The following is a 113,185-nucleotide window of genomic DNA, read 5'->3' as shown; positions in this document are numbered from 1 at the left end:
GCAGGGTCTCGTCGGTCTCGAAGTCCCCGGTGATCCCCGCGCCGCCCGAGCCGTGCGCCTCGCCGCGGGCGGCCTCGCGCACCCCGGAGCCGGAGCCGCCCTGCCCGTCCCCGTCCATCTCGGAGGCCCGCTCGCCCGCGACCTGGTACCGGGCACCCGAGGCGGCCTGGACCTGCCCGCCCTCGTACTGCCAGGTGTCGAAGTCGTAGTGCCGTTCCTCCGGGTCGAGGCCGGAGAAGACGCCGTCGAGGTCCTCGGTGTCGACGAAGTCCTCACCGACGAGGGTCGCGGCGTTGGTGTAGGCCACGACGTAGTCGTGGAAGTACCTCCCGTTCTCCAGGACGTGGTTGATGATCCCGCCGAGGAACGCGATGTCCGTGCCGGCGCGCAGCGGGACGTGCAGGTCCGCGAGCGCGCTGGTCCGGGTGAACCGCGGATCGACGTGGACCACCGTGGCCCCGCGCGCCTTCGCCTCCATCACCCACTGGAACCCGACCGGATGGCACTCGGCCATGTTCGAGCCCTCGATGACGATGCAGTCGGAGTTCTGCAGGTCCTGCTGGAACGTCGTGGCCCCGCCACGACCGAACGAGGTCCCCAGACCGGGAACCGTGGCGGAGTGTCAAATGCGGGCCTGGTTCTCGATCTGGATCGCGCCCAGCGCCGTGAACAACTTCTTGATGAGGTAGTTCTCCTCGTTGTCCAGCGTCGCGCCACCGAGGCTGGCGAAGCCCATCGTGCGCCGGACCCGCATGCCCTCGTGCTCCCACTGCCAGCCCTTGCGGCGGCTCTCGAGCACCCGGTCGGCGATCATGTCCATCGCCGTGTCGAGCTCGAGGTCCTCCCACTCGGTACCGCCCGGGCGCCGATAGCGCACGGTGTACTCGCGGGCGTCACCGGTCGTCAGCTGCAGGCTCGACGAGCCGCGCGGGCAGAGCCGGCCGCGGCTGATCGGGGAGTCGGGGTCGCCCTCGATCTGGACGACCTGCTCGTCCTTGACGTAGACGTTCTGCCCGCAGCCCACCGCGCAGAAGGGGCAGACCGACTTGGTCACGTGGTCGGCGTCGGCGATCCGCGGCCGCAGCGTGCTGCTCGTCCGGCTCTTCGCGGCCGCCCCGCGCCCCAGCGGGTCGCCCTCGGCGAACTGGCGGAAGACCGGCCAGGCCCCCAGGAAGGTCTTGACCCCCATGGCTACTCGCCCTCCTTCTGCTCGTCGACCCTGTGCTGCGCCTCGCGCATCGCAGGGTCCTGCGCCACGCGGCGCGTGATCCACTCGTGCACCGTCCCACGGCTCGTCGGGTTCCGCACGGGCACGCCGAGCAGGTGCTGGGCGGCACCGAGCACACCCCGTTCGTCGCGTTCGCGGCTCGTGTAGGCGTCGCTGCCGTCCGCGGGCACACCCGTCCCGAGCAGGTGGACCTGCCCGGCCGGTATGCCCAGCCTGCGGCCGATCTCCTCGTGGTCGAGGCCCTGGGCCAGCAGGGCGGCGACCTGGTCGTGTGTCGGCATCTCAGCTCCTCACCGTGCCGGGCTCGGGTCCCACGCCGTCGGCCGCGGCGGCCCGGCGTTCCTCGTCCGCCATCCAACGCCAGGTCAGGGCCAGTGCGGCCAGCCCGATCGGCAGCATGCCCAGCACCATGGCGATGCCGCCGGGCCCGTCACCGCGCGCGACCAGCCAGACGCCGGGGAGGTCGAGCGCGGGCATGGTCGCGAACAGGTAGACGATCCGGCCGGCGGGCGACAGCGGCCTGCGGCCGAGCACGGGCGTCCAGAAGAGCACCCCGCCGGCCAGCAGCAGCGCCGGCGCGACCCCCGTGAGCGCGGGCAGCAGGGTCGCCGCCGCGTGGAGCAGCACGAAGGCGGGGGCCACGACGAGCGCGGGCAGCGCGGGCGGCTCGACGCGCAGCGCCCGTACCAGCAGGAGCAGCAGCGGGGCGAGCACGGAGACCAGCAGGCCGTCCATGGCCATGTGGGCGACGTGGTTCATCGCGACCTCCGGAACACCCCGCGCGCGATCGCCGGCAGGGCGGTCAGCAGCACGAGCGGCCGACGCCGGCGGGGCGGTGCCGGTGGGGACGGCGGGTCGGCCGCGCGGGCGGTGTGCCCGGCCGGGACACCGACCGCCTCCCCGGTGGTGGTGCCGTCGTACTCCTGCGGACGCGGGTTCGGGGCGGGTTCCAGGCCGTCGAGCGCGGCCGGTTCGGGTCGGTGTCCGGCCGGGACGCGCTCGCCGCGCACGAGGACCGCCGCGGCGGCCAGCGGATAGAGCGCGACGAGCAGCCAGAGCCAGCCGTAGGCCAGCGCGAGGCCGGCGACGGTGAGCCCGATCGCGGTGAGCACGGCGGCGGTGCTGCGCACCGGCATCCGCACGGTGGTGCCGACGCCCCGCCGGGCACGGAGGGCGAGCAGGACGGCGAGCCCGAAGCCGGAGACCAGCAGCAGGTCGAACAGCCAGAGCAGCATCGAGATGGTGTGGGGCCTGAACCCCAGCATGATCCCGGCGAGGACGCCGTTCCCCGCGACCCAGGCGCCGACGACGAGGTGGCCGGTACGGAGCTCGCGGATCCGGGAGGGCGGCAGCACGGCCCGCCGCACCGGATCGGGCGGGGCGGGCGCCGACGTGGCCGACGGGGCGGACGGGGGCGGCGTCGGGGAGCTCACGGGCGTCCCTCCCCGCCGCGCAGGTCCTGGTGCAAGTCGAGCAGGGGCGCGTAGCTGCGGATCGGCGGCACCGGGTGGGCCGGGTCGAAGTTCTGCGGCGGCGGCGGCGAGGAGGTGGCCCACTCCAGCGTGAAGGCGCCCCACGGGTCGTCGGGCGCCCGGCGGGGCCGGACGATCGACACCACGACGTCGACGACGAACAGCACCGTGCCGATCGCGAGCAGCCCGGAGCCGAGGGTGGCGATCAGGTTGAGCGTGCCGAACCCGTCCTCCGGCAGGTAGCTCGCGATGCGCCGCGGCATGCCCTGCAGCCCGAGCCAGAACATCGGCAGGAAGGTGGCGTTGGTGCCGACCAGCCAGAACCAGAAGTGCGCCTTGCCCATCCGCTCGCGCAGCTGCAGCCCGGTGGCCTTGGGGAACCAGTAGTAGAAGCCGGCGAAGAAGCCGAACAGGCTGCCGGCGGCGAGGGTGTAGTGCCAGTGTCCGACGATGAAGTACGAGTCGGTGACCTGGTAGTCCACCGGCGGGGTGGCGATCATGATCCCGGTGAGCCCGCCGATGAGGAACTGCGGCACGAAGGCGACCGCGAACAGCATCGGGGTGGGGAAGCGCAGCCGCCCGCCGAGCAGCGTGGCGAGGAAGCCGAAGTACTCCAGCCCGGCGGGGACCAGCAGCATGATCGAGGTCAGGGAGTAGTAGTCGTTCTCGGCCTGGCCGGTGGTGAACATGTGGTGGCCCCACACGCTCATCGACAGCGCGGCGAAGGCGAGCAGCGACACGACGGTGATCCGGTAACCGAAGTACCGGCGGGCCCCGAACACCGCGAGCACCTCGGCCACGGCCCCGACGAACGGGAAGAACATGACGTACACGACGGGGTGCCCGAAGAACCAGAAGACGTGCTGGTAGCCGATGTTCCACACGTTCTGCGTGAAGATGTCCGGGTCGATCCGGCCGGCCGTCAGGATGCCCATCGCGACCAGCAGGGAGGGGAACGCGCCGATGCACATCAGGTTGGTCGCGACGACCGACCAGGTGAACACGGGCATGCGCAGCAGCGTCATCCCGCGGGTGCGCTTGACCAGGGCGGTCCACAGCACCGTGGCGGCCATGAGCAGCATCCCGAGCCCGGCGAGCGCGACGCCCGCGATCCACAGGTCCACCCCGGGTCCGGGGGTGAAGCGGGTGCCCGCCAGCGGCGGGTAGGCGTACCAGCCGTGGTCCGCGGCACCGCTGGACGTGGCGAAGCCGGAGAGCATGGTGACCGCGCCGCCGAGGTAGAGCCAGTAGCCGAGCATCGTCGTGCGCGGTGCGGCGACGTTGGGGGCGCCGATCTGCAGGGGCACCAGATAGAGCCCCAGCCCGATCGCGAACGGGGTCATGACCAGGTAGATCATCCCCGAGCCGTGCATCGTGAAGAACTGGTTGTAGCGCTCGGTGGACAGCACGTCCATCTGCGGCTGCGCGAGCTGGGCACGCATGGTGAGCGCGAGAGCGCCGATGGAGATCATCAGCACCACGGCGGTGCCCAGGGTCAGCAACCCGATCCGCTTGTGGTCGGTGCTGGTCACCCACTCCAGCACGGTCGTGCGGACCCGGCGGGGCCGTGGCTCCTCGAGCGGGGGGCGGGGTTCGGTGGCGGTCACGCGGCTGCCCCGGCCGGCAGCGCCCCGGTCTGGAGGAAGGCCTGGTACTGGTCGGCGGGCACCGCGCGCACGTAGAAGTCCATGTCCTTGTGGTAGGTGCCGCAGTACTCCGAGCACCGGCCCAGCCATTGTCCCGTCTCGGGGAAGGTCATGACCAGGCTGTTGACGTGGTCGGGGTAGGCGTCGCGCTTGACGGCGAAGTCGGGGAGCCAGAAGGCGTGCACGACGTCCCGCGAGACGAGCGAGAACTCGACCGGGCGGCCCTGCGGCACCACGATCACGGGCCGGTCCGCGGGGGTGTCGCAGGAGCCGGTGACCGTGACGGCGGAGCCGGGGTAGCTCGCGCTCCAGCACCACTGGAAGGCGGTGACGTCGACCCGCACCGGCTGTTGCCCGCCCGGCAGGCCGGTCTGTTCGGCCACGACCCGGGTGTCGGTGTAGTCGAGCCGGTGGTTGTTCGACAGGCTCAGCCACACCAGGAACGCCGCCGCGCCGCCGAGGAACACCGCGAACGTGATCTCGATCGAGTTGTGCTCGGCGGCGGCGAACGGGAGCTTGTCGCGCCGGCGGGCCCGGTTGAACACGAGGGCGCCGAGCAGCAGCCCCGCGACCACGACGAACACGCCGAGCGCGATCCACAGCTGCAGGCCGAACACGTGATCGAAGATCCGGCGGTACTCCATCGAACGCGTCTCCCGTCGGTCGTCGATCACGCAGCGTCCGTCGCCGTCGTACCCGGCTCCTCCGCGCCCAAACGGGCCCGCCGAGCCGATCGGCGGGCCGTCGTCCGGACGTGCCGGGCGCAGGTCTACCGGGGGTGCGGAGGGTCTGCCGGGCGCCGGCGACCTTCGTCAGGAGACCGCAAGGTCCGGGTGGCGTTTGGCCTGCGGGCGCCCGGGTAGGGGAGCGGAGCGGGCCGCGAACGGCGGCGCGCGAGCGGGCGTGCGGGGGGTGGCGAGTGGGGCTGGTGGCGCGGAGCCTGACGCGGGGAACCGCCAACGCCCTGGACCGGCGGTTCAAGGCGGCCGGGGCCGCCCGTCGGCAGGCGTCGCACGTGTTCCCGAAGCACCACTCGTTCTTCTGGGGCGAGATCGCCCTGTACTCCTTCGTGGTGCTCGTGCTCTCGGGCGTGTTCCTCACGTTCTTCTTCGTGCCGGACACCGAGGACGTCGTGTACCACGGGCCCTACGTCCCGGCGCAGGGCCTGTACATGTCCCGGGCCTACGCCTCGGCGCTGGACCTGTCGTTCGAGGTCCGGGCGGGACTGTTCGTCCGCCAACTGCACCACTGGGCGGCCCTGCTGTTCGTCGCCGCGATGGTCCTGCACATGTGCCGGAACTTCTTCACCGGAGCGTTCCGCCGGCCCCGGGAGCTGACCTGGCTGGGCGGGGTCGCGCTGCTGCTGCTGGGCATCTTCGAGGGCTACCTCGGCTACTCGATGATCGACGACCTGCTGTCCGGGCTCGGCGTGCGCATCATCTCGGGGCTGCTGCTGTCGATCCCGCTGATCGGGACGTGGGTGCACTGGATGGTGTTCGGCGGGGCGTTCGACGGCGAGATCTGGATCTCCCGCTTCTACATCGCGCACGTGCTGCTGATCCCGGGGCTGCTGATCGCGCTGATCGGGATGCACCTCGCGCTGGTCTGGTACCAGAAGCACACGCACTTCCCCGGCCCGGGGGCCCGCGAGAAGAACGTCGTCGGCGAACGTGCGGTGCCGGGGTTCGGCACGAACACCGTCGCGAACGGGCTCTGGGTGGTCGCGGTGCTGGGCCTGCTCGCGGGCGCCTTCCAGATCAACCCCGTCTTCCTCTGGGGCCCGTACGACCCGGCCGCGGCGTCGACCTACATCCAGCCCGACTGGTACGCGGGCTTCCTCATCGGTGCGCTGCGGCTCCTCCCGCCCTGGGAGATCCACCTCGGCGCCTACGTCGTGCCGGCCCCGTTCTGGGCGGGCGTGTTCCTGCCGCTGGTGATGTTCGCCCTGCTGGCGGCCTATCCCTTCCTCGAGCAGTGGGCCACCCGGGACCGGCGCCACCACCAGCTCCTGCAGCGCCCGCGGGACAACCCGGTCCGCACGGCGATCGGGGCCATGGCGCTGACCTTCTGGGGCATCCTCTTCCTCTCCGGGGCGACCGGGGTGCTGGCGTCGACGTTCGACGTGGCCTTCGAGCTGCTGGTGTGGGCGGGCCGGGTCGGGCTGATCGTGGTGCCGCCGATCGCGTACATGGTGACCAAGCGCATCTGCGTCGGCCTGCAGCGCGCCGACCGCGACGTGCTCGAACGCGGCGTGCGCACCGGGGTCCTGCAGGAGGGGCCGGACGGCGTGTACGTCGAGGTGCGCCGGCCGCCGGGCGGCGCGGACCGCGACGGCCGGCCCATCCCGCTGGAGTACGGCGGCGCCCGGGTCGACCACCGTCCGGCCACCGCCTCGGAGCCCGTCGCGGAGCACCCCACGGAGCCCGTCGCGGAGGAGCAGCGATGACCCGACGTCTCCGGCACGGCCTGCTGGTGGTCGTGGCCCTGATGGTCCTGGGGACGGGTTACGCCCTGCTGGCGCCGCGGCCCCAGACGGCGACGGCGCAGCCGGTACAGGCGCAGCTCGACCAGGGCCGGGAGCTCTACAACCACGCCTGCATCACCTGCCACGGTGCCAACCTGCAGGGCGTGCCGGACCGCGGCCCGACCCTGATCGGCGTCGGTGACGCCGCCGTCTACTTCCAGGTGTCCACCGGGCGGATGCCGCTGGCCCGATCCGAGGAGCGCGGCTACCGCAGGGACCCCCAGCCCCAGTTCGACCCGGACACGGCGCGGGGCCGGGAGAACCTGGCCGCGCTCGGCGCCTACGTCCAGGCCCACGGCGGCGGCCCGGAGGTGCCCGCGGAGACGGGCCCGGAGCTGATCGGGTCGGACGTCGCGACGGGTGGCGACCTGTATCGGCTCAACTGCGCCTACTGCCACCACTTCACCGGCCGGGGCGGGTTCCTCGCCGAAGGGCGCTTCCCGCCGCGGCTCGAGCAGGCGACCCCGGAACAGATGTACACGGCGATGCTCAGCGGCCCCTTCGCCATGCCGGTCTTCAGCGACCGTCAGCTCACGCCCGAGGAGAAGAAGAACATCATCGCCTACGTGCTGGCCGTGCGCGGCCAGAACAACGCCCCCGGCGGCTACAACCTCGGCGAGATGGGCCCGGCGACCGAGGGCGTCATCGCCTTCCTCGTCGGCCTCGCGGCGCTGGTGGGTGTCGCGGCGTGGATCGGGGCGCGTTCATGAGCAGCGGGGACGACCCCACCGGGCCCGAGCTGGAGCGCATGAGCCGCGAGGAGCTGGTCGAGCTCGGCAGCTCCGAGGACGGGGTCCGGGTCGTCGCCCAGGAGCCGGCGTGGCGGTCGGCCGACGCCCGTGGCGAGCGGCGCAGCCGGCGGCGGGTCACCCTGTGGCTGGTGCTGTCGCTGATGTTCGCGGGTGCCTTCGTCTGGGGCTATCTCTTCTGGCCCAGCACCTACGTCCCACCGGACGCGCCCGGCCACACCGCGTACCTCTTCTACACCCCGATCCTCGGGATGACGTTCTTCGGCATGGTCGCCTCGCTCGGCACGGCGATGGTGCTCTACGTCAAGAGCTTCTACCCGAACGAGGTCGCGGTCCAGGAGCTCGAGCCCGGCCCCTCGCCGGAGAAGGAGCGCTTCACCGCGGCCGCCACCTTCGCGGAGGCGGGTGAGGAGACCGGGTTCGGCCGGCGTTCGATGATCCGACGGCTCGGCCTGACCGCCTTCGGCGTCGTCGCGGGCGTCGGCGCGATGATCGGGATCGGCGGTCTGGTCCGCGACCCGTGGAAGGAGGGCGACGACGCCCCGCTCTGGGTGACCGGCTGGCGTTCGATCGGTGGCGAAACCGTCTACATGCGCGAGGCGGGCGGGGCGCCGACGGACATCCGCCTCGTCCGGCCCGAGGACATCGACCCGAACGGCTTCGTCACGGTGGTGCCGTTCCGGGAGAGCCAGCGGGGCAACGTGAAGGAGCTGCTCGAGGCCGAGAGCTCCCCCGACAACCCGGTGATGCTGATCCGGTTGCCGCCCGGGACGCAGGTGCAGAACCTCCCCGGCCGGGAGGACCTGCACTACGGCAGCTTCTACGCCTTCTCGAAGGTCTGCACCCACCTCGGGTGCCCTGCCTCGCTGTACGACACCCGGCTGCAGATGGCCCTCTGCCCCTGCCACCAGTCGCAGTTCAAGATCACCGAAGGGGCCCGGCCGATCTTCGGGCCGGCCGCCCGCCCGCTCCCGCAGCTGCCCATCACCGTGAACGACGAGGGCTATTTCATCGCCACCGGGGACTTCCCCGACCCCGTCGGCCCCAGCTTCTGGGAGATCGGGCGGGGCACGGAGTGAGGAATCCCCGTCGCGCCCGGTGCGGGGAGGTGAGTCGCGTGCCGACACGTCGTTGAGCGCTGCACCCACCTCCGCCCGGTCGGGCGGATCCCTGCACGGCCGTCGCCGACCCGGGCTGACCGGGCACCGCGGCGGCCGCCCGTACGACGAGGAGCCCTTCCGTGAGCCCTGCCGTGAATCCGGCCCCCGCCCCCGGATCCGCCCCCGGATCCCCACCGCCGGCGGCCGACCGCCGCGAGCGGCTCGACGCCGTCGTCCGCGACGTCGTCGGCCCCGCGGCCGCCGAGATCGACCGCACCGGATCCTTCCCCCGGGCCGGGATCGACGCGCTGGCCGAGGCCGGCGTCCTCGGTGCCCTCAGCTCCACCGAGGTCGGGGGAGGTGGGGGAGGCCTGTCCGAGGCGGCCGAGACCGTGGAACGGCTGGCCGGGGCCTGCTCGTCCACCGCCATGGTGGTGCTGATGCACTTCTCGGCCGTGTCCGTGCTGGAGGCGCACGGTCCGCGACCGGTCCGGGAGGCGATCGCCCGCGGCGAGCACCTCAGCACGCTCGCCTTCTCCGAGGCCGGGTCGCGCAGCCACTTCTGGACCCCGACGAGCACTGCGACCGCCGCCGGCGGCGACGATCGCGTCCGGCTCGACGCCCACAAGAGCTGGATCACCTCCGCCGGGGAGGCGGACAGCTACGTCTGGTCCAGCCGCCCGCTGGCGGTCGGTGGGCCGATGACCCTGTGGTTGGTGCCGTCGGACACCTCCGGGTTGAGCGGTCCCGGCGCCTTCGACGGCGTGGGCCTGCGGGGCAACGGCTCCCGCCCGGTGACGGCCGACGGCGCCGTCGTGCCGCGCTCGGCGATGCTCGGCGGCGACGGCGCGGGCCTGGACCTCGCGCTGTCGGTGGTGCTGCCGACCTTCCTCGTCGGCAGCGCGGCCTTCTCCGTGGGGCTGATGCAGGCGTTGCTCGACGAGGCCGCCGCGCACCTCACCGGGACCCGGCTGGAGCACCTGGGCCGTTCGCAGGCCGAGCAGCCCACCACCCGCGCCCGCTACGCGGAGCTCCTGACCCGCGCGGCCGAGGCGCGGGCGTTCCTCGCCGACACCCTCGCCGCGCTCGAGCTCGGCCGGGCGGACGCGACGCTGCGGCTGTTGCAGGTCAAGGCCGTCGCCGGAGAGGCAGCCGCCGAGGTGGCGGACGGGGTGATGCGACTGTGCGGCGGGGCCGCGTTCCGCAGGGAGCTGGGCGTGGAGCGGCGGTTCCGGGACGCGCTGGCGGCGCGGGTGATGGCCCCGACGACCGAGGCCCTGCGGGACTTCGTCGGGCGCGCCGCGCTCGGCCAGCCGCTGTTCGACGAGGTGGGGGCCCGATGAGCGGCGCGCTGCTGATGGGGGCGGTCGCCTACGACCCCAAGGTCGTCACGATCTGGGCGGGCTTCCGGGACTGGTTGCGCGAGGCGGGCCTGCCCTTCGACTTCGTGCTCTACTCGCACTACGAACGTCAGGTCGAGGACCTGGTCGCGGGCCGCCTCGACGCGGCCTGGAACTCCCCCCTCGCCGCGCTGCGCGCCGAGCGGCTCGCCGCGAGCCGGGGCCGGTCGGTGCGGGCGGTGGTCATGCGGGACACCGACCAGGACCTGACCTCGGTGGTCGTGACCCGGGCCGACTCCGACCTGCGGTCGGTGCAGGACCTGCGGGGCCGCACCGTCGCCGTGGGGGCGGTCGACTCGCCCCAGGCGACGCTGCTGCCCCTGGAACACCTGCGCGCCGCGGGCCTGCAGCCCCACGGTCCGGACCCCGACGTGACCGTCCGGCGCTTCGAGGTCGGGGTCGGCCTGCACGGCGACCACGTCGGCGGGGAGCGCGACGCCGCCCGGGCACTCGCCGCGGGCGAGGTCGCCGCCGCCTGCATGGTCGACGCCAACCACCTGCTGTTCACCCGGGAGGGCACGCTGCCCGCCGGCACCCGGATCCTCGCCCAGACCGAGCCCTACGACCACTGCACCATGACCGTGGCGGACGGGGCGCCCGCCGAGGCGGTCGAGCGGTTCGTCGCGCTGCTGCGGGGCATGTCCTACGAGGACCCGCGCGTCCGACCGCTGCTGGACCTGGAGGGTCTGCGGGTGTGGCGGGAAGGCCGCACCACCGGCTACGGCCTGCTCGCCGAGGCGGTGGACCGGAGCGGGTTCTACGACGCCGAGGGCCGGGTGACGGCGGTCGGGTACGCCCCGTGAACCCTTCCCCGGAACCGGCCCGGCTCGACCTGGAGACGCTCCCGTTCACCTCCGGCGCCCACCTCCTCGTCGACCGCGCGCTGCGGGACCTGGTCCCCGGGGCGCAGCTGCGGGTCGCCGGGTCGGATCCCGCGCTGGGCGTGCACCTGCGCGCCTGGTGCCGGTCCCGGGGGCACGAGTACGCGCCGGACCCGGCGGGCGACCACGTCGTGCGGCGGGGGCGCGCCGACCTGCAGCGCTGGGCCGGGGCGGAGCGGGCGGGGGCACCCGGGCCGGAGGGGCTGGTGCGCCGGCCGCCCGCGCACTGGGGGCTGGCCGCCCGCGGGGCGCTGGTGGAGGCCGGCGGGCCCGACGCGCCGTCGTTCGACCTCGACGACCGCGACGTGGTCTGGGCCGATCTCGCCCCGCGGCTCTACGCCCACGCCGCCGCCGCGCAGTGGGATCCGCAGACCGCGGTCGACTGGTCCGCCGGCACCGCGCTGCCGGCGGAGATCGAGGCCGCCGTGGTGCAGGTGATGACCTACCTGGTGGAGAACGAGCAGGCCGCGCTGGTGATCCCGGCGCGGCTGCTCGCCCGCGTGCACCCGCACTTCCGCGAGGTGCAGCAGCTGCTCGCGGTCCAGGCGGCCGACGAGGCCCGGCACGTCGAGGTCTTCACCCGGCGGGCGCTGCTGCACGGCGGGGAGATGGGGACCTCCTCGGCCGGCGGGCGGGCGTCGCTGACCACGCTGCTGGCCGAGCCGGACTTCTCGCTGGCCTCGTTCCTGCTCTCGGTCCTCGGCGAGGGCAGCTTCCTGGGGCTGCTCGGCTTCCTCGACGAGCACGCCCCGGACCCGGTCACCCGCCGGGTCACCCGGCTGGCCCGGACGGACGAGGCCCGGCACGTCGCCTTCGGGGTCGCCCACCTCGAGCACCAGGCGGAGCGGGACCCGGCGCTGCGGGGCCGGCTGCGGGCGGCGGTCGAGCGGCGCCACGACGCGCTGATCGACACGGCCGGGCTGAACGCCGACGTGTTCGACTCCCTCGTGCTGCTGGCGGCGGGGGAGTGGAGTCCGGCCGCGGTGGCCCGCGGTCACGCCGCCGTGGCGACGCTGCAGGACGCGATGGACGAGGGACGGCGACACCGCCTGGTCCGGCTGGGGTTCCCGGCCGACGAGGCCGCCGAGCTCTCCGCGCTGCACACCCGCAACTTCATGTGAGCCCGGCCGCGGCGGCCCGGACCGACGCGGCCGGGCGGCACGACCGGCGGTGTCGCACCGTGGGGTCGCCGTGCGGTCGGCCGTGGGATCACTGCGGGCGCAGTCCGACGAGGGGCAGCTCGCGGGCGAGGCGCCACCGCTGGGCCGTCGTCCCCCGGTAGGTCCAGCCGACCAGGGCGGAGAGCACCCGGTGGAGCACGGGGGTGAGGATCCGGTTGCGGCGCTCGTAGGCACCGAGCACGACCACCGCCTCGGCCAGGTCGAGGTCGCGGGCCCGGGCCGGGAAGCGGTGGCGCCCGACCGTCACGGCCACGGGGGTCCGCGCGCGCACGTTGCGATACCAGTCCGCGCCGCGCCCGAAACCGGACACCACCACGTACTCGCCGGTCGTGCGGTCGTGGTGCACGACCTCGAGGACGGTGTCGTAGGTCCGGCCGCTGCGGCGCCCGGTGTGGGTCAGCTGCAGGAACCGCTCGCCGAGCAGGCCCCCGAGGCCGTGGGCGTAGAGCCGCCGCGGCAGTCGGAGGAGGATGCGGAGCCAGCGGGGTGATCGGGCGGGCGTCACGCGGCACCTCCGGTCGGGGGGACGAGGCGGTCGTGCGGGCACGGGCGGTCGTGCGGGTGCGGGCCCAGCTACGGGGGGTGCGCCGGTGCGCAGGGTAGGGGGCGGGCCGGGCGGTCGACCTGACGATCGTCTTCCGATCGGCCGGCGGTCCCGGCTCCGGGGGACCTGTCGATCTCCTGACGGATGCCCGGGGGTGACCGTCCGAGGGCCGTCACCCCGTTCTACGACCAGTACCGCAGGCCGGTGCGGTCGGGGGAGATCGCACCGGTGATGACGGCGGCGATCCTGGCGTCGAGGACCGCCGGTTCTCCGAGCACGGCCGCGCCCGCCGGGACCTGGTTCGACGCCATGCGGGAGCTGCACCGGGATCTGCCCGTGGTCGACCTCCCGGACCCGGCCCCGGCGCTGCTGCGCGGCCGCATCGACCGCTGACCGTCCCGCCCCGCCGAACCGTCCCGCCCGCTGATCCGTCCCGCCCGAGGTGGCTCACACCCGGCCGTGCGGCACGACCACCGTCGGGCCGCGGCGGGTCGGGGGGCCGGCCGGTCCCCGCAGCCGGTCGAGCAGATCGCGGCGGCGGAGCAGCGCGCAGATCCGCTCCCGCACCTCGGAGAGGTGGAAGGGGGTGCGGACGATGTCGTCCGCGCCCGCCGCGAGCACCCCGGCCGCGTCCCGGATGTCGTCGCTCGAGCTGAGGACCAGGACCGGGACGGCACTGGCCCGGCGGATCTCCCGGCAGACCGCGACGCCGTCCGCGCCGGGGGTCATCTGGTCGAGGCAGACGAGGTCGACGTCGCCGGCCTCGACGACCGCGAGCCCGGCCGCACCGCTCGGCGCACCGGCGACGGCGAAGCCGAACCGCTCCAGGCCCAGCGCCATGAGTTCGAGGCTGGGCGCGTGGTGGTCGATCACCAGGATCCGCTCGCGCACGGCACTGACTGCCACGGACCGCGGGAGCCGAACCTGACGAACACCTGACGGCCCCAGGACGGGAGACGCGCGCGGTGCCCGCCGGTCGATCGTCAGGTGACCGTCAGGTCGTGCGCATGTACCTCCCCCGGCGCGCGGAGGACTCTCGGGAGCAGGAGACGACCGGCCCCCCGAGGACGACCGGCCCCCGAAGGCAGAGGAGACACCATGGCCCCCGCGACGAGGCTCCCCGTCCACCCCGGCGGCCCGGGCGGGACCCGCACCGACCTCCGGCACGACATCCGGCTGCGGAGCGCGCTCGTCCTGCTCGTGGGCGCCTGGCTGGCGGTGAGTCCCCTCGTGCTGCCGTTCGGCGGGCCCGCCGGGACGTGGAGCCAGGTCGGCGTGGGGACGGCGCTCGTGGTGCTGGCCGCGGTGCGCGTGGCCCGGCCCGTCCGGACCGCGCCGCTGGGGCTGCTCAACGGCGCCCTCGGGGTGTGGGTCGTGGTGTCGGTGTTCGCGCTGCACCTGCAGACGGTGTCCGCCCCCGCGTGGACCAGCAACTTCTTCCTCGGCACGCTGGTGGTCCTGCTGGCCGTCAGCGGGGCGGTGGCGTGTTCCTTCGCCGCCGCCGCGGCGCCGTTGCGGGTCCGGCTCGCCCGCCACGTCCACCGCTGACCACCACTGATCGTCCGCTGATCCGGGCGGGCGGTCACTCTCCGGTGGAGCCGATGGTGACCGTCGGGGACACGGTGTCCGTGCCCCGGGCCACGGTCATCGGGACCTGCTGCCCCGGGTCGGTGCGGCGCAGCCCGCCCAGCAGGTCCTCGACGGTGTCCACCGGCTGCCCGGCGAACCCCGTGATCACGTCGCCCGCGCGCACGCCGGCCGCGGCGGCCGGTCCCTGCGGGTCGACGGCCAGTACCAGCGCCCCCTGCGGCGCCGGGACGCCGAGCGCCTGCCGGATGTCGTCGGTCAGCCGTCCCAGCGACACCCCGAGGTACGGGTGCGTCGCGAAGCCCTTCTCCAGGAGCTGGTCGGCCACGGAGGTCGCCGTCGCGGCGGGGATCGCGAAGCCGAGGGACACCGCCCCGGTCTGCGGCGGCAGGTAGGCCTCGTTGATCCCGATCACCTGCCCCGAGGCGTCGATCAGGGCGCCGCCGGAGTTGCCCGGCGAGATCGCGGCGTCGACCTGGATGAGGTCGACGAGCGCGCGACCCTGGGTCGCCGAGCCGGGCACCTGGCGCCCCACCGCCGAGACGATGCCGAAGGTGACCGTGTTCTCGAGACCGAGCGGGCTGCCGATGGCGAGCACCGCGTCCCCGGGCCGGGGCAGCTCGGGCCGGTAGGTCGGCACGGGCAGGTCACCGCGGTCGGAGCGGATCACGGCGAGGTCGGTGCTGCGGTCCGTGGCGATCAACGTGCCGGTCGTGGAGGTGCCGTCGGCGAAGTCGATCCCCACCTCGGCGCCGTTGGTGAGGTCGGCGACCACGTGCTGGTTGGTGAGGACGACGTCGGGCCGGTACACGACACCGCTGCCCAGTCCGGAGCCCACCCGCACCGTGACCACCGACGGCTCGAGCCGGGCGACGACGTCCGCCAGACCGGTCGCGAGCGGCCGGCTCGGCGCGGAGGGCGCGGCCGTCGTCGCCGGTGGCGCGGTGGCGGTGCAGGCGCCGAGGGCGAGGACGGCCGCGAGCACGGCCGGCAGGGCGACACGGACACGGCTCGCGCGGGACGGCATACCCGCCCTGTTCCCGGCCGGTGCGCCGGACAGCCGTCCGGTTCCTGACGGTTTCCTGACGATCCCGGGCCCGCCCGCGGCTCACCGGCCGGGCGCGTGCACCCGGCCGTAGGCCCGGAGCACGTCGCGGTGGTCGAGCCAGCCCACGAGCCGGTCGTCGGCGAGGACGGGCAGACCGGTGGTCTCGTGGTCGGCGAGTGCCCGCAGCGCGTGCTGCAACGAGTCGCCGCCGCGCAGCGCCGGGAGCGCCGTGGCCCGGGCGCCCGCGGTGTCGCCGTCCCGGTCCCCGGGATCGAGCTCGGCGGTGACGACGGCGCCGCGGTACCGGCCGTCCGGGTCGTTGACCGGCAGCGCTCCGTACCGTGCGGTGCCGAGCAGGGGCACCAGGTCGTCGACCGCCGTCCCGGCCGCCACCGTCTCGGGAGCCCGGCGCATCGCCTCGCTCACCGTGAGGGTACGCAGCGCGGCGTCCGCGGTGCGGTCCGCGTCGATGTCGACCCCCCGGCGCAACAGCTTGAGGGTGTAGATCGTGTCGCGGGAGATGAGGTGGCTCAGCCCGGTGGCGAGGGCGACGGCGGCCAGCAACGGCAGGATGATCGCGTACTGGCCGGTGAGCTCGAAGACGATCAGTGCGGCCGCGATGGGCGCGTGGGACGCGGCGGCGAAGACCGCGGCCATGCCGACGAGGCCGAACGCGCCGGGGGACAGGTCCAGCCCCGGGAAGGCGGCCTGGGCGGCGATGCCGAAGGCGGTCCCGAGCATTCCCCCGACGAACAGCGCCGGCGCGAACACCCCGCCCGAACCGCCGATGCCGATCGTGAGGCTGGTCGCCACCATCTTCCCGACGAGCAGCAGGAGCAGGAACCCGACGGCGTAGCGGCCGGAGATGCCGGCCTCGAGGACCGGGTAGCCGACGCCGTACATCTGCGGCAGCGCGAGCAGCACCCCGCCCAGCAGTACCCCGCCGACCGCCGGGCGCAGCCATTCGGGGCCGCGCCAGACGTGGTCGCACAGGTCCTCGATCAGGTAGAGCACGCGGGCGAAGCCCCAGCCGACCACCCCGGCGACCAGGCCCAGCACCCCGTAGAACGGGAACTCCGCGGCGGAGCCGAGCGAGTACGCGGGCAGCTGCAGGATGTGGTCGTTGCCGACGAGCACCCGCGCCACCACGTTCGCGGTGACCGAGGAGATCACCACGATGCCGAAGGCCTCCGCGGTGAACGCACGCAGGATGATCTCGAGGGCGAAGAACACCCCGGCGATGGGAGCGTTGAAGGTCGCGGAGATCCCGCCGGCCGCACCGCAGGCCACCATGAGCCGCAGCCGGTGGTCCGGCACCCGCAGCCACTGCCCGATCGACGAACCGAGGGCGGAGCCGATCTGCACGATCGGCCCCTCGCGGCCGACCGACCCACCGGTGCCGATGCACAGCGCCGAGGCGAGCGACTTGACCGCGGCGACCCGGGCCGGGATCCGGCCGCCGTTGCGGGCGACCGCGACCATCACCTCGGGGACGCCGTGGCCCCGGGCCTCCGGCGCGAAGCGGTACACCAGCGGTCCGTAGAGCAGGCCGCCGACGACCGGGGCGAGGAGCAGGAACCAGGGCCCGAGGGCGGGCAGGTGCAGGCTCGCGACGCGACCGGCGTCGCTGTAGTCGTCGCGGCCGGTGACGAGGTTCGTGATCCCGAGGATCAGGTACCGGAACACCACGGCACCGAGCCCGGCCCCGGCCCCGATGATCAGGGCCAGACCGACGAGCCCGGACTGGCTGCCGACCAGCCAGCCGTGGAGCCGGCGCGCGCCGGTCGCGGGCAGGGTGACGACGGCGCTCACGGCAGCACCGCCCACTCCGGCTCCGGCACCTCGCCGGCGGCCTGCGCGAAGGCGTGCAAGGCCCCCGCCGTCGCGGTCCGGTCGGCCTCCGGCATCGACCCGAGCAGCCCGCCCAGCTCCGCACGGCGGCGCCGCGTCACCTCGTCCACCAGCGCGCGGCCGCGGCCGCTGAGCGCCACCCGCACCGCGCGCCGGTCCTCCGCGGCGCGGTCGCGCTCGACGAGGCCCTTGGCGACCAGGCGATCGCACATCCGCGTCGCCGTCGACGGGGTGACGGCGAGCGTGTGGGCCAGGTCCGCCGGCCGCTGGGCGCCGCGCTGGCCGAGCACGATGAGCGCCCGGTACTGGGGGAGGGTCACGTCCTCGTCGACCGCGGCCAGCGACCGGGCCACGACGGCCAGCAGGGCGCGGCTCGCGGTCATCACCGCGTCGACCAGGTCTTCGATGGGGGCGTGCGCCTCAGATCGTTGCACTCAGACATTATTGCACTAGGCAATTCACCCGCCGCAGCGTGCCGGGGTGAGGGTTTGCGGCCGACCGGCAGTGGTCCGCGGGCCGTCCGCGGCCCACGATGGTCTCCCGCACCCGAAGGAGCCGGCCGTGATCCTCGTGACGGACGTCCACACCCACTACGTCCCCCGCGGCTGGCCCGCGCTGCCGGGGACCGGCGCCCGTCCCGCGCTGCGGGTCGACGGCCCGGCGACGGCCACGATCATGCTCGGCGAGCGGCCGTTCCGGACCGTGACCGACGCGGCGTGGAACGCGGAGGTCCGGCTGGCGCACATGGACGCGCACGGCGTCGACCGGCAGGTGCTCGCACCGACCCCGGTCCTCTTCGCCTACGACCAGCCGGGCGACGCGGCCGCCCGCACCGCCGCCCTCTTCAACGACCTCGCGCTGGAGATCGCGGCGGGTGCGCCCGGCCGGCTGCTGCCGTTCTGCCAGGTCCCGCTGCAGGACACCGACGCCGCCTGCCGGGAGCTGGACCGGGCCGTCGCGGCCGGCCACCTCGGCGTCGAGATCGGCAACCACGTCGGCGACCGCGACCTCGACGACGCCGGGATCGTGACCTTCCTGCAGCACGCGGCCGCCCTCGGGGTCCCCGTGTTCGTGCACCCGTGGGACGTGCCACGGACGCCGCGGACCGGCCGGTGGATGGCGCAGTGGCTGGCCGGGATGCCGGCCGAGACCCACCTGTCGCTGCTGGCGATGGTGCTGGGCGGGGTGTTCGACCGGATCGGGCCCGAGCTGCGGATCTGCTTCGCCCACGGCGGCGGGTCGTTCCCGTTCTGGGTGGGCCGCATGGACAACGCCTGGCGCGAGCGGCACGACCTCGTCGGCACCTCGGCGAAGCCGCCCTCCGGCTATCTGGACCGGTTCCGCGTCGACTCGGTGGTGTTCGACGAGCGCGCGCTGCGCCTGCTCGTCGACACCGTCGGCGTCGAGCGGGTGCTGCTGGGCACGGACTACCCGTACCCGCTGGGGGAGCGGGCGCCGGGGTCGCTGATCCGCGGGGCGTCGTTCCTCCGTGACGACGAGCGTGCGCTCCTGCTGGGCGGGAACGCCGCCGCGTTCCTCGGGCTGCCGGCCGCCGTCCCCGACCCGGTCGTCGGCGAGGTGACGACGTGAGCGCCGTCGTGGCACCGGTCGGGGAGGACCACGCCCGTCACCTCGACGCGGCCGACCCGCTCCCCGCGCGGCGCGCCGAGTTCCACGTCCCGCCCGCCGCGGCCGGGCCCCACCCGGAGGCGGCCTACCTGGCCGGCAACTCGCTGGGCCTGCAGCCCCGGGCCGTGCGCGCGGTTCTGGAGGAGGAGCTGGCCGACTGGGCGCGGCTCGGGGTGGAGGGGCATCTCGAGGCCCGGCGGCCCTGGATGCCCTACCACGAGTTCCTGCGCGACCCGGCGGCGCGGCTCGTCGGGGGCCTGCCGGCCGAGACGGTCGTGATGAACTCGCTGACGGTGAACCTGCACCTGATGATGATCAGCTTCTACCGGCCGACGCCGGCGCGGTACGCGATCCTCATCGAGGACGGTGCGTTCCCCTCGGACTCCTACGCGGTGGCGAGCCAGGCCCGGCTGCACGGTCTCGACCCGGCCGAGGCGGTCGTCCGGCTGCGCCCGCGCCCGGGGGAGGACGACCTGCGCACCGAGGACGTGCAGGGGTTCCTGCGCGCCGAGGGGGACCGGGTCGCGCTGGTGCTGTTCGGCGGGGTCGACTACCTGACGGGCGGGCTGGCGGACATTCCCGCGATCACCGCGGCCGGCCGGGCCGCCGGGGCGGTGGTCGGCTGGGACCTGGCGCACGCGGCCGGCAACGTCCCGCTGCGGCTGCACGACTGGGGGGTCGACTGGGCGGCCTGGTGCCACTACAAGTACGTCAACGCGGGGCCGGGGGCGGTCGCCGGGTGCTTCGTGCACGAACGCCACCTCGCCGATCGTGGCCTGCCCAGACTGCAGGGGTGGTGGAGCACCGATCCCGCGACGCGGTTCGCGATGGGCCCGGAGGTCGACCCGGTCGACACCGCGGACTCGTGGCAGCTGTCCAACCCGCCGATCCTGGCCCTGGCGCCCGTGCTGGCCTCGCTGCGGATCTTCGACGACGTCGGCATGGAGGCGTTGCGGGCGAAGAGCCTCCGGCTCACCGGCTACCTCGCCGGGCTGCTCGACGCCCTGCTCGAGGGGCTGCCGGCCCGCGTCGTCACCCCGGCCGACCCCGCCCGCCGCGGGGCCCAGCTGTCGGTGCGGATCGCCGGTCCGCCCGCCGGCGAGGTGTGCCGCCGGCTGCGCCACGAGCACGGGGTGATCGCCGACGCGCGGCAGCCCGACGTCGTCCGGCTCGCGCCCGCGCCGCTGTACTGCACCCACCATGACGCCTGGCGCGCCGCGACCGCGCTCGCGGCCGTCCTCGGGGGGCCCCGGCGTGGGTGAGGTGACGTGGGACGGCGAGCCGGTCGGCCGGGTCGCGGTCGTCGGCGCGGGGCCGGCGGGCTGCCTGCTCGCCGCCTTCCTCGGCCGCCGCGGCGTGGCCGTCGACCTCTACGAGCGGCGGCCCGATCCCCGCGCGGGCGGTGCCGAGCGGGGCCGCTCGATCAACCTGGCGATCTCCGCCCGCGGCCTCGACGCGCTGGGCCGGGTCGGGCTCGCCGAGCAGGTGCTGGCCGAGGCACTGCCGATGCGCGGCCGGGCCCTGCACCCGGTGTCCGGCGGGCCGGGCTACCAGCCGTACTCCGCGGACGGCACGCGGGCGATCCACTCGATCAGCCGCGCCCGACTCAACCACGCCCTGCTCGACCGCGCCGAGGCGACCCCGGGCGTCGCCCTGCACTTCGCGCACCGGCTCGAGACGGTGGACCCGGCCACCGGCCTGCTGACCTTCGCCGGCCGGGGCGAGCGCCGGGCCGGGGTGGTCGTCGGGGCCGACGGCGCGTACTCCGCGGTGCGCCGGGCGGTCCAGTTCGCCGAGGGGTTCGACTTCGCCCAGGAGTTCCTGCCGCACGGCTACAAGGAGCTGACGATCCCGGCGACCGCGGCCGGGGACTTCGCGCTGGACCCCGGCGCCCTGCACATCTGGCCGCGCGGCTCGTCGATGATGATCGCGCTGCCGAACACCGACCGGTCGTTCACCTGCACGCTGTTCTGGCCCAGGGAGGGGCCCGGCGGGTTCGCCGGGCTGGACACCCCGGAGAGGGTCACGGCCTACTTCGCCGCCCACTATCCCGACGCCGTGCCGCTGCTGCCCGACCTGGTCGACGACTTCCTGCACAACCCCGTCGGGTCGCTGCTCACCGTGCGCTGCTCGCCGTGGGTGCGCGGGCGGGTCGCCCTGCTCGGCGACGCCGCACACGCGATCGTCCCCTTCTTCGGGCAGGGCGCGAACTGCGCGTTCGAGGACTGCGTCGAGCTCGACCGCTGCCTCGACGACGCCGGCGGCGACCTGGCCCGCGCGCTCGACCTGTACCAGCGACGGCGCAAGGCGAACACCGACGCCATCGCCGCCATGGCACTGGAGAACTTCGTGGAGATGAGCGAGAAGGTCGCCTCACCGGCCTTCCGGTGGGCGACCCGCGCCCGGCACGCGCTGGAGCGCCTCGTGCCCGGCTACGTCTCCCGCTACGAGCTCGTCTCCTTCACCACCATCCCGTACGCCGAGATCGACGGCCGGGTCCGCCGGCAGGACCGGATGGTCGGCGCCGCCGCACTCGCCCTCGCCGGCGGCACCGCCCTCCTCGGCCGGTGGGTCAGGTCGCGATCCACCCCGTCCCGTCCCCCGCGCACCCGGGGCGGGTAGAGCTCACCCTCGCCGCTTCCGCGGCGTCGTGCCTCCGGCCCCGCGCCCGCCCCGATCACGCTCGACGCCGGTGCACCGACAGGCTGCGGCCCGCTCCCGGCCGGCCGCCGCGCGAGCGGCGGTACGGTCGGGCCATGCTCGCGCGGGCGTGGGGAATGGGCCGGTCACTGGCGATGTACCACGGCATCCCCGGCCGGCACCGGCAGCTGGTCCGGTTCTACTCGCAGTTCCTCACGCCGGGCGACCTCGCGCTCGACGTCGGCGCGCACGTCGGCAGCCGGGTCCGCGCGTGGCGGCGGATCGGCGCCCGGGTGGTCGCCGTCGAGCCGCAGCCGGACTGCGTGCGGGTGCTGCGGCTGTTCTTCGGCCGCGATCCGGAGGTGACGATCCTGCCCGGCGCGGTCGGGGCCGAGGCCGGGCGGGCGCGGATCGGCGTGTCCTCCCGCACGCCGACGGTGTCGTCGATGTCGCCGGAGTGGATCCGCACCGTCTCCGCCGATTCGGGGTTCTCCTGGGTGCGGTGGGACCACGAGGTCGAGGTCGACGTCGTGACGCTCGACGACCTCGTGGACACCTACGGCGTCCCGGCCTTCTGCAAGATCGACGTCGAGGGCTTCGAGGTCGAGGTGCTGCGCGGCCTGGGTACACCGCTGCGCGCGCTGTCCTTCGAGTACCTGCCGCCGGCGCACGACGCCGCGCTCGCCGCGCTCGACCTCGTGGAGGGCCTCGGCGCGTACACCTACAACTACTCGCCCGTCGAGACCCTGCGCTTCGCGAGCGCGCGCTGGCTCGACGCCGACGGGCTGGTGCAGCTGTTGGAGCGGGTCCGCCCGCTGGGCCGCTCCGGCGACGTCTACGCCCGGCTCGCCGCGTCCGGGTAGCCGGCGCCTCCTCGCCGGGTGTGGTGCCTCGCCGGAGGTGAGCGGGCCCGGGGCCCCCGCTCCGCGGGGCGCGGTCAGCGCACGACCGTGACCCGGTCGAGCACCTCCAGCAGGTGTTCGTAGGGCTGGCCGACGGCGCGGGTCATGCCGAGCTCGCAGGTCCGGTTGCAGGAGGCGTAGGCGTCGAACGACCGGCCGGCGAGCTCGGCGGCCTGGGGTGCCGTGGCGGCGGCGGTCAGCTCCGGGTGGAGCAGGCCGCGGTCCCCTGCGAAGCCGCAGCAGCCCCAGGTGGCCGGGACGGTGACCGAGCGGGCGACGGCCGTGGCGACCGTGCGCAGCGGGCCGTCGAGTCCCATCCGGACCGCCGAACAGGTGGGGTGCAGGGCGAGCGAGCCGAGCGGGGTGATCGTCAGCCGGTGGAGCAGCTGCTCCGCGGTGAAGGCGACGGCGTCGACCACCCGGATCGCGGAGTACCGCTCGTCCCCGGCATCGGCGACCAGACCGCGGAGGCCCTCGGTGCACGAGGAGGCGTCGCCGACGACCGGGATCTCGCCGGCTCGGGTGGCCTCCCACAGGGCCGGCAGCACCCGGCGGGCCATCTCGGCGTACCCGTCGGTGAGGCCCTTCGACTTCCACGGCGTGCCGCAACACAGGGAGGCCACCCCGGCGGGCCGGGTGAGGACGACCCCGGCCCGGGCGCAGAGCCGCTCGAACGCGGCGCCGGCGCCGTGCTCCCCGGAACGTCCCCCGCCCGCCGGGCCGAACATGGAGCCGGTGCAGGAGGCGAACAGCACCGCGTCGGCGTGCGGGCGGGCCGTGTCGGAACGCGGCCGGCCGCCGCGGGGCAGCTCGGGGGACCAGGCGGGCAGGACCTCCGGGTCGATCACCCGCCGCCCGAGCGCGGTGGCGCCCGCGGTGAGCCGGTCCGGGAGGGCGTCGGCGGCGGTCAGGGCGGTGGCCGCGGCGCGGGTCGTGCCCGCCCAGTGCTTCGCCGCGACGGCCCAGCCGCGTTGCGCGAGCGGGCCCGCCTGCTCGGCGCGCAGCCGTTTCACGAGGTCCCCCGTGTTGATCAGGACCGGACAGGCGGTCTGGCACATCCCGTCCGCGGCACAGGTGTCGAGGCCGTCGTAGGAGTAGTCGCGCTCGAGCTCGGCCAGCACCGCGGTGTCGCCGGCCTCCCGGGCCCGTTGCATCTCCCGGCGCAGCACGATGCGCTGCCGCGGGGTGGTCGTCAGGTCCCGGCTCGGGCACACGGGCTCGCAGAACCCGCACTCCACGCAGCGGTCGACCTCCTCCTCGACGGGCGGGGCGCTCTTGAGGTGGCGCAGGTGGCCCTCCGGGTCCTCGTCGATCAGCACCCCGGGGTTTAGCACGCCGCGCGGATCGCACAGCCGCTTGATCTCGCGCATGATCTCGTAGAGCTCGTCGCCGTACTGGCGGCGGACGAACGGGGCCATCATCCGGCCGGTGCCGTGCTCGGCCTTGAGCGAGCCGCCGTGGCCGAGGACCAGGTCCACCATGTCGTCGGTGAACCGGGCGAACCGGTCGAGCGGGACGTCGCCACCGAGCCGCTCGGTGAGCATGAAGTGGATGTTGCCGTCCTTCGCGTGCCCGAAGGTCACGGCGTGGTCGTAGCCGTGCTTGTCGAACAGCCGGCTCAGCGACTCGCAGGTCGGCAGCAGCGCCGGTACGGGCACGACCACGTCCTCGAGCAGGGCGGTCGTGCCGGTCGGGCGGGCACCGGCGACCGTGGCGTAGAGGCCCTTGCGGATGTGCCACAGGGCGGCCCGCGGGGCCGGGTCGGCGGCCAGTGTCCGGGGGCCGATGACGGGCAGGGTGCCCAGCACGCCGGTGGCGGCCCCGGCCAGCTCGTCGGCCTCCCGCGGGGTAGCGGCCTGGTACTCCACGAGCAGGGCGGCGTGCCGGTCGACGTCCAGCGACCGCAGCGTCACGTCCGCCCGCGGGTCGGTCTGCCCGACCCGCAGCGAGGTCGCGTCGAGCAGCTCGACGGTGGTCGCCCCGGTGCCGACGATCTCCGGGAGCGCGCCGGTCGCGCCGGCGAGATCGGCGAAGACCAGCAGCCCGGTCCGGGCGTGCGGGAGCAGCGGCACGGTGCGCAGCACGATCGACGCGATGAACGCCAGCGTGCCCTCGCTGCCCACCACGAGGTGGGCCAGGACGTCGGCCGGGCGGGTGTGGTCGAGCAGCGAGTTCAGCCCGTAGCCCATGGTGTTCTTCATCGCGAACTGCTGCTCGACGCGGGCGCGCAGGGCCGGGTCCGCCCGGACCCGGTCGCGCAGCCGGGCCAGCCCGGCGTGCAGCTCGGGTTCGAGGGCACGCAGCCGGTCGTCGGCGTCGGGGGCGGCGGTGTCGAGCACGGTGCCCGAGGGCAGGACCAGCACGAGCGAGTCGAGGGTGGCGTAGCTGTTGGCCGTGGTGCCGCACGCCATCCCGCTGGAGTTGTTCGCCACCACCCCGCCGAGGGTGCAGGCGGACTCGCTGGCCGGGTCGGGACCGATCTTGCGGCCGTGGGGGGCGAGCCGGGCGTTGACCTGGCGGACCGTCGCCCCCGGACCGCTGCGCACCCGGGCGCCGTCGTCGAGCACCTCGATGCCGCGGAAGTGCCGGCGGGTGTCGACGAGGACCCCCTCGGTACCGGCCTGCCCGGACAGGCTCGTGCCGCCCGAGCGGAAGGTCAGCGGGACGCCGGACAGCGCGGCGTCGGCGAACAGCGAGCCGACGGCGGCGGCGTCGGCGGGCACCGCGACGGCCTGCGGGACCAGTGCGAAGTGCGAGGCGTCACGGGACCAGGCGAGCCGGTCGACGAGCCGGGTCCGTAGGTCGGTGGTGGTGGGCACCGGCACCTGCCCCTCGGGTTCGATGATGGGATCGGGTCGAACGGTAGCGCGGCGGGAGGGCGCCGAGCCCGTCGCGGCACGGTCCGTGTGGCGCGGGTAGAACTCCCGGCGTGACGACCCGCGCCGCGCCGAGCTCGATCCTGCTGTGGAACGCGGAGGAGCTGCACGACCCACCCGCGGCGCCCTGTTGTCTCCGCTCGACCCGGGCCGGGTCCCGCGCGGCGGTCTACCGGACGGGGCCGGGCGGGGGCGTCGTCGCGGTCGTCGAGTTCACGTCCGACGCCGAGCCGCGTCCGGAGGGCGGCTGGTACGCCACCGGGACCGTGCGCCCCCTCGCCCGGCCGCTGCCCCGCGCGGAGCTGCTCGCCGACGACGTGCTCGCCCCCGTGTTCCGCCATCTCCGGGGCCGGCGGGGGCTCCCGGAGGCCGCGGCGCAGCGCCTCCTCGCATGTGCCGGGGCCACGCCGTAGCGGAGCACACGGGCGTGCGGACCCGGCGGGCCCCGAGCCGGGGGAGGACCTCCTCGGCGCCAGGACCGCGATCGCCCCGGGCGCCGTGCCGCGCCGCGTCAGCGGCGGGACAGGCGCCGGCGGTTGGCGGTGACCGTGCGGTGGACCGGCGTGAGCCCCTCGGCATGGGCTCACTCCCCGACGGCCGCTGCCTGCTCCCGGGCACGCAGGTCCTTGCGGAGGATCTTCCCCGAGGCGGACTTCGGGATCGCGTCGACGAACTCGACCACGCGGACCTTCTTGTACGGGGCGAGCCGCTCGGCCACGTGCGCCATGACGTCGTCGGCGGTCAGCGTGACCCCCTGCTGCCGCACGACGAAGGCCTTCGGCACCTCCTCGCCCTCGGCGTCGAGCACCCCGATCACGGCGGCGTCGGCGATCCCGGTGTGGGTGAGGAGCACGGCCTCGAGCTCGGCGGGCGGCACCTGGTAGCCCTTGTACTTGATCAACTCCTTGACCCGGTCGACGATCCGGAAGAAGCCGTTCTCGTCGACGGTCGCGACGTCCCCGGTGTGCAGGAAGCCGTCCGCGTCGAGGGTGGCGGAGGTCGCCTCCGGGTTGTTGAGGTAGCCGGACATGACGTTCGGCCCGCGCACCCACAGCTCCCCGCGCTCGCCGGCGCCGACCTCGCGGCCGGTCTGCGGGTCGACGAGCTTGCTCTCGACGTTCGGGATCGCGTACCCCACGCCGTTCAGGTCGTCGTCGGGGTGCCGCTCGTCCATCGAGTGGCTGACGGGGGACAGCTCGGTCATGCCGTAGCCCTGGAGGACGACGCACCCGAGCCGCCGGGCCACCGCGTGCCCGAGCTCGGCGTCGAGCGGTGCGGCGCCGGAGAAGACGACGTCCACACAGGACAGGTCGTGCTCGTCGACCAGCGGGTGCTTGGCCAGGCCGACCGCGATCGGCGGGGCGATGTAGAGCCGGGTGAGCCGGTACTCCGCGACGACGCGCAGGAACTCCGCCATGTCGAAGCGCGGCATCGTGACGACGGTGGCCCGGCGGTGCAGCCCGTGGTTCATCATCACCGTCATGCCGTAGATGTGGAAGAACGGCAGGACGGCGAGGATCCGGGTCGTCTCGTCCGTGTTCCCCAGCGGCGTGAACTGCAGCAGGTTCGCCACCAGGTTGCGGTGGGTGAGGATCACGCCCTTCGCGAGCCCGGTGGTGCCGGACGAGTAGGGCAGCACGGCCGTGTCCGTGGGCCCGACCTCCAGGGCCGGTGGCTCCGCGGTGCACGCCAGCAGGTCCCCGAGCGAGGTGTGCCCGTCCGTCGGGTCCAGGGTGACGACGGCGTCGGCGGCCAGCCCGGCCTGCGCGGCCGCCGCGGTCGCCCGGTCCAGGAACGGGGAGACGGTGATCAGCATCCGGGCGCCGGAGTCCGTGAGCTGATGGGCGAGCTCGGCCGGGGCATAGAGGGAGTTGGCGCTGGTCACGATGCCGCCTGCCCGCAGGACGCCCTGGAACACCGCCACCCAGGCCGGCGAGTTCGTCGCGAACAGGGCCACGACGTCGCCCTGGCGGAGGCCGCGCTGGTGCAGCGCCGCGACGATGCGGGTGACCATGCCCGCGAGCTCGTCGAAGGTGACCGACGAGCCGGTCGCGCCGTCGATGAACGCGGGGGCGTCGGCCCGGTCGCCGAAGCCGGCGCCGAAGAGGAACTCGGGAAGCGAGACCTCGGGGATCTCCACGTCGGGGTACGGGCTGCGGATGATCACGCCGCCCCCCGGTCGCGGCGGATGCTCTGGAGCTCGTCCATGATCGCTGCTCTCCTCGTCGAGTGCGGATCGTGCGGGGGTCGGGGGGTCGGGATGCGGGGCGCACCGTGCAGCAGGACGAGCAACCGGTCGCGACCGGCCGTCGTCGGTCCCGCCGCGCTCCGCGTCGCCCACCCGGATGCCGGGCCGTTCGTCCCCCATCCCTCGATCCTGCCCGAGGACCGGCCCCCGGCGCGCGCTCGGTCGCCGGCCTGGCCCGCCCGGGATCACGGCGGACCCGGCGGTGGCGGCCCGGGTGGGGCCGCGCACGGGTGGACGGGGATGCTGGAGCTGCGCAGCGGTCGCCGAACCGTGGTGCCGAGCACGGGCAGCCCGGGCCCGGGAGCCGTGCGACCGGGCCGCGGAACCACCGATGTGCCGGGATCGATGGGCCCCCGACCGGGCGCCCGATCACCGATGATGGTGTGATCTGCTGGTTCCGCGGACCGCGACGGACCGCGACACTGCACAGGACGGTGCAGACGAAACAGCACCCGAACTGTGCACGGAACTACACACGGATCTGCACGCGAACACAGAAGAGGAGTGACAGGTGGCCGACGGCACGACCGAGCTGCCGAAGTCGATCCAAGGGGAGCAGCAGGAGGAGTCGGGGTTCGTCCGGGCCTCGGACGAGGACGTCGACCTGTACGTCGACCGGGTCTCGGACGAGGTACTGGCGTGCCGTGAGCGGGGTAGGCACCTGTTCCCGACGATCCGGCAGGCGGGGATCCACTTCACCGAGGTGGACGACGAGGGGTTGTTCGTCCGCCGCCTGACCTGCACGTGCTGCCTGCTCGCCGTGAAGGTGGAGAGGTGGGAGGGCGTGCGGCAGCGAGGTCGGACGCGGTTCCACCGCGTCGCCTCGAACCTCGAGTACCGGACCGGTCCCGACGGGCAGAGCTACCTCGCCGAGACCGGTCGCGGCCGGATGACGCCGCGGCAGATCGGCGACTCGGTGGCCTCGAAGGCGCTCTCGGGGCAGTCCCTCGCCGCACTGCGCAAGGCCGCGAACCAGGCCGCGCGGGAGGCCGCGAAGGAGTCCGGCGGCTCCTCGCGGCGCACGCGCGCGAGCCGGACCACGCACGAGGCGGGCTGATCGATGGGTATCAGGGAGATCCGGTACTGCGATCTCACGGGCTCGGAGCACGACGTGGAGTCGCACGAGCTCAACATCGACCAGATGCGGGTGCAGATCGACCTCGCGGGGCCGGAGTACCGCAAGCTGCTGCAGCTGCTGCAGCCCTACATCGACGCGGGCCGGGTGGACGCCTCGATCCCGGACCTGCGGTCGAGCGCGAGGCGGGCCGGGCACGCCCCGGTCAGCACGAGCACCGGGCTCACCGCCGAGGAGCGCGAGCAGCTTCGGGAGTGGGCGGAGGAGAAGGGGATCGAGGTCCCCTCGAACAACCGGTTCAAGCGGTCCCTGGTCGAGCAGTGGCGCGAGGAGACCAAGGCGGGGTGACCTGCCGGGGGGCTCCGGAGAACGGGCGCGGAGGTGTCCGGGGACCCCTGGTCCCCGGACACCGCCGCGACGACGTCGGGTGATCAGGCGCGGGCGGCGGGGACCGGGGTTCCCGCCGACGCACCCAGGTCGATCCTGGCGGTCTCGCGGAGGGCCAGGATGCAGGCGATCGTCAGCACGCAGCCGGCCGCGATGATGACGGAGACCGTGGTCGTGCCGGCGCCCCCGGCCAGGACCGAGGCGAAGACGACCGGCCCGATGCCCGCGCCGATCCCGGCGATCTGGTAACCGAGCGAGGCCCCGGTGTAGCGGGCGCGGGTGGAGAACAGCTCGGTGTAGAGCGCGGCGAGCGGGCCGTACATGCACGCGTGCACCACGCCCTGCCCGACGACGACGGCGACCGCGAGCAGGAAGGTCGAGCCGCTGTCGATCAGGGGGAACAGCAGGAACGCCCAGACCGTCATGGCGGCGGCTCCGGCGAGGACCAGCGGGCGGCGCCCGAAGCGGTCCGACAGCGCGGAGAAGCCGATGATGCCGACGATCGCCGCGACCGAGGACACGGTGAGCGCGTTGAGCACGGTCTGCCGCGGGAATCCGGCCTGGACGGCGTAGGAGATCACGAACGTGGTCAGCGCGCCCTGGGCGACGAAGGCGCCGAAGCCGACGCCGATCGACAGGAGCAGGTTGCGCGGGTGGTTGCGCAGCACCTCGAACAACGGCGGCGACGCGGGCTTCTCCCGGGCGGCCTCGGCGAACACCGGCGTCTCCGCGACCCGGGCCCGCACGAACAGGCCGACGGCGAGCAGCACGAGGCTGAGCAGGAACGGGATCCGCCAGCCCCAGGCGAGGAAGGCCTGCTCCCCGGTGGCCCCGGCCGACACCGCCAGCACCAGGGTGGACAGCACCATTCCGCTCGGTGCGCCGGCGTTGGTGAAGCTCGCCCACAGCCCGCGCCGCGACGTGGCGTGCTCGGCGGACATCAGCACCGCGCCGCCCCACTCGCCGCCGACCGCCACGCCCTGCACGACGCGCAGCAGCACCAGCAGCACGGGTGCCCAGGCCCCGACCTGGGCGGAGGTGGGCAGCAGACCGATGAGCGTGCTGCCCACACCCATCAGCGTCATGCTCAGCACGAGCATCCGCTTGCGGCCGATCCGGTCGCCGAAGTGCCCGAACAGGACGCCGCCCAGCGGCCGGGCGAAGTAGCCGGTGGCGAGCGTGCCGAAGCTGGCGACCGTGCCGACGAGCGGGTCGAGGTTCGCGAAGAAGACCTTGTTGAGCACGACGGCCGAGGCCGTGGCGTAGAGCAGGAAGTCGTAGTACTCGATCACGCTGCCGAGGTAGCTCGACAGCACGGCTCGGCGCAGGTTGCTGCGCCGGTCCGGGTGCGGGTGCGTCATTGCGGTGCCCTGTCTGCTGGTGAGAGCGGTGGCCGGCCCGGCGACGTCCGGACCTCGATGGCAGCGATAGTAAGGAGCTTGATACGCGAGGTCAACGGCTGACCCGTCTCAGGTTTCCGAATATCCTCCAGGCATGACACGGTTCGCGGCCCGTCCGGCCGGCCGGCGCGGACAGCGCCTGACCTACCTGGTGAAACGCCTCGAGATGGCCGAGCGCGCGCGGATGGAGGAGGTGCTGCGGCCGCTCGGGGTGACGCTGCACCAGTACACGGCGCTGAGCATCCTCGAGGTCCGCGAGGGGCTGTCGTCGGCGCAGCTGGCGCGCCGGCACGTCGTCACGCCCCAGGCGATGCACCAGCTGATCGCGACGATGGAGCGGGACCGGCTCATCGAGCGCCGCCCCGACGAGGCGAACCGCCGGATCCTGCGTGCGTGGCTGACCGAGCACGGCGTGCAGGTGCTGAAGCAGTGTCACCGGGCCGTCGACGACGTCGAGGAGCGGATGCTCTCCACGCTCACTCCCGAGGAGGCCGTGGCGTTCGGGAGCGCGCTGGAGCGGTGCCTGGAGTCGCTGACACTGCCGTCGGACGGTGATGTGGTCCCGACCGCTTGACGCGGTATCAAGGCCCTTGCTATCAATGGCATATCAAGGAGCCTGACACTCAACGGGGCGGGTCGGTCCCGCCGGTCCGGCCGCAGCACGCTCACGGTGGTGGACTCATGAACCCGACACTCGTCGCCGGCCCGAACGCGGGCCTCGGGACCTGGCCTGCGCGCCGGGCCCGGATCTCCCCGGACCGCACGGCGCTGAGCGACCCGCGCCGCTCGCTGACCTACGCCCAGCTCGCCGACCGGGTGGCGCGCTACGCCGGGGCGCTGCGCCGGCTCGGCGTCGGCCCGGGGGACCGGGTGGCCTACGCCGGGGTGAACGCCCTCGAGGTGTTCGAGACCTTCTTCGCGACGTGGCTGCTCGGCGCGATCGCGGTGCCGCTGAACCACCGCCTCTCCGGGCCGGAGATCCGGTTCGTGCTGGAGGACTGCGGGGCCTCGGTCCTCGTGCACAGCGCCGACACGGACGCGCTGGTCGCGGCCGCGCTCGGCGGGGTGCGCCCGTCGGCGCTGCGGCACGTCGTGGCCGTGCCCCCGGCACGCTGCCCGGCGGGCGGGCGGGACTACGACGGCGAGATCGCGGCCGGCCCGGTACTCGTGGCCGAGCCGGCGGTCTCCCTCGACGACCCCGCGCTGATCCTCTACACGTCCGGGACGACGGGCCGTCCCAAGGGCGCGGTGCTGACCCACGCCACCATGACCTGGAACACCGTCAACTTCCTGGCGCACGTCGACGTGCTGGGCACCGACCGGGCGCTCTGCATCGCCCCGCTGTTCCACTGCGTCGGGCTGGGCCAGGTCACGCTGCCCACGCTGTTCAAGGGCGGCAGCGTGGAGGTGCTGCCCAAGGCCGATCCCGGGCTCGTGCTCGAGCGGATCTCGGCCGGGCGGATCACCGGCTTCTCGGCGGTGCCGACGATGCTGCAGATGATGTGCGAGCACCCGGGCTGGGCGGCCGCCGACCTGAGCTCGCTGACCCTGGTGCAGTACGGCGGCTCGCCGGTCCAGGAGCGCGTCGCGCGGGCCTGGCTGGACCGCGGGGTGCGGCTGATCCAGGGCTACGGCATGACCGAGGCCTCGCCCGGGGTCTCGATGAGCACGTCCGACGGCACCGCCGCCCACCCGACGTCGGTGGGTGTGCCGCACTTCTTCACCGACGTCGCGCAGCTGCGCGACGGGCGCCCGGAGGTCCCCGGCGGCGAGCCGGCGGAGCTCGTGGTGCGCGGGCCGCACGTGTTCGCCGGGTACTGGAACCTCCCCGACGAGACGGCCGCGAGCCTGGTCGACGGGCAGTGGTTCCGCACCGGGGACGTCCTGCGGGTCGACCCGGACGGCTGGGCACACGTCGTCGACCGGGTCAAGGACATGTACATCTCCGGCGGCGAGAACGTGTACCCCGCCGAGGTGGAGGCCGTCGCCGTGCAGCTCGACGCGGTGGCCGAGTGCGCCGTGGTCGGGGTCGCCGACCCGCGGTGGGGGGAGGTCGGCGTGGCCTACGTGCGGGTGCGCGAGGGCGCGGCGCTGACCGAGGCCGAGCTGCGCGCGCACCTGGGGTCCGGGCTGGCCCGGTACAAGCTGCCGAAGTACGTCGAGTTCGTGGCGGAGCTGCCGCGCAACGCCACCGGCAAGATCCGCCGGGTGGACCTGCGCAGGCGTGCGGCGGACGAGCATCCGATCGAACGGGCCGCGGCGGGGTCGCGGCCGGAGGGAGCGTCATGACCAGCGCCGCACCGCAGCCGGGGCAGCCCGCCGCCGAGGGCGTCGAGGCCCTGTTGCCCAGGTCGTTGCAGGTGGAACGACACGGCGAGGTCGCCGTGCTCCGGCTGAACCGGGCCGCCAAGCGCAACGCGCTCGACGACGCGACCGTGCTCGGGATCGAGACCTTCTTCAGCGCGCCCCCGGCCGGGGTGAAGGCGGTGGTGCTCGACGCCGACGGCGACCACTTCTGCGCCGGCCTGGACCTGTCCGAGCTGACCGAGCGGGACGCGTTCGAGGGCCTGGAGCACTCGATGATGTGGCACCGCGCGTTCGAGCGGATGGAGCACGGCCGGCTGCCGGTCGTCGCCGTCCTCAAGGGCGCGGTGATCGGCGGCGGGCTGGAGCTGGCGTCGGCCACGCACCTGCGGGTCGCCGAGTCGAGCGCGTTCTACGCCCTGCCGGAGGGGCAGCACGGGCTGTTCGTCGGCGGCGGCGGGTCCGTGCGGGTGCCGCGGCTCGTCGGGGCGCACCGGATGGCCGACATGATGCTCACCGGCCGGGTCCTCGACGCCGAGGAGGGCCAGGCGCAGGGGCTGTCGCACTACCTCGTCGCCCCCGGCGAGGGGCTCGCCACGGCGGTCGAGCTGGCGCAGAAGATCGCGAAGAACTCCCCGGTCACGAACTTCGCGGTGCTGCAGGCGCTGCCGCGGATCGCCGAGGCGAACCCGGCCGAGGGTTACCTGATGGAGTCGATGATGGCCGCGCTGGCGGGCAGCAGCGAGCAGGCGCAGGAGCGGATGCGCGCGTTCCTGGCCGGCCGGGGCGGGCGGGTCCGCCGATGACCGCGGCGCGGGCGGTGGGGACGGAGAGCGCGGACCTGCTGCGCCCCGTCGCCGACGACGTCCGGGAGACCACCGAGATCGGCCGCTTCCTGGGGTGGCTGGAGCGGGAAGGCGGGCCGGCGTTCGAGGACTACCCGTCGTTGCACCGGTGGTCGGTCGACGACCCGGAGGCCTTCTGGTCCGCCGTCGCCGGGTTCTTCGGCGTCCGGTTCGCGACCCCGCCCGACCGCGTGCTCGGCCGCCGGGAGATGCCGGGCGCGGAGTGGTTCCCGGGCGCCGCGCTGAACTACGCCGAGCACGCCGTCGGCCTGCTCGACACCGGTGCCGACGACGGCGAGGTCGCCGTGCTGGCGTACTCGCAGACCCGCGACCGGCAGGAGCTGACCTGGGGCCGGCTGCGCGAGCAGGTGGCCCGCGCCCGCGCCGGGCTGGAGCGGCTCGGCGTCGGCCGCGGTGACCGGGTGGTCGCCTACCTGCCCAACGTCCCGGAGGCCCTGGTGGCGTTCCTGGCCACCGCGAGCCTCGGCGCGGTGTGGGCGAGCTGTGCTCCCGAGTTCGGTGCCCGCAGCGTCGTGGACCGGTTCGGGCAGATCGAGCCGACCGTGCTGCTCACCGTGTCCGGGTACGGCTACGGCGCCAAGGAGGTCGACCGCCGGGAGCAGGTGGCCGAGATCCGCGCCGGGCTGCCGACCGTCGAGCACGTCGTGCACGTCCCGTACGGCCCGCACGAGCTGCCGGGCACGCTCGGCTGGGCGGACCTGCTCGCGGAGCCCGGCGATCTCGCGTTCGACCCGGTGCCCTTCGCGCACCCGCTCTACGTCCTGTTCTCCTCGGGGACCACCGGCAGGCCGAAGGCGATCGTGCACTCGCACGGCGGGATCCTGCTGGAGCACCTGAAGAACCACGGGCTGAGCTGGGACCTGCGGGCCGGCGACCGGATCCTGTGGTTCTCGACCACCGCGTGGATGATGTGGAACGCGCTGGTCTCGTCGCTGCTCGTGCGTGCCTCGATCGTGATGATCGACGGCAACCCGCTGTACCCGGACATCCGCTGGCAGTGGCGGCTCGCGGCCGAGACCGGGGCCACGCTGATGGGCGCGAGCCCCGGCTACCTGATGGCCTGCCGCGCCGAGGGCGTGCGGCCGGCGCAGGAGTTCGATCTTTCCCGGGTGCGTCAGATCGGGGCGGCGGGCAGCCCGCTGCCGCCCGAGGGCTACCGCTGGGTGGCCGAGGAGTTCGGGCCGGGCGTGCTGCTCAACGTCGGCAGCGGCGGCACGGACGTCTGCTCCGGGATCGTGCAGGGCAGCCCCCTGCAGCCCGTGCGGGTCGGCGAGATCTCCGGGCCCTGCCTCGGCGTCGACGCGCAGGCGTTCGACGAGCGGGGCGAGCCGGTGGTGGGCGAGCTCGGCGAGCTGGTGATCACCACCCCGATGCCGTCGATGCCCGTCGGCTTCTGGGGCGACCCGGGCGGCGAGCGCTACCGCGCCACCTACTTCGGCCAGTACCCCGGGGTCTGGCGGCACGGCGACTGGGTGCGGTTCTCGCCGTCGGGGAGCGCGGTGATCGCGGGCCGCTCCGACGCGACGCTGAACCGCGGTGGCGTGCGGCTCGGCACCGCGGAGTTCTACCGGGCGGTCGAGGAGCTGCCCGAGGTCGCCGACAGCCTCGTCGTGCACCTCGAGGACCCGGCCGGGGGCAACGGGGAGCTGCAGCTCTACGTCCAGCTGCGCGAGGGGGTCACGCTCGACGACGCGCTCCGCCGGCGGATCTCCACCGCGCTGCGCACCGAGCTGTCGCCGCGGCACGTCCCGGACCGGATCGAGGAGGTGCCGGTGGTGCCGAAGAACCGGACGGGCAAGAAGCTGGAGCTGCCGGCGAAGAAGATCCTGCTCGGCGCGGCGCTCGACGACGTCGCCAGCCGGGACGTGCTCGCCGACCCGTCCTCGCTGGACCCGTTCGTCGCGCTCGCCCGGGGCCGGGCGTGAGCGCGGCCGGGGTCGCCCGGGTCGCCGTCGTCGGCACCGGGGTGATCGGGATCAGCTGGGCGGCGCACTTCCTCGCCCGCGGGCTCGACGTCGTCGCGACCGACCCGTCGCCCGGCGCCGAGGAGCGGTTGCGCGCCGAGGTGGCGGCGATCTGGCCGGGCCTGACGCCGGTCGAGGGAGCCTCGCCGGAACGCCTGGCGTTCACCCCGGACCCCGCCCTCGCCGTCGCCGACGCCGACTTCGTCCAGGAGAACGGCCCGGAGCGCGAGGACGTCAAGCACGAGCTGTTCGCGGTGCTCGACGAGGCCGCGCGGCCGGACGTGGTGCTGGCGTCGAGCTCCTCGGGCCTGCTGCCCTCGGTGATCGCCCGCGGCTGCCCGGCGCACCCGGAGCGGGTGGTGATCGGGCACCCGTTCAACCCGCCGCACGTGATCCCGCTGGTCGAGGTCGTGCCGGGGGAGAAGACCGTCGAGGAGGTGGTCGACCGGGCGCTGGCCTTCTACGCCGCCGTCGGGAAGAAGCCGATCCGGCTGCGGCAGGAGCTGCCCGGGCACGTGGCGAACCGACTGCAGGCGGCGCTGTGGCAGGAGGCGTACTCCCTGGTCGAACGGGGGGTGGCGACCGTGGCCGACATCGACACGGCGATCTCGCAGGGGCCAGGGCTGCGCTGGGCGGTACTGGGCCCCTTCGCGAACCAGCACCTGTCCGGCGGGCCCGGCGGGATCGCGCACGTCCTCGAGCACCTCGGCCCGCCGACCGAGAGGTGGTGGCGCGACCTGGGGCAGGTCACGCTCACCCCGGAGCTGGTCGCGGCGCTCGTCGAGGGGGTCGACGCCGAGCTCGACGGGGTGGACCCGACCGAGCTGGCGGCCCGGCGCGACGCCGTCCTCCGCACGCTGCTCGACACCAAGGCGCGGACCGAGCTGCCGTAGGGGGGCCGTCCGGCCCGTGGTCGGGCGGCGGACGGCCCGGCACACTCGCGGTGTGACCACGGTCCGCGGGGCGCAGCCGGTGCTGACCGGGGTCCGGGTCCGCCTCCGTCCGTGGACCGCGGCCGACGCCGACGCCGTGTTCGCCGTCTGCCAGGACGCGGAGATCCAGCGCTGGACGACGGTGCCGTCGCCGTACTCGCGCGACGACGCGGTCCGCTACGTCACCGAGTTCGCCCCGAAGGCCTGGGCGGACGGCGACGCGGTGTTCGCCGTGGTCGACGGCGCCCTCGACCGGCCCGTGGGGAGCATCGGCGCCCACGGGATCCGCGAGGGGGTGGCGCACGTCGGCTACTGGACCGCCGCCGCCGCACGGGGGCGGGGCCTGACCGCCGACGCCCTGCGCACCCTCTCCCGCTGGTGCCTGCGGGAGGCCGGGGTCGCCCGGGTCGAGCTCGTGGTGGACCCCGCCAACACCGGGTCGCGGCGGGTCGCCGAGGCCGCGGGCTTCACCGAGGAGGGCACGCTGCGCCAGCGGCTCGTCGTGCGGGGGCGCCGGATCGACGTCGTCATGTACTCGCTGCTCCCCGGGGACCCCGCCGCGACGGCCCCCTGACCATGACGCCCTGACCACGACGCCCTGACCACGACGCCCTGACCACGACGCCCGGACCACGACGCCCGGCCCACGACGCCCGGACCAGCACGTCCGGCCCACGACGCCCCGGCCGCGACGTCCCGGCCGCGCTCCGCCGGACAACCCCGGGGGTCCGGACCCCGGGTCCTCCGTCCGGGACCCGGGTGACGCCGGGGCCACGACCGTAACGCCGACGCCCCCTGCCCGGAGTGTCCTCCTGCGGGGAGCGGAAGGGCGGGCGGCGTGATCACGAGCGGACGGCCGGGCGAGCCGGCGACGGAGTCACCGGCCCGCCGGGACTCGCGTCGACGGACGGCCCTGGCGCGGCGCACCCGCACCCGCGTGGCCCTGCTCGCCGCGGCCCGCGCCGTGTTCGCCGAGCAGGGCTGGGCCGACACCCGCATGGAGGACGTGGCCCGCGCCGCCGGGGTCAGCCCCGCGACCGCCTACAACCACTTCACCGGCAAGCACGCGTTGATCGGCGCCGCCTACGCGCTGGCCTGGCAGGAGGGGCTCGACGAGACGCCCGCCGACGTCGGGGCCGGCCCGGCACTGCCCGGTGCCCGGACGAGGGCGCTCGCCGTGCACCTGCACCGGATCAGCCGGGTCGCGCGGCGCCACCGCGCGCTCACCGCGGCCTTCGCCTGCGCGGTGCAGGAGTACACCGCCCGGGTCCGGCGCCCACCGTCGCCGGGGGACCCGGACGACCCGAGGCTCTCCACGCCCGTGTCCGAGCGGATCGCGAGCCTGCTCGACGCCGGGCAGCGCAGCGGCGAGCTCGGGCGCCAGCGGGACCCGGCGGACCTGGCCGAACAGCTGACGTTCCTGCTGTTCCTGCGCTGCTTCACCCATCCCGAGGAGGACCCGGACGACACCGCCGCGATGCTCCTCGGCATCGCGCTGGGGGCGCTCCCCGCCGAGCCGGACGCCTGAGTGGACCTGGTGCGGCACACGCCCCCGGTCCGGGTGCGCGCGGATCAGGCCGGCCGGAGGCGGAGCGGCAGCGGCGCCCAGGCGCGCAGGGTGTTGTTGTGGTGGCGGCGGGGCCGGCCGGCGAGCTCGATCGTCTCCACAGCTCCCAGTCCGCGCCGAGCAGCGCGGCCTGGCGGATCATCGGCAGCAGCGGCGTGATCCCGATGCCGCCGCCGACGAACAGGTACCGGTCGGCCGGGCCCAGTCCGGCAGGCGCCGGCCCTCCGGGGCCACGAGCTCCAGCGACACCCACCCCCTCGGCCTCCACACGCTTGGCGGCGACCAGGGCGGTCGCGGTCCCGGCGGGGGCCGGTCGCGGTGCGACGGTCGGAATCGGCGGTGATCACGTGCGGTCCTCCCGGCGGAGGAGAGACGCCGCGGGTTCGGCCGCTCAGGCCACGAGCACCTCGTCGCCGTCGAGGACCCCCACCTGCACGTGGTGCCCGACCACGGTGTGCAGGTCCTCGAGGAACGGCATGGCGGCCTCGCGCAGCGACAGGGTGGGGGAGGCCCGCTGCCGACCGGGATCAGCCCTGGAAGCCCTGCGGGTCCATCCACACGACCTCCCAGTGGTGGCCGTCCGGGTCGAGGAACGAGCGGCCGTACATGAAGCCGTGGTCCTGCGGGTCCTGGGCCTTGGCGCCCCCGTGCGCGAGGGCGGCGTCGGTGATCCGGTCGACCTCGGCCCGGTCGTCCACCCCGAGGGCGAGGATCGCCTCGGTCGCGCCGCCGTCCGCGGTGGGCTTGACGGTGAAGTCGCCGAACCGGGCGCGCGAGAGGAGCATGGCCGAGATCCCGGGCCCGATCTCCAGGGCGAGGGCGTTGTCGTCGGAGAAGTCGGCGTTGAAGGTGTAGCCCAGGGCGGACCAGAACGCGCGGGTGGTCGCCTGGTCCGTGATCGGCAGGTTGACGAAGATCTGTGTGGTGGCCATCGGGGTGCCTCCTCGGTGCGTCGTGATGTCGCAGGGCAGACCGCCGGCGGGGCGGGAACTCATCGGCGCCCGATTCGTCCGGCGCGGTGACGCCGATCACTTTCCGCGGCTCACCGGGGGCGCGGCGTAACCCAGAACCCCCGGTGAGCGGCCGGGACACGACGGTCGCCCGGGTCCGTCCATCGTCCGGTGATCCGGGTGCGGGCTCGCCTGACCGCGGACCTCGACGCCGAGGACGTCGCCGAACGGCCCTATCCGGACGGGTCCGGACCGCAGTACCGTGCTCGCCCGACCACCGGCACGGCCGCCGAGGGAGAGCGATGACCGCCGTCGCACCGCGTCCGATCGAGACCCGGCCCTATCCCGCCCGCCACACGGGCAAGGGCTCGACGTTCGTCAAGATGCTGAAGACGACGGACCCGAAGGACATCGCGATCCTGTACCTGGTCACGTCGTTCGCCTTCTTCATGGCCGGCGGGGCGATGGCGCTGCTGATCCGGGCCGAACTGGCCCGCCCGGGACAGCAGTTCCTGTCCAGCGAGCAGTACAACCAGCTGTTCACCATGCACGGCACGATCATGCTGCTGCTCTACGCCACGCCGATCCTCTTCGGCTTCGCGAACTACATCATCCCGCTGCAGATCGGCGCCCCCGACGTCGCGTTCCCGCGGCTGAACGCCTTCTCCTACTGGCTGTTCCTGTTCGGCGGGCTGACCGTGCTGTCGTCGTTCCTGACCCCGGGCGGCGCGGCGGACTTCGGCTGGTTCGCCTACACCCCGTTGTCCGACGCGATCCACTCGCCGGGGGTCGGGGGCGACCTGTGGATCGCCGGCCTGATCGTCGCCGGGCTCGGGACGATCCTGGGCGGCGTCAACTTCATCACCACGATCATCTGCCTGCGCGCGCCCGGCATGACGATGTTCCGGATGCCGATCTTCACCTGGAACATCTTCGTGACGGCGCTGCTGGTCCTGATCGCCTTCCCGGTCCTCACCTCGGCGCTGTTCGGGCTGCTGATGGACCGGCACCTGGGCTCGCACGTGTTCGACCCGGCCAACGGCGGCGCGATCCTCTGGCAGCACCTGTTCTGGTTCTTCGGCCACCCCGAGGTCTACATCGTGGCGCTGCCGTTCTTCGGCATCGTCACCGAGATCTTCCCGGTGTTCAGCCGCAAGCCGATCTTCGGCTACAAGACGCTGGTCTTCGCCACGATCGCCATCGGCTTCCTCTCGGCGGCGGTGTGGGCCCACCACATGTACGCGACCGGGGCCGTGCTGCTGGCCTTCTTCTCCTTCACGACCTTCCTGATCGCGATCCCCACGGGCATCAAGTTCGTGAACTGGATCGGCACGATGTGGAAGGGCAAGCTGACCTTCGAGACGCCGATGCTGTTCGCGCTCGGCTTCCTCTTCACGTTCCTCTTCGGTGGGCTCACGGGTGTGCTCCTGGCGTCGCCGCCGATCGACTTCATGGTCTCGGACACCTATTTCGTGGTGGCGCACTTCCACTACGTGCTCTTCGGGACGATCGTGTTCGCGACCTACGGCGGGATCTACTTCTGGTTCCCGAAGATGACCGGCCGGATGCTCGACGAGACGATGGGCAAGTTCCATTTCTGGCTGACCTTCATCGGCTTCCACACGACGTTCCTGGTGCAGCACTGGCTCGGCAACGAGGGCATGCCCCGCCGGTACGTGGACTACCTGCCGACGGACGGCTTCACCGTGCTGAACATGATCTCGTCGGTCGGCGCGTTCGTGCTGGGGTTCTCGGTGCTGCCCTTCGTGTGGAACGTCTTCCACAGCTACCGCTACGGCAGGGTGGTCACCGTCGACGACCCGTGGGGCTTCGGCAACTCACTGGAGTGGGCCACCTCCTGCCCGCCGCCGCGGCACAACTTCACCGAACTGCCCCGGATCCGGTCGGAGCGCCCGGCGTTCGAGCTGCACTACCCGCACCTCGTGGCGCGGGCGCGCGCCGAGGCGCACATCGGGGGGCACGCGGCCCCGTCGGAGCGCGCGGCGCAGGGCGTGGGCCGCGAGGAACAGCCCGACGCGGATCCGCGCTCCCGCTGACGACACGGCCCGGGCCGTCCGGTCCGGGGCCGAGGGACTCGAGTGTCGAGGAGGCGACGATGAGCCTCGACGACCGGGGCGTCCGCCCGCTGACCGGCCGTGAGCGGAGGATCCTCGACCATCTCGAGCGGAGCCTGACGAGCGGGCCGGTACCGGACGAACCCGCGCACCACGGCGACGCGGTGCACCGGGCGGACCGGCTGGCCGCCGTCGCCGGTCTGCTGATCCTGTGCGGGATGACCGCCGAGGCGGCGGTCGTCGGCGGTCCGGTCCTGGCCCTGGGCGTCGGTGCGGCGTTCGTGGTCATGGTGGTGGCGTTCGTCCTGGCGGTCCACCGTCGCAGCCGGCACTGACCCGTGCCAGGCGTCGAGGACGAGCCCGGGCGCAACCCCCCTTGCCTTGAATCACCTGGAGATGTGGGGTAGACCACACTCCGGGGGACTCGGAGGGGGTCGCCGGGATGGTGCCGGCGGGTGCCGGCGCCATCCCGCGCGCCTCCTGGGCGGACCGCCACGGACCCCCGCGACCCCGGGGCACGCTCCCGCGCCCCTCGACAGCGGCAGGTGTTGCGATGACCCACCCGTGGTTCACGGATCTGCGTGAGACGGACCCGGGACGCGCCGGGTCGGATCTTGCCCCCGCCGGCGTCGCGTCCCTCGTGCGGAGCGATCACGCGTCGCCGTTCACCCTGTGCGTCCGGCGGACCGTGCGCGGCCCGCTCGACGCCGAGGTGGTCCGGTGCACGGAGGACGTGGTGCTGGAGTTGGACCACGACCCGGGACACGTCGTCGCGGTGCCGCTGCGGGGACTGCTGCACCTGCGCCACCGCGGCGCGGAGGTCGACGTGGCGGCGGGCGGGGCGGCCGTCCTCGTCCCGGCGGACGACGCCACGGTCCTGATCCCGGCCGGCGCGGAGGTGGCGCTGCTCCGCGTCGTGGGCGACCTGCTGTGCGAGGACCTGGAGGCGCTGCTCGGCCGCACGGTCGTGCGTCCGCTGCGCACCACGGCCGAGATACCGGCCGCAGCGGCCGGGACGCTCGGTGCGCTGCAGCCCTTCCTCGAGGACCGGCCCGGCCGCGACTCGGTGCTCGACAACCTGCTCCGCGCAGAGCCGCTCGAGGAGGCGATACTCGACGGCGTCCTCTACGCCGCCGACCACCCGACCCGCGAGGCGCTCGATGCCGCGGCGCCCTCCTGGGGACCGCGGACCGTGCACACGCTCCTCGACCTGATCGAGACCCACCCGGACCGCGCGCACACCGACCGCTCGCTGGCCGACGCCGCGGGGCTCAGCGTGCGGGCGCTGCAGGCCTGCTGGCAGCGCCACCGCGGCCGTACCCCGCGGGCCGACGTGGGCCGCGTCCGGCTGGAGCGCGCGCACCGGGACCTCTCGTCGCTGCGCCGCGGGGAGGCCACGGTGACGTCGGTCGCGTGCACCTGGGGGTTCCGGCCGGACGGGTTCGCCGCCCGGTACGAGGCCCGGTACGGCGTCGACCCCGAGGTGACGCTGGCGTCGCCGGCGTTCGCCTGACGGGATGCCGCGCCCTCGGTGAGGGTCGGGGTCCGGTGAGGGTCAGGATCGCGGCGATGTTGGTGAGCAGCACCTCGCGGCGGCCCAGGGTGCGCAGGTCGACCAGGGGATGCGCCCGGCGCAGCTCGTCGCGCCCCCACACGCCGAGGACGACGACCGCAGCGGCGAACACCCCGAGCGTCGCGCCGCCCGTCCAGCCCCGGTCGGCGCCCTTGGAGATGCCGAGCAGCAGGCAGACCAGCGCCACCGACAGGCCGAGCGCGCCGAGCCCGTCGAACCGGCCGCCGCCGCGCACGGGTCGGCCGTGCTGATCGGCCTGCGAGGGGGGCCCGCGGGAGATCAGACCGCGATGCCGTCCGGCTGCTCCTCCGGCTCCGCGGCGAGCAGCTCACGGACCCGCGGCGCGACGACCGTGCCGTACAGCTCGATCGACCTGAGGAGCTCGGCGTGCGGCACGGGGCCGGTCGTGTACTTCAGGTCGAAGCGCTGCAGGCCCAGGGCCCGCACCGTGCGGGCGATCTTGCGCGCCACCGTCTCGGGCGACCCGACGTGCTGGGCGCCCTCGCGGACGTCGGCCTCGAACCGCGCCCGGGTCAGCGGCGGCCAGCCGCGTTCGCGGCCGATCCGGTCGAGCGCGATCTTGGCGGGCGGGAACAGGGTCTCGACGGCCTCCTCGTCGGTCTCCGCGACGAAGCCGGGCGCGTGCACCGCGATCGGCAGCTGCTCGCGTCCGAGCTGCTCCAGGCTGCGGCGGTACAGCTCGGCGTACGGCGCGAACCGCACGGGGTCCCCGCCGATCACGGCCAGGACCAGCGGGAAGCCGTGGCCCGCGGCCCGGACGACGGACTGCGGGCTGCCGCCGACGCCGACCCACGTGGTGATCCGGCCGGACTCGGTCTTCGGGTAGACCTGCTGGCCGCGCAGGGCGGCGCGGACCGTGCCCTCCCAGGTGACCGGCCCCTCCTCGAGCAGGTGGGCCATCAGGTCGAGCTTCTCGGAGAAGAGAGTCTCGTAGTCGGCGAGGTCGTAGCCGAACAGCGGGAACGACTCGGTGAACGACCCCCGGCCGACGGTGATCTCCGCGCGCCCGTTCGACACGGCGTCGAGCGTGGCGAACCGCTCGAAGACGCGCACGGGGTCGTCCGAGCTCAGCACGGTCACGGCGGTCGCCAGCCTGATCCGCTCGGTGCGCCCGGCGATCGCGGCGAGCACGACCTCGGGCGCGGAGACCGCGTAGTCGTCCCGGTGGTGCTCGCCCACGCCGAACACGTCGATCCCGACCCGGTCGGCGAGCACGGCCTGCTCCACGACGTCCCGGATGACCTGGGCGTACGGCGTCCGGTCGCCCCGCCCGTCGACGGTCACGTCGCCGAAGGTGTCCAGGCCCAGTTCCAGCGTGTCCATGCGGTCCCTCCCGATCTCGTCCGCCACCCTACCGCGAACGATTGAGCGCTCAACGTTATGCCCGAGGCTCTCGGGTTGCCGCACGGGCGCACGGGGTACCCGGGCGCCACCACCCACGAGGAGGACGCCATGACCATCACGGGCATCATCTCGGCGATCGTGATCGGGCTCGTCATCGGAGCGCTCGGACGGCTGGTGGTGCCGGGCAAGCAGCGGATCCCGATCTGGCTCACCATCCTCATCGGCATCGTGGCGGCCTTCGTCGGCTCCTTCATCGCGGGCGCCTTCGGGTACTCCAACGCGGGCGGCGGATTCCCGTGGGTCCTGTTCCTGATCCAGATCGCCGTGGCCGCCGTCGGTGTGGCGATCGCGGCCGGGGCGTACGACGGCCGGCGACGCCGCGGGCTCCTGCGCCGCTGACCGCACGACCTCCCTGGCCGGACCTCCCTGGCCGGACCTCCCTGCCCGGACCTCCGTGCCGGGGAGCGGGGTCAGGGCACCCAGGTGGTGAGGTCGCGCCAGGTCAGGCGCGGACGTCCGCGCACCGGCGCCGGCCCGACGGGCGCCGGGTGGCCGAGGCACACGATCATCTCGGGCACCCAGCCCTCGGGCAGCCGCAACACCACGGCCACCGCCGCACGGCTGAACGAGGTGACGGGGCCGGCACCGAGGCCGATCGCGTGCGCCGCGAGCAGCAGCGTGGCCGCGGCGGTACCGACGTCGACGTGCAGGCCCGCGGCGTCCGGCGGGAAGCCGAACGCGGCCGCCTGCCGGCGGTCGGTGCAGACCGTGATCGCCGCCGCGGGGTGCTGCAGCATCCCGGGCGACACCATCCGCAGCACGCGCAGGGTGACCGGGTCGTCCGTCGCGACGAAGCGCTGCAGATGCCGGTTGCCGGCCGTCGGGGCCCAGCGACCGGCGTCCAGCACGGCCTCCAGGTCACCCCGCGCGACCGGTTCGTCCGTCATCGCCCGCACCACCCGGCGGCTGCGGATGGCGGCGAGCACGGCCCGCCCGTCGGGCGTGCCGGTCATGGTGCCTCCCGGCCGAAGTGCGCGGTGAGGTGCCCGGCGAGCGCCCGGCACAGCTCGTCGAGCCCGGCGACGTACTCCGCCCGGTCGTCGCGGGGCACGGCCAGCTCCGGGACCGCCGCGAGCGGGCCGCCGACGAAAGCCGCCGTCGCCGCCGAGGCCCGCGGCGCGATCGCCGCACCCAGCCGCTTCGCGGCGGTCAGCAGCCGCAGCGGTCCGTACTCCGCGGCCTCGTCCACCTGCGTGCGCGCAGCGGTGACGAGATACGCGAGCAGCTCGAGCGCGACGTCCTCGTCGAGTACCGGCCCGCTGCCCGTCGGGCTGCGCCCGTCGTCGTCCATTCCGACCTCCTCGGCTCGGGGGTTCGCTCCCGGCGGGCTGCAGGTGCTGCGGGGTCGGGCCCCGCGGGCGGGCACGAGGGGGCCGGTCAGTCCCGGTCGGACGAGTCGTCGTGCCAGCGATGATGGCGCCCGCCGCACTCGTCGGACCCGCCCGAGCCACCCGACCCGCCGGATCCGGGGGACACGGACGAGGCCGAGGCGACGCCACCGAGCGCCATCCCGGTGAGCCCACCGGCGGCGCCGAGCCCGAGCACCGCGGCGGTCAGCACGATCACGGGCCGGCGCAGCAGGCGGCGCGGCCGGTCGCCGGTCACGACGCCACCGCCGCGGCACCGAGGACCGCGCAGAACAGGAACCACAGGAGCGCACCGGCCGCCACCCCGACCGCGACGTGGCAGTGCTCCACGGTGGGCCGGGACGTGCCCGGACCCCACACCGCCGTGCGGGTCCGCCAGACCACGGACTCCCAGATGGCGGACCACGGCGCGGCGTCGTCCGTCGCCTCGACGGCGGGCAGGTCGGCCAGGAGGGGATCGAGCTCGTCGCGGTGGCGGGCGGCGTAGACGGCGGTGAGCCGCTCGTCGGCCTCGGCGAGGTCCAGCCGGCCCTCGCCGACGGCGCGGTGCAGCCGGACGACGACGCGCTCGCGCTCGAGGTCGGACGCCCGGATGCGGACGGTCGGATCCGGACGGGCGTGTCGACCGGTCGGGACCTCGACGGTCGGGGTGTCGTCGGCGAGGACGGCGGCGGAGGGGTCCGGCTCGGGCGACGCCGGACGAGCGGGGGAGTTCATGCGGCTCCCGGGTTTCGTCGTCGAAGGGCCGCCCATTCTCCGCCACATCGCGCCGCATGGCGAGGCCCGGAACCGAACCGTCGGCAGGACCCGTCCTAGGGTCGACCGCGACCCGCCGGACGACGCCCGGTACTCCTCCCACGACACTGGACGACGATGCAACGGACCCTGTCCTCCTCCCGCCGGAACCGGCCCGCGGGTGTGCCCCGGCGCCGGCGCCCCACACCGGGCCGCGGCCGGTTCCTCGCCGTGCTCGGCGCCGTGGTCGCCGGCGCCGTCCTCGTCACGGCCGCCGTCGTCCTGCTCCTCGGCGGCGCGGGCACCCCCGACGGCGCGACCGGCTCGTCGGGCGGGCCGGCCACGGGGGAGCGGGACGTCGACCAGGTGATCGCCCAGCTCGTCAGCGTCTTCGAGAACGGCACCCCCGAAATCCAGTACGCCTACGTGGAGGACCTCGACGACGGCCGCGGCTACACCGCGGGCCGAGCGGGCTTCTGCACCGCGTGCGGTGACCTGCTCACCGTGGTGAACCGCTACACCGCGCAGGTCCCGGACAACGCCCTCGCCGGCTACCTCCCGGTGCTGAGCGGGCTCGCCGCGGGCTTCAGCGACTCCACCGCCGAGCTCGACGGGTTCGAGGAGGCCTGGCGCGCCGCGGCCGACGATCCGGTGTTCCGGGAGGTGCAGGACGAGGTCACGGACGAGCTGTACGTCGCCCCGGCGCGCGCGCTGGCCGAGGAGAACGGCGTGACCACCCCGCTCGGCCTCGCCGCCCTCGTCGACACCGCCGTGCAGCACGGCACGCAGGACGGTCCCGACGGCCTCCCCGACCTCGTGCGGCGCACGAACGCGGACATGGGCGGCACCCCCGCCGGGGACGTCGACGAGACCGCGTGGCTGCAGGACTTCCTGCACCTCCGCCGCCTCGTCCTGGAGAACCCGGCCTCGGCGGCGACCGGCGAGGTGTGGGGCGAGTCGGTCGGCCGCGTCGATGTGCTCGACGCACTGCTCGACGAGGGCAACCTCGACCTCGAGACCCCGTTCACGGTCGATCCGTGGGGCGAGCCCCAGACGATCAGCTGAGCCGATCAGCTGAGCCGATCAGCTGAGCCGATCAGCTGAGCCGATCAGCTGAGCCGATCAGCTGAGCCGATCGGCCGAGCCGATCAGCTGAGCCGATCGGCTGACAGGATCGGCGGGGACGAGGGGCCGCGGGCGGTCGCGGCCGGACCCGCTCAGGGGCGGGTCACCAGCGACATCCCGTCCGCGCTCCTACCCGGCCCCGAGCACGGTGAGGCAGTCCACCAGGTCGTTCGTGACCCGGACGACGGGATCGAGGGGAAGGGCGGCCCACGCCGGACCGGCCGCGACCACCGCGGCAGGGTCCGGTAGCGAGCGCAGCGCCTCCTCCGGGTCGTCGAGCCGCATCTGCGCGTAGAGCACGATCCGGGAGGTGGCGGGCAGGCCGGCGGCGGCGAGCAGCGTCGCGGCCGGGGTGCGCGCGCCCAGCAGCGTGGCGCGCATCGCGCGCTCGGCGAGCGCGGCCGCGAGCACCGTCAGCGGCAGGTCGTGCTGCTCGGCGGGCGCGCACGCCAGCACCACCGCGCCGCGCTCCGGCGGCTCCCGGCCGGCCCGGGCACCCAGGACCCCGACCACGACGTGCGAGAGCAGGTGCTCGGCCCCCACCATCCGGGCCGCGGGCAGCGGCGCGCGCTCCAGCCTCGCGAAGGCCGGCCGGACCAGGGCCTCCCACATCCGGACCGCCCCCTCGCCGGCGAGGGCGGCGCCGACGAGCCGACGGGCGGCGTGCCCGTCGAGCTCCACGCACGCGCCGGCCAGCTTCCGCGAGGCGGACTCGTCCGGGGAGGGTGCGACCTGGGGCTGCCGGGGACCCAGCACCGCTCGGACGGCCGTCGCGGTGGACTCACCCGCGGTGACCTGGTCCTGCACCATCCGCAGCCGCACCAGGTCGTCGAAGGTGTACCGGCGGTGGCCGCCCGGAGTCACCGCGCTGGCGCCGACCCCGTAGCGACGCTGCCACGCACGCAGGGTCTCCACCGACACGCCGACGTAGTCCGCCGCGGTCCCGATCGGCACGCCGACGGACCCGGGCCCTGTCCGTTCCTCGTCCTTGCGCACCCGTCACCCCCTCGCGGTACCCGGTGTACCCAGGGCCTTCCGGCCCGAACCTGGACGATCCGACAGCCGAATCTCGGTGTTCGTGGACAGCTCCGCCCCTCGATGGGTACCACTGTGTACAGCCGGTCCGGCACCCCGGAGCCGGCGGAGACCACGGCATCGTCGCTGGGGAGCCGGCGATGCCCACCCCGCGTGCTGGGCCCGGCGGAGGGGCACCCGGGCCCAGCACGCAATAAGCCTCACCGTCCCACCCCCACGATCGACTCCTTCTCAGCGCGGCCACAGCCGGGCGTGCCGCTCTCAGCCCGGCTACAGCGTCGGCCGCGCACACTGCGGGCGTCGGGGTCGCGTCGCACGGCGGGACCGTCGCGGGACGAGGGGGGACAGCGTGCGATTCGCCGATCTCCAGCAGGGCGCCGGGGTGCTGGTGTGGGTGTGCTGGCTGGCGACCGCGGTCGCCCTCTGTGCCTACCGGGTCGGGCTGCGCGCCACCACCGGCTCCGGGAACCCGCCGCTGCCGGCGCTGCCCGCCCCCGGCGTGGTGCTCGACCCGGTCCGCCGGGTGCTGCGCCGGCCCGCGGTCTGGGGCACCGGTGTGGCGTCGACGCTGTTCACCGCCCAGGCGACGGTCGTCGACTCGGTGGAGGACCACGGCCGCCTGGCCGCCACGGACCGGCCCGTGCTGGCCTGGCTCGTCGCGCACCGCGCACCGGACGGGACCCTGGTCATGGAGACCGCGAGCCGACTCGGCGGCACGCTCGGCACCCTCGTGCTGGCCGCGGTCGCGGTGGCGCTGCTCGTGTGGCGGCGGCACTGGTGGGAGGCGGCGACCGTCACCGTCGCGAGTGCCGGGGTCGCGGTGCTGGTGCCCGCCGCCAAGGCCTTCTACGGGCGGCCCCGGCCGCCGCTCGCCGGCCAGCTCGTGCGGGAGACGGACCTGTCGCTGCCGTCGGGCCACGCGGTGGGGTCCCTCGTCATCGTGGGCGTCGTCGCGGTGGTCACCGTGCGGTTCCTGCGCTCGAGGTTGGTGCGCGCGGCCGCGCTGGGCGCCGCCGCCTCCGCGGTCGCCCTCGTCGGTGTGTCCCGGCTCTACCTCGGAGTGCACTGGTTCACCGACGTGCTCGCCGGGTGGTTCCTGGGCGGCGCGTGGCTGGCCGTCTGCCTCGCCGCGCTGCAGGCGCTCACGGCGGGCCGGGCCCCGGTCGGCCGGGACGGGACACCGGCGCTGTTCTGATCGACGAGGGCCTTGTGCTCCAGGTCACAGACGGCCAGTATCGAGTGCCGAAGGCGTCCACCACCGCCGTCGTTCCGGGGGCTCGCATGGCCGTGCTCGAACCGCGCAACTTCCTGCAGCCCTGCCTGCTCCTGCTCCTGCGCGAGCAGGCCGACCACGGCTACGAACTGGTGTCCCGGCTCGGCCCCCTGCACGACGGGGAAGGCGACTCCGGTGGCGTCTACCGTGCGCTGCGCGGTCTGGAGCGGCGCGGCCTGGTGCGCTCGCAGTGGTCCATCCCGAAGGCCGGGCCGGCCCGCCGCACCTATCACCTGACCGTGGAGGGTGAGGCCTTCCTGGACCTGCAGGCCGCCGAGCTGCGGCAGGTCGACGACGCCCTCCACCTCTTCCTGGACCGCTACGAGCGCTCGACGGTCGGGCCGTCCGGCGCCGAGGAGGTGCCGGATGACGGGTTCGGACACGAGCGGGCCCACGCCCGCCCCGGAGCCCGGCGCGCCGCCCGCTGAGCCGGTCGCCGCGGCGTCCTGCATCGGGCCGGTCTGCCTCACCTGCTCGGACACCGCCGTGCCCGTCACGGTGGTGCGGCTGCTGGGTGCGGACCTGGCCGAGGTGCGCACCGAGGCCGGCACCCGGGAGGAGGTGAGCGTCGCGCTCGTCGAGGCCGCCGTCGGCGACGTCGTGCTCGTGCACGCCGGCGAGGCGATCGGGCGCGCCACCCCGCCGTGACGGGCACGACGGAGCCCGCCGCCGGGACCCCCGGCGGCACGACCGGCAGGGTGGTCCGGTCCGCGATCCGGGTGACCGGGATCGTGCAGGGCGTCGGCTTCCGCCCCTACGTGCACGCGCTCGCCGGGCGGCTGGGCCTGGCCGGGTTCGTGGGCAACGACGAGCGCGGCGTGGTCATCGAGGCCGAGGGCCCGCCCGCGGCGCTGGAGGCGTTGATCGCCGAGATCCGGGCGCGCCCGCCCGCGACCGCCCTGGTCGGCTCGGTGTCGGCCGCGCCCCTGCCCGTGCGGGGCGAGCGGTCCTTCACGATCGTGCCCAGCTCGTCGGGCGGCGCGGCCGCCACCCTGATCTCGCCCGACCTCGCGACCTGCGCCGACTGCCTCCGCGAGCTGCGCGATCCCGCCGACCGCCGCTACCGGCACCCGTTCCTCTCCTGCACGCACTGCGGGCCGCGGTTCACGATCGTGACCGGCGTGCCCTACGACCGGGCCACGACGACGATGGCGGGTTTCCCGATGTGCCCCGCCTGCGCCCGCGAGTACCACGACCCGACCGACCGCCGGTTCCACGCCCAGCCGATCTGCTGCCACGACTGCGGCCCGGTGCTGCGCTTCCTGTCCGCCGACGCGTGGGCGGCGGGGGAGCGGGGCGACGACGGGGATCCGATCGCCGACGCGGCGGCGGCGCTCCGGCAGGGCGCCGTGGTCGCGGTGAAGGGCCTCGGCGGGTACCACCTGGCCGCCCTCGCCGCCGACGAGCGTGCCGTCGCCACCCTGCGGGCCCGCAAGCAGCGCGAGGACAAGTCGTTCGCCGTGCTGGTCCCGCACCTCGACGCGGCCGCCGACCTCTGTGCGGTCTCGCCGGCCGAGGCGGCGGAGCTGGCGTCCCGGCGGGCCCCGATCGTGCTGCTGCGGCGCCGTCCCGGTGCGACCGTGGCCGCGGCCGTCGCACCCGGCGACCGGTACCTCGGGCTGTTCCTGCCCTACACGCCCGTCCACCACCTGCTGCTCGACGCGGTCGCCGCACCCCTGGTCCTGACCAGCGGCAACGTCTCCGACGAGCCCATCGCCCACCGGGACGACGACGCCGCCGCCCGCCTCGCGGCGATCGCCGACGCCGCCCTGGTCCACGACCGCCCGATCCGCACCCGGGCGGACGACTCCGTCCTGCGGGTGGTCCGCGACCGCCCCTACCCGGTGCGGCGCTCGCGGGGGTACGCGCCGGAGCCGATGCCCCTCGCGGTGGCCGCCGGCCCGCCGGTCCTGGGCTGCGGGGCCGAGCTGAAGAACACCGTCTGCCTGCTGCGCGGGAGCGAGGCCTTCGTCTCGCACCACATCGGCGACCTGGCGAACGCGGAGACCCTGCGCGCCTTCACCGACGGCATCGCCCACCTGGGCCGGCTCCTGGGCGTCGAGCCCGAGGTCGTGGCCCATGACCTGCACCCGGAGTACCTGTCGACGAAGTGGGCGCTCGCGCACGGCGAGGACACCGGGGCCGAGCTCGTCGGCGTCCAGCACCACCACGCCCACCTGGCCGGGTGCCTGGCCGAACACGGCGAGCCCGGGCCGGTGATCGGGCTGGCCTGCGACGGCCTCGGTTACGGCACGGACGGCACCCTCTGGGGCGGCGAGGTCCTCGACGTCTCGCTCACCGGCTTCACCCGGGTCGCCCACCTGGAACCGGTGCCGCTGCCGGGCGGCAGCACGGCCATCCGGCAGCCCTGGCGCACCGCCGCCTCCTGGTTGCGGGCAACGGGGCAGGTGCTGCCCGGGCTCGCCGAGCGCGTCGGCCCGGAGTGGACGACCGTGCAGCGGCTGCTCGGGTCGCGGCTCGACCTGCCGGCCACGACCAGCGCCGGCCGGTTGTTCGACGCCGTGGCCGCGCTCTGCGGGGTCCGCGACCGGGTGACCTACGAGGGGCAGGCCGCGATCGAGCTGGAGCGCTGCGCCGACCCGGCCGTGCGGGAGGGCTACCCGGCCGGGCGCGACGCGGGCCTGCTACGCGGATCGGACCTGGTCCGGGCCGTGGTCGACGACCTGCGCGCGGGCGTGGGCCCGGCCGTCGTCGCCGCCCGGTTCCACCGCGGCCTCGCCGGGCTGCTGGTCGGCGCCGCGGTCGACGCCGCGGGGATGCTCGGGCGGGACACCGTCGCGCTGTCCGGCGGGGTGTTCCAGAACCTCCTGCTGCTCGAGGCCGTGCGGTCCGGCTGCGCGGCGGCCGGGCTCCGCGTGCTCGTGCACTCCCGGCTGCCCTGCAACGACGGCGGGATCAGCCTGGGACAGGTCGCGGTCGCGGCGGCCCGGCGCTCGTCCCCGCCGCCGGACCCGTGACCAGGCCCCGCACCCACGCGTACCACTCGGCCAGCCCGTCCCCGCGGGTCGCGCTGACCTCCAGCACCGCCACACCGGGGCGCGCCCGGCGCGCGTACCCGACGCAGCGCCGTACGTCGAAGTCCACGTGCGGCAGCAGGTCGATCTTGTTGAGCAGCACGAGGTCCGCGGTACGGAACATGTGGGGGTACTTCAGCGGCTTGTCGGCACCCTCGGTCACCGACATCACCACGACCCGGGCGTGCTCGCCGAGCGCGAAGAGCGCGGGGCACACCAGGTTCCCGACGTTCTCCACGAACACCAGGCTCCCGGGCGGCGGGGCGAGCGCGTCGAGCCCGCGGGCGACCATGTCGGCGTCGAGGTGACACCCCGCACCGGTGTTGATCTGCACCGCCCGCACGCCCGTCGCGGTGATCCGGTCGGCGTCGAGCAGGGTCTCCTGGTCGCCCTCCAGCACGGCGCACGGGACCTCGCCGCGGAGGTCGCGGACGGTGCGTTCCAGCAGGGTGGTCTTGCCGGAGCCGGGCGAGCTCATCAGGTTGACGGCGCGGATCCCGGCCGCGTCGAGCCGCCGCCGGGTGCGCTCGGCCAGGGCGTCGTTCCCGGCGAGCAGGTCCACCTCGAGCTCCACCCGCTGTGAGTGGCGATAGTCGCCATGGCGACTATCGCCACTCACGACCGGGTCGGGGTGGCCGTGTCCGTGCCCCGGCCCGCTCACCCGGACGTCGGCCCCGTCGCATCCGCAGGTCGCGCACATCCGTCCACCTCCGTTCCCGGCACCAGCTCGACCTCCCGGATCCGCAGCGACGCCCCGCCCAGCACCTCGACGTCGGCGCTCCCGCAGGTGCACAACGGCAGCACCTCGGACGTGGTGAACGCGGCGCCGCAGGTCCGGCAGCGCGCCTCGCCCTCCGGCTCGTCGATCTCCAGGCCCGCGCCCTCCAGCGAGGTCCCGGCCGTGACCAGCTCGAAGCAGAACCGGACGGCGTCGGGCACCACGCCCGACAGCCGTCCGATCTCCAACCGGACCCGCCGCACGGGCGCGTCCCCGAGGCGCTCGGCGATCGCGTCGACGACCGACTGCGTGATCGACAGCTCGTGCATGCCCGTCAGCAGATCCGGGGCAATGGGTCGCCCACGAGCAGGTCGACGATCCGCGTGCCGCCGAACCCCGTGCGCAGCAACACCAGCCCGGGCGGGTCGTCGCCGACCGTGCCGATCCGGGCCGCGCCCTCGCCGAGCGGGTGCGCGTGCAGCGCGGCCAGCGCCGCCTCGGCCACGTCCGGCGCGACGACCGCGACGAAGCGGCCCTCGCACGCCACGTAGAGCGGGTCGATGCCGAGCAGTTCGGCGGCCCCGGTGACGACCGGGCGGACCGGGACGGCCCGTTCCTCCAGCACCACCGCGACCGACGAGCTGGTCGCCACCTCGTTGCAGATGGTGGCCACGCCACCCCGGGTCGCGTCGCGGAGCAGCCGGACGCCGTCGCCGGCCGCGTCGAGCAGGGCGGCGGCGATCCCGTGCAACGGGGCGGTGTCCGACTCCAGGTCCGCGGAGATGTCGAGCTCCCCGCGGGCCAGCATCACGGTGATCCCGTGGTCGCCGACCGGGCCGGAGACCAGCACGACGTCGCCGGGCCGGGCGTTCGCCGCGCTCAGCGGAACCGGCCGGTCGAGCAACCCGACGCCCGCCGTCGTCACGTAGCAGCCGTCGGCCTTGCCCCGCTGAACGACCTTGGTGTCGCCGGTGACGATCGTGACGCCGGCGGCCTCGGCGGCTGCGGCCATCGACGCGGCGATCCGGCGCAGGTCGGCGACCGGGAAGCCCTCCTCGAGGATGAACCCGGCCGAGAGGTGCATCGGCCGCGCCCCGCACATCGCGAGGTCGTTGACCGTGCCGTTCACGGCGAGGTCCCCGATGTCGCCGCCCGGGAAGAACAGCGGCGACACCACGAACGAGTCCGTGGTGAAGGCCAGCCGCCCGGCCGGCGTGGACAGGGCGGCGCCGTCGTCGAGCGCTTCGAGCAGCGGGTTGCGGAAGGCCTCCAGGAACACCGCCTCGATCAGCGTGTGGGTGGCCTTGCCGCCGGCCCCGTGGGCCAGCGTGATCCGCTCGTCGCGCAACCGCGGCGCGCGGGCCCGCGCCCGTGCGATCCGCTCCAGCACCTGCTCCTCGGTCACGCCGTGCCCGTGCGGGCGGGCGGAGCGCACCGCCTCCTCGGCCCAGCCCGCCCTGGTCTCGACGTCACTCACCGCAGCACCTCGTTCACGGCAGCACCTCACTCACGGCAGGGTCGCCTCCTTGACGCGCGCCCGGCTGAACCGGCCGAAGTTGTAGTACGCGGCGCAGGCGCCCTCGCTGGAGACCATGCAGGTCCCGATCGGCGTCTCCGGCGTGCACGCGGTGCCGAAGACCTTGCACTCCCACGGCTTGATCAGCCCGCGCAGCACCTCGCCGCACTGGCACGCCGACGGGTCCGCGACCCGCACGCCCGGCACCGCGAAGATCCGCTCGGCGTCGAAGGCGGCGTACTCCGCGCGCAGCCGCATCGCCGACTCGGGGATCCAGCCCAACCCGCGCCACTCGAAGGTCTCGCGGACCTCCATGACCCTGTCGATGACGGCGAGGGCGCGGGGGTTGCCGTGCCACGGGACCACCCGCCCGTACTCGTTCTCGACCACGCAGCGCCCCTCGGCGAACTGCCGCAGCAGCCGGCGGATCGAGTCCAGGATGTCCAACGGCTCGAACCCCGACACGACCAGCGGCTTGCCGTGGTCCCGCGGCACGTACTCGTAGGGCGCGCAGCCGATCACGGTCGAGACGTGCCCGGGGCCGATGAAGCCGTCGAGGTTCAGGTCGGGCGACTCCAGGATGGCGGTGATCGCCGGGCACACCCGCACGTGGTTGCAGAACACGGAGAAGTTCGCGAGCCCCTCGGCCTCGGCGCGCAGGATCGTCATCGCCGTCGACGGGGTCGTGGTCTCGAACCCGATCGCGAAGAAGACCACCCGCTTGTCCGGGTTCTGCCGCGCGATCTTCAGCGAGTCGAGCGGCGAGTAGACCATCCGGATGTCCGCACCGGCGGCCTTGGCGTCGAGGAAGGACCCGCGCCCGCCGGGGACGCGCACCATGTCCCCGAACGAGGTGAGGATGACGTCGTCGTGCTCGGCCAGCGCGATCGCGTCGTCGACCCGGCCCATGGGGATCACGCAGACCGGGCAGCCCGGCCCGTGGACCAGCGAGATCGCCTCCGGCAGATGATCCTCGAGCCCGTGCTTGTAGATGGTGTGGGTGTGCCCGCCGCAGATCTCCATGAAGGAGTAGCGGCGGCCCGGCTCGCAGAGCGCGGTGATCGCGGTGGACAGGGCGCGGGCGGTGTCCGCGTCGCGGTACTCGTCGACGTACTTCACGGCCGGTCCCTCAGGTGATGTCCGACGCGGCCAGCGCGTCGAGCTCGTCGGTATAGGCGTCGCCGACGCCCGTCAGCCACTCCAGCGAGGCCTTCGCCTCCTGCTCGTCGATCTTCGACAGCGCGAAGCCGACGTGGATGAGCACCCAGTCGCCGGGTTCGAGCTCCAGCGGCCCCTCGCTCTCCTCGCGCAGCAGCCCGATGTTCACGGCCCGCTGCACCCCCTCGACGCTGACCATGGCGAGGTCCGGGTGCTCCGCGAGGAGCGCGACCACCTCACCGGGGATCCCCAGGCACATCTGCGAACTCCGTTCCCCGTGCCCGTCGGTGGTGCCCCGCACACCGACGCGCCCGGCTACATCCGACTGAGCTTGCGATAACGGGCGATCTCGTCGCGGGACGCGACCGCGAGGACCGCGGCCGTCCCGGCGACGGCGCCGAGCAGGGCCAACAGGACGATCTTCATCGAGCGGCTCCCTCCGGGACCAGCAGGGCGAGCAGGTCGTCGACGACGGCCAGCGCGGGATCGACGGCGGCGGCGACCGGGGGCGAGAGCCCGATCCCGTCCGCGAGGTCGGCCGGTTCGCAGCCCAGCACCAGCACCCGGCCCACCGGGTCCGCGACGCCCGTCGCCGCGGCCAGGTCGCGGAGCAGCCCCAGCACGCGATCGGGGCTCATGTCGTGCCCGTCGAGCGCGATCCCCTCGGGCCGGGCCTGCGGATCGGCCTCGGCGAGCGTGTGCTCCAGCCGGTAGAGGGTGCCCGGCGGCCCGTCGCGGTGCACCACGTCGACGAGCAGCAGGCCGGCGCACCCGTCGAGGAGCCGGTAGACGAGGTGCACGCCGCGGATGCCGACGTCGAGCACCTCGACCCCGGCCGGCAGCCCGCCGCGCTCCACCAGCCGCCGCGCGACCTCGACGCCGAAGCCGTCGTCGCGGCGCAGGACGTTGCCGACGCCGGCGACCACCACGGTCATGGCACGACCTCCAGCTCCTCGGGCCGGAAGTACCGGAAGCGGCCGTGCGCGAGCTGCAGCTGGGCCGCCGGGTCGCCGTCGACCGAGACGGCGACGTGCACCGCCCCGTCGACGTCGTGGACCACCGCCCGGACGGTCGCGCGCAACCCGGCGAGGAAGGCGTCCTGCGCGTCGGCGCCCGGCCGCGGGCGCAGCACGACCGCGCTGCCCTTCGCCACCGGCACCCCGTCGACCAGGGCGGTGTCGTGGTCGGGGTCCACCGCCGCGTCGGCGGCGGGGTCCCACCACGGGAGCCGGTCCGGCGGGGTGACGTCGGGGCCGTCCCCGCCGGCCGGGGTGTGCAGCGTCGGGATCGGGTCCGCGGCGACCGGGGTGAGGGACCGGACGGCGCCGTGCAGCCGTTCCAGGTACTCCGGCGGCAGGCCCTCGACCGCGTCGAGCAGGGCGGCGGCGCGGGGGTCGGTGGCGCGGGCCTCGGCCTTCTCGGCGTCGGTCAGGGTCATCGTGCGCAGGGTGAGGAGCTCGTCGTTCTCGGTGCCGTCGAACAGGTCGATCGTGCTCTCCGGCGCGGTCGTCGCGTGGTCGGCGAGGATGATCGGTGCGGAGAGCAGCAGGTCGGAGCGGCCCTCCGGTCCGGCCAGCGCCGGCCAGGCGTGCCTGCAGCGGCACTGCGCGACGTAGGGCGCGGCCCACTCCGGCGGGTCGGTGGGGGAGAGGAACGCGGCCCGTTCCGCGGCGAGCAGCAGGTGGGTGCCGATGAGAGCGCGGTCCAGCGCCTCCTCGCGGGTGGACCCCGGCGGGGCGGTCGCGTCGTTGCGGACCTCGACGGACAGCCGCAGCACCGGGTACGGCCCGGTCGGCTCGTCGACGCGGACCCGGACGGCGGCGTCGAGCGGATCCCGGGACCGGGCCAGCCCTCCGACGACGGTGCCGTCGGGAGCGCGCAGGGTCTCGACGGACCCGCCGCCCGGCACGTGCACCGGCACCTCGACCGCCTCGTCGCCGGGGACGAGGGGGAGCACCGCGTCGACGTGGCGCGGGAGACCCTCCTCGAACGGGACGTGTCGCACGCCTGCCACCTCGACGGCGTCGACCGGCACGCCGTCGGGTCCCTGCACGGTGCGGCGCTCGCGCTGCAGGAACCGCAGCCGCAGGTGCAGCACGGGGCCGCGGCCGCGGGTCTCGAGGACGCACTCGGTCCGGTTGGCGGAGGTCTCCCCGGAGTCGGCGCCGAACCCCTGCGGCACGAGCACACCCCATTGCCACCGGATCCGGTTCTTCTGCGCGGACGCCCGGTAGGGGTAGAGCAGGTAGCCCTCGAAGAGCACCGCATCGGCGACGGCGGCCGCATCGGCGAAGAGGAGGTCGTGCTCCGTGGTTCGCTCAGGCACCGTCGGCCTCCTTCAGCAGCCGCTCGACGGCGTCGTCCCAGGTGGGGAGGGTGTGTGCGGAGCGGAAGGCGGCGAGCCGGTCCAGGGTGTCGCGGCGCAGCCGTACCCACCCGGCGCCGGGGAAGTGCTCGTCCATCGCCGCGCGCCACACCGCGACGGGTAGCCGGTGGTGGGCCTCCTCCTGCCAGGGCACCGGGCCGACCTGCACCCCGGTGTCGCCGGCGTAGAACAGCGTGCCGGAGAACAGGAGCAGCAGCGGGACCTCGCCGGCGTCGAGCCCGTGCAGGTACCGGGCGGCGGCGACGTCGAGGTCGTAGGACAGCGGCACCGTGACGGGGACGGTGACGCTCCCGGTGAACGCGGGGGTGAGGACCGGGACCGTGGCGAGCTGCAGCGGGGTGAGCGTGTCGCCCCAGCGATCGGGCTCGCCGAACAGGTCGGTGAGCCGGGCGGTCTCCGCCGGCGCGTACCGGCGGGGCCGCGGGTCGATGCGGATCTGCACGCGCAGGGCGACGGTGTGCACCCGCCGGCCGGTGCCGTCGTCGATCCGCAGGTCCAGGCGGAGCGCGGGCCCGGCGGCGTGGGGCTCGGGGCGGGATCCGGTGCAGGCGAAGCGGAGCACGTCAGACCCCGCTCCCGATCCGGTGCGCCCGCTCGTGGAGCCCGGCGAAGAAGGCGTCGATCGCGTCGCGTGCCTCGGGACCGCCGTCGAAGCCCCGCCAGTGCAGCCGGACCAGGCCGACGAGCCGGTAGCAGGCGTCGATCGGGACCAGCAGGCAGGCGGGTGGCTCGCGACGCACCAGCAGCGCCTCGACGTCCGGGCGCAGCTCACCGGCCAGCGGGCTCGCGCCCGGCCCGGTGGCCCACGCGTCGAGCGTCAGCTCGCTCTCGGTCGCTCCCGCCGGGCTCGGGTAGCAGGCGACGACGGCCTCCCGCGCCGAGTTGCGCAGGAAGAAGGCGATCCCGACCGGGATCTGCAGGGCGTCCCACTGCGGGCCGGAGGGCGCGGAGCCGGGGTCGGTGAGGTACCGGTCCGGAACCCGGGCGAACCCACCGGCACCGGGGGCGTCGAACAGGAAGGCGCAGGGCCCGCACGCGCACAGCAGGCGGCGGTCCGTCACGTGCACCAGGTGGGGATGGTCCTCCGGGACCGGCGTGGCGCACAGCTCGCACCGCTTCACGGCCGCCTCGGCGGGCGGTGCGGAGAGGAAACGCCGCAACCCGGTCATCGCGGCGCACCCCCACGACCCTCATCGACCACGGCGGACCCCGATCTGCAGCAGGGCCGGGCCGGGGTCGCGCTCGACGAACGCCACCCCGGCCGTGTCCGGCGCCGCGGCCGCGACCTCGTCGGTGACGATCTCGCGCATCGTCCCGGTGCTGCAGCCGTGCGCCGGCAGCGCGACCCGGACGGTGCCGTCCGGGTCGATGCCGAGCAGCTCGACGTCGCCACCGTGGCCGCCGAGCTTGCGCGCCGCGACGGCCATGGCCTGCTCCACCCGCGCCCGAAGCGGCACGGGGTGCAGGTCGTGCAGCGCGAGCAGACCGCCGACCAGCGGGTCCGCCGCCAGCCGGTGCACCAACCCGTCGCCGCCTGCCGCCCGGGCCACCGCGACGACCTGCTCGAACCCGGACCCGTAGAACTGCATCAGCAGCCGCACGAGCTCCTCGCCGGCCGGGCGGGTGCGCGGGTCGAGCCGGTCGAGGACCTCCTCCAGTCGTCCGGCCACGCGCGCCGGGTCCCAGTCGCCCATGCCGGCCGGCCCTACACCACGTTCAAGGAGCCGGGGGAGTGCGTCTTGTGCAGCTCCCTGCCGTCGCCGAGGTACATGTGGACACCGCACGGCAGGCACGGGTCGAAGCTGCGCACCGCGCGCATGATGTCGATGCCCTTGAAGTCCTCGCGGGTGTTCTCCTCGAAGATCGGCGTGTTCTGCACGGCGTCCTCGTACGGGCCGGGGGTGCCGTAGGTGTCGCGGACGCTGCCGTTCCACGGGGTCGGCGGGTACGGGTGGTAGTTCGCGATCTTCCCGCCGCGGATGACCATGTGGTGGCTGAGCACGCCGCGCACCGCCTCGGTGAACCCGCAGCTGTTCGCGTCCTCGGGGACGGTGAACTTCTCCCAGGTCCTGGTGTGGCCCGCGCGGACCTCCGCCAGCCCCTGCTCCACGAAGTGCAGCGCGACGGCGGCGGAGTAGGCCTGGAAGTAGGTGCGGGCGCGGTTGCGCTCGATCGCGTTCGACAGCGGCCGGCCCTGCTTGTCCGTCGGTGGCTTCCACTCGAAGCTCACCTCGGGCCTGAGCGCGGTGCGCGGCAGGTTGATCTGCACGCTGTGCCCGGTCGCCTTCACGAAGCCGCAGTCGACCAGCCCGGACAGTGCGGTCGTCCAGAGCCGGGCGAGGGGGCCGCCGCCGGTGTCGAGCGGCAGGTGGTCGGTGCCGTCGAACCAGCGCGGGGACATCGTCCAGGAGTACTTGTCGTCGAAGTCCCGTTTCTGCGGCGCGGGGATGGTGTGCTGGTTCCAGGGGTGCCGCCGGTCCACCGGGTTGCCCAGCGGGTCGTGCGTCACGAAGGTCTCCTGGTCCTCCCAGTCCCGGTAGAAGCTGTGCCCCAGCAGGATCCGGATGCCCAGGTTGATCCGCACGAGATCGTTGGTGACCAGCTGCCCGTCGACGACGATGCCGGGCGTCACGAACATCTTCCGGCCCCAGTCGGTCATGTGCCGGTAGTCGAAGTCGCAGTGCTCCGGGTCGTTGAGCGAGCCCCAGCAGCCCAGCAGCACGCGTCGCCGGCCGACCTCCTCGTAGCCGGGCAGGGCCTCGTACATGAAGTCGAAGAGGTCGTCGTGCATCGGGACGACCTTCTTCATGAACTCCACGTACCGCATCAGGCGCGTGTAGTAGTCGGTGAAGAGCTGGACGGTGGCGTGCGTGCCGACGCCGCCGGGGTAGAGCGTCGACGGGTGGACGTGCCTGCCCTCCATCAGGCAGAACATCTCGCGGGTGTACCGGCTGACCTGCAGCGCCTCCCGGTAGAACTCACCGGTGAACGGGTTGAGCGCCCGCATGATGTCGCCGACGGTCCGGTAGCCGTGGTCGGCGGCCTGCGGCGCCTCGGTGCGGTTGGCCTGCTCGAGCACCCCGGGGTTGGTCTCCGCGATCATCTTCTCGCAGTAGTCCACCCCGACCAGGTTCTCCTGGAAGATGTTGTGGTCGAACATGTACTCGGCGGCCTCGCCGAGGTTGATGATCCACTCGCCGAGGTGCGGCGGGCGCACGCCGTAGGCCATGTTCTGGTTGTAGACCGAGCAGGTGGCGTGGTTGTCGCCGCAGATGCCGCAGATCCGGCTGGTGATGAAGTGGGCGTCGCGTGGGTCCTTGCCCTTCATGAAGATCGAGTAGCCGCGGAAGATCGACGACGTCGAGTGGCACTCGGCCACCCGCTTCTGCGAGAAATCGATCTTCGTGTAGATCCCGAGGCTGCCGACGATGCGGGTGATCGGGTCCCAGGCCATCTCGGTCAGGCCGGTGGTCTCCTCGGACGCGATGCGGGGTTCGGTCGCGGTCACGGTCGTCACCAGGCCTTCCGGTAGCCGGTGGTGAGCTCCTCGCCGCGGTGCCGCCACATCGGCTCGGCGTCGAGCTTGGACTCGGTGATGGCACGCAGCTTGCGGATCACGCCGCCGTAGGCCTTGCTGGCCGTGCCGGAGACGAGGCTGCCGGGGGGCGCGTCCATGAACGGCATGAACTTGTCGGGGAAGCCGGGCATCGTGCAGCCGATGCAGATCCCGCCGACGTTCGGGCAGCCGCCGACGCCGTTGATCCAGCCCCGCTTCGGGACGTTGCACTTCACGACCGGGCCCCAGCAACCGAGCTTGACCAGGCAGGTCGGCTCGCCGTACTCCGTCGCGAACTGGCCCTGCTCGTAGTAGCCGCCGCGGTCGCAGCCCTCGTGCACCGTCTGGCCGAACAGCCAGGTGGGGCGCAGCGCGTCGTCGAGGGGGATCATCGGGGCGGCGCCGGTCGCCTGGTAGAGCAGGTAGAGGATCGTCTCGGAGAGGTTGTCCGGGTGGGTGGGGCAGCCGGGGACGCAGACGATCGGGATGCCGGCCTTGGACTTCCAGTCCCAGCCGAGGTAGTCCGGCACGCCCATGGCGCCGGTGGGGTTGCCGGCCATCGCGTGGATCCCGCCGTACGTGGCGCACGTGCCCGCCGCGAGGACCGCGAGGGCCTTCGGCGCCAGACGGTCCAGCCACTCGCTGGTCGTCATGGGCTGGCCGGTGAGGGGATTGTTGCCGAAGCCGCACCAGTAACCCTCGGGCTTGACGGCCTCGTTGGGGATCGACCCCTCCACGACCAGCACGAACGGCTCGAGCTCGCCCCGCTCCGCCTTGAAGAACCACTCGATGAAGTCGTTGGCGCCGCCGACCGGCCCGTTGTCGAAGTCGATCAGCGGCCAGTGCACGGCGACCTTCGGCAGGCCGGGGAGCGCGCCCAGGGCGATCTCCTCGATCGTGGGCTGGGTGGCGGCGGTCAGGGCGACCGAGTCGCCGTCGCAGCTCAGCCCGGCGTTGATCCAGAGGATGTGGACGGGCGAGTCCTCGGCCGCGTCCGCGGGTCCGGCTTCCGTGGTCGGTGCTGACATCGGTGTCACCCCCTGGGCGGTCGGCGCTGCACCGCCGAGCCGACGTGCGGACGAGATCACCGTTGTAGCCGCGACGCCCGTGCGGAGTAAGTGCACGGAACAGATAGCCGCACGGTGCACCGTCGGCGGCGGCCTCCTTCCACGGCGGCGCGGCGGCTGGTTCACTCGCCCCATGACGGCCGGCCCTCGGTTGCGCCTCGCGGAGGAGCGCCACGGGTCCCTCCCGGTGCTGCTGCTCGTCCTCACCCTGGTCACCGGCGTGATCGACGCGATCAGCCTCCTGACCCTCGGCCGGGTCTTCGTCGCCAACATGACCGGCAACGTCGTGGTCAGCGGGTTCGCGATCGCCGGCGTCCCGGAGTTCTCCCTCCGGACCTCGCTGGCCGTGCTGGCCGCGTTCCTGGTCGGGGCGGCCGCCGGGGGTGTGCTCATCGACCGGATCGACCGTCGGGGCGCGCTGCTCCGGGCCGCCGTGCTGGTCGAGTGGGTGCTCCTGGCCGTCTGCCTCGTCCTCGTGCTGATCTGGCCGCCGGCGACCGACTCCGCGCCGACCCTGGCGGCCGCCGTCATCGCGGCAGTGGCCATGGGCGTGCAGAACGCCGTGGCCCGGCGGATCGGGGTGCCCGACCTCAACACCAGCGTGATCTCGATGTCCATGACCGGACTCGCCGCGGACCACACCCACTCCACCCGGCCGGCCGTGCTGCGCCGGGCGGCGGCGGTGCTCAGCCTGCTGGTCGGTGCCGTCGCCGGTGCCGTGCTCGTCCGGACGGCCGGTGCCCCCGCCGCCTTCGCGCTGATCCTCCTGCTCCTGGCCGGCGTGGGGGTGGCGGCCCACTCGCTGCTGCGGCGCGGGCCGGACTGGGAGGGATGAGGGCGGCGTCCGCCCGCTCGTCGAGCTGGACGACCCCGAAGGCGGGGAGCCCGCGCGGGCTGGACGCCCCCGAAGGCGGCGAGGCCGAGCGGACTAGACGACCCCGAAGGCGGCGAGGCCGAGCACGACGAGCCCGCCCACCTTGAGGGCCTCCAGGCCGATGTAGGCGAGGTGGGCCTTCGAGCCGGTGTGCGGGTCACCGGCGAGCACCCGCCGCGTGCGAGCCGCCAGTGCCGGGCGGACCGCCACGAGCTGCACCAGGAGCAGGAGCGCGACCGCTGACGCCGCCCAGCCGATCGACGTCGACCGGGGTCCGGCCACCAGCGCGACGCCGACGCCGAGGAGCAGCACGACCTCGGCCGCGTTCAGCGCCCGGAACACGAGCCGCCCGATGCCGAGGCCCAGCTGCAGGGTGATGCCCGGCGCGCGGAACTTCAGCGGCGCCTCCAGGAACGACAGCGCCGACACCATGCCCAGCCACACGAAGGCGATCGCGCCGACCGCGAGGTTCACCGCCCCCTCCTTCCCGCAAGTCCACCGCCCATCCTGCCTCGAGGGAAGGGCGGCGGGCGGGTGATCGACACCCTGGGGCTGGACGGCGCTTGCGGAGGGAGGGGGTGCCGGAGGTCGAGTGGTGCGACGAGGAGGGCCACACCTCGGTCAAGGTCGCCGACCCCGACGGGTGCGTCGTCGAGTTCTCCTACGAGCCCGGCTGACCTTCGTCCGGGGCGGACGCCGCGACACCGGCCGTGGCCGGCGGACCGGGGTCGCCGGCGAGGGCGCGGCGGATCCGGGCGAGGTTGTCGCACAGGGCGTGCAACCACCCCCACCCGTCGAGCAACCGGGGATCGCTCTCGGCGGGGACGGGCGGGAACCGGTCCCGGCACCGTTCGGCGAGGTCCTCCGGCATCCGGCCCGACCCGACCGCGTCGGCCGTGCGCCGGTAGGCGGCGGCGACGTCCGTGGTGGCCGCGCGCAGCCGGTCCGCGCCGGGCTCGGCCGGGGCGTCCGGCACGGCCGGCAGCACGGGATGGCGGTCGCGGAGCGCCTCGTCGTAGGCGGCGAGCCGGTGCACGACGAGCACCACGGTCAGCCAGTCGGGACCCACGGGACCGCGCGGCATCGGCTCGGTGCGGTACTGGACGTAGGCGTGCTCGAGCAGGACGGCGCCGGTGTGCAGCCGGGCGGGCTCGTCGGGGTGCGGCGCGGGCGCCCGGGCGAGCACCGCGGCGACGACCTCGGCGTCGTCGGCCACCGTTCGGAGGGCGTCGGCGGCGACCCTGCGCACCTCCCCGCCCCCGCCCCGGGGCCACACGGCCGCGCCGATCACGGCGCCGATCAGCCCACCCACCAGGACGTCGACGAGCCGGACCTCGGCCAGGCGCCAGGTCGACGGTGCGAGCTGGGCGAACAGGGCCGCGACCAGCACCGTGAAGCCGGCCTGGGCCGCGGCGACACCCAGCAGCGGGCCCGCCGCGAACGTCCCGAGCATGACGGCGGGCAGCAGCCAGACGTAGACGGCCCGGTCGGTGCCGACCGCGATCAGCATCCCGGCCGCGAGCACCGCGCCGACCAGCGTGCCGGCGAAGGCCCGGACCAGCACCGGGCGGTCGGCCGCCGCCGAGGTGCGCATCAGGCTCAGCGTCGCGAGCAGCACCCAGAAGCCGTGCGCGAGGTCGAGGACCCCGGCCACGACGCGGGCGACGGCGAGCCCGAGCGCGAGGCGGACGGCGTTCTGCAGGGAGACCGAGCGGGGGGTGAGGTGCCCGCGCAGCCGTCGCCACCACAGCTGCGTGCGGGTGGCGTGCAGGAACCACAGCTGGGCGGGGGTCTCGGCGGGTGCGGGCAGCGGTGCGCCCGACCAGCCCGAGACGGCGAGCGCCGCGACCCGGACCTCCTCGGCGAGGGCGACGGCGGCGAGTCCGGCCCGCAGGGTCGGTGCCGGCCCCGGGATCCGGGCGGCACCGTGGGCGGCGAGTGCCCCCTCGATCCCGCTCCCGTCGACCGGGACGGCCTCCCGGCCGGCCCGCAGGGTGCGCGCCAGCCCGCCGAGGACGCGACCTGACGCGGCCACCAGGTCGGCGGTCCGCGGGTGGGGCGGATCGCCCGGCCCGCCGAGCAGATCGGCCAGCGTCACGCAGCGGTCCGCGGCCGCCCGCACCGCCGCCGCGGTGGTGAGCAGGCTGCGGTCGCGCCGTCCGGGACCGAGCGGGCGCTCGGCAAGCGGGAGGTTGGTGATCCGCAGGTCCTCGGCGGACTCGAGCACCTCGCGCCGGCGGGCGAACTCGGGGGCCGGGGCGCCGGGGGTGCGGAGGACCCCGGCGAGTGCGGTCGCGAACGCCGCGACGGTGTCGGCGAGCACCGCCAGCCGGTCCGGGACCGGCCGCGGGTCGGCCGGGGGGAGCAGGTAGCGGTCCGCGACGATCAGCAGCGCGGCGCCGAGGACGAGCCCGAGCAGCCGCTGGTCGAGGGTGTCCGGCTGGAAGGGCGGGAAGCAGGGCAGCACGTAGAGCAACAGCAGCCCGTTCGCCACCCCGACCACCCGCGGCCCGCCCACCCCGGCGTAGGCCACCACGAACCCGACGACGAGCATGCCCGCCGCGGCGGCCCACGTCGACACCGCGAGCAGGGTGCCCAGCGACACCAGCACGACGCCCGCGGCGACGGCGGCCAGGAACGTGCGCAGCCGCCGGTCGGGCGGGCCGGTGACCTCGGAGAGCGCGCCGAGGGCGATCACCGTGAACAGCGCGTAGATCGCCACGACCGGGTCGCCGACGCCGTACAGGCACACGTAGAAGCCGGACAGGGCGGCCGTCGACACCCGCACCGCCCGGCGCAGGACCGGCCCGGCGGGTGCCTTCACCGGGTGAGGGCTCCCTCCGTCGCGGGTCGCGCCGCTCCCGTTCCCGCCGGCCCCGTCGCCGAGGTTCCTCCCGCCGTGTCCCGCGGCGCCGGGGCCTCGGTCCACGCCGGGGGAAGCGTCACCCAGCCCGCGGGGCCGGGCAGCCGCTCGGCGGCCTCGGGTCCCCACGAACCCCGCGCGTAGGGCTGCGGAGCGATCCCCGGGTCGAGGATCGGCTCGACGATCCGCCAGGCCTGCTCGATGGTGTCCATGCGGGCGAAGTGCGCCGGGTCCCCGGCCAACGCGTCGCCGAAGATCCGCTCGTAGGGGGCGTGCACCGGGCCCAGTACCTCGCGGAAGTCCACGGACAGCGGGATCTCGGTGGGGATGTCGCCCTGCCCCGGCTGCTTGGCGAGCAGCGTGATCGTGATCCCGGCCCGGGGCTGCAGGCGCAGCCGGACCCGGTCCGGTTGCACGGCCGCGTGCCCACCGGAGAACAAGGCCCGGGGCGGCGGCCGCAGCACGGCGACGACGTCGAGCACCGTGTCCGGCAGCGCCTTGCCGGCCCGCAGGTGCACCGGCACCCCGGCCCACCGCCAGTCGTCGACGTGGAAGGTGGCCGCGACGAAGGTCTCGGTGGTCGAGCCCGACGCGACGCCCGGGGTGTCGAGGTAGCCGTCGTACCGGCCGCGGACCACCTCCGCGGGGTCGAGCCGGCGCACCGCCCGCAGCAACCGCGCCTTGGCGTCGCGCTGGTCGTCCGCGGCGTCGGAGAGCGGCGCGTCCATCAGCAGGTAGGCCAGGACCTGCAGCAGGTGGTTCTGCACCACGTCGCGGACCGTGCCGACGGCGTCGTAGAACGAGCCGCGGTCGGCGACGTCGAAGTCCTCGGCCATGGTGACCTCGAACCGGTCGATCCACTGCCGGTCCCACAGCGGTTCCAGGAGCGTGTTGGCGAACCGGAGCACCAGCAGGTCCTCCACCGGCTCCTTGCCGAGGAAGTGGTCCACCCGGAAGATCCGGTCCTCCGGGTAGTGCTTCGCCAGCAGGGCCTGCAGCGCCCGGGCCGAGGCCAGGTCCCGCCCGAACGGCTTCTCGACGACGAGCCGGGAGCGGGTGTGCAGGCCGACCCCGGCCAGCCCGTCGGCCACGGTGCCGAACAGCGCGGGCGGCACGGCCAGGTAGTGCACCGCGAACGCCGTGGGACCGGCGTGCTCGGTGATGGCGTCGGCGAGCCGGGTGAACACGGCCGGGTCGGTGTAGTCGCCCGCCACCAGGGAGGTCGAGCGCTGCAGCCGCTCCAGGGCCTCCTCGTCGACCTCCCCGCCGCTCCGACCGGACGCAGCGCGCACGCAGTCGGCCAGGTGCGCGCGCAGCCGGTCGTCGTCCCAGTCGGTCAGCGCGACGCCGATCACCGGCACGGTCAGCTCGCCCCGCCGGACCAGCCGGTACAAGGCAGGAATGATCATCTTCTTCGCGAGGTCGCCGGTGATGCCGAACAGCACCAGGACCTCGCCGGCGCGGGGAGGCTCCACCGACGGCCCATCCGCGAGCCCGCTCGCCGCCGTCGGCGCGCTCGCCGAGCCGCTCACGCGGAACCCCCGACCTTCTTCTCGAGGTGCCCGCCGAACTCCAGCCGCTGCGCGGACTCGACCTTGTCGGAGAACATCTCACTGCCCCGGGAGGCGAACCGGCTGTACAGCGCGGCGGTGAGCAGCGGCGCGGACACCCCCTCCTCGATCGCGGCGATCGAGGTCCAGCGGCCCTCGCCCGAGTCCGACACCCGGCCGGTGAACTGCTCCAGGCCCGGGTCCTGCCGCAGTGCCTCGGCGGTGAGGTCGAGCAACCAGGACCCGATCACGCTGCCGCGCCGCCACACCTCCGCGACCTCGGCCAGGTCGATGCCGTCGTAGGGGTAGTACTTCGGCTCGCGCAGCGGGGCGGTCTCCGCGTCGGCCTCCGACGGCCGGACGCCGGCGCCCGCGTTGCGGATGACGTTGAGGCCCTCCGCGTAGGCGGCCATCAGGGCGTACTCGATGCCGTTGTGCACCATCTTCACGAAGTGCCCGGCGCCGGACGGTCCGCAGTGCAGCCAGCCCTGCTCGGCCGGGCCCGGGTCGCCGCTGCGGCCCGGGGTGCGCGGCGCCGCGGCGACGCCGGGCGCCAGCGAGGCGAACACCGGCCGCAGCCGCGACACCGCCCGGTCCGGGCCACCGATCATGAGGCAGTAGCCGCGCTCGAGGCCCCACACCCCGCCGCTGGTGCCGCAGTCGACGTAGTCGATCCCGCTCGCCGCGGCCCGCTCCGCGCGGTCGATGTCGTCCCGGTACGAGGAGTTGCCGCCGTCGACGACCGCGTCGCCGGGGTCCAGGGCGTCGAGCAGCGTGGACACGGTGTCGCCGGTGATCGCGGCGGGCAGCATCAGCCACACCGAGCGCGGTACGGCCAGGCCCGCGACGAGGTCCTCGAGCGAGCGGGCGCCCCGCGCGCCCTCGGCCTCCAGCGCCGCGACGGCGTCGGGGGAGACGTCGTAGACGTGGCACTCGTGCCCGGCGCGCAGCAGCCTGCGCACCATGTTGGCGCCCATCCGGCCGAGCCCGATCATCGCGATCTGCATCCCGTCGTCCTCCCGTGTGCCAGGTTCCCGTGTGTCCGGTGCCCCGTGTCCGTGGTGCCGTACGTCAGGTGAGGGCGCGTGGCCGGACGCCGACGCGGCCGCCCGGCGCCGTGGTCGCGCTGGTGGTCGAGGTCCCGTTGATCAGCGCGAGGTGCCTGAAGGCCTTCCGTGCTCGGCGAGCGGCGGGCGGTCCTCGGGCCGTCCCACCCCGACCCCCTCCCCTCGCCCGGCCGGCTGGCCCCGGGATCGCGCTCGTTCCGATCACCCGGGCCGTTAACCGGTTCGTGACGGGGGCAGGATTTGCGGGTACCGCGTCCCCATGACCGAGTACGAGGCCGAACGCCGGCTGCACCAGTCCGCGGAGACGGTGTTCGCCGCCGTCGCCGACCTGCACCGCGCCGACGAGTGGGTGCCCGAGGACCTCCGGGTCCGTGGCCAGGACGGGGACCTGACCACCGTCGAGGCGGCGGGCGGCGACCATGCCGCGCTGGCCCGCGTCCGCCCCGAGCAGCTGCGCGTGGAGTGGGGCGCCGAGGGGTCGCCGGACTACACGGGCTACATCCAGGTGATGCACGCCGACGAGGGACACAGCCGGGTCGTGGTGCACCTGTCCTTCCTCGGCGACCGGCCCGAGGCGCGGCCGGGCGCCGCGGCCGACGAGGTACGTCGCCGGCTCGACGAGAGCCTCACGCGGCTGGCGCAGCGGCTGGACGCGTGAGGAGCGCCGGCCGGCGGGCCCGCGGCGGATGCAGCAGGATGTCGCCGCGCGGCTCGTTCGGCTGGGCTGGAGCGCGAACCGGATGTCGTAGCCGCGCGGGGTGGGGCGAGGGACCAGACGTCCGCGAGTCGCGCTGTGGGCCCTCGCGAGTCGCGGTGCGGGGCTCGGCGGCGCACACACGCTGTACGGAAGATCGCGACGAGCGTGACACCTCGGTCGCCGGCACGACCGCACCAGCCCGGTCGCCACCGCCGGGCCGGCCCGGCTGATCGTCCCGCGCCGCGCGACCTCGCCCAGCACCACGCCCAGGTTGTGGTCCCGCATGCTGCGGTGCCGCATCCCCGAGGCGGGTGCCGGGCGGTCGGTCGTGCGCGCATCCTGCCCTGCCGGGCGGGTGCGGTCAGCCGCGCAGGGCCGTGAGTGCCGTCGGGCGATCCCGCCGCCGGTCACCACGTGCGTGCCGCGCCGCAGCAGGCGGTGCCCGAGGAGGTCGACGTGCCGGACGAGCGCGACGTCGAGCCCGGGCACCGCCAGGGCGACGTGATCGAGAACCAGCGTCACCCGGCCCTGTTCAGCTCGTACGTCTCCCGCTGGCGCTCCCGCGTGTGCCGTGCCGGGGTCGTCGGCGGGTAGCGGTCCGGCTCGCCGGGGCGGCGGCAGGTCGGGATGGTGGTGACCTCGGCGTCCGGCCGCCCGGAGAAGAAGAAGGGCATCGAGTACCGCTCGGCGCCCGAGGTGTTCACGACCCGGTGCAGCGTCGAGCGATAGAGATCGTTCGTCCAGCGCGCCATCAGGTCGCCCAGGTTCACCACGAAGGTGCCCGGGATGGGAGCGGCGTGGATCCACCCGTCGTGCTCGTCGAGGACCTGCAGGCCGCCGTTCTCGTCCTGGGCGAGCAGCGTGATACCGCCCCAGTCGGTGTGCGCGCCCGCGCCCTTCTCGCCCGGCCGCGGGTTCGGCGGCTGCGGCGGATAGTGCAGGATCCGCAGCGACGGCGCCGCGTCGCTGCAGAAGTCCCGGAACCAGTCCGCCGGCAGGTCCAGCGAGAGCGCGAGGCCCTCCATCAGCAGCGTCGCGACCTCGGTCATCCGGCGGTGGTACTCGGTGAGCACCGCGCGGAACTCCGGTCGCGCGGGCCAGAGGTTCGGGCCGAAGCCCGTGCCGGCGTCGCCTTCCGGCACGTGTCGTCGTCGCGGGACTCGCGGCCGAGGTAGTAGCCCTCCTTGAGGTCCGGCGGTGCGCCGGCCTCGAGGGTCTGCCCGCCGACGTCCTCGTAGCCGCGGCCGTAGTTGTCCGTGGTCATCGCGACCCGCTGCTTCTCCGCCGCGGGCAGCGCGAAGAAGGTGCGGGCCTCGGCGAACGCGGCCTCGAGCAACTCGGGCCCGACGCCGTGCCCCGAGACGTAGAAGAAGCCCTTGTCGACGCCCCGCACCGCGACGACGCCCTGGTGCACGCGGGCATGCAGCGCCTGCGTGCCGAGGGCCTCGCCGTCGACAGCCCGCACAGCTGGGTGGTGCACGAGGACATGCCACCGCGCCGGGCCGTCGCGGACCGCTTCGACCCCGCGGGACTGCTCAACCCCGGCAAGCTCCTCCGGGGCTGACGCGCCGAGAAGGAGTCGGGGGTCGAAGGATCATGACCCGGGCGCGGGCAGACCATCGCGGACCTGCCCCAGCGGCTGGGGCCCGTCGACCGACCGACCCGGGGTGCGCACGCGGGTCGTGCTCGACACCGGCCGCCCGCTCGGCCCGCTCCTCGTCGAGCGGCTGGTCGGCTCGCCGGTGGCGGCGTCCCCGGCGACCTGACGACGCTGCTCGGCGCGCCGAGATCCACGTTCGGGACGCGGAAGCGATCTCCACGCGGTACGGTCCAGGCACGGGTGAAGAAGGCCGCCCGACCCTCGACGAGAGGAGGCGGCCGATGACGCTCGCCCATCCCGCTCCCATGTCCATCGACGTCCCCGAGCCGGGCGCGTACACGATCCGCCTCCGCGGTCACCTCGACCGCCTCACCGGTGCGCGGCTGCTCCGGCTGGTCGACGCGCGGCTCCAACTCGCCCGGCTCGGGCACGCCGCCACGCGGCACGTCCTGATCGACGTCGCGGACGTCGACTCGATCGGCCCCGGCGCGCTCGCGGCGCTCACCCACGCCCTGCACGCGGCGGACCGCAGCGGCGTCACCCTCGACCTCGTCGGAGCAGGGGCGCTCGCCGGGCGGCTGGGCACGGCGGACCGCCAGGCGCTGGCGCGGTTCCGTTCGTTCCCGACGGTCGCCGCAGCGCTCGCGGGCCTGGCGGCCGAGGGCTCCTGACCGCGCCGGACCGCTAGACCGCACGGTGCGCGCGGAGGAGCTCCTTCATCTCGGGGAGCCCGAAGAACTCCGCGGTGGCGAGCGCCGGCTGGGCGCCGAGGGCGGGGTCGCCGCCGGCCGCGAGCAGGGCCCGCACGGACTCGGCCGACTGGCGGAAGGTCGCGGCGGACAGTGCGGTCTGTCCGCGGTCGTTCGCGCGGTCCGGGTCGGCGCCGCGGTCGAGCAGCGCCCGCACCGTGTCCGGGTGGTCGTAATACGCAGCGAGGATCAGCAGGGTGTCGCCCTTGTCGTTGGTCAGGTCCGCCGGCAGGCCCGCGTCGACGTAGGCGGCCAGCCGGGCGGCGTCCCCGTCCCGGGCCAGGTCGAACATGCGGTGGGCGAAGGCGATGGTCTCCTCGTCCGGCTCCGGCATGCCGGTCAGCCTAGGTGCGGCGCGGACCCGCCGCCGGTCGCGGCGCGGTGCGCCGCCGTGACCAGGGCGGCCACCACCTCCACCTCCGCGTCGTCGCGCGGCGCCGGGACGAGGACCAGCCCGGCCGCGAGCCGGACGCCGGCGAGCGGGTGGGCGAGGGCCCAGCCCTTCCCGAGGGCGTCGTAGAGCAGCGCGTCGGGGAGGGCGAGGTGCAGGCTGCCGTCCGGGTGCAGGTGCACGAGCTCGTTCTGCGCCGGATGGACCACGGCCGCGGGATCAGCGGGGCCGTCCAGGAACAACGCCCGCGTGCCCGCCGGGCCGATCACGGCCGGTCCCTCCCGGCCGAGGCCGCGGATCCGGTCCCACAGCGCCGCCTGCCGCGTGCCGGGCGGGCCGAGGGGGAGCTGGGGCAGGCCGAGCGTGGTGTCGGGCGGTTCCCCGGCCCGCTCCGGCAGCCGGCCCGGCCCGGGCCAGGTGGGCTCGTCGCCGTCGGGCAGGGGGTTCTCGCCGTGGGCGCGCAGGAAGTCGAGCCGGTCGCCCAGCCAGCTCCCGGCCGCCGCGACGACCGACCCCGCCAGCGTCCCGCCGTCGGGCGTGCGCGCGACCCGGACCGGCGCGCCCGACCCTCGCCGCAGCCAGTCCCACGTGCGGCCGAGCAGCGGTGCGGGGGTGCGCGGGTCGGCGTCGGCGTGGGCCAGGAACACGGGCATCCCCCGCAGCGCCCCGCGGGGTGGTGCCGGATCGAGCGGGACGGCGCCGTGCAGCAGGACCGCCCCCGAGAAGCGCTCCGGCGCGCGCAGCATCAGGTGCCCGGCCAGCGCGACACCGCTGCGGAAGGCCAGCAGCAGCACGCAGCGGTCGGGGTGGCCCTCGGTGTCCAGCCAGCGCAGCAGCCAGTCCCCGGCGTCGACCAGCCCTGTGGGGTCCGGCCGTCCGTCGGTCTCGGCGAACCACGCGAACCCGCGCTCGACGGCCAGCGGCGCCCGGACGGCCACGTACGCGACCGGGCCGTGCGGCAGCCACGGCGAGATCTCGATCATCGAGTGCTCGCTGGTCCCGTTGCCGTGCAGCACCAGCACCAGCGGTGCCGCGGGGTGCGGCGACCCCCAGCGCGCGACCATCGGCTCGTCGCCGGGACCGGTGGAGCGCGCGCCGACCGTCATCCGGCGACCGTAGGCCGCGGGACGGGCCGGGCCCGTCTCAGTTCGACGCACGGCCGGCGGGTCCCTCCTGGCGGGGACGAGGGCCGCGTCACCCCTCGCGCAGGTCGCCGTACGCCACCACGGACAGGAACCGGATCGGCAGGGCGACCAGCTCGCGCGGACCGTGCACGCCCTCGCCGTCGAGCTGCAGCGCGTCGCCCGGACGCAGGGTGTAGCTGGACTCGCCGTGCCCATAGACCATCTCGCCCTCGAGCATGTAGAGCAGCTCGGTGCCGGGGTGCTGGAAGAGCGGGAACTCCTCGCTGCGCTCGTTGAGCGTGACGAGGTGGGCCTCCATCCGCTTGTGCGGACCGCGCAGCGCGCCCAGCAGCGTGTAGTCGTGGCCCACCCGGGTGCCGCGCGCGACGATCCGGGCGCCGGAGCCGGCGGGGGTGAACACTGCTTCCCGGGGGGTGTCGGCGCCGCGGAAGAGCGCGGTCACCGGGACGTCGAGGGCATCGGCCAGCCGGGCGAGTGTGGTGAGGCTGCAGGAGGTCTGGGCGTTCTCGATCTTCGACAGCATCGGCTTCGAGACTCCGGTGCGCACCGCCATGTCCGCCAGGGTCAGGCCCGCGGCCTGGCGCAGCTGCCGGACCTGGGCCGCGATCGCCCGCTCGAGCCGGCCCTCCTGCGGCGCGGGCTGGACCACCTCGCGCGCCGCCGGCCCGTGCCGCGGGGCCGCCGGGACCTGCTCGCCCGCACCCTCCACGGCCGCGAGGCTAGACCAGGCGGCGCCGTGCTCCGCCGCCGGTGCGGTCGAGGGGTGAGGAACCGGCGCCGCGCCGTTCCGACGTGACCGTCGGGATGGCACGATCGGCCCGTCCTGAACAATCGATCAGGACGGGGTGCCACGACGGGCGGGAGCGGTCCGGGTCGACGGCGGATACACGATCTCCTGGCGGAGCGAGCGTCGGTACCGACGCTCTGGAACCCTGGGCCGGGTGAGCACGACGAGACGGACCGGGGTCGCCGGGGTCGTGGTCGGCGCGGCGGCCGCCGGGATCGGCTGGGCCGCGCGCGACTACCGGCGGTGGAGGGCGCTGGACCCGGGCGGGGTGCCGGCGAACCCGGTGGGCTGGCTGGCGGTGAGCGGGATGCGGTTGCGCGCCCGCGAGCCCTACACCTGGCGCGACGCGGGCAGCGGGGACGTGGACCGCGCGCTGCTGACCCTGCCGCCCCGGGCGGGGGAGCGGCCGGAGGTCGGGCCGCATCCCGTCCCGCACCGGGTCCTGACCCAGCACGCGGACCAGGCCCAGGTCGCGGCCCTGCAGGACGTGGTCGAGGAGTTCGCCGCCCGCGAGGGCCTGGAGATGCGCACCAGCCGGTGGGAGAAGCACCATCCGGCGCTGGTGCGCGCGGGCGGCGCCGAGGTCGGGCACGTGCATCCCGCCGACGGCTCGATGCACGTCGTCCTGTCCCCGCTCGACGCCCGCGTGGTCGTCGCCCGCCGGTGGGGCGAGTTCCACCCGCTGGCGGGCGTGATGCTCGACCTGCCCGAGGGGTACGTGCTGCTCTACCCGCCGCGGGACGTGGCCGAGATCGGACACCTGCGGTCGATCCTCGAGGCCGCCGCACGCTGAGCCCCCGCCGGGGCGGGTGCGGTCCCCCCGGACTGCGGCTGCATGCCGGCGCGACGCCGCCCCTCCGCCGCCCGCGCCCCCGCGGCCGGCCCCCGTCAGCGCGCCCCGGCGGTCAGCGGCGGTCGCCGCAGGGGCGGCGCCCGGTCAGCGTGCCGAGGAGCAGCATCGCGCCCCACGGCCCGGCGACCCAGACCGGCCAGAAGGGTAGCGGGTGCCCGGCGCCGAGCGAGGTCGCCACCCAGACGACGAGGCAGATCGCGTTGACCGCCGCCCACGGCACCCATGCGCCCGCCGGGAACCCGCCCGTGGATGCCGGGCGCGCCGGGACCGGCGTCCGTGTCCCCGCCGCCGGCCTCGGCGCGGGGAGATCGGCGAAGACCGCGGTGAGCTCCCTGCGGGTACGGGCCGCGTAGACCCGGTCCACCCGCTCCTCGTACTCGGCGAGGTCGAGCCGGCCCGCCCCCACCTCCGCGGCGAGCCGGGCGGCTCCGCGCTCCCGCTCGTCGTCGCCGATGCGGGTCCCTGCCCCGTCCCGTCCGGTCGCTCGGTCCTGCTCGGTCATCACCCACCACCCCCGTCGGACGGCACGAGTCTGCTCCGCCCGCGGCAGACATGTCAAGTTCGACATGTCGGGTCAGGAATGCGGGACCGCGCACCTCAGCACGAGCAGCGAACGGGCGGACACCCGCAGCCGTGCCCCGGCCTTGTTGGTGCGCCGGCGGGGGTTCGCCAGCAGGGGATCGGCCGTGTCGACGACCGTCTCCCACACCCGGCCGTACTCCTCGCTGGGCAGCGCGAACTGGACCTGCTGGTGGTGGGCGTTGACCAGCAGCAGGAAGGAGTCGTCGACGATCCGCACGCCGAGGTGGTCCCGGTCCGGGATGCCCTGGCCGTTGAGGTAGATCGCCAGCGACCGGGTCTGCGCGCGCTGCCAGTCCTCGTCGCTCATGTACCCGCCGTCGGGCCGCAGCCAGGCGATGTCCTCCATGTTCGAGCCCTGGATCGGCCGGCCCTGGAAGAAGCGCTGCCGACGGAAGATCGGGTGCTTCGCGCGCAGCTGCGTGAGCCGGCCGACGAACTCGGTGAGCACCTCGTGTTCACGGGCGCGGTCCCAGTCGACCCAGGCCAGCTCGTTGTCCTGGCAGTAGACGTTGTTGTTGCCCTGCTGCGTGCGGCCCAGCTCGTCGCCGTGCGCGATCATCGGCACGCCCTGCGAGAGCAGCAGGGTGGTGAGGATGTTGCGCTTCTGCCGCTCGCGCAGCGCGTGGATCTGCACATCCTCGGTGGGGCCCTCGGCGCCGTGGTTCCACGAGCGGTTGTGGCTCTCCCCGTCCCGGTTGTCCTCGCCGTTGGCCTCGTTGTGCTTCTCGTTGTAGGACACCAGGTCCTCGAGGGTGAAGCCGTCGTGGGCGGTCACGAAGTTGATCGACGCGATCGGCCGCCGGTTGTCCGTCTCGTACAGGTCCGAGGAACCGGTGAAGCGGGCCGCGAACTCGCCGAGGCTGGCGGGCTCGCCGCGCCAGAAGTCCCGGACGGTGTCCCGGTAGCGGCCGTTCCACTCCGTCCACAGCGGCGGGAACCCGCCGACCTGGTAGCCGCCGTCGCCGACGTCCCACGGCTCGGCGATCAGCTTGACCTGGCTGACCACCGGGTCCTGGTTGACCAGGTCGAAGAAGGCGGACAGGCGGTCGACGGCGTGGAACTCGCGGGCCAGCGAGGAGGCGAGGTCGAACCGGAAGCCGTCGACGTGCATCTCGGTGACCCAGTACCGCAGCGAGTCCATGAGCAGCCGCAGCGACTCGTGGTGGCGGACGTTGAGGCTGTTCCCGGTGCCCGTGGTGTCGAAGTAGTACATCGGGTCGCCGTCGACGAGCCGGTAGTAGGCCTGGTTGTCGATACCGCGGAAGGAGAGCGTCGGGCCCAGGTGGTTGCCCTCGGCGGTGTGGTTGTAGACGACGTCGAGGATCACCTCCATGCCCGCCCGGTGGAGCGCCCGCACCATCGCCTTGAACTCCGCGACCTGCTCGCCGCGGGTGCCGAAGCAGGCGTAGCCGTTGTGCGGCGCGAAGAAGCCGATCGTGTTGTAGCCCCAGTAGTTGCGCAGGCCCTTGTCGTGCAGCGTCGAGTCGTGCACGAACTGGTGCACCGGCATCAGCTCGACGGCGGTGACCCCGAGCTGGCGGAAGTGGTCGATCATGACCGGGTGGGCCAGCCCGGCGTAGGTGCCGCGGACATCCTTGGGGATGTCCGGGTGGCGCATGGTCATGCCGCGGACGTGTGCCTCGTAGACGACCGTCTCGTTGTAGGGGATCCGCAGCGGCCGGTCGTCCTGCCAGTCGAAGAAGGGGCTGACCACGACCGACGTCATCGCGTACGGGGCCGAGTCGGTGTCGTTGTAGGAGTCCGGGTCGCCGAAGCGGTAGGAGAACAGGGCCTCGTTCCAGCGGTACTCGCCGTCGATCGCCTTGGCGTACGGGTCGAGCAGCAGTTTCGACGGGTTGCACCGCAGCCCGGCGTGCGGGTCGTACGGGCCGTGCACCCGGTAGCCGTAGCGCTGTCCCGGTCCGACCCGCGGCAGGTAGCCGTGCCAGATCAGGCCGTTGCGCTCGGGCAGGACCACCCGTTCCTCGGAGCCGTCGTCGTGCAGCAGGCACAGCTCGATGCGCTCCGCCACCTCGGAGAAGATCGCGAAGTTGGTGCCGCCGCCGTCGAAGGTCGAGCCCAGCGGGTAGGGCGAGCCGGGCCAGATGTGCACGTGTCCTCCGGAGCGTCGAGCGGAGCACAGTTCTAACCCGGGCGGGCGACGTCGGCCAGTCCGGGCGAGCCGGGCGTGTCGGCGTTGGGCCGGACGGGTGGGCCACGCGGGGCGCCGCGGGACCGGGCCCCCGGACGTCGGACAGCGGCGGATGATGGGACCGAGCTGCCCGTCGCCGACCCGGAAGGACCGCCGTGGACTTCACCCTCCCCGAGACCGCCCTCGCCGTGCAGGAGGGCGTGCGCGCGATCGGCGCCCGCTACGACCACGCGTACTGGTCGCGGCTGGAGGAGGAGCACCGCTTCCCGTGGGAGGTGTGGACGGACCTGGCCGACGGCGGCTGGGTCGGGCTGACCGTGCCGGAGGAGTACGGCGGCGGCGGGCAGGGGATGCTCGAGCTGGCCGTGGCCTGCGAGACCCTGGCCGCGTCGGGCGGCACCGCCGGGATCTTCCTCTACGTCCTCACCCCCGGCTTCGGCGCGACCACGCTCGCCCGGCACGGCACCGAGGAACAGAAGAAGCGCCTGCTGCCCGGCCTCGCCTCGGGCGCCACCCAGTTCTGCATGGCCCTCACCGAGCCCGACGCCGGCAGCGACGCGCTGCGCATCCGCACCCGCGCCGTCCGGGACGGCGGGGACTTCGTGATCGACGGTCAGAAGATCTGGATCTCCGGGCTCGAGAACGCGGACTGGATGATCGCGATCACCCGTACCGTCCCCGCCGAGGAGGCGAAGCCCCGCACCGGCGGGTTCACGCTGTTCCTGGTCGACGTCAAGGAGGCGGTCGCCGCGGGGACGCTGCAGTACACCCCGATCCCCAAGCTGGGCAGCAACGTCGTCACCTCCAGCCAGGTCTTCTTCGACGACCTGCGGGTGCCCGCGGAGAACGTCCTGGGCGAGGTCGACGGCGGCTTCTCGGTGCTGTGGGACGTCCTCAACCCCGAGCGCATCCTCGCCGCGGCCGGGGGAGTGGGCACCGCCGACGCCGCGCTCGACGTCGCCGTGCGGTACGCGAAGGAGCGCGAGGTGTTCGGCCGCCCGATCGGCGCGAACCAGGGCATCCAGTTCCCGCTCGCGCAGATCAAGGCGAAGACCGAGCTCGGCAGGCTGATGACCTACAAGGCCGCGTGGCTCTTCGACCGGGGCCTGCCCTGCCACGCCGAGACCAACATCGCCAAGCTCACCGGGGCGCAGGTCGGGTGGGAGGCCGCCAACCAGGCCTTCCAGACCTTCGGCGGCATGGCGTACTCGAAGGAGTACCCGGTGGAACGGCTGTTCCGCGACTCCCGCATCGCCCGCACCATCCCCGTCGCCGAGGAGCTGGTCCTCGCCCACATCGGCACGCAGGTCCTCGGCCTGCCCCGGAGCTACTAGGGATCAGGTCAGGACGAGCGGCGGGCCCGAGTCGAGCAGCAGGCGCAGCGACGCCGGACCGTCGGGGGTGAGCGAGACGCCGGGCAGGCGCGGCCCCGGGGCGACGGCCCCGGTCATCCGGGTCGCGACGATCCCGTTCGCGCCGCCCGGGTGCGGGGGGACCGGCCGGTGGACCAGGCCGGTCAGCTGGGCGTCCGACAGCTCGGCGACGGCGAGGAACGGCATCTCCGGGTCGCCCTCGTGCACCGCCAGGGTCGGCCCGTCCGGCACGGTGTAGCGGCGGAACCGCCCCTCCGGCAGGGTGCCGCGCAGCACGATCCCGAACGGGTAGGCGGTGCGGGCGCAGCGCGCCGCGAACCCCAGCCGCGAGGCCCGCTCCACCTCCGGGTCGTCGATCCACAGCAGTTCGACGTAGTGCCGGGAGAACAGGATCCGCCGGTTGCGGGTGCCCTGTCCGACGTGCCGGGCGCCCTCGTCGAGCAGCAGCCCCTCGGGCGCGTCCGGGGGACCGGGCAGGAAGGCGATCAGATGGTCCAGCTCCAACACCGGTCCAGCATCCCGCGCCCGGTCGCGGGTATGCAGACCGGGTGATCGATCGTTTCGACGGCTGGATCGCCGGCCTGGGCACGGACTCCGGGCTACGGGTCGTGGTGGGGCACTGGCCGCGCTCCCCGCTGGGGTCCTTCACCGACGTCATGGTGGAGCGCCGGGACGGGCACCGGCTCCTGCTCGCGCCGGACGACCGGGTCGCCGGGTTCGTCTCGGCGACCTACACGTTCGACGAGGTGCGGATCGGCCCCGTCGAGCACGAGATCCGCGGCGACCGCCGGCAGGTCCGGGCGGGGCCGCTGGAGTGCGCGTTCCGCGTGGGCGGCCGGACCCCGCTCGGCCTGCTGCTCCGTGCGGTGCCCCGCCGGCTCGCCACCGCGCCCCGCTGGATCGGCACGATCGACGCCGTGGCCCGCCGCGTGCTTCCCGGGGTCCGGACCGTGGGCAGCGCCGGCGCCGGCCGCAGGGAGTACTACGGCGCGCTCGACCTGCACCGCCTCACTGCCGCCGTCGTCCGCTGGGAGGGAGAGGACCAGGGCCCGCTGCGGCCGGTCCACCCGCCCGTGCGTTTCGGCTTCGGCTCCGCCCCCACCGCGCCCTCGCTGGTCCGAATCACCACCCTCGTCACCCGCTGACCTCCGGTGCGGGCGGCGTCGAGCGGGTACCTCCCGGTCCGTGGTGCAGACCTTCCTCCCGTACCCCGACTTCGCCGCCAGCGCCCGGGCGCTCGACGACCGGCGGCTGGGCAAGCAACGCGCGGAGGCGCTGCAGATCCTGCGTGCGCAGGTGCGCGAGGGGTACGGCTGGCAGCACCACCCGGCGGTGCGGATGTGGCGCGGCCATCCCGAGGGCGTGGCCGCCTACGCGCTCGCGATCTGCGCGGAGTGGGCGGGCCGCGGCAAGGTCGACACGGTGGCGGAGCACTACGCCCCGCGCTTCCCCGACGACCAGCCGGGGGCCACGTACGTCTGGCCGGTCTAGCCACTCCTCCGCCGTGCTTCGGCCTCGTCGGCGCTGCGGGAGCAGGTGATCGCGATCCGGGCGCCGCGGCCGGCCAGGCGGGCCGACCGCCGCGCCCGGACCGGTCGCGCCACCGGCGACCGCGACCCTGCCGCCCATGACGGCAGCCTGACGATTGGTCAGTACAGAATCAGCTGAGCCGCTCGTAGATCACGGCCATGCCCTGCCCGCCGCCGACGCACATGGTCTCCAGGCCGATGCTCTTGTCCGCGGCCCGCAGGCCGTTGAGCAGGGTGGAGGTGATCCGGGCGCCGGTCATGCCGAACGGGTGGCCGACGGCGATGGCGCCGCCGTGGACGTTGAGCTTGTCGCCGAAGGGATCGATGCCGAGGTCGCGGGCCGACGGGATGACCTGGGCGGCGAACGCCTCGTTGATCTCGACGAGGTCGACGTCGGCGATGGTCATGCCGGCCCGGGCGAGCGCCTGCCTCGACGCCTCGACCGGGCCCAGCCCCATGATCTCCGGCGACAGGCCGGTCACACCGGTGGAGACGATCCGGGCCAGCGGGGTGATTCCGAGGTCGCGGGCCTTGGTGTCGGACATGACGATCAGGGCCGCGGCGCCGTCGTTGAGCGGGCAGCAGTTGCCGGCGGTGACGAACCCGTCCGGCCGGAAGACCGGCTTGAGCTGCGAGACCGCGTCGTAGGTGACGCCGGCGCGCGGGCCGTCGTCGGTGTCGACGACCGTGCCGTCGGGCAGGGTGACGGGCGCGATCTCGTCGGCGAAGAAGCCGTTCGCGATCGACTCCTCGGCCAGGTTCTGCGAGCGGACGCCGAAGCGGTCCATGTCCTCACGGGTCACGCCCTTGGCCCGGGCGAGGTTCTCCGCGGTCTGGCCCATCGCGATGTAGACGTCCGGCAGCTTCCCGTCCGTGCGCGGGTCGGTCCAGGTGTCGGTGCCGGACTCGGCGGTGGCGACCGTGCGGGCCGCGGCGTCGGCGAACAGCGGGTTGTGCGTGTCCGGCCAGGAGTCCGAGGAGCCCCTCTCGAGCCGGGAGACGGTCTCGACGCCGGCCGAGACGAACACGTCGCCCTCGCCCGCCCTGATCGCGTGCAACGCCATGCGGGTGGTCTGCACGGACGAGGAACAGTACCGGGTGATCGTGGTGCCGGGCACGGTGTCGAGGCCGAGCAGCACGGACACGATGCGGCCCATGTTGTAGCCCTGCTCGCCGCCGGGCAGACCGCAGCCCAGCAACAGGTCGTCGATCTCGGTCGGGTCGAGTGCGGGCACCTGGTCCAGTGCGGCGCGGACCATCTGGACGGTCAGGTCGTCCGCACGCATGTCCTTGAGGGAGCCCTTGCGCGCGCGGCCGATGGGGGAGCGGGCCGCCGCGACGATCACTGCCTCGGGCACGGGTGTCTCCTTCGCTGGAGGGCTGGTGCTGGTGTCGAGTGTGCACCCCTTCGGGGCGCGGGGTTACCGTGCGGTAGGGAGTCACACGGGTCGTCCTGGCGCGCGGGCGGTGCGGGTACGGCGCCATGGACCGCCCACCCGAGGCCCGCGTGCTGCTCGCCCCGTCAGGGCCGGCCGCGGAGCGGCCTACTTCCCGCGGAGGTCACGCAGCCGCTGCAGCTTGCCGACGGAGCGCTCCAGTGTGTCCGGGTCGACGACCTCGCAGGTCACCGAGACGCCGATGGTGTCCTTGACCGCACTGACCAGCTCGGTGGCGGCCTCGGCCCGCCGGGCGGCCGTGGCGTCCGGCCGCGCCTCGACGCGGACCGCGAGCGCGTCCAGGCGGCCCTGGGTGGTGAGCTCGAGCTGGAAGTGCGGCGCGAACCCGGGGGTGCGCAGCACGATCTCCTCGATCTGGGTGGGGAAGAGGTTCACCCCCCGCAGGATGATCATGTCGTCGCTGCGGCCGGTGATCTTCTGCATGCGGCGCAGGGCGGGCCGCGCGGTCCCGGGGAGCAGGGTGGTGAGGTCCCGGGTGCGGTACCGGATGATCGGCAGCGCCTGCTTGGTCAGCGAGGTGAAGACGAGCTCGCCCTCCTCGCCGTCGGCCAGCACGGTGCCGTCGAGGGGGTCGAGGACCTCGGGGAGGAAGTGGTCCTCCCAGATGTGCAGGCCGTCCTTGGTCTCGACGCACTCCTGCGCGACGCCGGGGCCCATGACCTCGGACAGGCCGTAGATGTCGACCGCGTGCATGTCCGTACGGTCCTCGATCTCGGCGCGCATCTGCTCGGTCCACGGCTCGGCGCCGAAGATGCCGACCCTCAGCGAGGTCGAGCGGGGGTCGACGCCCTGGCGCTCGAACTCGTCGAGCAGGGTGAGCATGTAGCTCGGGGTGAGCATGATGACGTCGGGTTCGAAGTCGCGGATCAGCTGCACCTGGCGCGGGGTCATCCCGCCGGACACCGGGATCGCGGTCGCGCCGAGCTTCTCGATGCCGTAGTGCGCGCCGAGCCCGCCGGTGAACAGGCCGTAGCCGTAGGCGTTGTGCACCTTGTGCCCGGGCCGCCCGCCGGCGGCGCGGATCGACCGGGCGACCAGGCCGGCCCAGGTGTCGATGTCGCGCTCGGTGTAGCCGACGACCGTCGGCCGTCCGGTGGTGCCGGAGGAGGCGTGGACGCGGCGGACCTCGGACTGCGGGACCGCGAACATCCCGAAGGGGTAGTTGTCCCGCAGGTCGGCCTTGCTGGTGGTGGGGAACGTGGCGATGTCGGAGAGCTCGCGGCAGTCCTCCGGGTGCACGCCAACGGCGTCGAAGGCCGCGCGGTAGTGCGCCACGTTGTCGTAGGCGTGCCGCAGGGTCCACCTCAGCCGCTCCAGCTGCAGGGCCCGCAACTCGTCGGTGGACATCCGCTCGGCCGGGTCGAGGGTCTCCGGGTCCGGCGCCTCGCCCGGCCGACGGGCGGTGGTCGGGGTGGTCACTGACCGGCCTCCTGCTTCGCGACGAGGGTGAGGACGTCGTAGCGGGCGACGGACCGGCCGTCCTGGCGGGTGACGTCGGCGTCCCAGCGGACCTCGCCGTAGCCGGCGGACTCGCGCGGGGTGAGCTGCTTGCAGGTCAGGGTCACGGTGAGCTCGTCGCCGAACGCGACGGGGGTGAGGAACCGCAGGTCGTCCACCCCGAAGTTGGCCAGCACCGGGCCGGGGTCGGGGTCGACGAACAGCCCCGCCGCCAGGGACACGACCAGGTAGCCGTGCGCGACGCGCTCGCCGAACAGCGGGTTCGCGGCCGCGGCCTCGGCGTCCGTGTGGGCGTAGAAGGTGTCGCCGGTGAACTCGGCGAAGTGCTCCACGTCCTCCTGGCTCACCCGCCGCGGGCCGGCGACGACGGTGTCGCCCGGCCTGAGCTCCTCGAGGTGCTTGCGGAAGGGATGCACGCCCTCGTTCTGCAGGGTCTCGTGGCGCTGCGCGCCGGCGACCCAGCGACCCGTGATCGCGACCAGCGAGTCGGGATCGGCCTGGACGGCGGTGCGCTGCATGTGGTGCAGCACGCCGCGGATGCCGCCCATCTCCTCGCCGCCGCCGGCTCGGCCGGGGCCGCCGTGCACGAGCTGGGGCAGCGGGGACCCGTGACCGGTGGACTCCGCGGCGTCGGACTCGTTGAGCACCAGGATCCGGCCGTGGAAGGCCGCGGTGCCCAGGACGACCTCGCGCACGAAGTCCGGGTCCGAGCTGACGACCGACCCGGCCAGGCTGCCCTGCCCGCGCGCGGCGTGGTCGATCAGTTGGGCGGTGGTCTCGTAGGGGAGGATCGTGGAGACCGGGCCGAAGGCCTCGACCTCGTGCGGCTCGGCCCGCTCCGGGTCGCCGACCAGCAGGATCGGGGACACGAACGCGCCGCGGTCGGCGTCCGCGCCGGTCACCTCGACCTTCTCGGGGTCGCCGAAGACGATGCGGCCGGCGTCGGCGAGGGCCTTGACGCTGCGGCGGACCTCCTCGCGCTGGCCCAGGGAGGCGAGCGCGCCCATGCGCACGCCCTCCTCGGCCGGGTTGCCGATCACGGTCTGCGCCAGCCTGGCGGAGACGGCCTCGACGACGGCGTCCACTCGCGCGGCCGGGACGAACGCGCGGCGGATCGCCGTGCACTTCTGCCCGGCCTTCACCGTCATCTCCGCGACCAGGCTCGCGACGAACAGGTCGCACTCGGCGTCGGAGGCGTCGGGGCCGAGGGCGGAGAAGTTGAGCGAGTCGGCCTCGGCGGTGAAACGCACGGAGTTGCGCACGATCGCGGGGTGGGCGCGCAACGTCTGCGCGGTGGAGGCAGAGCCGGTGAAGGACACCAGGTCCTGGCCGGTGAGGTGGTCGAAGGTGTCGCCGAGGGAACCGGCCACGAACTGGAGGGTGCCGGGCGGCAGTATCCCGGAGCCGACGATCAGCTCGACCAGTGTCGCGGTGAGGAACGCCGTCGGGCTGGCGGGCTTGATCAGGCTCGGCACGCCGGCGAGGAAGGCCGGGGCGAACTTCTCCAGCGGTCCCCAGACGGGGAAGTTGAACGCGTTGACCTGCACCGCCACTCCCCGCAGCGGGACGCAGAGGTGCTGGCCGACGAAGGTGCCACCGCGCCCGAGGGGTTCGACCGGGCCGTCGACGTACACGGTGTCGTTGGGCAGCTCGCGCTTGGCCTTGGAGGCGTAGGCGAGCAGCACCCCGATCCCGCCGTCGACGTCGAACTTCGAGTCGCCGAGGGTGGCACCGGTCCGTGCGGAGACGGCGTAGAGCTCGTCGCGGTGCTCGCGCAGGTGCTGGGCCAGCGCCTTGAGCAGGGCGGCGCGCTGGTGGAAGGTCAGCTCCCGCAGCGCCGGCCCACCGACCTCGCGGCCGTGGCGCAGGGCCGCGCCGAAGTCGACGCCGGCGGACGAGAGCCGGGCGATCTCCTCGCCGGTCACCGCGTCGAACAGGGGACGGCCCTCGTCCGTCGGTGTGTGCCAGTCGCCGCCGACGTAGCTGCGCAGGACCCGGATGCTCACGGCGGTCTCCTCGTCGTCGGGAAGCCGGGCGTCCGCCCCGGATCACTCGATCTCGCGGCGAACGATCGTTCGGTTGCCTCGAGACGCTAGCATGGCCGCGTGCAGACGAACAGTGGCGCGGCCGAACCCGCGGGCCCGGCGGTCCTCCTCACCGCCGACGAGATGGACCCGGCCGTCGCGATCGTCACGCTGAACCGGCCGCAGAAGCGCAACTCGTTGACCGTGGAGGTCAAGGAAGCGCTGCTCGACGCGCTGGAGAGGGTGGCGGGCGACACCGCGGTCCGGGCCGTGGTGCTGACCGGGACCGGAAAGTCCTTCTGCGTGGGACAGGACCTCGGCGAGCACGTCGAGTCGCTGCGCGGCGACGCCTCGACCTCCTTCGACACCGTGGAGAAGCACTACAACCCGATCGTTCGGGCGATCGCCACGATGCCGAAGCCGGTGGTCTGCGCGATCAACGGCGGCGCCGTCGGCGCCGGTCTGGGCTTCGCGCTGGCGTGCGACCTGCGGGTGGCCGCCGAGGGGGCGAGCTTCGCCACGGCCTTCTCCGCCATCGGGCTCACCGCGGACTCCGGGCTCTCCGCCAGCCTCGTGCACTCGCTCGGCGCGGCCCGGGCCACCGAGCTGCTGCTGCTCGGCGAGTCCTTCGACGCGTCCCAGGCCCAGGCGTCCGGGCTGGTCAGGGCGGTCGTGCCGACCGAGGAGGTGCTCGGCGCGGCACTCGAGCTGGCGCGGCGGCTCGCGGCCGGCCCCACCCTCGCCTACGCGGAGATCAAGAAGGCGGTCGCGATCGGGGCGGTGTCCCCGCTCGACACCGTGCTCGCCCACGAGGGCGAGGGGCAGGCCCGGCTCGGCGTGACCCGCGACCACCGGGAGGCCGTCGAGGCGTTCCTGGAGAAGCGCAAGCCCGTGTTCGAGGGCCGATGACCGCCGCGCCGTCCGAGCCGCCCACCCCCGCCGTGCGTACCCGCCGCGCGCGGGGGGCCGCCGGTGCGCGCCGGCCGGTCTACGACGTCTCCTCCCTGCTCGCCGTGGCCGTGCAGGAGTTCAACACCCGCGGCTACGACGCCACCTCGATGGAGGACCTCTCGCGAGCGGCGGGGATCACCAAGTCCTCCTTCTACCACCACGTCAGCGGCAAGGAGGAGCTGTTGCGGGCCGCGCTGAGCCGCGCGCTCGACGGCCTGTTCGGCATCCTCGAGGAGCCGGCCGCGCAGGAGGGCTCGGCCCTGGAGCGGCTGCGGCACATCATCTTCCGGCAGGTCGAGGTGCTCACCACCGAGCTGCCCTACGTCACGCTGCTGCTCCGGGTGCGGGGGAACACCGAGACGGAGCGGTGGGCGCTGGCCCGGCGCCGGGCGTTCGACGCGACGATCGCCTCGCTGGTGGCCGAGGCCGTCGCCGACGGCGAGGTCCGGGCGGGTGTGGAGCCCGCGCTGGCCGCCCGCCTGCTCTCCGGCACGGTGAACTCGATCATCGAGTGGTACCGGCCGGGCCGGCCCGGGTCCGAAGCGCTGCCGGGCGAGGTCGTCCGGATCGTCTCCGACGGCATCATCCCGCCGGCCTGACCTCGCGACTCGCGCTGCTGCGCCTCGCGACTCGCGCCGCGGGTTCTCACGACTCGCGGGACGGGAGGCGGCGCGGCGGCGTCAGGTGAACGAACATTCGGTGAGGCTCACGGCAGGTCCGCGACCCAGTCGGCGAGCAGCGCGACGTTCTCGGCGTTGCGGCCCTGGTCGACGAGGGTGCCCGGGACCAGCGGGCGGCTGCGCAGCACGACGCGCGCGCCCGGTTCCTGGGGCAGCACCTCCATGTCCACCCGCTCGCCCCAGCTGCGCCAGGTGACGCCGGTCCGCAGCAGGGCGCGGTCGCCGTCGACGGCGGTCACCCGCCCGCCGGGCAGCCGGGCAGCGGCCTCCGCGGCGCGGGCGAGCACCTCCCGGGGCGGGACCGCGGCCCGCACGACCCGCTGGGCCACCACGCCGCCCACCCCGGTCCGGCGGGCGGCCCGGTCCTGCAGGCGGCCGAGGAACGCCGCCATGACGAGGCCGAAGAGCGTCCCGGCCACGACCGACGCCACTCCCACGATCACGTAGGCGGCGGGTCCGGCGGCAGCGTCCTGCCGTTCCCGGAGGGCCATCAGCACGCCCCAGAGCAGGCCGAACGGCACCCCGGTGAGCAGGCCGAGCTGCAGGCGGCTCGGCCCCGTCTCCTCTACTGCGGACATCGGTCCCTCCCCGACAGGGCCCGCGGTGCGGGCGGTGATGGCGGCCCGCGGTGCGGGCGGTGATGGCGGCCCGCGGTGCGGACGCCGGTGACGGCCCGCGGCTGCGGGTGCCGAGAAGGGTCGGGGTGCGCGGCCCGCGCGGCGAGGGAGCATGCCCCCGGAGCACCGGGGGACAACCCCCGTCCGAGTCAGGGGGATCCCTCTCCGACCTCGGGTATCTGCCCCAATGTCCGGCGGCTCTCCCCAGAGCATTCTCGTTGGCGTCGAACCGCACCGATGGCGGACGACGAACCGGGGGAACGCAGCACAGACGCTGCACGACGGGGGGAGGCCGCAATGCCGATCGTGAGTGCTCCGCAGGAATTCACCGAAGAGCGACTGTTCGTCGACCTGCGCTCCCTCGTCGGGCACGAGCTCTACCTCAAGTGCGAGGGCTTCAACTTCGCCGGTTCGGTGAAGCTCAAGGCCGCCTCCGAGATGATCGAGGCCGCCGAGCGCAACGGCGAGATCGGGCCCGGCTCGACGCTGGTCGAGTCGTCGTCCGGCAACCTGGGCGTGGCGCTGAGCATCATCGCGGCCAACAAGGGCTACCGCTTCGTCTGCGTCACCGACGCCCGGTGCAACGTCGCCACCATCCGGCTGATGGAGGCCATGGGCACCGAGGTCCACGTGATCCGCGAGGCCGGCCCCGAGGGCTTCCTCGGTGCCCGGCAGGCCTACGTCCGGTCCCTGGTGGCCTCGGACCCGTCCGCCCACTGCCTGAACCAGTACGCCAACCCGAACAGCTGGAAGGCGCACTTCCGCACCACCGCGCCGGCCATCGCCGAGGAGTTCCCGCAGCTCGACGTCCTGTTCGTCGGCGCGGGCACCACCGGCACGCTGATGGGCTGCGCCCGCTGGTTCCGCCAGTACCGGCCGGACGTGCACATCGTGGCCGTCGACGCCGTCGGCTCGGTGACCTTCGGTCAGCAGTCCGGGCGCCGGATGATCCCCGGCCTGGGCACGAGCGTCGTGCCGGACATCTTCGACCGGTCCTACGTCGACGACGTCGTGTTCGTCGAGGAGCCCGACGCGATCGCCATGTGCCACCGGATCGCCAGAAAGGGCTTCCTCTTCGGCGGCTCGACGGGCACGGTGGTGAGCGGCGCGAAGGCCTGGCTGGACCAGAACTCGGCCGGGCACCTCACGTCGGTAACGCTCGCCCCCGACCTGGGCGAGCGGTACCTCGACACGCTGTACCGGGCCGACTGGGTCCGGGACAACTTCGGCGACGAGGTGCTCGCCGCCGAGCCGGCCGACGAGAGCCTGGTGGCCTGAGCCATGACGATGTCGGAAGCCGGTGACCGCATCGCTGCGGCGCCGGTCCCGCTCTCGGAGCTGGTCCTGGTGGACCGGCACGAGGCACAGGGCTGGCGCGTGCGCCGGCACGAGCGCCTCGACTCGGTGTTCGAGGAGCGGTGCGACTGGATCCGGGAGTACGGCCGGGCGGGCCAGCTCGCCGTCGACGGCGCGGGGATCGCGCTGACCTACGACGAGCTGGACGCCCGGGCCAACCGGCTCGCGCGCTTCCTGCGCCTGCACGGCGCCCGTCCCGGCGACCGGGTCGCCCTGCTCTTCGACGTCCGCGTCGAGACCTACGTCGCGGTGCTCGCGGTGCTCAAGATCGGCGCCACCTGCGTGCCGCTCGATCCCGACGCGCCGGCCGAGCGACTCGGGTTCGTCGTCGCCGACGCCGAGGCCCGGCTCGTGCTCACCCGCTCGCACCTGCGCGGACGGGTCGGCGTCGTCGGGTCGCTCCCGTCGGGCGCCGAGGTCCTGGCCGTCGACGAGGCCACCGCACTGATCGCCGAGATGAGTCCTGCGCGGCTGCAGCCCGCCGAGCGCGGCGAACCCGCCGACCGGCCCGCGTACGTCCTGCACGTACCCGGCCCCGCCGGCTGGTCCGAGCGCGTGGCGATCGACCACCGCAGCATGTGCAACGCGGTGCGGGTCTCGTCCGAGACCTTCGGTGTCCGGGGGCACCGCCTCTACCAGGGCCGCGCCCTGTTCTCCGGCGGCGGCATCGAGGAGGTGTGGATGGGCTGGGCGGCCGGCGCAACCCTGGTGCCCGCGCCCGACGGTCCGCGTCTCACCGGCGACGTCCTGCACGCCGTCCTGAGCGAGCGCCGGGTCACCGCGCTGTGCACCACCCCGGCCGTCCTGGCGACGCTGGAGGCGGACCTGCCCCAGCTGCGGTTCCTGCTGGTCTCGGGGGAGGCCTGCCCGCAGGGCCTGGTCGCGCGTTGGTACCGGCCCGGCCGGCGGTTCCTCGTGGCCTATGTGCCGCCGGGGGCGACCGTCGCGGCGACCTGGACCGAGGCGCACCCGGACAAGCCGATGACCATCGGGACCCCGCTGCCCACCTTCGCGACCGTCGTGCTCGATCCCGACACCCCGCGGCACGCACTGCCGCACGGCGAGACCGGTGAGATCGGTGTGGCCGGCCTCGGCCTGGCCTGCGGCTACCCGGACCCCTCGGGCGACGCCTTCGTCGAGGACTTCCTCGGCATCCCCGGCAATCCGTCCGGACGGATCTACCGCACCGGTGACCTCGGCCGCGTCGACGACGCCGGCGAGATCGAGTACCGCGGCCGCACGGCCCTGCAGGTGCTCGTGCGCGGCGAGCACGTGGACCTCGCCGCGATCGAGTCGGTGATGCTGGCGGTTCCCGGGGTGGCCTCGGCGGCCGTCGCCGCGCACGAGGGCGCACCCGGCGTCCCGGACCTGGTCGGCTTCTACACGCTGCGGGCGGACAGCCCGGGGGTGACCGAGCGGGAGATCGGGTCGTGGCTCCGCGAGCGCCTGCCGTCGGACCACGTGCCTGCCCGGCTCGAGCGCCTCGACACGTTGCCGCTGACGGCCGACGGCCGCATCGACCGCGCCGCCCTGCCCAGGAGCGGCGGGGAGATGACCCGGCTGCGCGCCGAGAACGCGCGGCTGCAGGAACAGCTCGAGCGGCTGCGCCCGCCGGCGCCACCGGCCGCCGGCGCCTCCGCGTCCGCTCCGGTGGCCGAGCGAGCGCCGTCCGGGCCGGCCGACGCTCCCGCAACGGTCGAGCCCGCCGCGGGGGCCGAGCCAGCCGCGCCGGTCGAGCCCGCCGCGCCGGTCGAGCCGGGGATCCTCACCTTCGACCAGATCGTGGGCGCGACGACGGCCCCGGCAGCGACACCGGCCCCACCGGCCGAGCCCCGGCCGGACGTCCTCACGTTCGAGCAGATCATGGGCTCGGCGCCCGCCCCGCCGGCCACTCCCACTCCGGCCCCGTCTCCGGCCGCCACTCCCACCCCGGCCCCGGCTGCGTCTCCGTCTCCCGCCCCGGCCGCACCTCCCTCTCCGGACCTGGCGGCATCTCTGGCCCCGGCTGCGTCTCCGGTCGCCCCGGCTCCGTCTCCGGTCCCGTCTCCGGTCCCGTCTCCGGATGCGGTGCCGGAGCGTCCCGCCCCGGCGGATGAGCCCGGGCCCGCCGTCCCCTCGCGGCGTCCGACGCCCTACCCGCGGTCGGCCGCCCCGGCGCCGGCGCGGCCCACGCCCTATCCACGCCCGGCGGGCCCGGCGCCCTCGCCCACCGCGCGCCCGGCCCCGGCGCCCTCGCCCACCGCGCGCCCGGCCCCGGCGCCCTCGCCCACCCCGCGCCGGACACCCACGCCCTTCCCGCGCTCGTTCGAGCGGCCCCCCGGCGTGCGGCCCGCGGCTCCGGCACCCAGCCCCTTCCCGCGGGCTGCGGCACCGGCTCCCGCGCCGGCCCCTCCCGCGGGTCCGGCCCCGGCGGTCCCGGCTCCCGCGCCGGCCCCTCCCGCGGGTCCGGCCCCGGCGGTCCCGGCTCCCGCAGTCCCGGCTCCGGCGAGCCCGGCTCCGGCGAGCCCGGCTCCGGCGAGCCCGGCCCCCGCGATCCCGGCCCCCGCGATCCCGGCTCCCGTCCCCACGGCCCCGGCTCCGGCCGCTCCCGTGCCGACGCCGGCGGTCCCGGTCCCGGCTCCCGCACCGCCGGCTCCGACGCCGCCGGCCGCCCCGGCCGGGGCACCGTCGACGGCGGGCCTGGCCGCCGCGCTCGCGAGCGTGCTGGCCGAGGTGCTGGCCGTGGAGCACGTCCCGACCGACCGCAACGTCTTCGACGACCTCGGCGCCGACTCGATGGTGATGACCCGGTTCTGCGCGCGGCTGCGCAAGCGGGCCGACCTGCCGTCGATCTCGATCAAGGACGTCTACGCGCACCCGACGATCGCCGGGATGGCGACGGCCTTCGCCCCGTCGATGGCCGCGGCCGCACCGGTGGTCCCGGCCGGCGCGGCGGGCGACGACGTCGTCCGCGGGCTCGCGCAGGTCCTGGCCGAGGTGCTGGACGTCGAGCACGTCCCGACCGACCGCAACGTCTTCGACGACCTCGGCGCCGACTCGATGGTGATGACCCGGTTCTGCGCGCGGCTGCGCAAGCGGGAGGACCTGCCGTCGATCTCCATCCGCGACGTCTACGCCAACCCCACCATCGCCGGCATGGCCGCCGCGGCGGCGCCGAGCGCGGCGGCTCCCGCAGCGGTCCAGGCCGCACCCGCGCCCGTCCGCCCGGTGCGGCACAGCACGCTGGGCTACTACCTCACCGGGCTCCTGCAGTTCCTGGTGTTCGTGCTCTACGTGACGACCGCCGGCGTCGTCATGGAGCGCGCCTACACGTGGATCGAGACGAGCACCGCGCCGCTCGAGATCTACGTCCGTTCGGCCGAGGCGGGGGGCGGCGCGTTCCTCGCGTTGTGCCTGCTGCCGATCGTGGCGAAGTGGCTGCTGGTCGGGCGCTGGAAGGAGAAGGAGATCCCGGTCTGGAGCCTGCGGTACTTCCGGTTCTGGCTCGTGAAGACGCTGGTCCGCAGCAACCCGATCGCGCTGCTCATGGTCGGCTCGCCGATCTACACCCTCTACCTGCGGGCCCTCGGGGCGAAGGTGGGCAAGGACGTCGTGATCCTCACCCGGAACCTGCCGGTCTGCACCGACCTCGTGACGATCGGCTCGGGCACCGTAATCCGCAAGGACGCGCTCCTGCTCGGCTATCGGGCGCACGCCGGGACGATCCAGACCGGGCGGGTCACGCTGGGTCGTGACGTCGTCGTCGGCGAGAAGGGTGTGCTCGACATCGGTACCGCGATGGGCGACGGTGCGCAGCTCGGCCACGCGTCCTCGCTGCACCGCGGGCAGAGCGTTCCCGCGGGGGAGAGCTGGCACGGCTCGCCGGCCGTTCCGACGGACACCGACTTCCACGGCGTCCCCCCGGTGCGGATCCGCGCGCTGCGCAAGGTCACCTACGTCACCAGCCAGCTGGTGAAGCTGTTCGCGATCTACCTGCCCCTCGGTTTCGGCGGCCTGTTCCTCGTGGTCAACACCGTGCCGCGGTTCAAGGAGCTGCTCCGGCCGGGCTTCGGGGGCTACACCTCCGCGCCGTTCTACCTGGAGGCCGTGGCCGAGTCCGCGCTGCTCGTCTTCGGCAGCCTTGTCGTCGGGTTGCTGATCGTGCTCACCGTGCCCCGGCTCGCGGCCCTGTTCGTCCGGCCGGACCGCGTCTACCCGGTCCACGGATGGCGCTACTCGATGCACCGCACCGTCACCCGGCTGACGAACGTCAAGACCTTCGTCTACCTGTTCGGGGACAGCTCGTACATCGTGAGCTACCTGTACCTGCTGGGCTACGACCTCGGCAAGGTCGAGCAGACCGGCTCGAACTTCGGTTCGGCCGTCGCGCACGAGACGCCGTACCTCACCTCCGTGGGGCGGGGCACGGTCGTCGCCGACGGGCTGTCGGTGAACAACGCCGACTTCTCCAACAGCTCGTTCCGGACCTCGCGGGTCGCCATCGGTGGCCACAACTTCCTCGGCAACCAGATCGCCTACCCGATCGGGGGGCGCACCGGCGACGACTGCCTGCTCGCGAGCAAGGTCGCGATCCCGATCGACGGGCCGGTGCGCGAGGGTGTGGGGCTGCTCGGGTCGCCCGCGTTCGAGATCCCCCGCACCGTCCAGCGGGACCGGGTCCTGGAGATCGACGTCCGCGAGCGCCGCCGCCGCCTGCGCCGCAAGAACCTGCACAACCTGGTCACGATCGGCCTCGCCCTGCTGGTGCGCTGGGGTCACGTCCTCGGTCTGCTGCTGCTGGGCCTGCTGGCCCTCGACCACTTCCGGGACTTCGGCGCGGTCGCCTTCGCGCTGGAGCTGGTGGCGAGCCTGCTGTTCACGATCTTCTGGTTCGTGCTGTGGGAGCGGGCGATCCTCGGCTTCCGCCGGCTCCGCCCGAAGTCCTGCTCGATCTACGACCGGCAGTTCTGGCGGCACGAGCGCTTCTGGAAGCTGGTGGTCCCGCCGATGGAGCGACTGCTCGGCGGCACGCCCTTCAAGAACCTGATCTCGCGCATGCTCGGGGTCCGGATGGGCCGCCGGGTGTTCGACGACGGCCTCGGGCTCACCGAGCGCACCCTGACCGCCGTCGGCGACGACTGCACGCTCAACTTCGGTACGACGATCCAGTGCCACTCCCAGGAGGACGGCGCCTTCAAGTCCGACCGCACCACGCTCGGTGCGGGTGTGACCCTCGGCGTCGCCGCCTTCGTCCACTACGGGGTGTCGATCGGCGACGCCGTGGAGATCGCCCCCGACTCGTTCGTCATGAAGGGCGAGGAGATCCCGGCGGGCTCGCGGTGGGGCGGCAACCCGGCCCACGAGCTGCCGGAGACCCCCGCGCCGGCCCCGGCGTCCGCCCTGCCCGCCCCGACCGCCGAGGGCGCGTCCGACTGGACCGCCGCCCTCCTCACGGCCCGCGAGGAGCCCGTGCGATGACCACCCCGATCACCCCGACGACCACCCCGATGATCACCCGGGAGAACCTGATGACCTCGCCGACCGCCGCCCCGACCTGCGCCCCCGGCAGCGCGGCCCGCGTCTGGTGGACCGCCGCGCTCGCCGCGGGCGGGCGCACCACGCTCCCGCGCTGGGCACCGGATCCGCGCCCGGGCGTCGCGACCGTGGCGGTGCCGCTGCCGGGGCCGGTCACCGAGGCCGCCCTGATCGCCGCGCACACGAAGGTGCTGGCCGCGCTGTCCGGCGAGCCCGAGACCGTCACCGGGCTGGTCACCCCCGCCGGGCAACTCCCGCTGCGGCTCGCCGTGGAGCCCGGGCCCTGGCGCAGCCTGCTCACGGCCGCGGAGAAGACCGTCGCCGAGCTGCGCGCCCACCAGGACTTCCCGGTCGACGCGCTGCGCGCCGAGCTCGGCCTGGCCGGTCCGGTGTTCGAGACGGCCCTGGACCCGGCCGGGCCGGCGCCGGAGCCGGCAGGGGAGGTCGTCCTGACCGTCGGCGTCCGCGACGGGCACCTGGAGCTCACGCACCGCACGGACGTCCTCGACCCCGCCGCCGGTTCGCGGATCGCGGGCTACCACCTCGCCGCGCTCGCCCAGCTCACCGCGGACCCCGAGGCCGACCACGCGGCGTCGACCCTGCTGTCGCACGAGGAGCGGACCTACCAGCTCGAGGGCCTCGCCGGGCCCCGCCGCCCGCTGCCGGACCGGCGGTTCCACGAGCTGGTCGAGGAGCGCGTCCGCCGCCACCCCGACGCGGTCGCCGTGGTCCAGGGCGACACGCGCTGGACCTACGCCGAGCTGAACGACCGGGCGAACCGGCTGGCCCGGGCGCTGCGGGCGCGCGGGCTGGTGCCCGAGGGCGTCGTCGCCGTGGTCACGGAGCGGAACCTCGACTGGATGGCCGCGGTGCTCGCCGTCTTCAAGGCGGGTGGGGTGTACCTGCCGATCGAGCCGCACTTCCCGGCCGAGCGCATCCAGCGGACGCTGACCCGGGCCGAGGCGGCGCTGGCCGTCACCGAACCGGGCAGCACCGAGACGCTGGACCGCGCGCTCGCCGCCCTGCCCGGGGTCGGCGTGCTCACCCTCGCCGACGCGCTGGCCGAGGAGGCCGACGGGTCCGACCTCGGTGTGGCCGTCGGGCCCGACCAGGCCGCCTACGTCTACTTCACCTCCGGCTCCACCGGCGAGCCGAAGGGCGCGCTGTGCGAGCACGCGGGGATGCTCAACCACCTGCTCGCGAAGATCGAGGACCTGGAGATCGCCGAGGGCGCGGTGGTCGCGCAGACCGCCCCGCAGTGCTTCGACATCTCGCTCTGGCAGCTGGTGTCGGCGCTGCTGGTCGGCGGCCGGACCGTCGTCGTCGGGCAGGACTCGATCCTCGACGTCGAACGGTTCGTCGACACGGTCGTCGCCGAGCGGGTCGCGGTGCTGCAGCTGGTGCCCTCCTACCTCGAGGTCGTGCTGTCCTACCTGGAGCGCACCGGCCGGGAGCTGCCGGACCTGCGGTGCGTCTCGGCCACCGGCGAGGCGCTCAAGACCGAGCTCGCCCAGCGGTTCTTCGCGCAGCTCCACGGGGTCGCGCTGGTCAACGCCTACGGGCTGACCGAGACCTCCGACGACACCAACCACGAGGTCATGCGCTCCGCGCCGGCCAAGGTCGTGCTCGGCCCGGCGGTGCGCAACGTCCGCGTCTACGTCACCGACGAGAACCTCGAGCCGGTCCCGCTCGGCGCGCCCGGCCTGATCTGCTTCGCCGGGGTCTGCGTCGGGCGTGGGTACGTCAACGACCCGGAGCGCACGCGCGCGGTCTACCTGACCGACCCGCACGTGCCGGGGGAGCGGCTCTACCGCGGCGGCGACTACGGCCGCTGGACGCCGGAGGGCAAGCTGGAGTTCCTCGGCCGCCGGGACAGCCAGGTCAAGATCCGGGGCTTCCGCATCGAGATCGGGGAGATCGAGAACGCGCTGCTGGGCATCCCGGGGGTGCGCGACGGCGCCGTCGTCGTCGCCGAGCGTCCCGGCGCCGGTGCGCAGCTGGTCGCCTTCTACTCCGCGGCCGAGGAGCTGCCGGTCGACCGGCTGCGCGAGGGCCTGGCCCGCACGCTGCCCGCCTACATGGTCCCCGCCGCGTTCCACCGGCGGGAGCCGCTGCCGCTCACGGCCAACGGGAAGATCGACACCAAGGCGCTGACGGGGCTCGCCGCCGAGCTCGCCCACGAGCCCGCCGTAGCCGCGCAGGAGGCCCCCGCGACGCCCGCAGAGCAACGGCTGGCGGCCGCGTTCGCGCAGATCCTCGGGGTGCCGGAGGAGGAGATCGGCCGCCACGACCACTTCTTCGACCGGGGCGGCTCGTCGCTCTCGGCGGTGAAGCTCGCGGTCGCGCTGGACCGGGCGGTGTCGCTCAAGGACATCACCCGCAACCCGGTGCTCGCCGACCTGGCCGCGCTGCTCGACGCCCCGGCCGAACCCGCCACCACCGACATGGCGGCGCGGCCGGAGCTGCTGCAGCCGCTCACCACCGGCGGCGACCCGGCGCGGGCGCTGGTCTGCTTCCCGCCGGCCGGGGGCAACGCCGTCAACTTCCGGCCGCTCGCGGCCCAGCTCGACGAGCTCGCCGGGCTGACCGTGTACGGGGTCGAGCCGCCCGGCCACGACCCGTCCGCCACGGAGAAGTTCGCCTCGCTCGCCGAGATCGTCGAGCGCGTCGCCGGCGAGGTCACGGCGAGGGGACTGACGAGCGTGCTGCTGTGGGGGCACTCCTCCGGCACGGCCTTCGCCGTCGCCGCCGCGCGGGAGCTGGACCGTCGCGGCGTCCGCGTCGAGCAGGTCGTCCTGTCCTCGCAGCAGCTCGGCGACCCCACCACCCGGCGGAACGGGATCGTCGAGCTCTCCGGGCGGTCGGACGCCGCGCTGGTCGACCGGCTGCGCGAGACCGGCATGTACCCCGAGCTCGACCAGCTCGACCCCGAGGGCGCCCAGCGGGTCGCCGCGGCGTACCGGCACGACTGCATCGAGGCGCACCGCTACCTCGCCGACGCCGCCACCTCCGGGCTCACGATCACCGCGCCCGTCCTGATCGTCCGGGCCGCCGACGACCCGAGCACGGCGGACGAGACGCGGCGGCGGGACTGGGAGGCCCTCGCCGCGGTGGTGCAGACCCGAGAGCTCGACGGGGGCGGGCACCACTTCCTGCGGAGCAGGCCCCGCGAGGCGGCCTCCGTGGTACTCGACGCCCTCCGCGCGCCCTCTTCCTGAGCACACCCTCCGGAACCCACACCGTCGAGAGGACACCGAGATGACCCAGCCCGCAGCCGCTCTGGACCTCACGCAGCGCCCCGGTGGGCCCGTCGTCCTGACCACCTCCGCGCCCGCCGGGCCCGCCGCCTGGGCGGCCGAGAACCGGGAGGCCGTCCGCAACCTGGTCGCGCAGTACGGGCACCTGTTCGTCCGCGGCCTCGGCCTGCAGGACTGGGCGGCCACCGCGGCCGTCTTCCGCGGGCTCACGAACCAGCTGCTCGGTGAGCGGGAGGCGTTCGCGCCGCGCCAGCACTTCGGCGACGGCGTGCACTCGTCGACCGCCTGGCCCGCCAACCAGCAGATGTGCATGCACCACGAGCTGAGCTACACGCTCGAGTTCCCCGGGCTGATGCTCTTCGCCTGCCTCAACCCGCCTGCCGCCGGCGGCGCCACGACGGTCTCCGACTCCGCCGCGGTGCTGGAGGCGCTGCCCGCCGACCTCGTCGGCCGGTTCGAGCGCGAGGGCTGGATGCTCACCCGCACCTACAACGACGAGATCGGCGCCTCGTGGGCCGAGGCCTTCGGCACGGACGACCGCGCCGCCGTCGAGGCGTACTGCCGCGCCAACGCGATCGAGTTCGAGTGGACCGCCGACGGCGGCCTGAAGACGCGGCAGCGGCGGCTCGCCGTCGTGCGGCACCCGGTGAGCGGGGCGCGGTGCTGGTTCAACCAGATCGCCTTCCTCAACGAGTTCACGCTCGACCCGGACGTCCGCGAGTTCCTCGTCGACACCTACGGGCCCGACGGCCTGCCCTTCACCACGAAGTTCGGCAACGGCGACCCGATCGGCCCCGAGGTGATCGCACTGATCAACGACGTCTACACCGCCCACACGCTGCGCGAGCCGTGGCAGGCCGGGGACCTGCTGCTCGTCGACAACGTCCGGTGCGCGCACAGCCGCGAGGCCTACCAGGGCGACCGGCAGGTGCTCGTCGGGCTGGCCGACTCGGTCAAGCTCGCCGACTGCGCGCCCACGGCGGGTGCGCAGTGACCGCCGTCGATCCCGCTCCGGCCCCCGCGGGCACCGAACTCACGGTGCCGCCCTTCGCCGTGGTGCCCGGCGCACAGGTCCAGGCGGCGCTGCAGGGCCGGGAACGGGAGATCACCGAGCTGGTCGAGGCCACCTACCGGCTGCACGGGGCGGGGGACACGGTCAACCCGCCGTCGTACTTCCTGCGGTTCCCGGACCGGCCGACCTCGCGGATCATCGCGCTGCCCGCCTCGCTCGGCGGCCCGTCGCCGGTCGACGGGCTGAAGTGGATCTCCAGTTTCCCGGACAACGTGCAGGCCGGGATCCCGCGCGCCTCCGCCGTGCTGATCCTCAACGACCACGACACCGGCTACCCGTTCGCGTGCATGGAGAGCTCGATCATCAGCGCGACGCGCACGGCATCCTCGGCCGCCCTGGCCGCGGATCGGCTGAGCGAGGGCCGCACGCGTCCGACCCGGGTCGGCTTCTTCGGGACCGGTCTGATCGCGCGCTACATCCAGACCTTCCTCGCCGGGACGGGCTGGGAGTTCGCCGAGATCGGCGTGTTCGACCTGTCCGCGGACAGCGCCGCCGGCTTCCGCGGGCACCTCGAGCGGACCGGGACCTCGGGGCGGGTGACGATCCACGAGACCCCGGAGGAGCTGATCCGGAGCAGCGACCTGGTGGTCTTCGCGACCATCGCCGGGACCCCGCACGTCAGCGAGGTCTCCTGGTTCGACCACGGGCCCCTGGTCCTGCACGTCTCGCTGCGCGACCTCGCGCCGGAGATCCTGCTGGAGGCGACCAACTACGTCGACGACGTCGAGCACTGCCTGAAGGCGGACACCTCGCCCCACCTGGTGGAGCAGCGGCTCGGGCACCGGGACTTCCTGGCCGGGACGCTCGACGACGTCCTCTCCGGCCGGGTCTCCGTGCCGGCCGAGGGCACGGTGATCTTCTCGCCGTTCGGGCTGGGCGTGCTCGACCTCGCGGTGGGGAAGTACGTGTACGACCAGATCGTGCGGTCGGGGGAGCTGCAGGTCGTCGACGGGTTCTTCCACGAGCTGAAGCGGCACGGGTAGGGGCGCCACCGGCCCGTCGCCGGGCGGTGTTCCGAACGTGGCGGCGTCTCGAACGTGGCGGCGTCTCGAACGTGGCGGCGTCCCGGCCTTCGCGGCGTTCCGGCCTCCGCCGGGCGGCGCGCCGTCGGGTTCGCCGGTTTCGTCGGTGGGTCCCGCTAACGTCCGCGTCGATGGCTGCGACGTGGGCGAGCTTCCTGGGCGGGCTCCTCGGTGCGCTGCTCGGCGCCGTGGCGACCATCCTCGTCGGCGAGGGCAAGCGGCGCCGCGAGGAGGACACCGCCCTGCTCGGCTGGTGCAGCCAGGTCTACGACTGGGTGGTCGAGGGCAAGGTTCCCCCGGAGGCCGCGCGGCACATGCTCGAGGAGCGGCGGATCACGGGGCACTGGTACGCCTTCAACCGGCGGTACGCGAAGCGGGTCGACGCTATCCTGGACGAACTCGATCGGGCCTTCGCGCCGCCGGAACCCCCGGCCGCGGCCCGCGAGGAGTTCGTGCTCGACACGGAGGACGACGATGAGCGACCAGGCTGACGAGCCCGTGGTCACCGAGGTGACCGCGCGGCAGGTCCGCGCCGCCCGGTTCCGGGTGGTGCGGGACTCCGTGCAGGGTCGGTCCACCCCCGAGCGCATCCGCCGGCTCGCCCGCGTGCTGCTGCCGGGGGAGGACTCGCCGCAGACCGGCTGAGGACCGCCTCACCCCTCGCCGTCGGCGTCCGCCACGTCCGGGCTGTCGCCGCGGGGATCCTGCGTGCCCCCGTCCGGCCGGTCCTCCGCCGGCGCCGTCATCGTGGGCTCGGCGTCCTGGTCCACGGGGTCGTCGGGCAGGGCGGGCTCGTCCTCGGCCCTGCTGCGCTCGGGGTTCCGGGGGTCGGTCATGCCCGCGACTACCCGGGCGGGGGTGGGGTATGCGCCGAACGTCATCGAACGTCCGTTCGTGATCTGCTCCAGTCGCTCCGTGGAACTAGAGCACGACCTCACCGGCACAGAGCAACGACGTCAGCGGGCGACCACGCCAATTTCGGCCCGGCACGGGCCGACCGCCCGGGCCGACGGTTGACTAGAACGGGATGAGCGGGACGATCGCGGTGCGGAGGATCAGCACGCCGAAGAAGACGATGATGAAGGCGAGGTCGAGGCTGATCCCGCCGAGGTTCACCGGCCTGACGACCCGGCGGACCGGGGCGATCACGGGCTCGGTGATGCCATGGGTCACGCGGCGGGCCTGGTAGAGGGCCGAGCCGCCGCTGCCGGGGGAGAGCACCCCGATCCAGTCGACGACCACCCGTGCGAGCAGGACCAGCTGGAACAGCACCAGCAGCAGCCCGAGGAGGGAGGCGATCACGGCGGTCTCCTTTCCGGTTCCCCACCGAGTGTCCCGATCCCAGGTGAGAGGGGCCTGAGAGTTTTCTGTCGGTGCGCCCTTCTAAGGTCAACGACCATGACGGCCGCCGCCTCCGTGGTGTCGCCCGCGGCGGACGCGACCGCCCGGGCGCGGTGGCGTGCGCTCGCGCTCACCGACCCGATCGCGCGGCTGGTGCGCAACGCCGCGCACGCCGGGATCGACGACGAGCTGTTCGACCTCCGCCAGCTCGCCCTGGCCGCCGTGGACCTCGTCGTCGGATCGATGGGCTTCGCGCGCGAGGCGACCCTGGAGGAGGTGGCGGACGACCTGACCGCGCTGGCCGCCCGGATGCGGCCGGACCGCGCGCACCAGGCGCGGGACGTCGCACAGGTGGTGCTGAAGGGCCTGCTCAACGAGGCGCACGAGCACCGCCGGTTCACCTACTGGTTCGCCGACCTGTCCGGCGAGCGGGTGGAGCGCGAGCCCTACAGCTTCCGGCTGCTGTCGTTGCGCGAGGCGGAGTACGGGCCGGTGCTCACGGCGTCCGACCAGGCCATCACGCTGTTCCTGCACGGCCTGGACGTGGACATCGAGGACGCCGACCGCGCCCTGGCCCACGTGCTGCAGCGACAGCTGGACGATCGCCGGTTCGACGCGGCGGCCCGCACGGCCGCGCAGGCCGAACGCACCTCGGTCGGCATCGCCGCCACCCTGTCCGAGCTGCTCGACGCGACCCGCCGGGACGTCGGCTCGCACGACTGGTTGGTCGACGTCCCCGAGCGGCTCGCCACGGCGCGCAGGCACGTCGAGGAGCGGATCGCCGAGGACGACCGGTTCCTCGAGCACGTGCAGGGCGGTCTGGACACCGAGACGTCGGCGGACGTCCGGGCCACCTCGGGCCGGATCGTCGACCTGCTGCACCGCGTCCGGCAGGTGCACCTGGACCTCGAGCGCCGGCTGGTCGGCGCCCGTGAGGTGTTCCTGGCCGCGCAGGTCCGTCAACGGTTGGCGCGGCGTCGTCGGCTGCGCATGCTGGCGCTCGGGGAGGACGTGCTGCTCCCCGTCCTCGACCTGCCCCGCGAGCAGGCCGTCGAGGTCGGCACGGCCTTCGCCGACCGCGTGCTCGGGGTGAGCGTGCCCCGGCTCGTCCGCTTCGACGACCTGCTGGACCAGCTCTGGGCGCCGCCGCGGCAGCGGGAGACCGTCGAGCCGGTGGACGAGGAGGCGGCCCCGGCGGAGGACGAGGCCGAGGACGTGCAGCGGTACCCCGCCGCCGTCGTCGAGGGAGCGCGCGAGGTGCTGTCCGTGGCCCGGGTGACCGAGGAGGGGGCCGCCCTGTCCGAGCTGCTCGACGCGAGCGAGGACGACGAGGTCGCCGAGCTCGTGCTGCTCACGGCGCTGTGGGCGTTCGCCCCCGACCCTGCGGCGGACGAGGAGGACCCGGACGGCTCGGTCGAGCTCGCCGGGGGCCTGGAGGCGCTGGACGAGGGCGTCGAACTGCACCACCGGCTGGCCCGGGGACGGGACCTGCGGGTGCGGCCCCTGCGCATGGCCGTCGACGAGGAACCGTCGGTCGCGGACGAACTGGAGGCCGTGGGTGAGTGACGCCGTCGCCGCGGACCTGACCGAGGTGCGCGCCGCCGCCGAGCTGCTGGCGTTCGGCCTGCAGCGCCGGGCGAGGCCCGTCGAGGGCAGCGACTACCGCGCCCTGCTGGACCGGTACCGCACCGAGCTGCGGTTCCGGGACGTGGTGGACACGATGGCCGAGGGCCTCGGTCTGGAGGCGCTGGGCACCCCACGCTCCGGGATCGTGCTCGCCCCCGAGCCCGGCGGCCCGTTCGCCACCCGGCTCACCGACCTGCGGACCATGGACCAGGCCGAGCGCCTGGTGTTCGGGCTGGTCCTGATCGGCATCGCCGCCTACGCCTACCCCCAGGACGTGGACTTCGACGATCCGGAGACCAAACTGGTGGACCTGGTCAAGGTGGACGAGTTCCTGCGCGCGGCCGTCGACACCCTCCAGGCCCAGGAGGGTGGCGAGGGCACGCCGGAGGAGCGGGCGCGGATCGCGGCCGAGATCTACGACGACATGCCGCAGCTGATCACCACGCAGACCGGGCGCCGGGGTCGCGGCTGCACGCTCAAGGCGATCGAGGACGCCCTCGGTTGGCTGGTGGACCAGGGCGCCGCTCGCGAGGCCACCTCGCTGGGTCCGGACGTCTACCACCTCACCGACCGGTTCCGGCTGCTCGTCGCCGACTCGGCGGGCGGGGCGGCCCTCGACGCGCTGCGCGAGCTGCGGGCGGCCTCGTGAGCGCGCCGGTGATGTGGAAGATCAGCCGCGTCCGGATCGACCGCATGGGACCCCGGGCCGCCCGCTTCCTCGACGTCACCCTGGACTTCCGTGACTCGCAGGACAGGCCGCTGGACTCGATCCTCTGGCTGCGCAACGGTGGCGGCAAGTCGACCGTCCTGTCGCTGATCTGCGCGCTGATCCGGCCGGCGCGCAAGGACTTCCTCGCCACGCAGGCCACCGGCAAGCACCTCGAGGACTACCTGCTGGACGACGACACCGGACACGTCGTCGTCGAGTGGTCCGGCCCGGGCAGGCGCCGCCTGGTCACCGGCGCCGTGTACGAGTGGACGGACCGCGCCCAGCCGGCGGATCCGAACCGGGACCACGACCGGCTCAACGCCCGGTGGTACCTCTGCACCGAGGACCGCAACGGCCGCACCGGGTTCGACGCCCTGCCCGTCGGGCAGCGGCTCAGCCAGAAGGACTACGTCGCGGCGCTGCGCGAGTGGGACGCCGTGCCCGGCGCGGGCGTCGTGGTCACCGACCGGCAGGACCGCTGGCGCCAGGTGCTGGACGACCACGGCCTGGATCCCGCGATCTTCACCGCGTTGCTGCAGATGAACGCCACCGAGGGCGGCATCGAGGGCCAGTTCCAGTTCCGCGGTGCCGACCAGTTCGTCCGGTACCTGCTGGAGCTGATCGTCGACCCGGACGTGCCCGCGCAGGTCTCGGAGATCCTCGAGAAGGTCCGCTCGGGCCTGGCCGAACGGCCCCAGCTGCTCGCGGACCGGGCGTTCGCCACCGAGGCCGTCCCGCTGCTGCGGACCCTGGCCGACTGCCAGGGGGTGCTCTCCGAGGCCGGCGGGGCGGCGGAGTCGGTGCAGGAACGGGCGGTCGTGCTGGCCGGGCGGATCGCGGCGGCGGCGGCCGCGGCTCGGCGCGACGAAGCAGCCCACGCGGACCGGCAGAAGGAGCTGTCCGCCGAGCTCGTCGAGCTGCGGTCGGCGGCGGCCACGGCGGAGTCGCAGGTGGCGGCCCTGCACGGGCTCGCTGCGCGGTTACGGCTCGCCGAGGCCCAGGCGGAGCTGGCGGCGGCTCAGGAGGCCCAGCGGAGCGCGCGGGAGGTCCGGGCCGCGTGGCGGGCGGTCGACCCGTTGCTCCGGTGGCGCGAGGCGCAGGCCCGCGTCCGGTCCCTCGAGGAGCAGCAGGCCGCCGCGGAGCTGGATGCCGAGCCGCTGCGCCGCGCCGCGGACGAGGCGGCAGCGCGCTACGCCCGCGCGCTCGACGGAGCGCTCGCCGAGCAGGCCGAGCGGACCGCCGAGCTGCACGAACGACGCAGGACCGAGCAGGCGGAGGCCGAGGCCGCGCGGGGTTGCGCGGGAGCGGCCCGGACGGTCGAGGGCCGGCTGACCGCCGAGCAGGAGAACGTGCGGGAGCGGCTCGCCGACCTGGACCGCGCGGTCGCGGCGGCGCGCGCGGCGGGCCACGTCGAGCCGGAGGAGGAGGTCCCCGCGGCCCTGCGGCGGCACCGCGCGGCCGCCGTCGCGGCGGCGGAGGACCTGGCCCGGCTCGCCGAGGAACGGGCCGCGGCACGGGAGCGGCGCGAGGAACTGCGGGCCGCCGAGGAGGGCCTGGCGACCGAGCGGCGCACCACTGTCGAGCGCGTGCGCTCGGCCTCGCAGCGGGCTGCGGACCTGCGGGAACGTGCGGCCGAGCTGGCCGCCGAGGACCGGTTGCAGGCGCTGAGCGGTGGGGACGCGGTCGATCCGGTCGCCGAGGCGGGCGACCTCGAGGAGCTGCTCACCACGGCGATCGCGCGGACCGAGCGGCGCCGGGCCGAGCTGGCCGTCGAAGGGGCCGAGGACGAGCGGGCGCTGGAGGCGCTCGCCGCGACCGGGCTCCTCCCGCCGGCCCTGGACCTGGGGAGGGCCCGCGCTGTCGTCGAGGAGGCCGGGATCGCGATCGCGACGGGTTGGCAGTACCTGGCGGACGCGGTGCCGCAGCGCTCCCACACCGCCGTCCTGCGCGCGGCACCCGCGCTGGCGTCAGGTCTGCTGGTGCACTCGGCCGAGGACCTCCCCGCGGCCCGCGCGGCGCTCGTCGAGGCGGGGCTCCGCCCGACGACCGCACTGGTGCTGGGTACGACGGCGGACCTCGACGCGGTGGTCCGGGGGAAGCGGACCGAGGAGTTCGAGCTGGTCCCGCCCGCCGCCGCGCTCACCGATCCCACGGCGGGTGGCGCCGAGACGGTGGCCCGGGAGCGGGCCCGTGCCGACCGGGTGGACGCGGATCGGGAGCTGACCGCCGTCCGTGACCGGGACGACGACCTCCGCCGCCGGGTCCGGACGCTGCGCCGGGACTGCCCGCCCGGGACCCTCGAGGAGCTCGACGGCGCGGTCGCCGTGGCCCGGGAGGCCCTGGCCCGCGTGGACTCCGATCTCGGGCGCGTCGGCGCGGACCTCGGTGAGCTCGCCGAGCGGGAGCAGACGATCGAGGGGCTGCGGGAGGCCGCGGAGGCCACCCGGCGGGCCGCGGACGTCGCCGGCGCCGTGCTCGGCGACCTCGCCGTCCGGCTGGCGGCGGCGGAGGAGAGCCGCGCCCGGGCCGCCGCGCTGCCCGCGGAGATCGAGGCGGCGCGCGCCGTCATCACCCGCGAGGAGGCGGCGGAGGAGTCGGCCCGCCGGGTCCTCCAGGAGGTCGAGGAGCAGCTCAACGCCGTACGCCGTGCGACCACCGCCCAGCAGGAGGTCCGCTCCACGCTGAACGTGCCCGCGTCGGCGCTGGAGGCGGCCGAGCCGGTCGTGCCCGCCGAGGCACAGCGGGCGTGGGACAGCGCCGTGGCGGCGTACCGGCGCGAGGTGTCGGACTCCGCGCTCGCCGCCGCGCTGGACGAGGCCCGACGCGGACTCGCGGGGCCGGCCGAGCAGGTCAGCGCCCTTCCCACGGACGTGCGGGAGGCCGCGACGGCACTCGCGGACGGTCCCGAGGGCGGCGACGCGGAGTCCCGCGCGGCGGCGTCGGCCCGGGCGGAGGCCGCGGCGCAGGTCGCGGACGAGGCGGTCGGTGCCGCGCGTATCCGGGCGGACTCCGCCCGGGCCGAGGCCGCGCACCACCCGGAACCGACGGACGTCCCGGAGCCGGCGCCGACCACGATCGCGAGTGCGATGGCGGCGGCCGCGCGGGCGGAGGTGGCGCACACGGCAGCCCGCGAGGCGACCGAGCGGGCCCGGCTCGAGCTCGAACGCACGGGGACCCTGCGAGCCGAGGCACGCGAGCGCGGGCGTGAGCTCGTGCACCAGGGGCAGCTGCTGGGCGTCGGGGGACCGGCCGCCGGAGCCGGAGAGAGTGGGGCCGGGGTGATCGGGGCCGGGGAGATCGGGGTCGAGGCTGCCACCGCCGAGGTGAGCGCGATCCGGGAGCTCCTGGACGACACCGCCGCGGCCGTGCGGCGGGGCCGCGCGGCCGTCGACAAGGCGGCGAAGGAGATCACGGTGTGGTCCTCGGCGGACCGGTTCGCCGAGGTCAAGCCCGCCGTGCGGGACCGGTTCCGGGTCGCCGACGTCGTCGACGAGCTCGGCGACGGCGTGGGCGCGCTGGCCGAGGACCTGGACAAGTACGCCGTCAACCTGCAGGGCAGGCTGGACGAGCTGGAGCAGCACAAGTCGGTCGTCGTCACCGCGATGACCGGGATGGTCCGGCAGGCGCTCAAGTCCCTGGCGCGGGCGCAGACCCTGTCCGAGCTCCCCGAGAACCTCGGCCCGTGGGCCGGGCACCGGTTCCTGGACGTCGGGCCGCGGTCGGCGGTCGAGACGGCGGACGCGGTGGTCCGGGACCGGTGTGCCCGCCTGGTGGACGTGCTCACCGCCCGCGGCGCGGAGGTCCCGCGCGGTCTGGAGCTGCTCTGGCAGGCCACGAACGCCGTCGTCGGGGACGGGAACTGGCGGGCCCGGGTGCTCAAGCCGTCCACGGCGCTGGCCCTGGAACGGGTGTCGGTCGAGCGGATGCGCAAGTGGTCCGGCGGCGAGAAGGTCACCATCTCGCTGTTGCTGTTCTGCATGGTCGCCAAGCTGCGGGCCACGAGTCGCGGCCGGGACGTCCCGGGGCTGGGTGCGCTGCCGCTGGACAACCCGCTCGGCAAGGCCAACTACGTGGTGTTCCTCGACCTGCAACGCAAGGTCGCGGCCGCCAACGGAGTGCAGTTGATCTTCCTGACCGGCGTCGGGGACATGAAGGCCGTCGGCCGCTTCCCGAACATCATCCGGCTGCGCAACGCTGCGAACCGGGGCCGGGAGTACGTCCGGGTCGCCGAGCGGACCCTCGCCGACGAGGACCCGGCGGGCGCGATCGACAGCACTCGGATCCACCGGGACGACCCGGTCGCCCTCACCCTGCTGTGACCCGGTCCCGGCTCGCAGCCGCCCTCGCGGAGGCGGTGACCCGGTCGCCCGGGCGAACCGTGCAGGTCGAGGCCCTGCGCCTGGCTGCGGCGGCTGCGGACGCGAGCCTCGAGGTCGCAGCGGACGCCCGCCACCGACTCCTCGACGCCCTGCAGGAGCTGGCCTCGGCCGGGGAGATCGTGCTGCCCGTGGAACGGGGAACCGGGTGGGACCGCACCCGACGTCCCGCGCTACCGATCTGGGTGCGGAAGGCGCCGGCTCGGCCGTCCCCGCCGGCGGCGCGTCGGGAGCCCGTGCGTCCGCCGGAACTCCGCGCGGTGGACGCGCTGTTTCGTGCCCATCCACCAGGCGAGGCGCAGCGTGCGCTGGTGGACGCGGTGCACGTGTTCCTCCGGGACGGACGCGGCCCGTTCCATTCCGCGCGACGGTCCGGAGCAGCGCCGGTTCCGGTCGAGGAGCGGCCGGCGGTGCCCTTCGCCGAACGTTCGCTGGAACTCACCGGCGACGAGAAGTACCTGGACCAGGCGCAGACGACCCGGCTGTTCACCGACGGCATCCTCACCCCGGAACTGCTCCGCGCCTACACGGTGTCGAGCCCGCTGGGCACGGAATCTCTCGGCCCCGGCCCGGTCACCCTTCTCGTCGAGAACGTCGCGACCTTCCACAGTCTCGTTCGGCGTCTCCGCGCGGCACCGGGACCGGTCGGATCCGTCGTCCTCGGCGGCGGGAGCAGGCTCGCCGGCGTGCTGCGTTCGCTCGCAGACCGACCCGAGCGGCCCCTCGAGCTGCGGTACTTCGGTGACCTGGACCCGCCGGGCGTCCGTTTCCCCGGTCGGTCGGACACTGCTGGCCTGGGCCTGCCGCCCCTGCTGCCGGCGGTCGCGCTGTACACCCTGCTGGTCGACGCCGGGACCCCGCGCCCGGACCGGAAGCGCTCGGCCCGGGCCGGCGCGGCGCCGTTGGACTGGCTCCCCGCGGCGATCCGGTCGCGGACCGCAGAGTTGTTCGCTTCGGGAGAGCGGCTGGCGCAGGAGTGGGTGGGCTACGAACAGCTTGTGGCACAGGACCCCGGCATGCTGTCGCGATGAGCACCGGCGCCGTCGAACCATGATCGGACGACGCCGACCCTCACCTCACCGTCCGAGTCGCGGGAGATGTTTCTCCGCCGCCTCGCGGTAGCGGTCCTCGAGGCCCTCGGTGAGCTCGCCGTCGTAGCGCTCGGGTTCCTCGCCGGTCGCCCAGGAGGGCGGCTCCGACCCGCCGGTGAGCACCCAGGCGGCCTGGCGGGCGGCGCCGTCGGCCACGTACTCGCCGGGTTCGGGCACCACGACCGGGACGCCGAAGACCGTGGGCGCGATGCGGCGCACCGCCTCCGAGCGCGCGGCCCCGCCGATCAGCATGATCTCGTGCGCGTGCACCCCGACCGCGGCCAGCGCGTCGACCCCCGCCTTCTGCCCCGACAGCATGCCCTCGATCGCGGCGCGGGCGAGGTTGGCGGGGGTGGCGTTGGCGAGCGTCATGCCGTGGAGCGCGCCGGTGGAGTGCGGCAGGTTCGGGGTGCGCTCGCCCTCCAGGTAGGGCACGAGCGTGAGGCCCTCGGCGCCGGGCGGGGCGGAGAGGGCGAGCCGGGAGAGCTCCGCGTGGTCGACGCCGAGGAGGCGGGCCGCCGCGTCGAGCACCCGGGCGGCGTTGAGCGTGACCACGAGCGGCAGGAAGGCGCCGGTGGCGTCGGCGAACCCCGCGATGGTGCCGGTGGGGTCGCTGCCCTGCTGGCCGCCGCGCGCCGACACCACGCCCGAGGTCCCCAACGAGACCACGACGTCGTCACCGGCGCCGAGTCCGAGCGCGGCCCCCGCGTTGTCCCCGGCGCCGGGACCGAGCCGGAACCCCGGGCCCTCGACGGACTCGGTGGGGCCGAGCACGCGGGGGAGGACGACGTCGTCGCGGCCGAGGCCGAGCCGCAGCAGGTCGCGGCGGTACTCGCCGGAGGAGGCGTCGAAGTAGCCGGTGCCGGAGGCGTCGGACCGGTCGGTGACCAACGCGTCCAGGCTCGGTGCGCCGCGCCGGGGGGCGGCTCCGCCTCCGGCGAGCTGCCAGGTCAGCCAGTCGTGCGGCAGGCAGACGGCGGCGGTGCGGGCGGCGTTGGCGGGTTCGTGCTCGGCGAGCCAGCGCAGCTTGGTCACGGTGATCGACGCGACGGGGACGGTGCCGGTCGCCTCCGCCCAGGCCTGCGCGCCCAGCTCCTCGACGAGCGCGGCGGCGGCGTGGGCCGAGCGGGTGTCGTTCCACAGCAGGGCGGGTCGGACCACCTCGCCGGTCTCGTCGAGGCACACCATGCCGTGCTGCTGGCCGGCGACGCTCACGGCCGCGACGTCCGCGAGCCCGCCGGCCTCCTCGAGCGCCTGCTGCAGCGCCGCCCACCAGTGCTTCGGGTCGATCTCGGTCCCGTCGGGATGCGCGGCCCGCCCGGAGCGGACCAGCTCCCCGGACTCCGCGTCGCGGACGACGACCTTGCAGGACTGCGTCGACGAGTCGACGCCGGCGACGAGCTCACCCATACCGTCCACCCTGCCGTGCGCGACCCCGCCTGCGCGAGGGCAGGATCACGGCGTGCAACGAGTCCCGATCACGGGAGCCGCCGGACGGATCGGGCGGATGCTGCGCGCGGATGCCGCGCCCCGACCGCGAGCTGCGGCTGCTCGACCGTGTCCCCGGTCGACGAGCCCGCGGCGATCACCGCCGACGTCGCCGACCTCGACGCGAGGGTGGCCGCGTGCGAGGGCGTCGACGCGGTCGTGCACCTCGGCCGGGACCTCCGGCGAGGCGGACCGGGCGTCGATCCGGGACGCGAACATAGGGGCACCTACGCGGTCTTCGAGGCGGCGCGAGTCGGGTTCTGGGCTTCCGCGAGTCGGGCTGTGGGCTTCGGCGAGTTGGGCTGTGGGCTTCGGCGAGTCCGTGCCGACTTGCGGTACCGGGAGTCCCGACGGGCGGACTCGGTGAGACCTCAGAGTGCCATCGCGTCGGTCCAGAGGCGGGCGGAGCGGCCGGTGAGGACGTCGAGCAGGGCGCCCGCCTGCGCGTCCGTGAGCGAGGCCACGTAGTCGATCACCGCCCGGCCGCGGGCGAGGTCGCCGACCTGCGCCGCCTTGACCACGCCCTCCTCGGCCAGCGCCGCGTACTCGCCGCGGGCCAGCTCGACGAGGTCGTGCAGCCGCGGCGGGAGGCCGGGCGCCGCGCTGACAGCCCCGCCCGCCCGGCCGTCGGCCAGCCAGTCGTGCAGCGCCCCGACCAGCCCGGTGACCACGGTGGCCTGACCGCGCTGGTGCGAGGCCAGTTCCGCGCGGCGCAGCACGAACTGCTGGTGCACGAACTTCAACACCGCCACCTCGTGCCACTGCGCCTCACCGAGCGCCACGTGCGCCGCGCGGACCGGCGGCTCCTCCAGCACGCGGATGCCGCCGACCAGCCGGGAGGTCCACCGTGCCGAGAACTCGGCGACGGCCCGCTCGGCGGCCATCGACCCGTCGAAGGGCACGGCGAGCAGGCCGTCGACCAGCTCCGCCCGCACCCGGGACACGGCGGCGGCGAAGGCGTCGTCGGAGTAGACCCAGTCGTCGCGCTCGGCGAGGCGGAGGCGCAGGCGCTCCAGTGCGGCACCGGGCCCGGCGGTCGGGCCCGGCTCGGCCGACCGCTCCCAGCCGCGCAGCTCGGCGGCCACCCCGGCCTGCTGGAGCACGCCGACCCGGTGGAAGTCCTCGACGTCGTGGATGGCGTAGGCGATGTCGTCGGCCGTGTCCATCACCGCGGCCTCGACCGTCTGCTGCCACGGCGCCACCGGGAACGGTGCCCGCGCCGCCCGCAGCTCGCCGAGCTCGGTCCCGTAGGCGGAGAACTTGGCCGAGCCGGAGTCGGGCACGCCGGGCAGCGGGCCGCCGCCGCGGGGTGGCAGCTCGGCCCCGCTCGGGTGCGGGTCCGGGTACCCGTGGCGCGCCCACGGGTACTTGAGGACGGCGGCGCGCACCGCCGCCGTCAGGCCGAGGCCGGCGCGCCCGGGGCCGTGCAGGTCGATCGTGGTGACGATCCGGAAGCTCTGCGCGTTGCCCTCGAAGCCGTCTCGCAGGCTGAGGCGTTCGCGGGCGAGCCGGTCGAGCACCTGCTCGCCGAGGTGGCCGAAGGGCGGATGGCCGAGGTCGTGGGCCAGCGCGGCGGCCTCGACGACGTCCGGGTCGCAGCCGCCGAGCTTGTCGACCACGGGCCCGGACTCCTCGCCGATTCGCTCGGCGATCGCCCGGGCGACCTGCGCGACCTGCAACGAGTGCGTGAGCCGGTTGTGCAGCAGCAGCCCGGCCCCGTTGGGGCTCACCACCTGCGTGACGCCGGCGAGGCGGGCGAAGAAGGGCGACGCGGCGATCCGGTCCCGGTCCACACGGAAGGGCGAGCCCGCCAGCCCTGCACCCGTCTCCGCCGCGCCGGACGCGCGCTCCTCCCGGCCGTCGTTCATGCGCAGGAGGCTACTGATCCCGGTCGCACCATGGATCCACAACGCGCTCAGGGCGGCCGCTCCCGCGCAGT

At 74.5% G+C, this 113,185-nt stretch carries 105 protein-coding genes and 1 pseudogene (1 of these 106 cut by a window edge); 52 read left to right on the top strand and 54 right to left on the bottom strand.

All coding sequences use genetic code 11. The features are described 5' to 3' along the window. The 6 genes in view from fdh to ACL02T_RS27365 are tightly spaced (at most 2 nt apart) and all read right to left on the bottom strand, a layout consistent with a single transcriptional unit that may run on beyond the window. Positions 1-1,189, bottom strand: the beginning of a protein-coding gene (gene fdh, locus ACL02T_RS27390; protein WP_412833662.1) for a formate dehydrogenase. It extends 2,141 nt beyond the left edge of the window; 1,189 of the gene's 3,330 nt are visible here — the first part of the coding sequence; its start codon is at positions 1,187-1,189; its stop codon lies off the left edge, out of view. A 2-nt stretch (positions 1,190-1,191) separates the two neighbouring features. Further along, positions 1,192-1,509, bottom strand: a complete 318-nt coding sequence (locus ACL02T_RS27385) for a hypothetical protein (protein ID WP_412833661.1) — start codon at positions 1,507-1,509, stop codon at positions 1,192-1,194. Between the two features lies 1 nt (position 1,510). Further along, complete coding sequence (locus tag ACL02T_RS27380) at positions 1,511-1,987, bottom strand: cytochrome c oxidase assembly protein (RefSeq protein ID WP_412833660.1); 477 nt, start codon at positions 1,985-1,987, stop codon at positions 1,511-1,513. Further along, entirely contained in the window at positions 1,984-2,661 is a 678-nt protein-coding gene (locus ACL02T_RS27375; RefSeq protein ID WP_412833659.1) for a hypothetical protein, read from the bottom strand. Before ACL02T_RS27375 ends, ACL02T_RS27380 begins: the two co-directional genes overlap by 4 nt. Next, a complete protein-coding gene (locus ACL02T_RS27370) occupies positions 2,658-4,307 on the bottom strand; it encodes a cytochrome c oxidase subunit I (protein ID WP_412833658.1) in 1,650 nt (549 codons plus the stop codon). The genes ACL02T_RS27375 and ACL02T_RS27370 overlap by 4 nt, the downstream gene beginning before the upstream one ends. Then, positions 4,304-5,020 carry a cytochrome c oxidase subunit II gene (locus tag ACL02T_RS27365; RefSeq protein WP_412833657.1) on the bottom strand — a complete coding sequence of 239 codons (717 nt, stop codon included), beginning with the start codon at positions 5,018-5,020 and terminating at the stop codon, positions 4,304-4,306. The genes ACL02T_RS27370 and ACL02T_RS27365 overlap by 4 nt, the downstream gene beginning before the upstream one ends. A 254-nt stretch (positions 5,021-5,274) precedes the next feature. On the opposite strand from ACL02T_RS27365, the gene qcrB reads away from it, so the two are divergent. From qcrB to ACL02T_RS27335, 6 genes are all read left to right on the top strand, one after another. Continuing rightward, entirely contained in the window at positions 5,275-6,792 is a 1,518-nt protein-coding gene (gene qcrB, locus ACL02T_RS27360; RefSeq protein ID WP_412833656.1) for a cytochrome bc1 complex cytochrome b subunit, read from the top strand. After that, positions 6,789-7,580, top strand: a complete 792-nt coding sequence (qcrC, locus tag ACL02T_RS27355) for a cytochrome bc1 complex diheme cytochrome c subunit (protein WP_412833655.1) — start codon at positions 6,789-6,791, stop codon at positions 7,578-7,580. The genes qcrB and qcrC overlap by 4 nt, the downstream gene beginning before the upstream one ends. Then, positions 7,577-8,698, top strand: a complete 1,122-nt coding sequence (gene qcrA, locus ACL02T_RS27350) for a cytochrome bc1 complex Rieske iron-sulfur subunit (RefSeq protein ID WP_412833654.1) — start codon at positions 7,577-7,579, stop codon at positions 8,696-8,698. Before qcrC ends, qcrA begins: the two co-directional genes overlap by 4 nt. Positions 8,699-8,859: 161 nt before the next feature. Continuing rightward, positions 8,860-10,062 carry an acyl-CoA dehydrogenase family protein gene (locus ACL02T_RS27345; RefSeq protein ID WP_412833653.1) on the top strand — a complete coding sequence of 401 codons (1,203 nt, stop codon included), beginning with the start codon at positions 8,860-8,862 and terminating at the stop codon, positions 10,060-10,062. Then, positions 10,059-10,922 (top strand): phosphate/phosphite/phosphonate ABC transporter substrate-binding protein, encoded by an 864-nt coding sequence (locus tag ACL02T_RS27340; protein WP_412833652.1) that lies wholly within the window; start codon positions 10,059-10,061, stop codon positions 10,920-10,922. The genes ACL02T_RS27345 and ACL02T_RS27340 overlap by 4 nt, the downstream gene beginning before the upstream one ends. After that, positions 10,919-12,121: a ferritin-like domain-containing protein gene (locus ACL02T_RS27335; protein WP_412833651.1), complete on the top strand. Its 1,203-nt coding sequence runs from the start codon at positions 10,919-10,921 to the stop codon at positions 12,119-12,121. Before ACL02T_RS27340 ends, ACL02T_RS27335 begins: the two co-directional genes overlap by 4 nt. Before the next feature lie 88 nt (positions 12,122-12,209). Here the strand turns inward: ACL02T_RS27335 and ACL02T_RS27330 are convergent, their stop codons facing one another. Further along, entirely contained in the window at positions 12,210-12,686 is a 477-nt protein-coding gene (locus ACL02T_RS27330) for a nitroreductase family deazaflavin-dependent oxidoreductase (protein WP_412833650.1), read from the bottom strand. 183 nt (positions 12,687-12,869) lie between these two features. Here ACL02T_RS27330 and ACL02T_RS27325 point away from each other — a divergent pair, with 183 nt between their 5' ends. Then, the gene (locus tag ACL02T_RS27325) at positions 12,870-13,118 is read left to right on the top strand and encodes a hypothetical protein (RefSeq protein ID WP_412833649.1); all 249 of its coding nucleotides are present in this window, start codon (positions 12,870-12,872) and stop codon (positions 13,116-13,118) included. 54 nt (positions 13,119-13,172) lie between these two features. Here the strand turns inward: ACL02T_RS27325 and ACL02T_RS27320 are convergent, their stop codons facing one another. Then, the gene (locus tag ACL02T_RS27320) at positions 13,173-13,631 is read right to left on the bottom strand and encodes a response regulator transcription factor (RefSeq protein ID WP_412833648.1); all 459 of its coding nucleotides are present in this window, start codon (positions 13,629-13,631) and stop codon (positions 13,173-13,175) included. Between the two features lie 192 nt (positions 13,632-13,823). Here ACL02T_RS27320 and ACL02T_RS27315 point away from each other — a divergent pair, with 192 nt between their 5' ends. Continuing rightward, positions 13,824-14,273 (top strand): SPW repeat domain-containing protein, encoded by a 450-nt coding sequence (locus ACL02T_RS27315; protein WP_412833647.1) that lies wholly within the window; start codon positions 13,824-13,826, stop codon positions 14,271-14,273. Between the two features lie 34 nt (positions 14,274-14,307). On the opposite strand, the gene ACL02T_RS27310 is transcribed toward ACL02T_RS27315, so the two are convergent. From ACL02T_RS27310 to ACL02T_RS27300, 3 genes are all read right to left on the bottom strand, one after another. Next, on the bottom strand, positions 14,308-15,339 hold the full coding sequence (locus ACL02T_RS27310) for a S1C family serine protease (protein ID WP_412833646.1): 1,032 nt from the start codon (positions 15,337-15,339) through the stop codon (positions 14,308-14,310). Positions 15,340-15,420: 81 nt separating this feature from the next. Then, positions 15,421-17,172, bottom strand: coding sequence for a chloride channel protein (locus ACL02T_RS27305; protein ID WP_412833645.1), 1,752 nt, complete (start codon positions 17,170-17,172; stop codon positions 15,421-15,423). Next, positions 17,169-17,645 (bottom strand): MarR family winged helix-turn-helix transcriptional regulator, encoded by a 477-nt coding sequence (locus tag ACL02T_RS27300; protein ID WP_412833644.1) that lies wholly within the window; start codon positions 17,643-17,645, stop codon positions 17,169-17,171. The genes ACL02T_RS27305 and ACL02T_RS27300 overlap by 4 nt, the downstream gene beginning before the upstream one ends. Positions 17,646-17,772: 127 nt before the next feature. On the opposite strand from ACL02T_RS27300, the gene ACL02T_RS27295 reads away from it, so the two are divergent. The 4 genes from ACL02T_RS27295 to ACL02T_RS27280 all read left to right on the top strand — a co-directional run bounded on the left by ACL02T_RS27295 (position 17,773) and on the right by ACL02T_RS27280 (position 22,343). Continuing rightward, positions 17,773-18,801, top strand: coding sequence for an amidohydrolase family protein (locus ACL02T_RS27295; protein ID WP_412833643.1), 1,029 nt, complete (start codon positions 17,773-17,775; stop codon positions 18,799-18,801). Next, positions 18,798-20,102, top strand: coding sequence for a kynureninase (gene kynU, locus ACL02T_RS27290; RefSeq protein WP_412833642.1), 1,305 nt, complete (start codon positions 18,798-18,800; stop codon positions 20,100-20,102). Before ACL02T_RS27295 ends, kynU begins: the two co-directional genes overlap by 4 nt. Beyond that, the gene (locus ACL02T_RS27285; RefSeq protein ID WP_412833641.1) at positions 20,095-21,462 is read left to right on the top strand and encodes an FAD-dependent oxidoreductase; all 1,368 of its coding nucleotides are present in this window, start codon (positions 20,095-20,097) and stop codon (positions 21,460-21,462) included. Before kynU ends, ACL02T_RS27285 begins: the two co-directional genes overlap by 8 nt. A 134-nt stretch (positions 21,463-21,596) precedes the next feature. Continuing rightward, positions 21,597-22,343 carry an FkbM family methyltransferase gene (locus tag ACL02T_RS27280; protein WP_412833640.1) on the top strand — a complete coding sequence of 249 codons (747 nt, stop codon included), beginning with the start codon at positions 21,597-21,599 and terminating at the stop codon, positions 22,341-22,343. 74 nt (positions 22,344-22,417) lie between these two features. Here the strand turns inward: ACL02T_RS27280 and ACL02T_RS27275 are convergent, their stop codons facing one another. Further along, positions 22,418-25,201, bottom strand: a complete 2,784-nt coding sequence (locus ACL02T_RS27275; RefSeq protein ID WP_412833639.1) for an FAD-binding and (Fe-S)-binding domain-containing protein — start codon at positions 25,199-25,201, stop codon at positions 22,418-22,420. Between the two features lie 110 nt (positions 25,202-25,311). Here ACL02T_RS27275 and ACL02T_RS27270 point away from each other — a divergent pair, with 110 nt between their 5' ends. Beyond that, positions 25,312-25,671, top strand: a complete 360-nt coding sequence (locus tag ACL02T_RS27270) for a hypothetical protein (protein WP_412833638.1) — start codon at positions 25,312-25,314, stop codon at positions 25,669-25,671. 170 nt (positions 25,672-25,841) lie between these two features. Here ACL02T_RS27270 and ACL02T_RS27265 read toward each other — a convergent pair whose 3' ends face one another. Beyond that, positions 25,842-27,425, bottom strand: coding sequence for an AMP-binding protein (locus ACL02T_RS27265; RefSeq protein ID WP_412833637.1), 1,584 nt, complete (start codon positions 27,423-27,425; stop codon positions 25,842-25,844). Between the two features lie 592 nt (positions 27,426-28,017). On the opposite strand from ACL02T_RS27265, the gene ACL02T_RS27260 reads away from it, so the two are divergent. Then, a complete protein-coding gene (locus tag ACL02T_RS27260; RefSeq protein ID WP_412833636.1) occupies positions 28,018-28,563 on the top strand; it encodes a hypothetical protein in 546 nt (181 codons plus the stop codon). A gap of 3 nt (positions 28,564-28,566) precedes the next feature. After that, positions 28,567-28,929 carry an Lsr2 dimerization domain-containing protein gene (locus ACL02T_RS27255; protein WP_412833635.1) on the top strand — a complete coding sequence of 121 codons (363 nt, stop codon included), beginning with the start codon at positions 28,567-28,569 and terminating at the stop codon, positions 28,927-28,929. An 83-nt stretch (positions 28,930-29,012) separates the two neighbouring features. On the opposite strand, the gene ACL02T_RS27250 is transcribed toward ACL02T_RS27255, so the two are convergent. After that, the gene (locus ACL02T_RS27250) at positions 29,013-30,329 is read right to left on the bottom strand and encodes an MFS transporter (protein ID WP_412833634.1); all 1,317 of its coding nucleotides are present in this window, start codon (positions 30,327-30,329) and stop codon (positions 29,013-29,015) included. Between the two features lie 133 nt (positions 30,330-30,462). On the opposite strand from ACL02T_RS27250, the gene ACL02T_RS27245 reads away from it, so the two are divergent. The 7 genes from ACL02T_RS27245 (at position 30,463) to ACL02T_RS27215 (ending at position 37,962) form a co-directional block, all read left to right on the top strand. After that, entirely contained in the window at positions 30,463-30,942 is a 480-nt protein-coding gene (locus ACL02T_RS27245) for a MarR family winged helix-turn-helix transcriptional regulator (protein WP_412833633.1), read from the top strand. 107 nt (positions 30,943-31,049) lie between these two features. Then, complete coding sequence (locus ACL02T_RS27240) at positions 31,050-32,657, top strand: acyl-CoA synthetase (RefSeq protein ID WP_412833632.1); 1,608 nt, start codon at positions 31,050-31,052, stop codon at positions 32,655-32,657. Further along, on the top strand, positions 32,654-33,478 hold the full coding sequence (locus ACL02T_RS27235; RefSeq protein ID WP_412833631.1) for a crotonase/enoyl-CoA hydratase family protein: 825 nt from the start codon (positions 32,654-32,656) through the stop codon (positions 33,476-33,478). The genes ACL02T_RS27240 and ACL02T_RS27235 overlap by 4 nt, the downstream gene beginning before the upstream one ends. Then, positions 33,475-35,463 (top strand): acetoacetate--CoA ligase, encoded by a 1,989-nt coding sequence (locus ACL02T_RS27230; protein ID WP_412833630.1) that lies wholly within the window; start codon positions 33,475-33,477, stop codon positions 35,461-35,463. The genes ACL02T_RS27235 and ACL02T_RS27230 overlap by 4 nt, the downstream gene beginning before the upstream one ends. Beyond that, positions 35,460-36,395 (top strand): 3-hydroxyacyl-CoA dehydrogenase NAD-binding domain-containing protein, encoded by a 936-nt coding sequence (locus ACL02T_RS27225; RefSeq protein ID WP_412833629.1) that lies wholly within the window; start codon positions 35,460-35,462, stop codon positions 36,393-36,395. The genes ACL02T_RS27230 and ACL02T_RS27225 overlap by 4 nt, the downstream gene beginning before the upstream one ends. Positions 36,396-36,447: 52 nt before the next feature. Continuing rightward, entirely contained in the window at positions 36,448-37,008 is a 561-nt protein-coding gene (locus ACL02T_RS27220; protein ID WP_412833628.1) for a GNAT family N-acetyltransferase, read from the top strand. Positions 37,009-37,272: 264 nt separating this feature from the next. Beyond that, the gene (locus ACL02T_RS27215; protein WP_412833627.1) at positions 37,273-37,962 is read left to right on the top strand and encodes a TetR/AcrR family transcriptional regulator; all 690 of its coding nucleotides are present in this window, start codon (positions 37,273-37,275) and stop codon (positions 37,960-37,962) included. Between the two features lie 566 nt (positions 37,963-38,528). On the opposite strand, the gene ACL02T_RS27205 is transcribed toward ACL02T_RS27215, so the two are convergent. Then, positions 38,529-38,933, bottom strand: a complete 405-nt coding sequence (locus ACL02T_RS27205; RefSeq protein ID WP_412833626.1) for a VOC family protein — start codon at positions 38,931-38,933, stop codon at positions 38,529-38,531. 320 nt (positions 38,934-39,253) lie between these two features. Between ACL02T_RS27205 and ctaD the strand changes: the two genes are divergently transcribed. The 3 genes from ctaD to ACL02T_RS27190 all read left to right on the top strand — a co-directional run bounded on the left by ctaD (position 39,254) and on the right by ACL02T_RS27190 (position 42,539). Further along, positions 39,254-41,008 carry an aa3-type cytochrome oxidase subunit I gene (gene ctaD, locus ACL02T_RS27200; protein ID WP_412833625.1) on the top strand — a complete coding sequence of 585 codons (1,755 nt, stop codon included), beginning with the start codon at positions 39,254-39,256 and terminating at the stop codon, positions 41,006-41,008. A gap of 59 nt (positions 41,009-41,067) precedes the next feature. Continuing rightward, positions 41,068-41,361, top strand: a complete 294-nt coding sequence (locus ACL02T_RS27195; protein WP_412833624.1) for a hypothetical protein — start codon at positions 41,068-41,070, stop codon at positions 41,359-41,361. Between the two features lie 218 nt (positions 41,362-41,579). After that, positions 41,580-42,539 (top strand): helix-turn-helix domain-containing protein, encoded by a 960-nt coding sequence (locus ACL02T_RS27190; protein ID WP_412833623.1) that lies wholly within the window; start codon positions 41,580-41,582, stop codon positions 42,537-42,539. 49 nt (positions 42,540-42,588) lie between these two features. Here the strand turns inward: ACL02T_RS27190 and ACL02T_RS27185 are convergent. Next, positions 42,589-42,834: pseudogene (locus ACL02T_RS27185) on the bottom strand (MFS transporter); the annotation flags it as partial. A 44-nt stretch (positions 42,835-42,878) separates the two neighbouring features. Then, the gene (locus ACL02T_RS27180) at positions 42,879-43,943 is read right to left on the bottom strand and encodes an LLM class flavin-dependent oxidoreductase (RefSeq protein ID WP_412833622.1); all 1,065 of its coding nucleotides are present in this window, start codon (positions 43,941-43,943) and stop codon (positions 42,879-42,881) included. Between the two features lie 129 nt (positions 43,944-44,072). On the opposite strand from ACL02T_RS27180, the gene ACL02T_RS27175 reads away from it, so the two are divergent. Next, positions 44,073-44,363: a GlsB/YeaQ/YmgE family stress response membrane protein gene (locus ACL02T_RS27175; RefSeq protein WP_412833621.1), complete on the top strand. Its 291-nt coding sequence runs from the start codon at positions 44,073-44,075 to the stop codon at positions 44,361-44,363. A 71-nt stretch (positions 44,364-44,434) separates the two neighbouring features. Here the strand turns inward: ACL02T_RS27175 and ACL02T_RS27170 are convergent, their stop codons facing one another. The 4 genes from ACL02T_RS27170 to ACL02T_RS27155 all read right to left on the bottom strand — a co-directional run bounded on the left by ACL02T_RS27170 (position 44,435) and on the right by ACL02T_RS27155 (position 46,108). Continuing rightward, complete coding sequence (locus tag ACL02T_RS27170) at positions 44,435-44,977, bottom strand: nitroreductase family protein (RefSeq protein WP_412833620.1); 543 nt, start codon at positions 44,975-44,977, stop codon at positions 44,435-44,437. Beyond that, positions 44,974-45,315, bottom strand: coding sequence for a DUF6092 family protein (locus tag ACL02T_RS27165; protein WP_412833619.1), 342 nt, complete (start codon positions 45,313-45,315; stop codon positions 44,974-44,976). The genes ACL02T_RS27170 and ACL02T_RS27165 overlap by 4 nt, the downstream gene beginning before the upstream one ends. An 86-nt stretch (positions 45,316-45,401) precedes the next feature. Next, the gene (locus tag ACL02T_RS27160) at positions 45,402-45,629 is read right to left on the bottom strand and encodes a hypothetical protein (RefSeq protein WP_412833618.1); all 228 of its coding nucleotides are present in this window, start codon (positions 45,627-45,629) and stop codon (positions 45,402-45,404) included. Next, positions 45,626-46,108: a DUF1707 SHOCT-like domain-containing protein gene (locus ACL02T_RS27155; RefSeq protein WP_412833617.1), complete on the bottom strand. Its 483-nt coding sequence runs from the start codon at positions 46,106-46,108 to the stop codon at positions 45,626-45,628. Before ACL02T_RS27155 ends, ACL02T_RS27160 begins: the two co-directional genes overlap by 4 nt. 156 nt (positions 46,109-46,264) lie before the next feature. Between ACL02T_RS27155 and ACL02T_RS27150 the strand changes: the two genes are divergently transcribed. Next, positions 46,265-47,191, top strand: a complete 927-nt coding sequence (locus ACL02T_RS27150; protein WP_412833616.1) for a chitosanase — start codon at positions 46,265-46,267, stop codon at positions 47,189-47,191. A gap of 189 nt (positions 47,192-47,380) precedes the next feature. On the opposite strand, the gene ACL02T_RS27145 is transcribed toward ACL02T_RS27150, so the two are convergent. Then, positions 47,381-48,205: a MerR family transcriptional regulator gene (locus ACL02T_RS27145; protein ID WP_412833615.1), complete on the bottom strand. Its 825-nt coding sequence runs from the start codon at positions 48,203-48,205 to the stop codon at positions 47,381-47,383. A gap of 430 nt (positions 48,206-48,635) precedes the next feature. On the opposite strand from ACL02T_RS27145, the gene ACL02T_RS27140 reads away from it, so the two are divergent. From ACL02T_RS27140 to hypF, 4 genes are all read left to right on the top strand, one after another. Further along, on the top strand, positions 48,636-49,481 hold the full coding sequence (locus ACL02T_RS27140) for a phosphatase PAP2 family protein (RefSeq protein WP_412833614.1): 846 nt from the start codon (positions 48,636-48,638) through the stop codon (positions 49,479-49,481). Between the two features lie 86 nt (positions 49,482-49,567). Then, entirely contained in the window at positions 49,568-49,987 is a 420-nt protein-coding gene (locus ACL02T_RS27135) for a helix-turn-helix transcriptional regulator (RefSeq protein WP_412833613.1), read from the top strand. Next, the gene (locus ACL02T_RS27130; protein WP_412833612.1) at positions 49,926-50,207 is read left to right on the top strand and encodes a HypC/HybG/HupF family hydrogenase formation chaperone; all 282 of its coding nucleotides are present in this window, start codon (positions 49,926-49,928) and stop codon (positions 50,205-50,207) included. Before ACL02T_RS27135 ends, ACL02T_RS27130 begins: the two co-directional genes overlap by 62 nt. Continuing rightward, positions 50,204-52,537 (top strand): carbamoyltransferase HypF, encoded by a 2,334-nt coding sequence (hypF, locus tag ACL02T_RS27125; protein ID WP_412833611.1) that lies wholly within the window; start codon positions 50,204-50,206, stop codon positions 52,535-52,537. The genes ACL02T_RS27130 and hypF overlap by 4 nt, the downstream gene beginning before the upstream one ends. Here the strand turns inward: hypF and hypB are convergent. The 12 genes from hypB to ACL02T_RS27065 form a co-directional block, all read right to left on the bottom strand. Further along, on the bottom strand, positions 52,476-53,294 hold the full coding sequence (hypB, locus tag ACL02T_RS27120) for a hydrogenase nickel incorporation protein HypB (protein ID WP_412833610.1): 819 nt from the start codon (positions 53,292-53,294) through the stop codon (positions 52,476-52,478). The genes hypF and hypB overlap by 62 nt on opposite strands. Continuing rightward, complete coding sequence (locus ACL02T_RS27115; RefSeq protein ID WP_412833609.1) at positions 53,252-53,641, bottom strand: hydrogenase maturation nickel metallochaperone HypA/HybF; 390 nt, start codon at positions 53,639-53,641, stop codon at positions 53,252-53,254. The genes hypB and ACL02T_RS27115 overlap by 43 nt, the downstream gene beginning before the upstream one ends. Before the next feature lie 5 nt (positions 53,642-53,646). Beyond that, a complete protein-coding gene (gene hypE / locus ACL02T_RS27110; protein WP_412833671.1) occupies positions 53,647-54,717 on the bottom strand; it encodes a hydrogenase expression/formation protein HypE in 1,071 nt (356 codons plus the stop codon). Between the two features lie 102 nt (positions 54,718-54,819). Further along, positions 54,820-55,947: a hydrogenase formation protein HypD gene (hypD, locus tag ACL02T_RS27105; RefSeq protein WP_412833608.1), complete on the bottom strand. Its 1,128-nt coding sequence runs from the start codon at positions 55,945-55,947 to the stop codon at positions 54,820-54,822. 10 nt (positions 55,948-55,957) lie between these two features. Continuing rightward, entirely contained in the window at positions 55,958-56,245 is a 288-nt protein-coding gene (locus ACL02T_RS27100; protein ID WP_412833607.1) for a HypC/HybG/HupF family hydrogenase formation chaperone, read from the bottom strand. Between the two features lie 163 nt (positions 56,246-56,408). Further along, positions 56,409-56,921, bottom strand: a complete 513-nt coding sequence (locus tag ACL02T_RS27095) for a hydrogenase maturation protease (protein WP_412833606.1) — start codon at positions 56,919-56,921, stop codon at positions 56,409-56,411. Beyond that, positions 56,918-58,312, bottom strand: a complete 1,395-nt coding sequence (locus ACL02T_RS27090; protein ID WP_412833605.1) for a hypothetical protein — start codon at positions 58,310-58,312, stop codon at positions 56,918-56,920. Before ACL02T_RS27090 ends, ACL02T_RS27095 begins: the two co-directional genes overlap by 4 nt. Then, positions 58,305-58,934, bottom strand: a complete 630-nt coding sequence (locus ACL02T_RS27085) for a DUF6084 family protein (protein ID WP_412833604.1) — start codon at positions 58,932-58,934, stop codon at positions 58,305-58,307. The genes ACL02T_RS27090 and ACL02T_RS27085 overlap by 8 nt, the downstream gene beginning before the upstream one ends. A 1-nt stretch (position 58,935) precedes the next feature. Continuing rightward, on the bottom strand, positions 58,936-59,541 hold the full coding sequence (locus tag ACL02T_RS27080; RefSeq protein WP_412833603.1) for a DUF5947 family protein: 606 nt from the start codon (positions 59,539-59,541) through the stop codon (positions 58,936-58,938). Between the two features lie 21 nt (positions 59,542-59,562). Continuing rightward, the gene (locus ACL02T_RS27075; RefSeq protein ID WP_412833602.1) at positions 59,563-60,066 is read right to left on the bottom strand and encodes a NifU-related iron-sulfur-binding protein; all 504 of its coding nucleotides are present in this window, start codon (positions 60,064-60,066) and stop codon (positions 59,563-59,565) included. A gap of 11 nt (positions 60,067-60,077) precedes the next feature. Next, a complete protein-coding gene (locus ACL02T_RS27070; protein WP_412833670.1) occupies positions 60,078-61,826 on the bottom strand; it encodes a nickel-dependent hydrogenase large subunit in 1,749 nt (582 codons plus the stop codon). Between the two features lie 59 nt (positions 61,827-61,885). Further along, positions 61,886-62,956 carry an NADH-quinone oxidoreductase subunit B family protein gene (locus tag ACL02T_RS27065; RefSeq protein WP_412833601.1) on the bottom strand — a complete coding sequence of 357 codons (1,071 nt, stop codon included), beginning with the start codon at positions 62,954-62,956 and terminating at the stop codon, positions 61,886-61,888. A 172-nt stretch (positions 62,957-63,128) separates the two neighbouring features. Here ACL02T_RS27065 and ACL02T_RS27060 point away from each other — a divergent pair, with 172 nt between their 5' ends. Beyond that, positions 63,129-63,830 carry a YoaK family protein gene (locus ACL02T_RS27060; protein ID WP_412833600.1) on the top strand — a complete coding sequence of 234 codons (702 nt, stop codon included), beginning with the start codon at positions 63,129-63,131 and terminating at the stop codon, positions 63,828-63,830. A gap of 93 nt (positions 63,831-63,923) precedes the next feature. Here ACL02T_RS27060 and ACL02T_RS27055 read toward each other — a convergent pair whose 3' ends face one another. The 4 genes from ACL02T_RS27055 to gnd all read right to left on the bottom strand — a co-directional run bounded on the left by ACL02T_RS27055 (position 63,924) and on the right by gnd (position 69,289). Continuing rightward, on the bottom strand, positions 63,924-64,301 hold the full coding sequence (locus tag ACL02T_RS27055; protein WP_412833669.1) for a hypothetical protein: 378 nt from the start codon (positions 64,299-64,301) through the stop codon (positions 63,924-63,926). 229 nt (positions 64,302-64,530) lie between these two features. Then, a complete protein-coding gene (locus ACL02T_RS27050; protein WP_412833599.1) occupies positions 64,531-66,693 on the bottom strand; it encodes an FUSC family protein in 2,163 nt (720 codons plus the stop codon). Then, positions 66,690-68,207 (bottom strand): glucose-6-phosphate dehydrogenase, encoded by a 1,518-nt coding sequence (gene zwf, locus ACL02T_RS27045; protein ID WP_412833598.1) that lies wholly within the window; start codon positions 68,205-68,207, stop codon positions 66,690-66,692. Before zwf ends, ACL02T_RS27050 begins: the two co-directional genes overlap by 4 nt. Before the next feature lie 53 nt (positions 68,208-68,260). Next, a complete protein-coding gene (gnd, locus tag ACL02T_RS27040; protein WP_412833597.1) occupies positions 68,261-69,289 on the bottom strand; it encodes a phosphogluconate dehydrogenase (NAD(+)-dependent, decarboxylating) in 1,029 nt (342 codons plus the stop codon). Positions 69,290-69,608: 319 nt separating this feature from the next. On the opposite strand from gnd, the gene ACL02T_RS27035 reads away from it, so the two are divergent. Further along, positions 69,609-70,007 (top strand): SRPBCC family protein, encoded by a 399-nt coding sequence (locus ACL02T_RS27035; protein WP_412833596.1) that lies wholly within the window; start codon positions 69,609-69,611, stop codon positions 70,005-70,007. Positions 70,008-70,564: 557 nt separating this feature from the next. On the opposite strand, the gene ACL02T_RS27030 is transcribed toward ACL02T_RS27035, so the two are convergent. Both ACL02T_RS27030 and ACL02T_RS27025 read right to left on the bottom strand, forming a co-directional pair. Continuing rightward, positions 70,565-71,095 (bottom strand): isopenicillin N synthase family dioxygenase, encoded by a 531-nt coding sequence (locus ACL02T_RS27030; RefSeq protein ID WP_412833595.1) that lies wholly within the window; start codon positions 71,093-71,095, stop codon positions 70,565-70,567. Beyond that, positions 71,092-71,460 (bottom strand): 2-oxoglutarate and iron-dependent oxygenase domain-containing protein, encoded by a 369-nt coding sequence (locus tag ACL02T_RS27025; protein WP_412833594.1) that lies wholly within the window; start codon positions 71,458-71,460, stop codon positions 71,092-71,094. The genes ACL02T_RS27030 and ACL02T_RS27025 overlap by 4 nt, the downstream gene beginning before the upstream one ends. A 6-nt stretch (positions 71,461-71,466) precedes the next feature. On the opposite strand from ACL02T_RS27025, the gene ACL02T_RS27020 reads away from it, so the two are divergent. Next, a complete protein-coding gene (locus tag ACL02T_RS27020) occupies positions 71,467-71,610 on the top strand; it encodes a hypothetical protein (protein ID WP_412833593.1) in 144 nt (47 codons plus the stop codon). Positions 71,611-71,927: 317 nt separating this feature from the next. Next, a complete protein-coding gene (locus ACL02T_RS27015) occupies positions 71,928-72,317 on the top strand; it encodes an STAS domain-containing protein (RefSeq protein ID WP_412833592.1) in 390 nt (129 codons plus the stop codon). A gap of 13 nt (positions 72,318-72,330) precedes the next feature. Here ACL02T_RS27015 and ACL02T_RS27010 read toward each other — a convergent pair whose 3' ends face one another. From ACL02T_RS27010 to ACL02T_RS27000, 3 genes are all read right to left on the bottom strand, one after another. Continuing rightward, positions 72,331-72,729, bottom strand: coding sequence for an ankyrin repeat domain-containing protein (locus tag ACL02T_RS27010; protein ID WP_412833591.1), 399 nt, complete (start codon positions 72,727-72,729; stop codon positions 72,331-72,333). A gap of 5 nt (positions 72,730-72,734) precedes the next feature. Next, complete coding sequence (locus ACL02T_RS27005; protein ID WP_412833590.1) at positions 72,735-73,892, bottom strand: luciferase domain-containing protein; 1,158 nt, start codon at positions 73,890-73,892, stop codon at positions 72,735-72,737. 88 nt (positions 73,893-73,980) lie between these two features. Next, complete coding sequence (locus ACL02T_RS27000) at positions 73,981-74,640, bottom strand: helix-turn-helix domain-containing protein (protein ID WP_412833589.1); 660 nt, start codon at positions 74,638-74,640, stop codon at positions 73,981-73,983. A gap of 232 nt (positions 74,641-74,872) precedes the next feature. Between ACL02T_RS27000 and ACL02T_RS26995 the strand changes: the two genes are divergently transcribed. Beyond that, positions 74,873-75,511 carry a luciferase domain-containing protein gene (locus ACL02T_RS26995; RefSeq protein WP_412833588.1) on the top strand — a complete coding sequence of 213 codons (639 nt, stop codon included), beginning with the start codon at positions 74,873-74,875 and terminating at the stop codon, positions 75,509-75,511. Between the two features lie 112 nt (positions 75,512-75,623). On the opposite strand, the gene ACL02T_RS26990 is transcribed toward ACL02T_RS26995, so the two are convergent. After that, a complete protein-coding gene (locus ACL02T_RS26990; RefSeq protein ID WP_412833587.1) occupies positions 75,624-76,073 on the bottom strand; it encodes a DUF1707 SHOCT-like domain-containing protein in 450 nt (149 codons plus the stop codon). 72 nt (positions 76,074-76,145) lie between these two features. Continuing rightward, positions 76,146-78,266, bottom strand: coding sequence for a glycogen debranching protein GlgX (gene glgX / locus ACL02T_RS26985; RefSeq protein ID WP_412833586.1), 2,121 nt, complete (start codon positions 78,264-78,266; stop codon positions 76,146-76,148). Between the two features lie 194 nt (positions 78,267-78,460). Between glgX and ACL02T_RS26980 the strand changes: the two genes are divergently transcribed. After that, the gene (locus tag ACL02T_RS26980; RefSeq protein ID WP_412833585.1) at positions 78,461-79,639 is read left to right on the top strand and encodes an acyl-CoA dehydrogenase family protein; all 1,179 of its coding nucleotides are present in this window, start codon (positions 78,461-78,463) and stop codon (positions 79,637-79,639) included. Between the two features lie 3 nt (positions 79,640-79,642). Here the strand turns inward: ACL02T_RS26980 and ACL02T_RS26975 are convergent, their stop codons facing one another. After that, positions 79,643-80,185 carry a VOC family protein gene (locus tag ACL02T_RS26975; RefSeq protein ID WP_412833584.1) on the bottom strand — a complete coding sequence of 181 codons (543 nt, stop codon included), beginning with the start codon at positions 80,183-80,185 and terminating at the stop codon, positions 79,643-79,645. 41 nt (positions 80,186-80,226) lie between these two features. Between ACL02T_RS26975 and ACL02T_RS26970 the strand changes: the two genes are divergently transcribed. Beyond that, positions 80,227-80,823 carry a hypothetical protein gene (locus ACL02T_RS26970; RefSeq protein ID WP_412833583.1) on the top strand — a complete coding sequence of 199 codons (597 nt, stop codon included), beginning with the start codon at positions 80,227-80,229 and terminating at the stop codon, positions 80,821-80,823. A 40-nt stretch (positions 80,824-80,863) separates the two neighbouring features. Then, positions 80,864-81,169, top strand: a complete 306-nt coding sequence (locus ACL02T_RS26965) for an MSMEG_6728 family protein (RefSeq protein WP_412833582.1) — start codon at positions 80,864-80,866, stop codon at positions 81,167-81,169. Positions 81,170-81,338: 169 nt separating this feature from the next. On the opposite strand, the gene ACL02T_RS26960 is transcribed toward ACL02T_RS26965, so the two are convergent. The 3 genes from ACL02T_RS26960 to paaZ all read right to left on the bottom strand — a co-directional run bounded on the left by ACL02T_RS26960 (position 81,339) and on the right by paaZ (position 86,122). Further along, on the bottom strand, positions 81,339-82,565 hold the full coding sequence (locus ACL02T_RS26960; protein ID WP_412833581.1) for an acetyl-CoA C-acetyltransferase: 1,227 nt from the start codon (positions 82,563-82,565) through the stop codon (positions 81,339-81,341). A gap of 186 nt (positions 82,566-82,751) precedes the next feature. Then, positions 82,752-84,011: a phenylacetate--CoA ligase PaaK gene (gene paaK, locus ACL02T_RS26955; RefSeq protein ID WP_412833668.1), complete on the bottom strand. Its 1,260-nt coding sequence runs from the start codon at positions 84,009-84,011 to the stop codon at positions 82,752-82,754. Positions 84,012-84,079: 68 nt separating this feature from the next. Continuing rightward, positions 84,080-86,122 (bottom strand): phenylacetic acid degradation bifunctional protein PaaZ, encoded by a 2,043-nt coding sequence (gene paaZ, locus ACL02T_RS26950; protein WP_412833667.1) that lies wholly within the window; start codon positions 86,120-86,122, stop codon positions 84,080-84,082. A 168-nt stretch (positions 86,123-86,290) separates the two neighbouring features. Between paaZ and ACL02T_RS26945 the strand changes: the two genes are divergently transcribed. Together ACL02T_RS26945 and ACL02T_RS26940 are read left to right on the top strand one after the other, a co-directional pair. Then, a complete protein-coding gene (locus ACL02T_RS26945; RefSeq protein WP_412833666.1) occupies positions 86,291-87,055 on the top strand; it encodes an enoyl-CoA hydratase/isomerase family protein in 765 nt (254 codons plus the stop codon). Next, positions 87,052-87,696 (top strand): TetR/AcrR family transcriptional regulator, encoded by a 645-nt coding sequence (locus ACL02T_RS26940; RefSeq protein WP_412833580.1) that lies wholly within the window; start codon positions 87,052-87,054, stop codon positions 87,694-87,696. Before ACL02T_RS26945 ends, ACL02T_RS26940 begins: the two co-directional genes overlap by 4 nt. A gap of 107 nt (positions 87,697-87,803) precedes the next feature. On the opposite strand, the gene ACL02T_RS26935 is transcribed toward ACL02T_RS26940, so the two are convergent. Continuing rightward, entirely contained in the window at positions 87,804-88,355 is a 552-nt protein-coding gene (locus ACL02T_RS26935; protein WP_412833579.1) for a DUF6404 family protein, read from the bottom strand. A 336-nt stretch (positions 88,356-88,691) separates the two neighbouring features. Between ACL02T_RS26935 and sbnA the strand changes: the two genes are divergently transcribed. The 7 genes from sbnA (at position 88,692) to ACL02T_RS26900 (ending at position 101,260) form a co-directional block, all read left to right on the top strand. Beyond that, entirely contained in the window at positions 88,692-89,672 is a 981-nt protein-coding gene (gene sbnA / locus ACL02T_RS26930; protein ID WP_412833578.1) for a 2,3-diaminopropionate biosynthesis protein SbnA, read from the top strand. 3 nt (positions 89,673-89,675) lie between these two features. After that, positions 89,676-95,207, top strand: a complete 5,532-nt coding sequence (locus ACL02T_RS26925; protein WP_412833577.1) for a Pls/PosA family non-ribosomal peptide synthetase — start codon at positions 89,676-89,678, stop codon at positions 95,205-95,207. Further along, on the top strand, positions 95,204-98,482 hold the full coding sequence (locus tag ACL02T_RS26920; protein ID WP_412833576.1) for a non-ribosomal peptide synthetase: 3,279 nt from the start codon (positions 95,204-95,206) through the stop codon (positions 98,480-98,482). Before ACL02T_RS26925 ends, ACL02T_RS26920 begins: the two co-directional genes overlap by 4 nt. Before the next feature lie 40 nt (positions 98,483-98,522). Beyond that, positions 98,523-99,515, top strand: coding sequence for a TauD/TfdA family dioxygenase (locus tag ACL02T_RS26915; protein WP_412833575.1), 993 nt, complete (start codon positions 98,523-98,525; stop codon positions 99,513-99,515). Then, positions 99,512-100,576 carry a 2,3-diaminopropionate biosynthesis protein SbnB gene (sbnB, locus tag ACL02T_RS26910; protein ID WP_412833574.1) on the top strand — a complete coding sequence of 355 codons (1,065 nt, stop codon included), beginning with the start codon at positions 99,512-99,514 and terminating at the stop codon, positions 100,574-100,576. Before ACL02T_RS26915 ends, sbnB begins: the two co-directional genes overlap by 4 nt. 170 nt (positions 100,577-100,746) lie before the next feature. Next, positions 100,747-101,106 carry a hypothetical protein gene (locus ACL02T_RS26905; protein ID WP_412833573.1) on the top strand — a complete coding sequence of 120 codons (360 nt, stop codon included), beginning with the start codon at positions 100,747-100,749 and terminating at the stop codon, positions 101,104-101,106. Next, positions 101,090-101,260 (top strand): hypothetical protein, encoded by a 171-nt coding sequence (locus tag ACL02T_RS26900; protein WP_412833572.1) that lies wholly within the window; start codon positions 101,090-101,092, stop codon positions 101,258-101,260. The genes ACL02T_RS26905 and ACL02T_RS26900 overlap by 17 nt, the downstream gene beginning before the upstream one ends. An 8-nt stretch (positions 101,261-101,268) precedes the next feature. Here the strand turns inward: ACL02T_RS26900 and ACL02T_RS26895 are convergent, their stop codons facing one another. Then, positions 101,269-101,451, bottom strand: a complete 183-nt coding sequence (locus tag ACL02T_RS26895; protein ID WP_412833571.1) for a hypothetical protein — start codon at positions 101,449-101,451, stop codon at positions 101,269-101,271. Between the two features lie 181 nt (positions 101,452-101,632). Next, positions 101,633-101,917, bottom strand: a complete 285-nt coding sequence (locus ACL02T_RS26890; RefSeq protein WP_412833570.1) for a YggT family protein — start codon at positions 101,915-101,917, stop codon at positions 101,633-101,635. A gap of 96 nt (positions 101,918-102,013) precedes the next feature. Between ACL02T_RS26890 and ACL02T_RS26885 the strand changes: the two genes are divergently transcribed. The 4 genes from ACL02T_RS26885 to ACL02T_RS26870 are packed head-to-tail and all read left to right on the top strand — an operon-like array spanning position 102,014 to position 109,698. Beyond that, positions 102,014-103,522, top strand: coding sequence for a hypothetical protein (locus ACL02T_RS26885; RefSeq protein ID WP_412833569.1), 1,509 nt, complete (start codon positions 102,014-102,016; stop codon positions 103,520-103,522). Next, the gene (locus ACL02T_RS26880) at positions 103,515-104,231 is read left to right on the top strand and encodes a hypothetical protein (protein ID WP_412833568.1); all 717 of its coding nucleotides are present in this window, start codon (positions 103,515-103,517) and stop codon (positions 104,229-104,231) included. The genes ACL02T_RS26885 and ACL02T_RS26880 overlap by 8 nt, the downstream gene beginning before the upstream one ends. Next, positions 104,228-108,610: a hypothetical protein gene (locus ACL02T_RS26875; protein ID WP_412833567.1), complete on the top strand. Its 4,383-nt coding sequence runs from the start codon at positions 104,228-104,230 to the stop codon at positions 108,608-108,610. Before ACL02T_RS26880 ends, ACL02T_RS26875 begins: the two co-directional genes overlap by 4 nt. Positions 108,611-108,645: 35 nt before the next feature. After that, positions 108,646-109,698: a hypothetical protein gene (locus tag ACL02T_RS26870; RefSeq protein WP_412833566.1), complete on the top strand. Its 1,053-nt coding sequence runs from the start codon at positions 108,646-108,648 to the stop codon at positions 109,696-109,698. 45 nt (positions 109,699-109,743) lie between these two features. On the opposite strand, the gene ACL02T_RS26865 is transcribed toward ACL02T_RS26870, so the two are convergent. Both ACL02T_RS26865 and ACL02T_RS26860 read right to left on the bottom strand, forming a co-directional pair. Beyond that, positions 109,744-111,168 (bottom strand): xylulokinase, encoded by a 1,425-nt coding sequence (locus tag ACL02T_RS26865; RefSeq protein WP_412833565.1) that lies wholly within the window; start codon positions 111,166-111,168, stop codon positions 109,744-109,746. Between the two features lie 449 nt (positions 111,169-111,617). After that, positions 111,618-113,114 (bottom strand): deoxyguanosinetriphosphate triphosphohydrolase family protein, encoded by a 1,497-nt coding sequence (locus ACL02T_RS26860; protein WP_412833564.1) that lies wholly within the window; start codon positions 113,112-113,114, stop codon positions 111,618-111,620. Positions 113,115-113,185: the final 71 nt, after the last annotated feature.

This window comes from Pseudonocardia oceanicola (assembly GCF_047200735.1).
Classification (GTDB): domain Bacteria; phylum Actinomycetota; class Actinomycetes; order Mycobacteriales; family Pseudonocardiaceae; genus Pseudonocardia.
The sequence above is the reverse complement of the archived record's forward strand: the minus strand, read 5'-3'. Positions and strand labels throughout refer to the sequence as shown.

Bases quoted from the DNA above. Each gene is read 5' to 3' on its own strand.
- ACL02T_RS27070 (WP_412833670.1), bottom strand. From the start codon at position 61,826: ATGGCCTGGGACCCGATCACCCGCATCGTCGGCAGCCTCGGGATCTAC.
- ACL02T_RS26990 (WP_412833587.1), bottom strand. From the start codon at position 76,073: ATGACCGAGCAGGACCGAGCGACCGGACGGGACGGGGCAGGGACCCGC.
- ACL02T_RS26925 (WP_412833577.1), top strand. From the start codon at position 89,676: ATGACGATGTCGGAAGCCGGTGACCGCATCGCTGCGGCGCCGGTCCCG.
- ACL02T_RS27150 (WP_412833616.1), top strand. From the start codon at position 46,265: ATGCAACGGACCCTGTCCTCCTCCCGCCGGAACCGGCCCGCGGGTGTG.
- ACL02T_RS27065 (WP_412833601.1), bottom strand. From the start codon at position 62,956: ATGTCAGCACCGACCACGGAAGCCGGACCCGCGGACGCGGCCGAGGAC.
- ACL02T_RS26860 (WP_412833564.1), bottom strand. From the start codon at position 113,114: ATGAACGACGGCCGGGAGGAGCGCGCGTCCGGCGCGGCGGAGACGGGT.
- ACL02T_RS27100 (WP_412833607.1), bottom strand. From the start codon at position 56,245: ATGTGCCTGGGGATCCCCGGTGAGGTGGTCGCGCTCCTCGCGGAGCAC.
- ctaD (WP_412833625.1), top strand. From the start codon at position 39,254: ATGACCGCCGTCGCACCGCGTCCGATCGAGACCCGGCCCTATCCCGCC.
- ACL02T_RS27135 (WP_412833613.1), top strand. From the start codon at position 49,568: ATGGCCGTGCTCGAACCGCGCAACTTCCTGCAGCCCTGCCTGCTCCTG.
- qcrA (WP_412833654.1), top strand. From the start codon at position 7,577: ATGAGCAGCGGGGACGACCCCACCGGGCCCGAGCTGGAGCGCATGAGC.
- ACL02T_RS26940 (WP_412833580.1), top strand. From the start codon at position 87,052: ATGACCGCCGCGCCGTCCGAGCCGCCCACCCCCGCCGTGCGTACCCGC.
- ACL02T_RS27325 (WP_412833649.1), top strand. From the start codon at position 12,870: ATGCCCGGGGGTGACCGTCCGAGGGCCGTCACCCCGTTCTACGACCAG.
- ACL02T_RS27245 (WP_412833633.1), top strand. From the start codon at position 30,463: ATGACACGGTTCGCGGCCCGTCCGGCCGGCCGGCGCGGACAGCGCCTG.
- ACL02T_RS26920 (WP_412833576.1), top strand. From the start codon at position 95,204: ATGACCACCCCGATCACCCCGACGACCACCCCGATGATCACCCGGGAG.
- ACL02T_RS27020 (WP_412833593.1), top strand. From the start codon at position 71,467: ATGCAGCGCCTGCGTGCCGAGGGCCTCGCCGTCGACAGCCCGCACAGC.
- ACL02T_RS27205 (WP_412833626.1), bottom strand. From the start codon at position 38,933: ATGGCCACCACACAGATCTTCGTCAACCTGCCGATCACGGACCAGGCG.
- ACL02T_RS27155 (WP_412833617.1), bottom strand. From the start codon at position 46,108: ATGAACTCCCCCGCTCGTCCGGCGTCGCCCGAGCCGGACCCCTCCGCC.
- ACL02T_RS27190 (WP_412833623.1), top strand. From the start codon at position 41,580: ATGACCCACCCGTGGTTCACGGATCTGCGTGAGACGGACCCGGGACGC.
- ACL02T_RS27130 (WP_412833612.1), top strand. From the start codon at position 49,926: ATGACGGGTTCGGACACGAGCGGGCCCACGCCCGCCCCGGAGCCCGGC.
- ACL02T_RS27180 (WP_412833622.1), bottom strand. From the start codon at position 43,943: ATGGACACGCTGGAACTGGGCCTGGACACCTTCGGCGACGTGACCGTC.
- ACL02T_RS27170 (WP_412833620.1), bottom strand. From the start codon at position 44,977: ATGACCGGCACGCCCGACGGGCGGGCCGTGCTCGCCGCCATCCGCAGC.
- ACL02T_RS27310 (WP_412833646.1), bottom strand. From the start codon at position 15,339: ATGCCGTCCCGCGCGAGCCGTGTCCGTGTCGCCCTGCCGGCCGTGCTC.
- ACL02T_RS27385 (WP_412833661.1), bottom strand. From the start codon at position 1,509: ATGCCGACACACGACCAGGTCGCCGCCCTGCTGGCCCAGGGCCTCGAC.
- ACL02T_RS27055 (WP_412833669.1), bottom strand. From the start codon at position 64,301: ATGGTGTCGGCGCTGTCGTTCCTGGAGGCGCCGCTGAAGTTCCGCGCG.
- ACL02T_RS27035 (WP_412833596.1), top strand. From the start codon at position 69,609: ATGACCGAGTACGAGGCCGAACGCCGGCTGCACCAGTCCGCGGAGACG.
- ACL02T_RS27315 (WP_412833647.1), top strand. From the start codon at position 13,824: ATGGCCCCCGCGACGAGGCTCCCCGTCCACCCCGGCGGCCCGGGCGGG.
- ACL02T_RS27030 (WP_412833595.1), bottom strand. From the start codon at position 71,095: ATGACCGAGGTCGCGACGCTGCTGATGGAGGGCCTCGCGCTCTCGCTG.
- ACL02T_RS27115 (WP_412833609.1), bottom strand. From the start codon at position 53,641: ATGCACGAGCTGTCGATCACGCAGTCGGTCGTCGACGCGATCGCCGAG.
- ACL02T_RS26945 (WP_412833666.1), top strand. From the start codon at position 86,291: ATGGACCCGGCCGTCGCGATCGTCACGCTGAACCGGCCGCAGAAGCGC.
- ACL02T_RS26915 (WP_412833575.1), top strand. From the start codon at position 98,523: ATGACCCAGCCCGCAGCCGCTCTGGACCTCACGCAGCGCCCCGGTGGG.
- ACL02T_RS27280 (WP_412833640.1), top strand. From the start codon at position 21,597: ATGCTCGCGCGGGCGTGGGGAATGGGCCGGTCACTGGCGATGTACCAC.
- ACL02T_RS27005 (WP_412833590.1), bottom strand. From the start codon at position 73,892: ATGACGGTCGGCGCGCGCTCCACCGGTCCCGGCGACGAGCCGATGGTC.
- ACL02T_RS27240 (WP_412833632.1), top strand. From the start codon at position 31,050: ATGAACCCGACACTCGTCGCCGGCCCGAACGCGGGCCTCGGGACCTGG.
- ACL02T_RS27250 (WP_412833634.1), bottom strand. From the start codon at position 30,329: ATGACGCACCCGCACCCGGACCGGCGCAGCAACCTGCGCCGAGCCGTG.
- paaK (WP_412833668.1), bottom strand. From the start codon at position 84,011: ATGTCCACCGACGAGTTGCGGGCCCTGCAGCTGGAGCGGCTGAGGTGG.
- ACL02T_RS26905 (WP_412833573.1), top strand. From the start codon at position 100,747: ATGGCTGCGACGTGGGCGAGCTTCCTGGGCGGGCTCCTCGGTGCGCTG.
- ACL02T_RS27165 (WP_412833619.1), bottom strand. From the start codon at position 45,315: ATGGACGACGACGGGCGCAGCCCGACGGGCAGCGGGCCGGTACTCGAC.
- ACL02T_RS27235 (WP_412833631.1), top strand. From the start codon at position 32,654: ATGACCAGCGCCGCACCGCAGCCGGGGCAGCCCGCCGCCGAGGGCGTC.
- ACL02T_RS27230 (WP_412833630.1), top strand. From the start codon at position 33,475: ATGACCGCGGCGCGGGCGGTGGGGACGGAGAGCGCGGACCTGCTGCGC.
- gnd (WP_412833597.1), bottom strand. From the start codon at position 69,289: ATGCAGATCGCGATGATCGGGCTCGGCCGGATGGGCGCCAACATGGTG.
- ACL02T_RS27080 (WP_412833603.1), bottom strand. From the start codon at position 59,541: ATGACCGGGTTGCGGCGTTTCCTCTCCGCACCGCCCGCCGAGGCGGCC.
- ACL02T_RS26895 (WP_412833571.1), bottom strand. From the start codon at position 101,451: ATGACCGACCCCCGGAACCCCGAGCGCAGCAGGGCCGAGGACGAGCCC.
- ACL02T_RS26865 (WP_412833565.1), bottom strand. From the start codon at position 111,168: ATGGGTGAGCTCGTCGCCGGCGTCGACTCGTCGACGCAGTCCTGCAAG.
- ACL02T_RS27095 (WP_412833606.1), bottom strand. From the start codon at position 56,921: ATGACCGTGGTGGTCGCCGGCGTCGGCAACGTCCTGCGCCGCGACGAC.
- ACL02T_RS27010 (WP_412833591.1), bottom strand. From the start codon at position 72,729: ATGCCGGAGCCGGACGAGGAGACCATCGCCTTCGCCCACCGCATGTTC.
- ACL02T_RS27340 (WP_412833652.1), top strand. From the start codon at position 10,059: ATGAGCGGCGCGCTGCTGATGGGGGCGGTCGCCTACGACCCCAAGGTC.
- ACL02T_RS27015 (WP_412833592.1), top strand. From the start codon at position 71,928: ATGACGCTCGCCCATCCCGCTCCCATGTCCATCGACGTCCCCGAGCCG.
- hypB (WP_412833610.1), bottom strand. From the start codon at position 53,294: ATGTGCGCGACCTGCGGATGCGACGGGGCCGACGTCCGGGTGAGCGGG.
- ACL02T_RS27380 (WP_412833660.1), bottom strand. From the start codon at position 1,987: ATGAACCACGTCGCCCACATGGCCATGGACGGCCTGCTGGTCTCCGTG.
- ACL02T_RS27195 (WP_412833624.1), top strand. From the start codon at position 41,068: ATGAGCCTCGACGACCGGGGCGTCCGCCCGCTGACCGGCCGTGAGCGG.
- ACL02T_RS26885 (WP_412833569.1), top strand. From the start codon at position 102,014: ATGACGGCCGCCGCCTCCGTGGTGTCGCCCGCGGCGGACGCGACCGCC.
- ACL02T_RS27175 (WP_412833621.1), top strand. From the start codon at position 44,073: ATGACCATCACGGGCATCATCTCGGCGATCGTGATCGGGCTCGTCATC.
- ACL02T_RS27255 (WP_412833635.1), top strand. From the start codon at position 28,567: ATGGGTATCAGGGAGATCCGGTACTGCGATCTCACGGGCTCGGAGCAC.
- ACL02T_RS26900 (WP_412833572.1), top strand. From the start codon at position 101,090: ATGAGCGACCAGGCTGACGAGCCCGTGGTCACCGAGGTGACCGCGCGG.
- ACL02T_RS27060 (WP_412833600.1), top strand. From the start codon at position 63,129: ATGACGGCCGGCCCTCGGTTGCGCCTCGCGGAGGAGCGCCACGGGTCC.
- sbnA (WP_412833578.1), top strand. From the start codon at position 88,692: ATGCCGATCGTGAGTGCTCCGCAGGAATTCACCGAAGAGCGACTGTTC.
- ACL02T_RS27075 (WP_412833602.1), bottom strand. From the start codon at position 60,066: ATGGGCGACTGGGACCCGGCGCGCGTGGCCGGACGACTGGAGGAGGTC.
- ACL02T_RS26935 (WP_412833579.1), bottom strand. From the start codon at position 88,355: ATGTCCGCAGTAGAGGAGACGGGGCCGAGCCGCCTGCAGCTCGGCCTG.
- qcrC (WP_412833655.1), top strand. From the start codon at position 6,789: ATGACCCGACGTCTCCGGCACGGCCTGCTGGTGGTCGTGGCCCTGATG.